111 protein-coding genes and 2 tRNA genes (2 of these 113 running past the window's edge) are annotated in these 115,343 nt (G+C 47.0%); 53 read left to right on the top strand and 60 right to left on the bottom strand.

The features are described 5' to 3' along the window. The 5 genes in view from ACI2NF_RS06815 to ACI2NF_RS06795 are tightly spaced (at most 23 nt apart) and all read left to right on the top strand, a layout consistent with a single transcriptional unit that may run on beyond the window. On the top strand, nucleotides 1-281 hold the final stretch of the coding sequence (locus ACI2NF_RS06815) for a bifunctional folylpolyglutamate synthase/dihydrofolate synthase (protein WP_400211262.1). 964 nt of this gene lie to the left of the window's left edge; only the last 281 of its 1,245 coding nucleotides appear in the window; its start codon lies beyond the left edge, outside the window; the stop codon is at nucleotides 279-281. Further along, nucleotides 251-910, top strand: coding sequence for an endonuclease III domain-containing protein (locus ACI2NF_RS06810; RefSeq protein WP_400146456.1), 660 nt, complete (start codon nucleotides 251-253; stop codon nucleotides 908-910). The genes ACI2NF_RS06815 and ACI2NF_RS06810 overlap by 31 nt, the downstream gene beginning before the upstream one ends. Before the next feature lie 23 nt (nucleotides 911-933). Continuing rightward, nucleotides 934-1,308, top strand: a complete 375-nt coding sequence (gene hypA / locus ACI2NF_RS06805) for a hydrogenase maturation nickel metallochaperone HypA (RefSeq protein WP_177971705.1) — start codon at nucleotides 934-936, stop codon at nucleotides 1,306-1,308. Nucleotides 1,309-1,310: 2 nt separating this feature from the next. Continuing rightward, nucleotides 1,311-2,390 (top strand): hydrogenase formation protein HypD, encoded by a 1,080-nt coding sequence (gene hypD / locus ACI2NF_RS06800; protein WP_400206254.1) that lies wholly within the window; start codon nucleotides 1,311-1,313, stop codon nucleotides 2,388-2,390. Between the two features lie 2 nt (nucleotides 2,391-2,392). Beyond that, on the top strand, nucleotides 2,393-2,944 hold the full coding sequence (locus tag ACI2NF_RS06795) for a hypothetical protein (RefSeq protein ID WP_400146462.1): 552 nt from the start codon (nucleotides 2,393-2,395) through the stop codon (nucleotides 2,942-2,944). Here the strand turns inward: ACI2NF_RS06795 and ACI2NF_RS06790 are convergent, their stop codons facing one another. The 7 genes from ACI2NF_RS06790 to ACI2NF_RS06760 all read right to left on the bottom strand — a co-directional run bounded on the left by ACI2NF_RS06790 (nucleotide 2,945) and on the right by ACI2NF_RS06760 (nucleotide 10,579). Then, the gene (locus ACI2NF_RS06790; RefSeq protein WP_400146463.1) at nucleotides 2,945-3,631 is read right to left on the bottom strand and encodes a DNA alkylation repair protein; all 687 of its coding nucleotides are present in this window, start codon (nucleotides 3,629-3,631) and stop codon (nucleotides 2,945-2,947) included. A 72-nt stretch (nucleotides 3,632-3,703) separates the two neighbouring features. Continuing rightward, nucleotides 3,704-4,888 (bottom strand): CBS domain-containing protein, encoded by a 1,185-nt coding sequence (locus ACI2NF_RS06785; protein ID WP_400146465.1) that lies wholly within the window; start codon nucleotides 4,886-4,888, stop codon nucleotides 3,704-3,706. A 155-nt stretch (nucleotides 4,889-5,043) separates the two neighbouring features. Continuing rightward, nucleotides 5,044-6,753: a glycine--tRNA ligase gene (glyS, locus tag ACI2NF_RS06780; RefSeq protein WP_400146466.1), complete on the bottom strand. Its 1,710-nt coding sequence runs from the start codon at nucleotides 6,751-6,753 to the stop codon at nucleotides 5,044-5,046. A 4-nt stretch (nucleotides 6,754-6,757) separates the two neighbouring features. Beyond that, nucleotides 6,758-7,597 carry a CBS domain-containing protein gene (locus ACI2NF_RS06775; RefSeq protein WP_177971927.1) on the bottom strand — a complete coding sequence of 280 codons (840 nt, stop codon included), beginning with the start codon at nucleotides 7,595-7,597 and terminating at the stop codon, nucleotides 6,758-6,760. Continuing rightward, nucleotides 7,594-8,037 carry a universal stress protein gene (locus ACI2NF_RS06770; RefSeq protein WP_177971928.1) on the bottom strand — a complete coding sequence of 148 codons (444 nt, stop codon included), beginning with the start codon at nucleotides 8,035-8,037 and terminating at the stop codon, nucleotides 7,594-7,596. The genes ACI2NF_RS06775 and ACI2NF_RS06770 overlap by 4 nt, the downstream gene beginning before the upstream one ends. 1 nt (nucleotide 8,038) lies before the next feature. Beyond that, nucleotides 8,039-9,076, bottom strand: coding sequence for an amidohydrolase family protein (locus ACI2NF_RS06765; RefSeq protein ID WP_400211260.1), 1,038 nt, complete (start codon nucleotides 9,074-9,076; stop codon nucleotides 8,039-8,041). 177 nt (nucleotides 9,077-9,253) lie between these two features. Continuing rightward, on the bottom strand, nucleotides 9,254-10,579 hold the full coding sequence (locus ACI2NF_RS06760) for a TrpB-like pyridoxal phosphate-dependent enzyme (protein ID WP_400211259.1): 1,326 nt from the start codon (nucleotides 10,577-10,579) through the stop codon (nucleotides 9,254-9,256). 185 nt (nucleotides 10,580-10,764) lie between these two features. On the opposite strand from ACI2NF_RS06760, the gene ACI2NF_RS06755 reads away from it, so the two are divergent. After that, a complete protein-coding gene (locus ACI2NF_RS06755) occupies nucleotides 10,765-10,929 on the top strand; it encodes a DUF362 domain-containing protein (protein WP_400147781.1) in 165 nt (54 codons plus the stop codon). A gap of 183 nt (nucleotides 10,930-11,112) precedes the next feature. Here the strand turns inward: ACI2NF_RS06755 and ACI2NF_RS06750 are convergent, their stop codons facing one another. Then, complete coding sequence (locus tag ACI2NF_RS06750; protein ID WP_400149833.1) at nucleotides 11,113-12,048, bottom strand: NAD(P)/FAD-dependent oxidoreductase; 936 nt, start codon at nucleotides 12,046-12,048, stop codon at nucleotides 11,113-11,115. 123 nt (nucleotides 12,049-12,171) lie between these two features. On the opposite strand from ACI2NF_RS06750, the gene ACI2NF_RS06745 reads away from it, so the two are divergent. The 3 genes from ACI2NF_RS06745 (at nucleotide 12,172) to ACI2NF_RS06735 (ending at nucleotide 13,384) form a co-directional block, all read left to right on the top strand. Then, nucleotides 12,172-12,537, top strand: a complete 366-nt coding sequence (locus tag ACI2NF_RS06745; RefSeq protein ID WP_400147775.1) for a PAS domain-containing protein — start codon at nucleotides 12,172-12,174, stop codon at nucleotides 12,535-12,537. A gap of 238 nt (nucleotides 12,538-12,775) precedes the next feature. Further along, nucleotides 12,776-13,174, top strand: coding sequence for a pyridoxamine 5'-phosphate oxidase family protein (locus ACI2NF_RS06740; protein ID WP_400147772.1), 399 nt, complete (start codon nucleotides 12,776-12,778; stop codon nucleotides 13,172-13,174). A 15-nt stretch (nucleotides 13,175-13,189) separates the two neighbouring features. Then, nucleotides 13,190-13,384: a hypothetical protein gene (locus ACI2NF_RS06735; protein ID WP_177971935.1), complete on the top strand. Its 195-nt coding sequence runs from the start codon at nucleotides 13,190-13,192 to the stop codon at nucleotides 13,382-13,384. A gap of 27 nt (nucleotides 13,385-13,411) precedes the next feature. On the opposite strand, the gene ACI2NF_RS06730 is transcribed toward ACI2NF_RS06735, so the two are convergent. Beyond that, entirely contained in the window at nucleotides 13,412-13,594 is a 183-nt protein-coding gene (locus ACI2NF_RS06730) for a CxxC-x17-CxxC domain-containing protein (RefSeq protein ID WP_400147769.1), read from the bottom strand. A 189-nt stretch (nucleotides 13,595-13,783) separates the two neighbouring features. On the opposite strand from ACI2NF_RS06730, the gene ACI2NF_RS06725 reads away from it, so the two are divergent. Next, nucleotides 13,784-14,497 carry a tRNA threonylcarbamoyladenosine dehydratase gene (locus tag ACI2NF_RS06725; protein WP_400147766.1) on the top strand — a complete coding sequence of 238 codons (714 nt, stop codon included), beginning with the start codon at nucleotides 13,784-13,786 and terminating at the stop codon, nucleotides 14,495-14,497. Nucleotides 14,498-14,572: 75 nt separating this feature from the next. On the opposite strand, the gene ileS is transcribed toward ACI2NF_RS06725, so the two are convergent. The 3 genes from ileS to ACI2NF_RS06710 form a co-directional block, all read right to left on the bottom strand. Beyond that, nucleotides 14,573-17,596: an isoleucine--tRNA ligase gene (gene ileS, locus ACI2NF_RS06720; protein WP_400211258.1), complete on the bottom strand. Its 3,024-nt coding sequence runs from the start codon at nucleotides 17,594-17,596 to the stop codon at nucleotides 14,573-14,575. 75 nt (nucleotides 17,597-17,671) lie between these two features. Further along, nucleotides 17,672-18,586, bottom strand: a complete 915-nt coding sequence (locus tag ACI2NF_RS06715) for a HEAT repeat domain-containing protein (protein WP_400147760.1) — start codon at nucleotides 18,584-18,586, stop codon at nucleotides 17,672-17,674. 61 nt (nucleotides 18,587-18,647) lie between these two features. After that, nucleotides 18,648-18,875 (bottom strand): YdbC family protein, encoded by a 228-nt coding sequence (locus ACI2NF_RS06710; RefSeq protein ID WP_177971940.1) that lies wholly within the window; start codon nucleotides 18,873-18,875, stop codon nucleotides 18,648-18,650. Between the two features lie 319 nt (nucleotides 18,876-19,194). Between ACI2NF_RS06710 and ACI2NF_RS06705 the strand changes: the two genes are divergently transcribed. Continuing rightward, on the top strand, nucleotides 19,195-20,475 hold the full coding sequence (locus tag ACI2NF_RS06705; RefSeq protein WP_400147757.1) for a hemolysin family protein: 1,281 nt from the start codon (nucleotides 19,195-19,197) through the stop codon (nucleotides 20,473-20,475). Here ACI2NF_RS06705 and ACI2NF_RS06700 read toward each other — a convergent pair. Beyond that, nucleotides 20,435-20,899 carry an RNA-binding domain-containing protein gene (locus ACI2NF_RS06700; protein ID WP_400147754.1) on the bottom strand — a complete coding sequence of 155 codons (465 nt, stop codon included), beginning with the start codon at nucleotides 20,897-20,899 and terminating at the stop codon, nucleotides 20,435-20,437. The genes ACI2NF_RS06705 and ACI2NF_RS06700 overlap by 41 nt on opposite strands. 62 nt (nucleotides 20,900-20,961) lie before the next feature. Beyond that, complete coding sequence (locus ACI2NF_RS06695) at nucleotides 20,962-21,780, bottom strand: UbiA family prenyltransferase (protein WP_400196423.1); 819 nt, start codon at nucleotides 21,778-21,780, stop codon at nucleotides 20,962-20,964. A gap of 229 nt (nucleotides 21,781-22,009) precedes the next feature. Here ACI2NF_RS06695 and ACI2NF_RS06690 point away from each other — a divergent pair. Then, nucleotides 22,010-22,087 (top strand) — tRNA-Ile (locus tag ACI2NF_RS06690). A 368-nt stretch (nucleotides 22,088-22,455) separates the two neighbouring features. Here the strand turns inward: ACI2NF_RS06690 and ACI2NF_RS06685 are convergent. Continuing rightward, the gene (locus ACI2NF_RS06685) at nucleotides 22,456-23,385 is read right to left on the bottom strand and encodes a tyrosine-type recombinase/integrase (protein ID WP_400147749.1); all 930 of its coding nucleotides are present in this window, start codon (nucleotides 23,383-23,385) and stop codon (nucleotides 22,456-22,458) included. Further along, nucleotides 23,369-23,512: a hypothetical protein gene (locus tag ACI2NF_RS06680; RefSeq protein ID WP_400147747.1), complete on the bottom strand. Its 144-nt coding sequence runs from the start codon at nucleotides 23,510-23,512 to the stop codon at nucleotides 23,369-23,371. Before ACI2NF_RS06680 ends, ACI2NF_RS06685 begins: the two co-directional genes overlap by 17 nt. A 225-nt stretch (nucleotides 23,513-23,737) precedes the next feature. Between ACI2NF_RS06680 and ACI2NF_RS06675 the strand changes: the two genes are divergently transcribed. From ACI2NF_RS06675 to ACI2NF_RS06665, 3 genes are all read left to right on the top strand, one after another. Beyond that, the gene (locus ACI2NF_RS06675) at nucleotides 23,738-23,947 is read left to right on the top strand and encodes a hypothetical protein (protein WP_400147744.1); all 210 of its coding nucleotides are present in this window, start codon (nucleotides 23,738-23,740) and stop codon (nucleotides 23,945-23,947) included. Nucleotides 23,948-24,125: 178 nt separating this feature from the next. Then, nucleotides 24,126-24,959, top strand: a complete 834-nt coding sequence (locus ACI2NF_RS06670; protein WP_400211257.1) for a DUF1638 domain-containing protein — start codon at nucleotides 24,126-24,128, stop codon at nucleotides 24,957-24,959. Nucleotides 24,960-24,970: 11 nt separating this feature from the next. Beyond that, nucleotides 24,971-25,420: an Rrf2 family transcriptional regulator gene (locus tag ACI2NF_RS06665; protein ID WP_400147738.1), complete on the top strand. Its 450-nt coding sequence runs from the start codon at nucleotides 24,971-24,973 to the stop codon at nucleotides 25,418-25,420. Between the two features lie 39 nt (nucleotides 25,421-25,459). Here the strand turns inward: ACI2NF_RS06665 and ACI2NF_RS06660 are convergent, their stop codons facing one another. The 3 genes from ACI2NF_RS06660 to ACI2NF_RS06650 all read right to left on the bottom strand — a co-directional run bounded on the left by ACI2NF_RS06660 (nucleotide 25,460) and on the right by ACI2NF_RS06650 (nucleotide 29,255). Next, nucleotides 25,460-25,654, bottom strand: coding sequence for a hypothetical protein (locus tag ACI2NF_RS06660; RefSeq protein ID WP_400147735.1), 195 nt, complete (start codon nucleotides 25,652-25,654; stop codon nucleotides 25,460-25,462). 260 nt (nucleotides 25,655-25,914) lie between these two features. Then, a complete protein-coding gene (locus ACI2NF_RS06655; protein ID WP_400211256.1) occupies nucleotides 25,915-27,171 on the bottom strand; it encodes a nitrogenase component 1 in 1,257 nt (418 codons plus the stop codon). Beyond that, nucleotides 27,168-29,255 (bottom strand): nitrogenase component 1, encoded by a 2,088-nt coding sequence (locus ACI2NF_RS06650; RefSeq protein WP_400196911.1) that lies wholly within the window; start codon nucleotides 29,253-29,255, stop codon nucleotides 27,168-27,170. Before ACI2NF_RS06650 ends, ACI2NF_RS06655 begins: the two co-directional genes overlap by 4 nt. Before the next feature lie 69 nt (nucleotides 29,256-29,324). On the opposite strand from ACI2NF_RS06650, the gene cobN (ACI2NF_RS06645) reads away from it, so the two are divergent. The 5 genes from cobN (ACI2NF_RS06645) to ACI2NF_RS06625 all read left to right on the top strand — a co-directional run bounded on the left by cobN (ACI2NF_RS06645) (nucleotide 29,325) and on the right by ACI2NF_RS06625 (nucleotide 37,491). Then, nucleotides 29,325-33,071: a cobaltochelatase subunit CobN gene (cobN, locus tag ACI2NF_RS06645; protein WP_400211255.1), complete on the top strand. Its 3,747-nt coding sequence runs from the start codon at nucleotides 29,325-29,327 to the stop codon at nucleotides 33,069-33,071. 80 nt (nucleotides 33,072-33,151) lie between these two features. Further along, nucleotides 33,152-34,456, top strand: a complete 1,305-nt coding sequence (locus ACI2NF_RS06640; protein ID WP_400147724.1) for a hypothetical protein — start codon at nucleotides 33,152-33,154, stop codon at nucleotides 34,454-34,456. A gap of 42 nt (nucleotides 34,457-34,498) precedes the next feature. Further along, nucleotides 34,499-35,578: a FecCD family ABC transporter permease gene (locus tag ACI2NF_RS06635; protein WP_400149075.1), complete on the top strand. Its 1,080-nt coding sequence runs from the start codon at nucleotides 34,499-34,501 to the stop codon at nucleotides 35,576-35,578. Next, nucleotides 35,562-36,665 carry a FecCD family ABC transporter permease gene (locus tag ACI2NF_RS06630; protein ID WP_177971304.1) on the top strand — a complete coding sequence of 368 codons (1,104 nt, stop codon included), beginning with the start codon at nucleotides 35,562-35,564 and terminating at the stop codon, nucleotides 36,663-36,665. The genes ACI2NF_RS06635 and ACI2NF_RS06630 overlap by 17 nt, the downstream gene beginning before the upstream one ends. 4 nt (nucleotides 36,666-36,669) lie before the next feature. Further along, nucleotides 36,670-37,491 carry an ABC transporter ATP-binding protein gene (locus tag ACI2NF_RS06625; protein WP_177971302.1) on the top strand — a complete coding sequence of 274 codons (822 nt, stop codon included), beginning with the start codon at nucleotides 36,670-36,672 and terminating at the stop codon, nucleotides 37,489-37,491. 7 nt (nucleotides 37,492-37,498) lie between these two features. On the opposite strand, the gene ACI2NF_RS06620 is transcribed toward ACI2NF_RS06625, so the two are convergent. The 3 genes from ACI2NF_RS06620 to ACI2NF_RS06610 form a co-directional block, all read right to left on the bottom strand. After that, nucleotides 37,499-39,271 carry an ABC transporter ATP-binding protein gene (locus ACI2NF_RS06620; RefSeq protein ID WP_400147717.1) on the bottom strand — a complete coding sequence of 591 codons (1,773 nt, stop codon included), beginning with the start codon at nucleotides 39,269-39,271 and terminating at the stop codon, nucleotides 37,499-37,501. After that, complete coding sequence (locus ACI2NF_RS06615; RefSeq protein ID WP_400147714.1) at nucleotides 39,268-40,998, bottom strand: ABC transporter ATP-binding protein; 1,731 nt, start codon at nucleotides 40,996-40,998, stop codon at nucleotides 39,268-39,270. The genes ACI2NF_RS06620 and ACI2NF_RS06615 overlap by 4 nt, the downstream gene beginning before the upstream one ends. A 238-nt stretch (nucleotides 40,999-41,236) precedes the next feature. Beyond that, nucleotides 41,237-41,593: a hypothetical protein gene (locus ACI2NF_RS06610; protein ID WP_400147711.1), complete on the bottom strand. Its 357-nt coding sequence runs from the start codon at nucleotides 41,591-41,593 to the stop codon at nucleotides 41,237-41,239. A 115-nt stretch (nucleotides 41,594-41,708) separates the two neighbouring features. Between ACI2NF_RS06610 and ACI2NF_RS06605 the strand changes: the two genes are divergently transcribed. Then, the gene (locus ACI2NF_RS06605; RefSeq protein WP_400147496.1) at nucleotides 41,709-42,734 is read left to right on the top strand and encodes an ATP-binding protein; all 1,026 of its coding nucleotides are present in this window, start codon (nucleotides 41,709-41,711) and stop codon (nucleotides 42,732-42,734) included. Then, nucleotides 42,716-44,596, top strand: coding sequence for a VWA domain-containing protein (locus ACI2NF_RS06600; RefSeq protein WP_400211254.1), 1,881 nt, complete (start codon nucleotides 42,716-42,718; stop codon nucleotides 44,594-44,596). The genes ACI2NF_RS06605 and ACI2NF_RS06600 overlap by 19 nt, the downstream gene beginning before the upstream one ends. On the opposite strand, the gene ACI2NF_RS06595 is transcribed toward ACI2NF_RS06600, so the two are convergent. The 7 genes from ACI2NF_RS06595 to ACI2NF_RS06565 form a co-directional block, all read right to left on the bottom strand. After that, nucleotides 44,597-46,393: an ABC transporter ATP-binding protein gene (locus tag ACI2NF_RS06595; protein WP_400211253.1), complete on the bottom strand. Its 1,797-nt coding sequence runs from the start codon at nucleotides 46,391-46,393 to the stop codon at nucleotides 44,597-44,599. Continuing rightward, nucleotides 46,393-48,135, bottom strand: a complete 1,743-nt coding sequence (locus ACI2NF_RS06590) for an ABC transporter ATP-binding protein (protein WP_400147504.1) — start codon at nucleotides 48,133-48,135, stop codon at nucleotides 46,393-46,395. Before ACI2NF_RS06590 ends, ACI2NF_RS06595 begins: the two co-directional genes overlap by 1 nt. Beyond that, entirely contained in the window at nucleotides 48,132-51,869 is a 3,738-nt protein-coding gene (gene cobN, locus ACI2NF_RS06585) for a cobaltochelatase subunit CobN (protein ID WP_400211252.1), read from the bottom strand. The genes ACI2NF_RS06590 and cobN (ACI2NF_RS06585) overlap by 4 nt, the downstream gene beginning before the upstream one ends. A 90-nt stretch (nucleotides 51,870-51,959) precedes the next feature. Then, on the bottom strand, nucleotides 51,960-52,586 hold the full coding sequence (locus ACI2NF_RS06580) for a precorrin-8X methylmutase (RefSeq protein ID WP_400147508.1): 627 nt from the start codon (nucleotides 52,584-52,586) through the stop codon (nucleotides 51,960-51,962). Between the two features lie 85 nt (nucleotides 52,587-52,671). Further along, complete coding sequence (locus ACI2NF_RS06575) at nucleotides 52,672-53,427, bottom strand: ABC transporter permease (RefSeq protein WP_177971288.1); 756 nt, start codon at nucleotides 53,425-53,427, stop codon at nucleotides 52,672-52,674. Beyond that, complete coding sequence (locus ACI2NF_RS06570; RefSeq protein ID WP_400211251.1) at nucleotides 53,424-54,305, bottom strand: ABC transporter ATP-binding protein; 882 nt, start codon at nucleotides 54,303-54,305, stop codon at nucleotides 53,424-53,426. Before ACI2NF_RS06570 ends, ACI2NF_RS06575 begins: the two co-directional genes overlap by 4 nt. A gap of 116 nt (nucleotides 54,306-54,421) precedes the next feature. After that, nucleotides 54,422-55,585 (bottom strand): ATP-binding protein, encoded by a 1,164-nt coding sequence (locus tag ACI2NF_RS06565; protein WP_400211250.1) that lies wholly within the window; start codon nucleotides 55,583-55,585, stop codon nucleotides 54,422-54,424. Nucleotides 55,586-56,178: 593 nt separating this feature from the next. On the opposite strand from ACI2NF_RS06565, the gene ACI2NF_RS06560 reads away from it, so the two are divergent. From ACI2NF_RS06560 to ACI2NF_RS06535, 6 genes are all read left to right on the top strand, one after another. Continuing rightward, entirely contained in the window at nucleotides 56,179-56,727 is a 549-nt protein-coding gene (locus tag ACI2NF_RS06560) for a TATA-box-binding protein (RefSeq protein ID WP_177971282.1), read from the top strand. Nucleotides 56,728-56,802: 75 nt separating this feature from the next. After that, a complete protein-coding gene (gene cysK / locus ACI2NF_RS06555; RefSeq protein WP_177971280.1) occupies nucleotides 56,803-57,708 on the top strand; it encodes a cysteine synthase A in 906 nt (301 codons plus the stop codon). Between the two features lie 10 nt (nucleotides 57,709-57,718). Next, nucleotides 57,719-58,366, top strand: a complete 648-nt coding sequence (gene epsC / locus ACI2NF_RS06550; RefSeq protein ID WP_400147516.1) for a serine O-acetyltransferase EpsC — start codon at nucleotides 57,719-57,721, stop codon at nucleotides 58,364-58,366. Nucleotides 58,367-58,423: 57 nt separating this feature from the next. Beyond that, entirely contained in the window at nucleotides 58,424-61,297 is a 2,874-nt protein-coding gene (locus ACI2NF_RS06545; protein WP_400211249.1) for a hypothetical protein, read from the top strand. A 96-nt stretch (nucleotides 61,298-61,393) separates the two neighbouring features. Next, nucleotides 61,394-62,809 (top strand): cysteine--tRNA ligase, encoded by a 1,416-nt coding sequence (gene cysS, locus ACI2NF_RS06540; protein ID WP_400152288.1) that lies wholly within the window; start codon nucleotides 61,394-61,396, stop codon nucleotides 62,807-62,809. Then, nucleotides 62,794-63,804: a radical SAM protein gene (locus tag ACI2NF_RS06535; protein ID WP_400147525.1), complete on the top strand. Its 1,011-nt coding sequence runs from the start codon at nucleotides 62,794-62,796 to the stop codon at nucleotides 63,802-63,804. Before cysS ends, ACI2NF_RS06535 begins: the two co-directional genes overlap by 16 nt. Here the strand turns inward: ACI2NF_RS06535 and ACI2NF_RS06530 are convergent. Genes ACI2NF_RS06530 through ACI2NF_RS06520 form a run of 3 tightly spaced genes read right to left on the bottom strand, consistent with a single transcriptional unit; the run spans nucleotide 63,791 to nucleotide 66,830 of the window. After that, nucleotides 63,791-64,714, bottom strand: coding sequence for a TIGR00269 family protein (locus ACI2NF_RS06530; protein ID WP_400147527.1), 924 nt, complete (start codon nucleotides 64,712-64,714; stop codon nucleotides 63,791-63,793). The two genes, ACI2NF_RS06535 and ACI2NF_RS06530, sit on opposite strands and share 14 nt — an antisense overlap. Next, on the bottom strand, nucleotides 64,711-65,871 hold the full coding sequence (locus ACI2NF_RS06525; protein WP_400152932.1) for a Cdc6/Cdc18 family protein: 1,161 nt from the start codon (nucleotides 65,869-65,871) through the stop codon (nucleotides 64,711-64,713). Before ACI2NF_RS06525 ends, ACI2NF_RS06530 begins: the two co-directional genes overlap by 4 nt. Before the next feature lie 5 nt (nucleotides 65,872-65,876). Further along, entirely contained in the window at nucleotides 65,877-66,830 is a 954-nt protein-coding gene (locus ACI2NF_RS06520) for a hypothetical protein (RefSeq protein WP_400150742.1), read from the bottom strand. Between the two features lie 109 nt (nucleotides 66,831-66,939). On the opposite strand from ACI2NF_RS06520, the gene ACI2NF_RS06515 reads away from it, so the two are divergent. Beyond that, complete coding sequence (locus ACI2NF_RS06515; RefSeq protein WP_400148918.1) at nucleotides 66,940-67,899, top strand: replication factor C small subunit; 960 nt, start codon at nucleotides 66,940-66,942, stop codon at nucleotides 67,897-67,899. Here ACI2NF_RS06515 and ACI2NF_RS06510 read toward each other — a convergent pair whose 3' ends face one another. The 6 genes from ACI2NF_RS06510 to ACI2NF_RS06485 form a co-directional block, all read right to left on the bottom strand. Continuing rightward, nucleotides 67,900-69,129, bottom strand: a complete 1,230-nt coding sequence (locus ACI2NF_RS06510) for a phenylacetate--CoA ligase family protein (protein ID WP_400147545.1) — start codon at nucleotides 69,127-69,129, stop codon at nucleotides 67,900-67,902. A 68-nt stretch (nucleotides 69,130-69,197) separates the two neighbouring features. Further along, nucleotides 69,198-70,130 (bottom strand): tetratricopeptide repeat protein, encoded by a 933-nt coding sequence (locus tag ACI2NF_RS06505; protein WP_400211248.1) that lies wholly within the window; start codon nucleotides 70,128-70,130, stop codon nucleotides 69,198-69,200. Beyond that, on the bottom strand, nucleotides 70,127-71,632 hold the full coding sequence (locus tag ACI2NF_RS06500; protein ID WP_400151337.1) for an Hsp70 family protein: 1,506 nt from the start codon (nucleotides 71,630-71,632) through the stop codon (nucleotides 70,127-70,129). The genes ACI2NF_RS06505 and ACI2NF_RS06500 overlap by 4 nt, the downstream gene beginning before the upstream one ends. Nucleotides 71,633-71,717: 85 nt before the next feature. Continuing rightward, nucleotides 71,718-72,755 (bottom strand): PH domain-containing protein, encoded by a 1,038-nt coding sequence (locus tag ACI2NF_RS06495; protein ID WP_400211247.1) that lies wholly within the window; start codon nucleotides 72,753-72,755, stop codon nucleotides 71,718-71,720. A 55-nt stretch (nucleotides 72,756-72,810) separates the two neighbouring features. Next, nucleotides 72,811-74,484, bottom strand: coding sequence for a formate--tetrahydrofolate ligase (locus ACI2NF_RS06490; RefSeq protein WP_400152675.1), 1,674 nt, complete (start codon nucleotides 74,482-74,484; stop codon nucleotides 72,811-72,813). A gap of 39 nt (nucleotides 74,485-74,523) precedes the next feature. Then, nucleotides 74,524-74,763, bottom strand: coding sequence for a hypothetical protein (locus ACI2NF_RS06485; protein ID WP_400150239.1), 240 nt, complete (start codon nucleotides 74,761-74,763; stop codon nucleotides 74,524-74,526). A gap of 106 nt (nucleotides 74,764-74,869) precedes the next feature. On the opposite strand from ACI2NF_RS06485, the gene ACI2NF_RS06480 reads away from it, so the two are divergent. Further along, complete coding sequence (locus tag ACI2NF_RS06480; protein WP_400150241.1) at nucleotides 74,870-75,082, top strand: hypothetical protein; 213 nt, start codon at nucleotides 74,870-74,872, stop codon at nucleotides 75,080-75,082. Here ACI2NF_RS06480 and ACI2NF_RS06475 read toward each other — a convergent pair. Further along, nucleotides 75,073-75,978: an SEL1-like repeat protein gene (locus tag ACI2NF_RS06475; protein WP_400148458.1), complete on the bottom strand. Its 906-nt coding sequence runs from the start codon at nucleotides 75,976-75,978 to the stop codon at nucleotides 75,073-75,075. The genes ACI2NF_RS06480 and ACI2NF_RS06475 overlap by 10 nt on opposite strands. Before the next feature lie 54 nt (nucleotides 75,979-76,032). On the opposite strand from ACI2NF_RS06475, the gene ACI2NF_RS06470 reads away from it, so the two are divergent. The 3 genes from ACI2NF_RS06470 (at nucleotide 76,033) to ACI2NF_RS06460 (ending at nucleotide 79,582) form a co-directional block, all read left to right on the top strand. Beyond that, on the top strand, nucleotides 76,033-76,701 hold the full coding sequence (locus ACI2NF_RS06470; protein WP_400211246.1) for a hypothetical protein: 669 nt from the start codon (nucleotides 76,033-76,035) through the stop codon (nucleotides 76,699-76,701). Between the two features lie 29 nt (nucleotides 76,702-76,730). Further along, nucleotides 76,731-77,273, top strand: coding sequence for a hypothetical protein (locus ACI2NF_RS06465; protein ID WP_400204822.1), 543 nt, complete (start codon nucleotides 76,731-76,733; stop codon nucleotides 77,271-77,273). Between the two features lie 212 nt (nucleotides 77,274-77,485). After that, complete coding sequence (locus tag ACI2NF_RS06460) at nucleotides 77,486-79,582, top strand: acetate--CoA ligase family protein (RefSeq protein WP_400151370.1); 2,097 nt, start codon at nucleotides 77,486-77,488, stop codon at nucleotides 79,580-79,582. A gap of 39 nt (nucleotides 79,583-79,621) precedes the next feature. Here the strand turns inward: ACI2NF_RS06460 and cls are convergent, their stop codons facing one another. Beyond that, nucleotides 79,622-81,064, bottom strand: coding sequence for a cardiolipin synthase (gene cls / locus ACI2NF_RS06455; RefSeq protein WP_400211245.1), 1,443 nt, complete (start codon nucleotides 81,062-81,064; stop codon nucleotides 79,622-79,624). Between the two features lie 207 nt (nucleotides 81,065-81,271). Here cls and ACI2NF_RS06450 point away from each other — a divergent pair, with 207 nt between their 5' ends. Next, entirely contained in the window at nucleotides 81,272-82,597 is a 1,326-nt protein-coding gene (locus ACI2NF_RS06450; protein ID WP_400148466.1) for a Na+/H+ antiporter NhaC family protein, read from the top strand. Between the two features lie 204 nt (nucleotides 82,598-82,801). After that, entirely contained in the window at nucleotides 82,802-83,344 is a 543-nt protein-coding gene (locus ACI2NF_RS06445; RefSeq protein WP_400211244.1) for a hypothetical protein, read from the top strand. A 52-nt stretch (nucleotides 83,345-83,396) separates the two neighbouring features. Here ACI2NF_RS06445 and ACI2NF_RS06440 read toward each other — a convergent pair whose 3' ends face one another. The 5 genes from ACI2NF_RS06440 to ACI2NF_RS06420 form a co-directional block, all read right to left on the bottom strand. Beyond that, the gene (locus ACI2NF_RS06440; protein WP_400211243.1) at nucleotides 83,397-84,344 is read right to left on the bottom strand and encodes a thiamine pyrophosphate-dependent enzyme; all 948 of its coding nucleotides are present in this window, start codon (nucleotides 84,342-84,344) and stop codon (nucleotides 83,397-83,399) included. Further along, the gene (gene porA, locus ACI2NF_RS06435) at nucleotides 84,341-85,504 is read right to left on the bottom strand and encodes a pyruvate ferredoxin oxidoreductase (RefSeq protein WP_400211242.1); all 1,164 of its coding nucleotides are present in this window, start codon (nucleotides 85,502-85,504) and stop codon (nucleotides 84,341-84,343) included. The genes ACI2NF_RS06440 and porA overlap by 4 nt, the downstream gene beginning before the upstream one ends. 2 nt (nucleotides 85,505-85,506) lie before the next feature. Then, entirely contained in the window at nucleotides 85,507-85,770 is a 264-nt protein-coding gene (locus ACI2NF_RS06430; protein WP_400148472.1) for a 4Fe-4S binding protein, read from the bottom strand. After that, entirely contained in the window at nucleotides 85,770-86,327 is a 558-nt protein-coding gene (locus tag ACI2NF_RS06425; protein WP_400149316.1) for a 2-oxoacid:acceptor oxidoreductase family protein, read from the bottom strand. The genes ACI2NF_RS06430 and ACI2NF_RS06425 overlap by 1 nt, the downstream gene beginning before the upstream one ends. A gap of 225 nt (nucleotides 86,328-86,552) precedes the next feature. Then, nucleotides 86,553-87,386: a DUF368 domain-containing protein gene (locus tag ACI2NF_RS06420; RefSeq protein WP_400211241.1), complete on the bottom strand. Its 834-nt coding sequence runs from the start codon at nucleotides 87,384-87,386 to the stop codon at nucleotides 86,553-86,555. 202 nt (nucleotides 87,387-87,588) lie between these two features. Here ACI2NF_RS06420 and ACI2NF_RS06415 point away from each other — a divergent pair, with 202 nt between their 5' ends. Genes ACI2NF_RS06415 through ACI2NF_RS06405 form a run of 3 tightly spaced genes read left to right on the top strand, consistent with a single transcriptional unit; the run spans nucleotide 87,589 to nucleotide 91,147 of the window. Continuing rightward, nucleotides 87,589-88,686 (top strand): ABC transporter substrate-binding protein, encoded by a 1,098-nt coding sequence (locus ACI2NF_RS06415; protein ID WP_400211240.1) that lies wholly within the window; start codon nucleotides 87,589-87,591, stop codon nucleotides 88,684-88,686. A gap of 5 nt (nucleotides 88,687-88,691) precedes the next feature. Then, nucleotides 88,692-89,750, top strand: a complete 1,059-nt coding sequence (locus ACI2NF_RS06410; RefSeq protein WP_400152278.1) for a FecCD family ABC transporter permease — start codon at nucleotides 88,692-88,694, stop codon at nucleotides 89,748-89,750. Further along, the gene (locus ACI2NF_RS06405; protein ID WP_400147435.1) at nucleotides 89,747-91,147 is read left to right on the top strand and encodes an ATP-binding cassette domain-containing protein; all 1,401 of its coding nucleotides are present in this window, start codon (nucleotides 89,747-89,749) and stop codon (nucleotides 91,145-91,147) included. The genes ACI2NF_RS06410 and ACI2NF_RS06405 overlap by 4 nt, the downstream gene beginning before the upstream one ends. 90 nt (nucleotides 91,148-91,237) lie before the next feature. On the opposite strand, the gene ACI2NF_RS06400 is transcribed toward ACI2NF_RS06405, so the two are convergent. The 3 genes from ACI2NF_RS06400 to ACI2NF_RS06390 all read right to left on the bottom strand — a co-directional run bounded on the left by ACI2NF_RS06400 (nucleotide 91,238) and on the right by ACI2NF_RS06390 (nucleotide 92,664). Next, nucleotides 91,238-91,369 (bottom strand): DUF6951 family protein, encoded by a 132-nt coding sequence (locus ACI2NF_RS06400; RefSeq protein ID WP_400147433.1) that lies wholly within the window; start codon nucleotides 91,367-91,369, stop codon nucleotides 91,238-91,240. A gap of 36 nt (nucleotides 91,370-91,405) precedes the next feature. Beyond that, entirely contained in the window at nucleotides 91,406-92,350 is a 945-nt protein-coding gene (locus ACI2NF_RS06395; protein WP_449727733.1) for an IS1634 family transposase, read from the bottom strand. 176 nt (nucleotides 92,351-92,526) lie between these two features. Then, complete coding sequence (locus tag ACI2NF_RS06390; RefSeq protein WP_400147427.1) at nucleotides 92,527-92,664, bottom strand: GTP-binding protein; 138 nt, start codon at nucleotides 92,662-92,664, stop codon at nucleotides 92,527-92,529. A 127-nt stretch (nucleotides 92,665-92,791) separates the two neighbouring features. Between ACI2NF_RS06390 and ACI2NF_RS06385 the strand changes: the two genes are divergently transcribed. The 5 genes from ACI2NF_RS06385 to ACI2NF_RS06365 all read left to right on the top strand — a co-directional run bounded on the left by ACI2NF_RS06385 (nucleotide 92,792) and on the right by ACI2NF_RS06365 (nucleotide 98,236). Further along, nucleotides 92,792-94,090 carry an SPFH domain-containing protein gene (locus tag ACI2NF_RS06385; RefSeq protein WP_400204815.1) on the top strand — a complete coding sequence of 433 codons (1,299 nt, stop codon included), beginning with the start codon at nucleotides 92,792-92,794 and terminating at the stop codon, nucleotides 94,088-94,090. 9 nt (nucleotides 94,091-94,099) lie between these two features. Then, complete coding sequence (locus ACI2NF_RS06380; RefSeq protein ID WP_400211239.1) at nucleotides 94,100-95,377, top strand: hypothetical protein; 1,278 nt, start codon at nucleotides 94,100-94,102, stop codon at nucleotides 95,375-95,377. Nucleotides 95,378-95,852: 475 nt separating this feature from the next. After that, nucleotides 95,853-96,080 (top strand): hypothetical protein, encoded by a 228-nt coding sequence (locus ACI2NF_RS06375; protein WP_400211238.1) that lies wholly within the window; start codon nucleotides 95,853-95,855, stop codon nucleotides 96,078-96,080. Between the two features lie 111 nt (nucleotides 96,081-96,191). Then, nucleotides 96,192-96,911: an ABC transporter ATP-binding protein gene (locus tag ACI2NF_RS06370; RefSeq protein WP_400211237.1), complete on the top strand. Its 720-nt coding sequence runs from the start codon at nucleotides 96,192-96,194 to the stop codon at nucleotides 96,909-96,911. Further along, a complete protein-coding gene (locus ACI2NF_RS06365; protein ID WP_400147415.1) occupies nucleotides 96,908-98,236 on the top strand; it encodes an ABC transporter permease in 1,329 nt (442 codons plus the stop codon). The genes ACI2NF_RS06370 and ACI2NF_RS06365 overlap by 4 nt, the downstream gene beginning before the upstream one ends. 44 nt (nucleotides 98,237-98,280) lie before the next feature. On the opposite strand, the gene ACI2NF_RS06360 is transcribed toward ACI2NF_RS06365, so the two are convergent. Next, a complete protein-coding gene (locus ACI2NF_RS06360; protein ID WP_400147413.1) occupies nucleotides 98,281-98,757 on the bottom strand; it encodes a peroxiredoxin family protein in 477 nt (158 codons plus the stop codon). A 189-nt stretch (nucleotides 98,758-98,946) separates the two neighbouring features. Between ACI2NF_RS06360 and ACI2NF_RS06355 the strand changes: the two genes are divergently transcribed. The 3 genes from ACI2NF_RS06355 to ACI2NF_RS06345 are packed head-to-tail and all read left to right on the top strand — an operon-like array spanning nucleotide 98,947 to nucleotide 101,747. Continuing rightward, nucleotides 98,947-99,858 carry an ABC transporter permease gene (locus ACI2NF_RS06355; protein WP_400211236.1) on the top strand — a complete coding sequence of 304 codons (912 nt, stop codon included), beginning with the start codon at nucleotides 98,947-98,949 and terminating at the stop codon, nucleotides 99,856-99,858. 4 nt (nucleotides 99,859-99,862) lie between these two features. Continuing rightward, a complete protein-coding gene (locus ACI2NF_RS06350; RefSeq protein ID WP_400152271.1) occupies nucleotides 99,863-100,630 on the top strand; it encodes an ABC transporter ATP-binding protein in 768 nt (255 codons plus the stop codon). 4 nt (nucleotides 100,631-100,634) lie between these two features. Continuing rightward, a complete protein-coding gene (locus ACI2NF_RS06345) occupies nucleotides 100,635-101,747 on the top strand; it encodes an ABC transporter substrate-binding protein (protein WP_400211234.1) in 1,113 nt (370 codons plus the stop codon). Between the two features lie 117 nt (nucleotides 101,748-101,864). Here the strand turns inward: ACI2NF_RS06345 and ACI2NF_RS06340 are convergent. Further along, nucleotides 101,865-101,938 (bottom strand) — tRNA-Cys (locus tag ACI2NF_RS06340). Between the two features lie 157 nt (nucleotides 101,939-102,095). On the opposite strand from ACI2NF_RS06340, the gene ACI2NF_RS06335 reads away from it, so the two are divergent. Further along, nucleotides 102,096-102,929 carry a DUF7714 family protein gene (locus ACI2NF_RS06335; protein ID WP_400211233.1) on the top strand — a complete coding sequence of 278 codons (834 nt, stop codon included), beginning with the start codon at nucleotides 102,096-102,098 and terminating at the stop codon, nucleotides 102,927-102,929. On the opposite strand, the gene ACI2NF_RS06330 is transcribed toward ACI2NF_RS06335, so the two are convergent. Genes ACI2NF_RS06330 through ybaK form a run of 4 tightly spaced genes read right to left on the bottom strand, consistent with a single transcriptional unit; the run spans nucleotide 102,909 to nucleotide 105,531 of the window. After that, the gene (locus tag ACI2NF_RS06330; RefSeq protein ID WP_400147402.1) at nucleotides 102,909-103,331 is read right to left on the bottom strand and encodes a tetratricopeptide repeat protein; all 423 of its coding nucleotides are present in this window, start codon (nucleotides 103,329-103,331) and stop codon (nucleotides 102,909-102,911) included. The two genes, ACI2NF_RS06335 and ACI2NF_RS06330, sit on opposite strands and share 21 nt — an antisense overlap. Then, nucleotides 103,328-104,107, bottom strand: coding sequence for a dihydroorotate dehydrogenase electron transfer subunit (locus ACI2NF_RS06325; protein WP_177971684.1), 780 nt, complete (start codon nucleotides 104,105-104,107; stop codon nucleotides 103,328-103,330). The genes ACI2NF_RS06330 and ACI2NF_RS06325 overlap by 4 nt, the downstream gene beginning before the upstream one ends. Then, entirely contained in the window at nucleotides 104,100-105,005 is a 906-nt protein-coding gene (locus tag ACI2NF_RS06320) for a dihydroorotate dehydrogenase (protein ID WP_400147400.1), read from the bottom strand. The genes ACI2NF_RS06325 and ACI2NF_RS06320 overlap by 8 nt, the downstream gene beginning before the upstream one ends. A 31-nt stretch (nucleotides 105,006-105,036) precedes the next feature. Further along, nucleotides 105,037-105,531: a Cys-tRNA(Pro) deacylase gene (gene ybaK, locus ACI2NF_RS06315; protein ID WP_177971682.1), complete on the bottom strand. Its 495-nt coding sequence runs from the start codon at nucleotides 105,529-105,531 to the stop codon at nucleotides 105,037-105,039. An 82-nt stretch (nucleotides 105,532-105,613) separates the two neighbouring features. On the opposite strand from ybaK, the gene ACI2NF_RS06310 reads away from it, so the two are divergent. Then, the gene (locus tag ACI2NF_RS06310) at nucleotides 105,614-106,819 is read left to right on the top strand and encodes an aminotransferase class V-fold PLP-dependent enzyme (RefSeq protein WP_400211232.1); all 1,206 of its coding nucleotides are present in this window, start codon (nucleotides 105,614-105,616) and stop codon (nucleotides 106,817-106,819) included. On the opposite strand, the gene ACI2NF_RS06305 is transcribed toward ACI2NF_RS06310, so the two are convergent. The 4 genes from ACI2NF_RS06305 to thpR are packed head-to-tail and all read right to left on the bottom strand — an operon-like array spanning nucleotide 106,812 to nucleotide 108,718. Continuing rightward, nucleotides 106,812-107,192, bottom strand: coding sequence for a hypothetical protein (locus ACI2NF_RS06305; protein ID WP_400150301.1), 381 nt, complete (start codon nucleotides 107,190-107,192; stop codon nucleotides 106,812-106,814). The two genes, ACI2NF_RS06310 and ACI2NF_RS06305, sit on opposite strands and share 8 nt — an antisense overlap. Then, nucleotides 107,189-107,641, bottom strand: a complete 453-nt coding sequence (locus ACI2NF_RS06300; RefSeq protein WP_400201949.1) for a hypothetical protein — start codon at nucleotides 107,639-107,641, stop codon at nucleotides 107,189-107,191. The genes ACI2NF_RS06305 and ACI2NF_RS06300 overlap by 4 nt, the downstream gene beginning before the upstream one ends. Beyond that, the gene (locus ACI2NF_RS06295) at nucleotides 107,617-108,099 is read right to left on the bottom strand and encodes a hypothetical protein (RefSeq protein WP_400201948.1); all 483 of its coding nucleotides are present in this window, start codon (nucleotides 108,097-108,099) and stop codon (nucleotides 107,617-107,619) included. The genes ACI2NF_RS06300 and ACI2NF_RS06295 overlap by 25 nt, the downstream gene beginning before the upstream one ends. A 52-nt stretch (nucleotides 108,100-108,151) precedes the next feature. After that, nucleotides 108,152-108,718, bottom strand: coding sequence for an RNA 2',3'-cyclic phosphodiesterase (gene thpR / locus ACI2NF_RS06290; protein ID WP_400201947.1), 567 nt, complete (start codon nucleotides 108,716-108,718; stop codon nucleotides 108,152-108,154). 272 nt (nucleotides 108,719-108,990) lie between these two features. Between thpR and ACI2NF_RS06285 the strand changes: the two genes are divergently transcribed. Next, a complete protein-coding gene (locus tag ACI2NF_RS06285; protein ID WP_400147384.1) occupies nucleotides 108,991-109,932 on the top strand; it encodes an ABC transporter ATP-binding protein in 942 nt (313 codons plus the stop codon). Then, nucleotides 109,929-110,843, top strand: coding sequence for an ABC transporter permease (locus ACI2NF_RS06280; protein ID WP_400201946.1), 915 nt, complete (start codon nucleotides 109,929-109,931; stop codon nucleotides 110,841-110,843). The genes ACI2NF_RS06285 and ACI2NF_RS06280 overlap by 4 nt, the downstream gene beginning before the upstream one ends. A 36-nt stretch (nucleotides 110,844-110,879) precedes the next feature. Here the strand turns inward: ACI2NF_RS06280 and ACI2NF_RS06275 are convergent, their stop codons facing one another. Next, nucleotides 110,880-111,974, bottom strand: coding sequence for a DUF362 domain-containing protein (locus tag ACI2NF_RS06275; protein ID WP_400211231.1), 1,095 nt, complete (start codon nucleotides 111,972-111,974; stop codon nucleotides 110,880-110,882). A gap of 15 nt (nucleotides 111,975-111,989) precedes the next feature. Continuing rightward, nucleotides 111,990-112,550 carry a DUF2284 domain-containing protein gene (locus ACI2NF_RS06270; RefSeq protein WP_400209971.1) on the bottom strand — a complete coding sequence of 187 codons (561 nt, stop codon included), beginning with the start codon at nucleotides 112,548-112,550 and terminating at the stop codon, nucleotides 111,990-111,992. Between the two features lie 308 nt (nucleotides 112,551-112,858). Here ACI2NF_RS06270 and ACI2NF_RS06265 point away from each other — a divergent pair, with 308 nt between their 5' ends. The 3 genes in view from ACI2NF_RS06265 to ACI2NF_RS06255 are tightly spaced (at most 10 nt apart) and all read left to right on the top strand, a layout consistent with a single transcriptional unit that may run on beyond the window. Then, nucleotides 112,859-114,106: a hypothetical protein gene (locus tag ACI2NF_RS06265; protein WP_400211230.1), complete on the top strand. Its 1,248-nt coding sequence runs from the start codon at nucleotides 112,859-112,861 to the stop codon at nucleotides 114,104-114,106. Between the two features lie 10 nt (nucleotides 114,107-114,116). Continuing rightward, a complete protein-coding gene (locus ACI2NF_RS06260; protein ID WP_400147373.1) occupies nucleotides 114,117-114,926 on the top strand; it encodes an ABC transporter permease in 810 nt (269 codons plus the stop codon). After that, nucleotides 114,923-115,343, top strand: the 5' portion of a protein-coding gene (locus ACI2NF_RS06255; protein WP_400147370.1) for an ABC transporter ATP-binding protein. Its footprint extends 389 nt past the window's final position; only the first 421 of its 810 coding nucleotides appear in the window; it begins with the start codon at nucleotides 114,923-114,925; the stop codon falls past the right edge of the window. The genes ACI2NF_RS06260 and ACI2NF_RS06255 overlap by 4 nt, the downstream gene beginning before the upstream one ends.

The raw sequence follows: 115,343 nt of genomic DNA, 5'->3' as shown, positions 1-115,343 counted from the left end.
TACTTGGAGACAAAGATATCGAAACGATATCCTCCAATCTGTCAAAGATAGCGTCCAAGGTGATAGTGACATTGCCTCATTCCGATAGGGCAGCACAACGTGACGTCGTGATGGATGCGATGAGGAGATACAACAGCGACGTCAAATTCATAGAGGATATCGATATGGCGATAGATACCGCGATATCGGAGCGTGATGACGGTAATGTACTCATCACAGGTTCGTTATTCATGGCCGAGGGGGCGATGAGATGGTTGAGAAGGACATCTGTTGGATATTAGATACACTCGCTAAGGAATATGTGGGCGGAGCATACCCCGGACGTTCGTCCGAAGGTCTTAATCCGGAATGGCCAGCGGATCCATTCCATGTGCTGATAGCGACCATACTCTCTCAGAGGACACGTGATGACAATACGAGGAGAGCATCAGACAATCTATTCCATCTTTATGATTCCATAGACGAATTGGCAGATGCTGATATAGATAAAGTGGTGGATGCTGTAAGGCCGGCAGGATTCCCGAAGCAGAAGGGAAGTGCGATCATAGAGTGCTGTCAGATGCTTCGTGATGAATTCGATGGCATCGTGCCTTCCGATACAGAGGAACTCTTGAAACTTCCGATGGTCGGCAGGAAGACGGCCGCATGTGTGAGATCGTATGCGATGGATATACCTTCAGTATGTGTGGATACGCATGTGCACAGGATCGCGAATCTTATGGGGTTGGTGCATACGAAGGATCCAACAGAGACCGAATTCGAATTGATGAGGATAACTCCAAAGGATAGGTGGAATGATATCAATCGTTACATCGTACGCCACGGCCAGGTCGTCTGTCTTCCCAATAAGCATAATTGCTCCAAGTGTTCGGTCAGATCCATGTGCGATTCATGCACGATACCTTATTAACAGCAATACTATTGTCTACCCTGATGCATGAGGTATCGGTCGTATCGGATCTTGTTTCAGCCATACTCAGGGAATTGGAGAAATATAACGCCCAGAGTGTTGAGGAAGTGACATTGGTCATAGGGGATATGACAAGTTTAGGCGAAGAGCAGATGTCATTCGCCTACGAGATAGTCACCAAAGGTACGAAACTCGAAGGTTCTAAATTGGTCATCGAGAAGGAAGCGGTCAGAGCGCTTTGTCTGGATTGTGGATACGAGGGCCCTGTGAACAACATACAGAGCGATTACGACGATCATTACATCCCGATACTGTCATGTCCTAAATGTGGCGGAAGGGTGAAGGTCACAGCAGGTCAGACATGCAGTGTCAAGAATCTTAGGATAGTGGAGGCGTGACGATGTTCAAATACAGGGATGAGGCGACGGCCAAGAAGATCTTGGACAAGATACGTGATATGGATATAGACTACACATTCATGCATGTTTGTGGTACGCATCAGGACACCATCGTACGTTTCGGACTTGAGGAACTGCTCAAGGATGTCGGTGTGGAGATCCGTCAAGGACCAGGATGCCCTGTTTGTGTCACTACGAGCAGTGAGATCGCGGATGCTATCACATTGGCAAGGAATAGAGTTACTGTCTGTGCATTTGGAGATATGATGAGAGTACCGACGACCATAGGTACGCTCAACGATACGAAATCAGAAGGATGTGATGTCAGGATCGTCTATTCCATTGAGGATGCGGTCAGGATGGCCAAGGAACAGACGAAGCCATTGGTATTCGTCGCAGTGGGTTTCGAGACCACAGCACCATCCACATGCGTTCCACTGCAGAAGGATGTGCCAGATAACTTCAGCATATACAGTTGTCATAGGATCTGCCCACCTGTGTTGGAGGCCATATTCGAAATGGGCGAGACCAAGGTACAGGGCCTTATCGATCCTGGGCATGTAGCTGTAATCACAGGTACGAAGATGTTTGAACCATTCGTTACCAAATACAAGATGCCACAGGTGGTGGCAGGTTTCGAGCCTTTGGACATATTGATGTCGGTGTACATGCTCTGCAAACAGTTGAACGAGGGCAGATGCGAAGTTGAGAACGAATACACAAGACTCGTCAGACCCGAAGGGAATCCTAAGGCGATGAGATTGATGGAAGAGACATTCGATCCTGTGGACAGGACATGGAGAGGATTCCCTGTCATAAAGAAGAGTGCATTGGCGCTCAAGAAGAAATATGAGGATCATGACGCCACTAAGATCCACGAGGATATATTGGCGAAGACCCCGTTCGTGGAGCCTGAAGCGAAAGGCTGCAGATGTGGTGAGGTCCTGAGAGGGATAATACGTTCTGAGGAGTGTCCGATGTTCGGTAAGGTCTGTAAGCCTACAAGTCCGTCAGGTCCGTGCATGGTATCGGCAGAAGGCAATTGTAATATAGCATACCGTTTGGGAAGCAAGAGGTTGTAATCATGGGTGTCGCAGGCGTAGGCGGTCTGTTGAGGCCGGATGTGATGAACGGTGTGCAGAAGAATGTATTGGTGATAACGAACGATTCGACAGTGTTCTTGAGTGACGGTTTTGTCAGTGCATACGATATGTTCGGAGGAAGATGCACAGAGGTAAAGAATCTCTACGACAGACTCACGAACATCACAAGTACTTCATTCGGAATCATCTCTGGCAGATTTGGTTTCATTCCATCGAATTATGTGGTCATGAAATACGATTTTGTCCCTTCATGCAAAGCGGATTATGAGAGACTCCAAGAAGAGAAGGATTTCGTCGGGGAGATCCGTTTATTGGTGCAGCCGTTCGATAAGATCGTCGTATGTGTGCCTAAGGACATGTTCGAGATGATCATGCCCGTACTCCCTGCCGAGAGAGTGATTGCTGTCACGAACGAGAAATTCAAGGATGACTGTATCGCACGCGGATGGTCCTATTATCCTAGAGTGGGGGCGCGTGTCGGCAAAGAGAATGCCGATGCTATTGTAGAAGAGATCAAAAGAATGGTGGATTGATCATCTCTTCAGAAGTTTGACCTTCGACTTCATATCATCGGTAACGCGATATGAATCTCTGATCTTGCCGATCAGCATGTTGAATGTCTCGTCGTCAAGATGATTCTCGTTCCTCATGTAGTCGTATGTGATGTCCGGAAATTTAGCGAAGCATACGGATAGAGTCCATGCTGCACCCATCTTGTAGTAGTAACCATCGTTATGATGTGTATCCAATGATCTTATGATGTCATTCACATGTTGTTCATCGACAAAATGGAATGCCATTATCGTGGCTGCATAACGCATGCGGAATTCATCATCGCTTTCAAGATATGGTAGGATGAATTCCCACAGTTTCTCCTTCTCATTTTCCTTCGGTTTCCATGTATTTGAGAACGAATCACATACGGACCAGTTATCAATTAGTGGTATGAAGTCCTTGAATAGGGATAGTCTTTCATCAACATCCACTTTGACGTAGGATATCACAAATGCTCTTAGAAGATAATCCTCAAGATGATGTGGCTCCCATGTGTCGAGATACTCGTTCCACTCATCTTCATCGATGATCATCTTCGCCAATTTTCTGAGTATTGGTATCCTTACGCCTAGAAGATCATCTCTGCCAGGGATCAGTTTAGATGAGAATGCGGCATATGCCTCATCACGTGATTTAAACATCATCTTCTGGACATCGATGTTCATGTCACATGGATTGGATACAATCTTATTATGTTTTTCAAAAATGGTTTGTAAGGGGGCGGATGCCCCCTTCATTCATCTCTTCCTTCTGCGGAGTGTCGTCGTGGAGTCTTTGTCATCGATGACCATGTCGACGATCTTCTTCATGAGATCATCAACAGTCTTGACAAGGTCCCAATCCACCTGCTTGGCGCTGAATGCACGTCCGCTCGCGATGAGTCTTCCAGTGACACTGTATTTGTTCTTGTCTCCCTTCTCGTTATATCTCGCCACGTTGATTGAGAGTGATTCAGGCAAGACCATCTTGTTTATCTTCTCTACTTCATCCTTGATGGTGTCGTATATCGATGGTGCAAGCGCTTTGTCCTCGTCATCCAATCCACTGAGTTGTATGAAGAGGTATTGTCTCTCCCTGCACGCGGAAATGAGCTCTATGATATCGTATTGGGTTATTATTCCGACGAGTTTGTCATCCTCCGTGACAGGGACGGTCGATATCCCGTTATCGGACATCAACTCAACAGCCATTTCTATGTCGTCATTCCACTTCACGGACTTTACCGCTGACATGCAAACCGATTCGATCGTCGTGGATACCTTCTTGCTCTTTCCAGAGATGTCTCCAACAGTCTTGCTCGTGGACTTCCAGTTGTTCTCGATGACCTCTTTCATTCCGACGATACCGACGATGCGGTTGCCGTTGTCAGTGACAGGAACTGTCCTGATATCTAATTCCCTCATGATCTCGAGTGCATCATCGAGGAGCTGATTGTCCTTCACACTCTCCACTGGGGTGTTCATTATCTCGAAGACCTTGACGTCCTTGAAGGCTTTGATGCCTATGACAAGGTCGATCATCTGCATCCTGCCGATGCATCCTATGATCTTCTTCTTGTTCGAATTCACTACAGGCACTTGTCTGAGGTTGTTGAGTATCATGATCTCGGCAACCTTCGTGAGCCCCATATCCTTGGTGATGACAGGCGGCGTGTTGATGAGGTTCCTCACCCTGGAATCCAATGCAATGCTCTTCTTCTTCAGAATAGAGCCGTAGCATATCGTTCCGATATATTCGCCATCATCGACGACGGGTATGTCTTGATAACCCGTGTCCTTCATGAGCAAAAGGGCGTCGTTGAGTTTCTCGTCCGGCCCAATGCTCGGATATTCGGTGTCCATTATATCTTCGACCGTCTTGCTTTCGATCTGAGATCTGAGCATCGCGATCTTCTTAAGATCCTGCAGGTCTTTTACTCCCACTTTTTACACCTCGGGGTAAACACCGAATCGTATACATTTAAGCGTTACCCATAGGAATAATTTTTTTCAATAAAAATTCATATAAGAATATCAATGTGGCAAGCCAGATATGGTAAAGGAGGTTTTACCCCCATTCCCATACAAATGTTTATTAATCAGATTGTTGCGAAGTCAGAACCTGAAAGCAATCTGTCGATGATGTTCTTTACATCATCGATCTTGATACGTTTCTGTTCTTTCGAATCACGGTCCCTGATCGTTACCGTACCCCTGTTGGGGCCGTCCTCGACGGTCTCGTAGTCAACGGTAATGCACCATGGGGTACCGATCTCATCCATCCTGGCGTATCTCTTGCCTATCGTGCCTGAACCGTCATAGTATGCTTCCGCATTGGATCTGTGGATGTCATCATAGATCTGTTTGGCGACATCGTCGAGACCATCCTTCTCCATGAGAGGGAACACTCCTACTTTGATGGGTGCAACCACTGGTGCAAGGTGGAGTACTGTATAATCCTCCTTATCATCATGATCATATGCGTGCTCCAGCACGGAATAGAATATCCTGTCGAGTCCGTGTGACGGTTCGATCACATGGGGTATGACACGATCTCCCGCGATCTTCTCTTTGACGTGTACGACCTCGAATGATTCCCCATCGAGTTCTATGCTCTCTCCGTCAACGATGACGACGAGTTTCCCATCTTTAACATCCTCTGGTTTGGATGACTCTATGGCTGCAGCGACATCCTTCGCCTTACCTTTGAATCTTGGACCGAGTGCCTTGTTCTTGGCTTTGACCTTGTCCATCTCGACTTCCTTCGGTACGTCGTACTTCTTAAAGTGTGTCATGTCCTGGCCTGAGAACTGTGCATGTCTAGAAAGGTCCCATGAGCCCCTGTCAGCGATACCAACGATCTCTGTCCATCCGTAGGATAAGAGGACCTCTGCATCCCAGCAATCCGCCGCATAGTGCGCCATCTCGTCCTTCTCATGTTCTCTGAATCTCAATCTCTTGGGATCGATACCGAGTGTGGTGAGGAGCTGTTTCGTTGTGTATACGAAGTACGCCAACACACGGTTGGCTATGACTCCCTTCTCAACAGCTTCCTTGACGGTCATCGTGGTGAGCTGGAGTGTTGTATTCGGTATGAGGTCGAGCGATTCATTCTCGATATCCTTGAATCTTGCCCAATCCTTGTCCTCAGGGTCGACGAAGAGTTCAACCTCCATCTGGTTGAACTCCCTCATGCGTATCATTCCCTGACGGGGGGCGATCTCATTCCTGTAGCTCCTTCCTGTCTGGAGGACACCGAGCGGGAGTCTCTCTCTGTTGTATCTGTAAAGGTTGGTGTAATTGACGAATATTCCTTGTGCTGTCTCGGGTCTCATATAACCGATACGTGCTGAACCAGGTCCGATGTAGGTTTTGAACATCAGATTGAACTCATCCACGGGCCCAAGTTCCCCGCCACATTCTGGACATTTCACGCCGTATTTCACGAATGCTTCCTCAAGTTCCTTAGGGGACAATACGTCAGGGTTGTCGATGAACTCCTTGACCATATGGTCCGCCCTGAACGGTGCTTGACATTTCGTGCAGTATGTGATAAGATCGGAGAAGTTGTCAAGGTGTCCTGAGGCTTTGAAGACATCCCTGGGGTTGACGGTCTCACTATCAATTTCTATGAAACCCTCCCTTCCTTTGTATATGTGTCTCCATGCTTCTACGATATTGTTCTTGAGGATGCAGCCCAGGGGTCCGTAGTCGTACATTCCTGCGACTCCACCGTATATTTCGAATGATGGATAGATGAATCCTCTGCGTTTGCAAAGGGCCATTAGTTCGGCGGCATTATCAGACATATGATCATCTCAGAAGTGCTGAAAGCACATCCACATCATAAATCATTCCAAGGAGTTCGTCCTTGTTCCCGCGAACAGGTATCTGTCCGAAGTTGTATTGTTTCATTATCTTCGCCACTTCGGAGAGTGAGGTCTTCTTGAAAACAGTGGTCGGTTCCTTGACCATGTAATCCTTGACGGTGTATTCCTCGGGGATCTCCTTGTTGCTCGCCATGTAGAACAGCGGGAGGACATTCCTGTATCCTGCAAGGGATTGGTTGGCTTCATCGAGGCCCATCTCCTTGAGTGCGTTAAGGTCCTTGCTCTGATCGAGGAACATATCACGATCCGTGATGATTCCTGTGAGTTTTCCGTGTGCATCGAGGACAGGGAATGATGTGATCTTGCTGACCCTCATGGCTGCTACGACGTACGAGAGGGGATCGCCTTCATAGGCTGTCACGCATGTCGTGCTTATGGCATCCTCTGCCGTCATGCTCGTTTTGAGATTTTTTACGTCGTCGAGGAGATCCGTTGGTGTGACAAGACCGATGAGTATGCCGTCATCGACAACAGGCAATCTGTGGATCCTCTTCTCGACGAAGATCCTGGCGACCTCTTCGATACTTATATGTGGCCCCACAGTGACGATATCCTTCTTCATTAACAGGGAGAGCTGTTCCTCATCCATCTTGTTGAATACGTCCTTCCTTGATATCACGCCTACGAGGTGACCATCGGCTGAACGTACAACAGGTGCCCCGGTCACATTGTTCCTGACCATCACGTTTATGGCATCGCTACGACTGCCGGGAACTTCAACTACTATCGGGACCTTGACCATGACCTCTTCTACTGTCTTCATTTTTTCTCTCCCTCCTTGGATCTGACGACCATGACAGGACATTCTGAATATCTGACGACGCGTTCTGCAACGCTGCCCATCATCAGTTTGGAGAATCCTGTCCTTCCAAGTGTTCCCATCACGATTATGTCGAAGTCTTTGGATGCTTCGACGATACATTTGACAGGTGATCCTTCCACGATCTTGATATCACATTCGACACCATTCTCCTTGCAGAGGTTGAGGACGTACTGTACCGCACTCTCCCCTTCCTTCTTGAGTAGTGTGTATGTGTTCATGACCGCAGAGTCGAGTGGCATATTGACGAATACCGTTTGATCTATGACGTACAATGCTGTTATCTTTGCGCCATAATTCTTTGCCATCTCAACCGCGTTGTTGATGGCGGCTTTGGTGTATTCACTTCCGTCTGTTGGGACAAGAATGTTCTTGAATGTCATATTACTCCCCTCGATAACCCGGTGTCAGATGGCGGATATCCAATATTTGGTCGCGCTTTGTTATATCCTTAGGCGATGACCGTATGATCGTTATGTCTGCGTCCATTCCAGGTTGAAACTTGAACGGAAACTCACGATATAATAACTTGCATCCATCCCTTATAAGGCATCTATAGGCATCGATGAGGCTTCCTCCCTGTGTCGAAAGTATATTATTGAATGTCCTGAACTCATCGAAGATGTTGGCAGATGGGGATAGCATAGCATTATCCGTACCGATGGATACTGATGCACCAGACTCTATCATCATGCGTATGTCCGGGGTCATATCGAAATATCTGTTGGATGATGCACAGACGACTATCGGCACATCGGCATCCGCACATTTCTTAACATCATCCTTCGTAGCCTGTACCATGTGTATGATGAGGTCGGGTTCCAAGGAGAGGACGAAATCGATATCTTCTCTGATGCGTTCCGATACGTGTATCGCCAATTTCTTCCCTGATCTGTGTGTGATGTCAGCTATCCTCTCTATGTAGTTGTGATCCATGTCGGATATACTCGATATCCCTATGCCGTCGGATATCTTCAGGATAGATTCCATCTCATTCGGATCGAATTCATTGGATATCGGGCGTCCGAGGATGATGGCATCATCTGATGCGTTTCTGAGCATCGAACAACCTTCGACGCCTCCTTCTCTGAAATCAAGGAATTTGGACACACCGTTCATCTTGAGTCTTGTCGCATAATCGGACATGTCCAATATCAGTTCATCCTTCGACTTGTTCCTCAGATATCTGTGCTTGATGCCATTCGGAGGTGCTACAAGATCCTCGAGTGTGTATCTGCTATCCAATACTAGGCCTGCATCAGCGATATGTGTGTGTCCATCGACCAATCCTGGAATGATGGTATAATTTTCATCGGACGTCGGTTGACCGTACATTATGTCGACGACGATCCCATCCTCGATGATGATGGAACCTTCATCGAAGTCCTCCCCGTTCCATATGTGCCCTGATATCTCTGTCATGTCCTTCAATACAATCCATACAATGCTGTTGTCAGCAATAAAACCAGTGAATGTTGCGGAATCATTGGCCGAGACCTTTTACGCTCTTATCGGCCGATGAGGATTGAAAATCGTCCGTATCCAACGGGCTATGTTGTAAAAGGGATGTGGGCCTGCCGAAGCAGGCCCTGATCCGCTTCAGATCTCAGAGGATGGGAGCGTACCGTCAAGATACTGTTCGTATCCATAGAGATCCAACAGCCCATGTCCGGAAAGACAGAAGACTATCGTCTTCTCCTCATTCTTTTCCTTGCATTCAAGTGCGAGATCGATCGCTCCCTTGAGTGCATGGCACGATTCGGGCGCAGGTATGATTCCTTCCGTCCTAGCCATCATGATACCTGCCTCGAATGTTTGCGTCTGATCATATGATCTCGCTGTAATGAGGCCCGTATCGTATGCAGCGGATACGAGTGGTGACATACCATGGTACCTCAGGCCACCGGCGTGGATCGATGATGGTATGAACTCGCTTCCCAGAGTGTACATCATGAGCAATGGCGTGAATCCTGCGGTGTCTCCGTAGTCATACTTGAATTCTCCTTTCGTTAGAGATGGTGCAGCTCTGGGCTCAACAGCAACGAATTGCGTGTCCTTGAATCCCTTGCCCCTGATCTTCTCCCCGAGTATCGGGAATGTCAATCCTGCGAAGTTGGAGCCTCCTCCGGTACATGCGACTACATAGTCGGGTTCGATCTCTCCTATCTCCATCTGTTGCATCGTCTCTATACCGATGACGGTCTGATGCAACATCACGTGATTCAGGACACTTCCGAGCGAGTAGCAGATGTTCTTGTCATTCGCTGCCATCTCACATGCTTCGGATATGGCGATACCGAGCGATCCCGTTGTTTCTGGGTGTTCTTTCAGTATCTTCTTTCCGAATTCGGTGTGTTCGCTAGGGGATGCGTATATCGTCGCGCCATATGTGTTGATGATCGTCTTCCTGAGCGGTTTCGCTAGGTAGCTTCCTTTGACCATGAAGACTGTTGTCTTGATGTCGTACAGATTGGAGACCATCGCGAGTGCTGTTCCCCATTGTCCTGCGCCTGTCTCCGTCGTGAGGGTGTGTATTCCTGCTTCCGCGTTATAGTACGCCTGTGCGATCGCAGTGTTCCCCTTATGGCTTCCAAGAGGGCTCATGTCCTCTCTTTTGAAGTATATCTTTGCAGGAGTCTTGAGATATTTCTCAAGCCTGTATGCTCTCTGCAGGGGTGCTGGTCTGTTCAGGTATATCAGGTTGTCACGTACCTCTTCCGGTATGTCTATGTACCTCTCTGTGGAGCCTTCCTGTCTGATGATCTCTTTACAGAATATCGGTTCGAAATCCTCAGGTTTAGCTACCTCTCCTGTCCCCGGATTCAATGGTGGTTTGAGGCCAGGGAGATCGGCTGCGAGGTTATACCACCTCTTTGGAATGTCTTCTGGTGTTAGGTTGATCCTTGCATCGAATGGTATTGTCATAATTGATGTGAATTATTATTCAATATATATCTTTTTTGTACATTGATGTATAAAAATATACATTAATAGTTGTTAATTGAGTATTAATTATGGCTAAAAATGTGAAAAAATTGAGGAAATCCGAAAAAAAAACCCCTCAAAAGTTATATACGATATATTCAGTTCAACTATCAGAGGTTACTCACATGGTAACAGTTAACGGAAATGAATGTGTTGGTTGTGGAGCATGCGCAGACGTATGCCCCCAGGGAGCAATCGTAGTTGAGGATATCGCAGTCATCGATGCAGGAAAGTGCGTCGACTGCGGAGCATGCATCGACGAGTGTCCTTCATCCGCAATCACAGAGTAAGCGTCCTTCAACGGACTTCAAACCATTTCCCTAAAACCCTTAATTTTTTGAAAATATTCTCCTATAGCGAATATTCGATTACGGAACGTTCTAGTTCGTTACAGTATGGTCGTTAACGAATCATCTTATGATTCGGTTATGAAGAAAGGATTCCGATGGATAGAACATCGGAATCTGTGATATTCATGCCCAATACGGCTTCTTCACAAATTTATATGCGGATAACACAGCTGTTCCCGCTTCGCCGCATCCCGTGATGATCTGTTTGTATTTACCGGGATAATCTACGACATCGCCACATGCGAATATGCCGTGTCTTGACGTCGTCATATCGAATCCGACCTTCACAAGTCCATTCTCTGTGAGTTCAAGATTCCATCTCTTCAGATCGTCAAGGTCTGACGATATCCCGATGTTGATCACGACGAGATCCGCAGGGATATCGAACTCCTTGTCGTCTTGGATAAGGGTCACGGATTCGACCTTGTCACTACCATTGACCGACTTGAGGTTTGCACTCATTATGGGCTTGACCTTACTTGATGCAAGATCTTTGACATTGGATTCATCCGCCCTGAATTCGGGTCTTCTGTGAACGAGTGTCGTATCCGTCACTGTGGAAGCCATCATCGCCATCTCTATGGCGCTGTTCCCTCCTCCGAACACAACGACCTTCTTGCCAACGATCTCTTCCTTGAGGGGAAGGATGTAAGAGAGTCCTTTACCTTCGAGTTCAAGTTCTCCATCACATCCCATCCTTCTAGGTTTGAACATACCCATCCCGATGGCTACGATTATGGATTTCGTATGGTATTCGGCCTTATCTGTCCTGACGATCAGTTCCTCGTTGCCGTCATCCACATCCATGACCTTCTCTTTCTCACGGATCTCACAACCGAGCGATTCCGCTTGAGCATAGAGTTTATCAGAGAGTTTCCTGGCCTGAATGGTCTCGTATCCTGGATAGTTATGGATTCCTTTCTCCGGATACAGACTGACCAACTGTCCGCCTACGACTCCTGCATCCAGAACGAGGGTGCTCATCATCTTCGTTCTTGCGTAGATGCCTGCTGTGAGTCCTGCTGGACCAGCTCCGATAACAATTAAATCATAGGTCATGTAGTGAACTGTAATTCCATAAATATATAAAAAATTAAAGAAGCTGCCAAAGGTCACATGCGACATGCGATGTGGCATTCAGGATTATTTTTATACCCACGTGTGGATTCATAAGACGATACTATGGTAGAGGACGACGTTTCAGAATCCCTGTTGAATATCGTGCTAGATGCGATAGACGATATAATCATGATATTGGACACTGATCACACCATAGTATGGATCAATCGTGCCGGCTTGAATGCATTTGGAGCATCATTGGACGAATCGATCGGAAAGAGATGCTTCAAGATGTTCGGAAGGATCAGCCCGTGTGAGGATTGCGATATCTGGGTCGACTCCAGCGGTGCTGTCAGGAGTAAGAGGATCAAGATCATACCGAGGACTGGAAAGGAATATGTTTGCACATCCACGCCTCTGTACAAGGAAGGTAAGGTCACGATGTTCGTCCAGCATCTTTCTGAAGTGAAAGACGGTATCGTGAACTGAATTGATAAATATCAATTATGTGTTGTCGGAATTGATTACAATGGATTACGCACAGTTCGCATATGTCATTGGTGTCGGAGTAGTCTACCTGGTCGCCGTGCTCGTTTACAACGCAGTCAAGAAGCCTAGGGAATACACATACGACGATTAAGTTTTTCACAGTAACATATTACGCACTGTGTGCAGTGCGGGATGTTCACTTATAATATGCTAGTGCATTCCATGAATAGGTGAGATTATGGTAGTTATACCTGCAAATGTTGCGGACATGATCAAGCGTCCCGGTAATGTGAAGGTCCTATCGACCTGTGATGCTAACGGTCAGCCTCACACGATAGTATGCGGTAGCGTATTCCTTCTGGATGAGGAGACGTTAGCTGTCGGAGAGGTCTTGATGAAGACCACGAAGAAGAATCTTGAGGAGAACAAGAAGGTTTGTTTCCTTGTAACATCGGCAGCTGATGCATACATCATAGATGCAGTAGCGAAAGAGCGTATCGGTTCCGGACCGATCCTCGATGGATTGAATGATAAGCTATCCAAGATGAATCTCAAGGCACATGCTGTCTGGCTCTTCACTGCAACGGGCGTCACTGTCGCTAGTGCGTCGCATGAAGCAGGTAAGAAGGTCGCATGAGTGGATGTGGGGCCGATGTGGTACGATAAGCGCGGTATGAGGTCGATATTCTATATCGGTGTCATGTTGTTCTGTATCGGCCTTGGCCTGCATCTCCTCGGATTCAAGATACCTGCGATAATATTGATCTGCGTAGGAGTGGCCTGTGTGATAGTAGGATTCAACGGGCTGCTCTTCAACGCGAAGATATTGACCAATCGTAGAAAATAAAAATGGGGTTTGACCCCGTTGAGGGTTTCAGAATCTTCTGCGTCTGTCTTCCCTTGGAGGTGCGTGTATCGCATAACATTCTTTACAGTACACGGGTTTTCCCTCAGTTGGTTTAAATGGGACCTCACATTCTTTTCCGCATGCAGTGCATGTGGTCTTGAAGAATTCGCGCGGAGGTCTGTTCCTCATATTTCTGTCACCGTAGGCCATGGTATACCTTCTGTAACATCCAATATTGATCGTTTATGCATACGATCATTCGTTTTTTGGGATGCTTATGTTTGTATCATTCCGTGAGTAGATAAGTTCTATCATCAACGACCATCTATGTGACAAGATATTCTGTCGATATGGTCCGGTACATAACGGTTATCTATCTGTTCATAGGATTCGATATCGATGGCGGATGATATCAGTCAAAGGACGAAGGTTCTGATAGGCGAGGATGGCGTCGAGGCTCTGAGGGACTCGTATGTCGTCTTGGCAGGCGTCGGTGCTGTTGGCGGTTATGCGTTAGAAGGTCTTGTCAGAGCAGGTGTAGGACACATAAAGGTCATCGATGCCGATGTGTTCAACGATACCAATCTGAACAGACAGATACTTGCAACGGTCAACACAATAGGGCAGCCGAAGGCTATCGTTGCCATCGAACGTGCCAGATCCATAAATCCTGACATCGATATATCCGCTGAGATGGAATTTGTCTCAGAGGATACGTTGCCATCATTGCTTTCGAAAAAACCGGATGTCCTTGTCGATGCCATCGATACAATCCAACATAAGGTATCACTTCTGAGATATGCGGCAACGCATGACATCGTCACCTATTCATCCATGGGTGCGGCATTGCATATGGATGCGGAGAAGATACGCATCGCCAACATAATGGGGACGAAGGTCTGTCCTTTGGCATCAAGCATAAGGTGCAAACTGAGGGATGTCGATACGAAGCACATAACTTGCGTATATTCTGAGGAGAAACCTATCCATGTCGATATGGATCGCGATGAACATGGGAAGAGCATATTGGGCTCATTACCTACGATACCTGCGATATTCGGCATGATCCTTGCGAATGAGGCTATAAAGCACATAATAGGTTCCAAGGATTGATCCTGCAAGATGAATCCTTGTCATGGATTCTCAATGGAGTAATAAAAGAAAGATGATGGTGGGAATCCCACCATCTTAGAGTTTCTTCACACCGATGGTGATATCCTTTCCGGTGACATCCCAGGTCTTGACCTCATCACCGTTAGGTTCATCGAGGAATGATATGGATTTGGCTCTGACCTCATTGGATATGAAGTCCTTCCATGTCTCGAAGTATTTCACCAACACATCATCGGCTTTGACTTGGATCTCGATGTACTGTTCGACATTGAGCTTCATGTCCTTACGCATCTGTTGGATCCTTCTGATGAGCTCCCTGGTGTATCCTTCGGCCTCGATCTCAGGCGTGACATCGAAATCGATGACGATCTGTCCGTCGGTGTATTTGACGGCTTCCTTATCACACGGGAGCTTATCGGGTGAGATGTACTCGATGCTCTTGACATTACCCTGTTGCTTCAACACATCCTCGAACATCTTGACAGCATCGTACGAATCCGGTGATTTGCCGACTATTGAGATCCTCTTGAGAGGCCATCTGAGCTTACTGCCCATCTTCGCCCTTTCAGTGGCGATGATCTCGACGAGTTCCTGAATGATCTTCATGTTCTCTTCGATATCATCTGCGATGAACGCTTCATTGGGTGATAACCAATCCTCCATATGTACGGAGAGTTTCTTACCTCCCATGTGCTGATAGATCTCCTCACTGATGTGCGGTGTTATCGGAGCCATGGTTATGGCAGTCTGCATGATCGCATAGTACAATGTGCAGTATGATGCCAATTTGTCATTCTGCGAATCCTTATCCTCTGTCCAACTGCGGTCCCTGATGAGTTTGACGTACCATTTGGAGAGATCCTCCATGATGTAGTCCTCTATGGCACGTGCAGCCTTGTGGAGTTCTCTCGATTCGATACCATCATGGACTGCCGCTTTCATCTTCTCTGTGCGTGAGAACATCCATCTATCTTCATACCTGAAGTGATCCTTCATGACCTCGGGAGTGTAACTCTCTGGATCGAAATCATCTATCTCCATGTACATTGATGCGAATTTCACAACATTCCAATATGTGTTCAGGATCTTCCAAGCATTCTTGGGGCCTTCCTTCATGGGCGGGTTCTTCTTGACATCCCACTGGAAACACGTATCGTCCCATGGTGCATTCGCTCTGACCGAATACAATCTCATGGCATCCGCACCGAATTCTGATGCGACTTCCTTAGGTTCTACGACATTGCCAAGTGATTTCGACATCTTCTGACCTTTGGTATCGAGCATCCATGCGTGCATCATGACCTCATCATATGGTGCCCTATCGAAGGACATGACTCCAGCTCCGAGCTGTGAGTAGAACCATCCTCTCGTCTGATCGTGTGCCTCTACGATGAATCTGCAAGGCCACCATTTGTCGAACTCATCCTTCTTGGCAGGATATCCGAGTGATGCCCATGCAGCTACACCTGAATCGAACCATACGTCGAGGATATCAGGCGCTCTTGTCATCTTGCCGCCACATTTCGGACATTTGAATGTCACGTTATCGATCCAAGGTCTGTGGATATCCATTCCCTCGGTGTAGCCTTCTCCTTCCTTGAGTTCGGAGACCTGACCGATGACCTTCCTTTCGCCGCATTTGCATTCCCATACTGGAAGCGGGATTCCCCAATACCTCTGTCTTGAGATGCACCAATCCCTTGCGCCATCCACCCAGTTCTTCTCTCTGGTTGAACCGGCCCAATCGGGTACCCATTTGACCCTATCGATCTCTTCGAGCATCCTCTGCTTCACTTTGGGGACTGCGAGGAACCATTGTCTGGTGTTCCTGTAGATGATCGGTGTCTTGCATCTCCAGCAGTGACCGTATCTGTGTTTGATCTTCTCAGCGTTGAGGAGCAATCCCTTCTCATCGAGATATTTCTTGATGTCATCGTTGACGGTCTTGACCTTACGGCCTTCCATCATCGGGAACTCCTCTGTGTACCTACCGGATTCTCCGACAGGACAGAACGGTTCGATACCGAATCTCTTTCCCGTCTCATAATCGTCCGGACCGAATCCAGGTGCTGTGTGGACGAGACCTGTGTTGTCCTGTTCTACATAATCGGCAGTAAGGACCTTGTATGTGTATTCCGACCTCTTGAGGTATTTCTCATCGATGTCGAACGGAGGGACGTATGACATTCCGACCATGTCAGAACCTTTGTACGTCTCGATGACCGTGAAACTGTCGAAACCACCTTTCTGTTTGATGTAATCGGCTTGTGATTCCATGCAGATGATATTGTCGGTCACGCCATCCTTCTGGAATGCGACCTTTGCGTAGGTCATGTCGGGATGGGCTGCGACAGCCATGTTAGCAGGGAGTGTCCAAGGCGTTGTTGTCCATATCAGGAGCGATGTGCTCGGATCGTCGACAAGTGGGAATTTGACCATGACGGAAGGGTCCGTCTCATCCCAATACTCTATTTCTGCCTCAGCAAGTGCGGTCTCACATCTTGGACACCAGGTGACGACTCTGCTGGATGAATCCAAGAGTCCCTTCTCATGGGCCTTCTGTATGGTCCACCATGCGGATTCGATATAATCGTTCTTTATGGTCTGATACGGGTGTTCCCAATCCATCCATACGCCGAGTTCTTTGAATTCCTCGGTCATCTCTCCCTGAAGTGACAGGGCATGTTCCTTACAGGTGTTGACGAATTCATCGATGCCTATGATTTCCTCGATCTCTTTCTTGGACCTGACACCGACCTCATCCGGTTTTCCATCCTTGTTGACCCTTCCAGGTACTGTGATCTTCTTCTCCACCTGTACCTCGATGGGCAATCCATGCATATCGAATCCAGGTTGATCACGGACGTTGTATCCGTTCATTCTCCAGTATCTGATGAGTATGTCCTTTATCGTCTTGTTCAGGGCAGTACCCATGTGTACGTGGCCCGACGTATATGGCGGACCATCAACGAAATAGAATCTCTCGCCGTTTTCGCGTGCTTCCTTGGTCTTATGGTATGCGTCCTTGGAGTCCCAATAATCGCGGATCTCCTTCTCGATAACGGGCGCTGCATAATTGTCGCGGACTTGTTTTATCATCACGAGTCTCTCCATCATCGGAACTATCTTGTCCGATGCGACGGGTTACGTCTGTGGATTATAAAACATACGCGGTCAGTGGGAACTTCCGCAGATAGGACATCTCCAACCGTTCTTGCTATAAGTCATCCTGTTACCACAACGAGTGCAATCAGGCGCATCCATATCGGATGTCGGGGTATCCATCAGGATCTTCTTCGTCTTGATATTATCCAAGGCCCAAATGAACAGGTCATTGATCTCATTGTACGCAGCTTTGGCCTCATCTGAATAATATTTCAGATTCACCTCTTCGTTGAAGAGTCTGATCTGTATCTTCTTCAACGCCTTGGCGACGTTATTGTACGTTCTGGATGAGATCATATCCATCTCGCTGACGTTATCCCTGTATCTTATGTCAAGATAGACGGATGTGTTGTCCGCGAAGCTCATGAATCTGTCCTCATCCGGGAATACAGGAACGGATAGGAGCATGCGTTTCTTCTTGGACAATGAAGGTGTACGATCGATGATGCCTTCGATACATTCCCTCATTTGTTCGCGCATCTCTCCGTCGACCTGTCCATAGATCTTACGCAGTTCGGGTATGTCCTCCTCCCTTCCGACGGAACGCATCCTGGCGGCAGCGTTCCTGAATTCAGAACCGCGTTTGTGTTTGAGTATATCCATGAGATCTGGAATGTAGTCATCCACGGTATCCATGGTGTAAAGGAATCCTACGCAGGCATTGCTGACATTCTCATTGGATGTGATCCTCAATTCCTTGATGTCACCGATGGCCTGCCTCTCCCTCAGGTTCGTGAGGAGGGTTATGACCTCTATCTTGACACGTTGATCCGAATTCTTCAGATATCTTTGTAACATGTCGTAGTACGACGGATTGTATTCTGCGATGAGCTTCCTATCATCAGAGATCGCACCCTTCTTTCCCGAGGATACGAAATCCACGCAATCCAAGAGATGTTGAAGATAATCGAATCTCGATGACATGGCAATCGCTATTAGAATGAATTTAAGGAGTTGATCCTGTCGCGGGGACAGGAGTGAAGTTTCAGAGTTCTTCCCTGGAGTCCAATGCCTTCTTTAGGACAGCGGTCTCTTCGGGCGTGAGTGTGATCCCTTTGCTCATTTTGCTTCTGTCGGGTGACCATTCTCTGATGTCGTATTTGGGGTCTTTGTCATTCCAGCTTATGAGGTTCAGCTCTTTTGTCCATCCTTTGTTGGATTCTGACAGTACGGCGATCATCTCGATGATTTCGTATTTGAATTGGTCGGCCATGATAATCTATATTCTCATATCCGAACTTATTATTTAAATCCCTAGTAAAATAAAAATAAGGATCGAGAACTAAATGACGGCGAATAATGCGAACATTTCTCTTGTTCATGGTATTTTAAGCCATGATATCACATCATATGGATAGATGTCTAAATCCCCGATGACGCCTGGGTGCTGTACTTCTATCCGAGATAAGTCAACATCCGAACGGGTATCAGGCCTGAGAACAATTTATAAAGTAGTCCAATGATAGGACCCACACATCCTTACGGATCTAGAGGGGGACACGTTGTCCTCCGACATGGCAGGGACTTAATAGATGGATACTCAGTCGATGACGTTCGCACTCTTTGCGTTCGTTCTGTTCATATTGGTATTGATGTCTGCATTCTTCTCGGCGTCCGAGACGGCTTTTACAAGCGTTAACAAGATAAGACTCAAGAACTATGCTAATGAAGGTAACAAAAAGGCCACCAGGGCATTGAAACTCCTGGATGACTATGATAAACTCCTTACGACCATACTTGTGGGCAACAATCTCGTTAACATCCTATCGTCATCGATATGTACGTGGATGTTCACGATGGCATTCGGGGCATTGGGTGTTGCATTCGCGACCGTGTTCATGTTCGTTGTGATCTTATTATGCGGAGAGATAACGCCGAAGAAGATGGCGAAGACCAATGCAGAGAGATACACATTGCAATTGGGTGGCGCACTCAGCTTCTTCATGACAGTATTGTCTCCGATAACGTTCTTCTTCAAGATGGTCAACAAGATGACGCACACCAATGTCAATGAGGACGATGTCACACTCACAGAGGATGAACTCGTTGTCATGATCGATCAGATCAAGGAAGAGGGCACACTCGAGAAGACCGAGAGTGAATTGATCAAATCAGCCATCGAGTTCGATGATAAGGCTGTGACCGAGATCCTCACACCTCGTGTGGATGTCGTAGGGATAGAGAAGACCGAGAGCATGGATGCATTGAAGGATGTATTCATCAAATCAGGATTCTCAAGGATACCAGTATACGATGAAACGATCGACAGGATACTCGGTGTCGTTTATGCCAAGGATTTCTACAACAGATACTTCAAGGACAACGGTGCCGGGAAGATTGTGGAGATAATGCGCCCGGTCAAGTTCATACCTGAGAATACGACAGTAGCTAAGGCACTCACCGAGATACAGAGATCGATGGTACAGATGGTCATCGTGGTCGATTCATACGGCGGGACTGTCGGTATAGTCTCGTTGGAGGACGTGCTCGAAGAACTCGTCGGAGAGATCTGGGACGAGAGCGATGAGGTGCAGCATTTCATCATGCATGAGGAGGATGGAACCTATGCAGTCCTTGGAGATACCAACATAAGCGATCTCATGCAGGAGATCGGTGTGGAATTGGATCTCGGAGATTATGACGAACCTACTGTGAGCGGTTACATACAGTACAAATTGAACCGTGTGCCAGTTAAAGGCGATAGGATTGAGGACAGTCACGTCAAGATGATCGTGAGGTCCGTGAAGAACCGTCGCGTAAGGATGGTACAGGTCACTGTGAAACCACAGGAGAATCAGGACGAGTCAGCTTGATGAGGTAATCCCTCATCAAGCCTATCGCTATCTCTTTCTTTGCAGGATGTGCAGCGATCTTAGCGGTGATCGATATCACATCCCCACTATGGGAGAGTACATACTCCCCTTCTACCGCTCTCTGTTTATCCAATCTCATGTAGAATATGTCATCATCGTCTATGCGATCTTCGAGTTCTGGTATGAGCGATTCGAGTATATCCTTACCAAGATTCTTGAATATCCTCTCGCAATCCTTATTGTGAGTGAGGTTCGCATCTATTACGGTTATCGGATTGCCATGCAATCCCTCGGATATATCGACATCATACGATTCATCATCGTCTATGCCTGTGAGTTTGACGATGACGTCATGGAGGAGATCCTCGTCCTCTGTAGCATAACATACGATCTTGACCTTAACCCAATGGAACACAGGAGCCATGGGTAATCGTAAGGATGGTTTCCCTAATAATGGATTCGGATGTATCGTATCAAAAGATATCCCTAAAATCTGAATACGCCGAGGATGAATGATATGAGCGCTAAGACCATCGCTTTCTTGGCAAGCTTCTGTGATCTGTGAGGATCCTTGAATACAGATATAGCACAGAATACGAAGACGGCATCTGCGATGAGGACTGTGTAGTAAAGTATCCCATATGTCCCTGCTATCATCGGTTGGATGCTCAGCAGAGGTCCTGCGACATAGAATGCACATGCAATTATCGATGCATTCCTGATTCCGATCCTCATGGGGAGTGTTATCCTTCCTTCATCGGAATCCATGTCCTCGATGTCCTTGGTTATCTCCCTGCCAATGGAGACCAACATCGCCATCGCAGCCACGATTGCATTATCCATCATGCTGCCGACAACACTCCCTCCAAGGAGGAACATCATCCCGGTGAGTATGGCGATGGTGATGTTGCCGATGAATCCTCTTTGTTTGAGACAGGTCTCGTATGCGACCATGAGTATGCATGCGACGATGACGATCGCGATGCATTCGATATCCATCGTGAGGAAGGAGATGGCTACCGAACTGATGAACATAACAAGCCCTGCATAGAGGGCCGTCTTCCTTTCTATCCTTCCAGATGGTATCGGGCGCTCAGGATGTGCGGTCTTGTCGATCTCATAGTCTATGTAGTCATTGAGGGCATTTCCGCCGCACATGAACATGAACACGACAACAGCTGAAATCAGGAGATTCACGATCTCGTCCGCGATATCGAATCCGGCGGCCATGAAACAGGCCACGAAGACGCCAACGATCCCCATGACGGCATTGCCTGTCCTGAAAAGCTGGAGATATTTGTTCATGCCCCTGTGATGATCTCATTTTATAATATCGTTTTACTTGGCGGAGCGCGGTTGCATGGCGGGATATCAGATCCTATCCTTTCGTCGCTACGGGTTTTCATCAATGCTCATTCACGCTCGATCGTATCGTCTGTATATGATTCGTTACAACACCCTTACATCATTCTGGCGAAAAATGGTCCGACCAAAACATATTTATTATACATGTATCTATCCAGCCTCACCGAGTGGTCCCATAGCTTAGCTTGGTTCGAGCGTCCGGCTGATAACCGGAAGGTCTTGTGTTCAAATCACAATGGGACCACCACTCCCTTCTGGCTTTGTAATACGCCGTTCAGGGGTCATATTCGGTTTCTCCTTGCTGTGATACACGTAGTGTGATACACCTCGTGAGATCACTTATCTGAAAATTCGGTTCTCGGGTTATAAAGATATCTCAATTTTTGCAAATCGGTGTTCCCCAAATGGTGTTCCCAATTGGTGAGCGGTGTGCCCAAATGAGTACGTCTCCCCCTTCGGATTGAACGAAAAACACTCACTCGATTCCTGCAGACAGTGTATCACAAAAAGAGTAGATTCGATTTTTTGGGCACACCATTTGGGTCATTCCAAGGTGTTTCCGGCACACATACGGAACGATGGGAATAAGAGAAAGAAAGGGGAAAAGGTTTCCAATCATTCGAACGAAAGACCGTTGATAGCGCTGCTCATGTCTCCGATGTTCACCCCGATGTACCTCAGGGTCATGGAGACCGACTCGTGTCCGAGGATCTTCGCGATGGTCTCAATTGGTATCCCGTTCTTCCAGAGCTGACGTCCAAACGTTCTCCTGAGAGTGTGATTTCCGAAATGAACACCAGTGATTTTTCTGACGGGTTCCACGAAGGCCTTGTCGAATCCGGTACCGTGTTCCGAGTATGCTCCGAGGTAACTTCCGTTCAGATGCAGGAGCACCTCTTTCGGCACGACCGTTCCCGGATTGCGTTTCTTCGCTTCCGCAATCATGTTGTCCCTATAAACCAGATATTGGTTCAGAACCTCCTTCGTCTGAGGGGACATCGGCACGGATCTCCACTTACCGCCTCCGCGTCCTTTTCCTCTGATATCCGCCCTGTCCGAGAAGATCTTGTCAGTGGTCAGCCTTATGACCTCTACGCGCCTCAGCCCCATGCACAGTTCGAGCTGGATGACCAGTTGCTGAGCGAGGTTGAGCGGAGCATCTAGAAGTTTCTTCGCATCCTGTGGTTCGAGCCAATCCACATGGGTTCTCTCATCAGCGCCCCAGTGGATGTGCATGTTCCTGATCACGTTGTTGCTGTAGAACTCCAGATATGTGGAGAATGCGGTGAAGTAGTACAGTTTTGTCCTTTCCGAAAGTGCGCCCATCCCTACATTCTTCAGGTACATTATGTCATCTTGGTTGATCTTCTTCGGGTGGGTGTTCCTCTTTCCTTCGGAAAGGAAGGTGAGACATCTGTTGACCGACTGTTCGTACGCATATTTTGTGTCGGGGGCGAGGTTGAGCTTCCTGATATGCTTGATGAACTGGACAACGTAATCCTTGTCCACGTTCTTTATCCCGTCCAGTTTAGAATGCTCCATCATCCTTCTCACCCAACCTGCGCTGATAGTATTCCCTGAGCGCCGCTTTGTAGAGAGCTGTCCTCGTTGCGGCATAACCCTTCTTCAGAAGGGCGTTAATCATTCCGATATCTTCCTTTGAAAGTCTCATCGACCATGATTATTCTGCGGGCATCATCTAGATCAGACGGATTAGGAGAAAACTCTGGCTTTGGCCTTACACGTTTTCCAATACGATATCCACGAACATGATGTGTCATAGATTCTGTTGATAATCCCCCTTCTAGATCGGCCATACCTTCCAGTTTGATATGATTGTCTTCAAATGCTGATTCAAGTTCGTTGCAATATTGCATTATTTCTTCTGGAGATGGGCATGGGAATATGTGTGATCGAGGTCAAATCCGGAAAAAAGAGGGATGCGCCATCAATAGAGAAAGTATCCAAGGTCTTCAACATCGGACGTAGGGTGATGTTAGAGAATGGAAACATCTCGGTGGATGATGATGGGATAGAACACTACCCTCTGTTCGTTGCAGCATTTATGAAGGACTTGGAACCAGAATGGGACGGTCCGGAATTTTGACATAACACGGACATAGATTTCACTTCATATGTTGAACACAATCGCTGTTCAGTGTCTTGATGGCGATAATAGATAACAACGATCATCGAACTATGAGCAAGATCGTCATAATCTCAACTGTCATAATTGTTAATTTGATATAGTTTTATGTGTAATATCAATTATGACACATGGGGTAATGGGAGTGGTATGTTGTCCGATGGTGGATGACAATCTAGTCTACAGTATCACTAATGACAGGGATGAGAAATCTATCACGATCGTACGTAATGGTAACGAGGGCTCCATCACAAGGAAACTGGATAAGGCAGGGGTAACATATGATACGATTTTTTGGCAGGATGTTGTCAAAAGGACATATGTTCCGAAGGATGGATTCAACATACTGATCGTCATGATCTCACTTGGACTTCATGCCAGGCCTGATGTCTTAAAATCTACTGTGGAGGATCTGACGAAGACGATGCAGGGAGTATCGGACACAATAGGATTCTATCTAGGGACTTGTGGTAATTATGGTTGGAATATACCTAAATGGTGTGCATCCAATGGTTACAAACCAGCATTTACCTTCTGTGACTGCAATGGTAATGTATGTGACGATTGTGTCGGCATAAACGTAGCTGGCGGACCTAGGTATATGGAAATGGAGAAGAAATACACAGGATATCTGTATGTATTCCCTGCCATGGCCTCGAATTATGATGATTTCATGAACGCGGATAAAAGCGAATCCTTGAAGATAGAGAATTCCATCACCGATGAGATGAGGGAAGAGCTTGGAATAGAACCTGGTCCTGATGGTTACATGAGGTGGCTGCTCAGATTGGGGAATTATGAGCACATATTGAAGATCGATACAGGCATAGGCGACAGAGAGAATTTCGACAAGAACGTCTCAGTCGTTGCAAAGAGAACGGCTTTGTCAGTGAAGGTAGCTGAGGATGGGTGGGCAAGTCTTCAACCTACGGATGATCTCTATAAGAATTGTAAATCCAAATTGCCGCAATGAAAGGCGATGATATGAGGGCAGGATCACAGTTCACGGTAGCAATACATGCACTCATGTTGGTGTCTTTCTTCGATCAGGATAAGATCACGAGCAAGAAGGTAGCGATGAGTATCGGTTGCAATCCCGTCATCGTCAGGAATGTCTTCGTTAAACTTGGGAAAGCAGGTCTGCTAAGACCAGGGATGGGGAGGGCAAGGACGAAAATGATGCGCCCTCCAGAGGAGATAACCTTAGAGGATGTATACCACGCTGTAGAGTCGGATGATGTGGACGAGATGTTCGGGATGTATCCCGTGAATCCTCATTGTCCTATCGGGAGTGAATTGCATGAGATCCTCGATACCAGCCTGAGTGATGCTAGGGATTCGATGTTGAATTCTCTATCGAGGACAACGATTGCCGACCTCATATCTCGGTTGCCACTCGAGAAGAACAGGGTGCCTGTGTGGATGAGGGATTGAAAGTCCATCCATAATCCATTAGAATCTTGCCCATTTTGATCATTTGAACAGAATGGGAGGTTCACTATCTCCCATCAACGTCTTGCCGTCAACGAGAATCACACCACTATCTTCTGCGAATTCGCATAATTCTTCTTCGAATCCTGACGCAGAGAACAGTATGAAAATGATGTTCTCAGTGAATTTTGCTGATTTGGATCTCGATACGAGTGTATTGTAAGCACTGAAACCCATCGGGTTTCTGCGAAATTTACATTCGCCAAGTATCGTGCGTATAACCTCATGTTCATCAGAGACCTCAATAATTGATTGTAAAACAATTTCTAAACTAATTGATAAAAAATCAATAAATGGTCGCAATTACTTTAATGATGAATTCAAAGAATGGCAGCCTACTCTGATGAATTCACAATCTGCCCCAGAATCATCTGAATTCCTTATCCACAAGTCGATAGGATCAAGGATGCATCCTGTCGTCATATTGTCGGATTCTATCAATTTTTGAAATATATCGAATTGATGACCAGATCAGCAAGATGTCTGCCACCGTTCACTCCAAGTATCGATTTCGGGAATAGGTCCACAGAATCGGAAGTAGGGAGTCCGGCATCTATGCCTTTACGACACAATCCTTTCATCTCCAATCTCTTGGTCATCGCACCAGGTCCGATGCATATATCCGTATATTCATCACCGAACTCTTTCGATAGGACGTCAGATGATTCCAGCCCATCCAATAACCCTTTTAATTTCATGTAAGTCCTTGGATCACTTTCAGTGATGTTGATGCATTCAGGGATCATCTTCAACGTCTTTCCCATGAATCTGACCAATGCAAGGGAGACGGATGATTCTGCAAGGACTGAGAATGATCTGTAATTGAGTCTATCCGATGCGCTCAATGACGCTTTGATACGATTTGCCATCTCCTTCTCGTCCGAATCTATGTATGCCAAGGCCTTTGATGAATCCATACCAGTCTTCTCAGCGACGGATCTGATGAGATCGCGCATGTTATCATGTCCTATCGGTGCACCATATTCGGAGTATGCAGTAGGAATACTAATCGATTCGTAGAATTCTGATGTTTTCTTGCAGTATTCGGGACAGATGCAGACATTCGCCAATGCTTCAGACGATCTTCTGATATCGTCTGTCGTACAACCTGAGCCTATGCATGCGATGGTCTCAAGTCCCATCATCTCTAGAAGTTCCTTCATCTCTTTCAAGAAGTAGTTGTTGCCGCGCATCGTGAAGGGTGCACCGATGATGTTGACCGCTTTCCTTTTCTTTTCACGGGCAGAGACAAGTTTTCTGCATATGGATTCGATGATAGAATCGAATCCTTCGGAGAATGGGAGGGACATGCTGCATTTGTTGACAACGATGCATCTGTCGGAGACATCCGATGATTGGACCTCATCGAGAATGTGATCCCCGATCAGGGATGTCGCAGGCGATTCTAAAAGAACAGCGATCTTACATTCCTCTTTCTCAAGTATGTTCAATACCATCCCGACTTTGTCCGTAGCACCATATATGTAATCGGAGGAATCGACGAATGTGCATGGGATCCTAGGTTCGTTGAAGAAGAATGAACCGCATTTCGCTGAATAATCCCTTGGAAGCAATTTGGATGACAATACGGATGTCATCCTCCTGCACCCTCCGGGTCCATGGAGTACTGTTGCACCGTCAAGGATGCTCTCGGAAGCGATCATCGCTCCAAGGAATCCATCCATTCCGTTCATTGCAACGCCTCCAATCTCAGCATGTTGATGATGCGTTTTCCAAAATCGGCCATAGAACGGAATCCTGGCCCGACGCTATCGGGGGAGATCGTCCTTATGCCCAATGAGGATACGTATGCACTGATGCCTATCGTGAAATCGGGATCGAGTTCGGCCACCCTTTCTTTCAGTATGTTCAGATTGGCATCCCTGACGATAGGTATGTCCTTGATGTTGTCCATGACATCAGATTCTATTGTCCATTTCGTCACCGTTGGGCATACTATCTCTATGACTTTGAATCCCATCACTTCCGATAATTCCAACATCCAGCTGATGTCCATGGATTCGTAGGCATAGATCAGTGTGGTCTTACCAACAGTCTTTCCTCTTATGCCTTCCATACATTCATCATAGAATTCCTTCAACGATCCTATCTTCTTTGTGATCTCATCATCGGGCATGGATGTGACCTTCCCGATCTCCCTCATCCATTGCTCCGTTTGTATCATGCCTACGGGCACATGGTGTGGGAAATATGGCGTACCGAATCTTCCTTCGAGGTATCTTCCGCATTTCTCCGAGAGTTTGCTTTCGGCGAAGGGGATGTTCATCGAGGCCCTCTTCATCTTGGAGAATCTCTCGGAGGTCTGGTAACTCCCGATCAGGGTGTTGATCCTCAGACCTGCAAGTCCAAGGATGTGCTCCAGATCATCATGCGCTCTAGCTACAGGATCCGTGTTCTTGTAATATCCGATGAGATTGATCAGCCCTTTCTCTGGAAGGATGTCATCATCGATTAGTTCCGATGTAGCTTGGATCCCGATCATATAGCATTGTGAAGCTCCGCCGTTGAGGATTCCGTCCGCTATGACTGGTATCACTCTATGTCCTGGATTCTCCTTCTCGCAATCCGCGCATACTCCTGCAACATCATCTCCTATGATCGCAGGGACGCAGGTGGTCACGACGAACACTATCTTAGTTCCTGAAGAGAGTCTCTCATTGATGAGCGATCTCAACTTCTCGGACGCACCATATATCGAGGCGGTATCGTCGATATCCGTGCAGAACACTCTTTCGGAAGACTTTCTTTTCGATATCTCTCCGCAGAGCATATCATATGTATCGTAACTCTGAGAGAACATGTATGCACAACTCGTTGGACCATGGACGATGACATCGGAGTCCTCGATGTCATAGCACAATCCGAAGGGTGACCTTGCTCCGCATGTCCTAAGGGTATTCTTCTCGCAGATCGCAAGATCCCTTCGGATGTCGCAACGATCTTTCTTCCTTTCTACAGGGATGCCTTTCGCTACCTTGTCTAGATCATCATCATCCAACGGATCTGCTTCGTATCTCGTCCCTTTGCCATTGAGATTTTCGATGATCGTTCTCACGATCGGCTCTATCGATCTTGCCGCTTTGGATCCAGGGGATGATTCGGACACGGTGCATCCTTTGGATTCGGATTTAGAGAATTCAGGATCCCTTGGTATGGTTGCGATGATAGGGAGTCCAACAGCATCGGCGAAGTTGGAGACGTATTCCCTTTCCCCTTCATTACCGCGACAATTGAGGATGATCCCTCCCACCCTTGGAGTTCCGCGATCGTAATTCCGCACTCCTTTGAGAATATTGTTCGCTGCGTACAGCGACATGAATTCTCCTGATGTCACGATGAATACAAGATCCGCGTATTTCTTCCTGAGAGGGACGGCGAAACCTCCGCACACGACATCTCCGAGTACGTCATAGAGTCTGACATCGACCTCAGGTAATAGATCCTCTTTCTCAATGAAATCGAATGCCGTCAATATGCCACGACCAGCACATCCAACACCAGGTTCTGGACCGCCTGCTTCAAGGCAATAGATGCCATTCTTCCCTATAGATAGGACTTCGCTGTCATCCCCGGTGTTGATATGGTCCAAAATCGTTCTTTGTGTCCTTCCATTGAGCAATAGTCTTGTGGAGTCATGTTTCGGGTCGCATCCTATCTGTGCAACGGTCTTCCCTTCCGAAGCCAATTGGTATGATATGTTCGCAGACACTGTTGATTTGCCTATTCCGCCTTTTCCGTAGATTGCGACCTGTAACATTTAAATCACTTGGATGATACGTCCAATATATATCACACATATATGTTTTACACTCTGGAAGTGAATCGATTGAGTAGGTTGAAGGTTGTCTTCGTTTCCATACAATCCGTTGGTATCGATGCGATAAAGAACATAGCGGATTCTTATTCGACAATATCAGGAACAGAGATCGGTCTGTTCGGATACAGCTATGGTGAGCTCAATGACGATAAGTTACTGTTCAGAGAGATGTTGCATAATGTCTCGAACGCTGACCTGACGATCGTAAGATGTATGTCCGATCCAGACAATCTCAAAAGATTCTCTCTGCTCGAAGAAGAGATGCGTAATGCGAATGGATATTGCATCGTTCATACAGGGAATGCGGATATCAGGGCGATATATCGCCCATTGTTCAAAGGAACGGATGACGAATATTTCGCATTATGCAAATGCATGACGTTGAAAGGTGATGAAAATGAAAAACTCGTTTTCAGATGGATCGAAGAGAGATCCAAAGGAAATGATTTCATCCCTGAGCCTGTGGTTGTCCCGTGTACAGGGATATATCATTCTGGGAGATTGTATCGCGAAGATGCATGTGAATACCTTCTCTCATTGGATCCATCCAGACCAACGGTAGGGATAGTCCTTGATTCCAATCTGTGGTTGTATCAGGAGTTTGCGTCGGCGGATGCGCTCATAGCGGATATCGAAGAGCGCGGTATGAACACGATCCCGATCCTTTTCTCCAACATGGTCAGCAAAGGCCACGAACTCTACAGGAATTCGGAAGAGGCTCTAACCGAATATTTCGTTGATGATGGAAGGACGATGGTCGATGCGATAGTGGTGACCAATGGATTCTCACTTCTAGTGAATTCGAAGACAGGAGGTACGGGATTGGTGACGCCTGAGGAAGAGAATTACCTCAGACGTAGACTGAACGTCCCCATGATCCACATAATGACTGTACGCAATTTCTCTGAGTTCTCGGAGGATGTGAGGGGTCTTGAGAAGTCGGATCTATTCACACAGGTCGTTTGGCCTGAAGTCGATGGACAGATAATCGCAGTCCCGTATTCTGTGATGGGAAAAGGATCATCGAGACCTACTCCCATAGATGAACGCATAGATCACATCGGCAGGATGGTATCCAATTGGGTGACGTTGAAAAGGACGCCGATGAAGGAACGTAAGATAGCTATTCTGATGTATCAGAGCTCATCGTCGACTGGAGGCATCGGTTCCGCGGGCGGATTGGATACCGTTGAATCGGTGGCCCGTATTCTGAATGAATTGTATGAATCCGGATATTCTGTCCCGAAGGATCACCCGACAACAGGTGCGGAATTGGTCGCGGATCTCATCGAAAAGGGAATAACCAACGATCTGACCTCTGTATCGGATAGGGATATCGACGAACGTTCCGTAGATAATGTGAGTGTTGAAAGGTATAAGGAAGGAGTCTTCGACGGATCTCCGGAATTCAATAAGAAAGGAATGTGTAGATGCTGGGGGGAACCGCCAGGAGAGATCCAAACATCTCGCGGGAGGATAGTGATACCTGGGAAGGTATATGATAATGTATTCGTAGGTTTCCAGCCACCAAGAGCGATGATGGAGGTCATGGACAAGGTGATGCACGATCCCGATATCGTGATCCCACATCAGTATTTGGAATACTATCATTGGTTGCAGTATGATTTCGGAGCACAGGCTGTCGTCCATATGGGGACACATGGTTCCATAGAATGGCTGCCAGGGAAATCGGTAGGCCTGTCGCAATCCTGCTATCCTGATCTCACTCTAGATGCTCTCCCTCATTTCTATCCATATCTCATCAACGATCCCGGGGAAGGGATTCAGACGAAACGCAGGACGGAGGCCGTCGTGATAGGACATATGAGTCCTCCGATGGGTTTGGCAGGTTCGGATGGCGATCTTTCAAGATTGGAATCACTCATCCAAGAATACCTCAGAACGAGGATGTCAATGAGTGAGGACAGAAAGGATACACTTCTGAGTATGATCGCGGAAGAGTGTGTGAAGAACAGTATATTTGGAGATCTGGGGATCGACGATGATATAGGATTCAATGATTTGGCGACCCACATAGAGCAGATAAACGATTACTTGTTCGATTTGAAAGGCAACATAATCCGTACAGGGTTGCATATTCTCGGAGAACCATTGAAGGATCTGCACAAAGATGAGGAGATCTATTCCATCATGAGATTGAGAAATGGCTCCATACCATCGTTCAGAGAGGCTGCAGCGAATGCATGTAGCATAGATCTCTCCGCTGTTCCGTCGATGTTAAGGGAGGACGGAAGGACGAACAGTGAGGCGGTGGATGAACTCGATTCCCGTCTGATGACATTTCTTTCGGAACTCAGGTCCACCGGATATTCGTACGACGATGCAAAATCTCTCATCGAGGATCATTTCGGTGAGTGCGGAGAAGATCTGGAAAAAGCAGTGCGTTTCATCTGTGATACACTCTCACCGAACATCGACAGGACGACCGATGAGATGTCGAATCTTCAAGATGGTTTCTGCGGTCAGTTCGTTCCTTCTGGTCCATCGGGCGCTCCTACGCGCAGTGGGGCGGATATATTGCCGACAGGAAGGAACTTCTACACATTGGATCCGGAATCCGTACCGACCAGGGCATCATGGGATACAGGGCGCCGCATGGCAGAGCAGATGATCTCCAGATTCGTGGACGATAAGGGCGATTATCCTCACGATATCAGTTTCATCATGTGGGCCACTGATAACATGAAGACGAACGGCGACGATATCGCATATGTCCTCTGGCTCATGGGCGTCAGACCGATATGGTCCGATACAACGGATCATGTGAATGATCTGGAGGTGGTACCGCTCGAGGAATTGGGAAGGCCACGTTTGGATGTCACCATCCGTATCACCGGTCTGTTCAGGGACACATTCCCCAATGCTATCGATCTGATAGACGATGCTGTGAATATGATTGCCGATCTCGATGAATCCGACGATGAGAACTATCTTAGAGCAAACCTCAGGAAGGAGATTGCAGAAGATATCAGCAATGGTGTGCCAGAGGATGAGGCGCGTCGTAGAAGTCTGATAAGGATGTTCGGATCGCCGCCTGGCAACTACGGCGTAGGCGTGGATGTTCTGATCGATTCCGGAAAATGGGATACGACGAAGGATCTTGCCGATGCGTATGTGAATTGGAGTTGTTATGCATACGGGCGCAATCTCTATGGAACGAGGGAGAAGGAACTCTTCCACAGGAGATTCAGGAAATCTCAGATAACAATCAAGAATATGTCCGATAGAGAGACGGACATCTTCGATGTGGATGATGTGTACACCTATCTCGGCGGGATGAATGCATTCGTTCGCGAATATGGCGATAACGAATTGTATTCCGTCATTGGAGATGATTCAGATCCAGACAATACGAAACTGAGATCATTGGATGACGAGTGCAGATACGTCTTCAGGAGCAAGGTACTCAATCCGAAATTCTTGAACGGATTGAAGGAACATGGTTATGCCGGAGTCTCTGTTCTTATGAACATATCGAAATTCATGATTGGATGGGATGGGACCTCTGATTCATTGGACGAATGGATGTATGAGAAGTATTGTGAGAAATTCCTCTTCGATGAAGCGACGTTGCAATGGATGATGGACAACAACCCCGATGCGGTGAAAGAGATCGTGGAGAATCTCTCTCAGGCAGAATCCCGCGGGTTCTGGTCACCGGATGATGATACGAAATCAAAGTTAAAGGACATATTCTTGGACTCTGAGAGCAGAATCGAGGAAAGGGGTGCGTAGACAATCCCTACTTTGGATATATCATCCAACTAATATTTATACAACAATGGGATTTGGATGTATCATCCAAGGGTGTTAATATGATAAATACAAAGGCAGTGATTGCAATTGCCGTCGTAGCAATATTAGCTATGGGTGGAATCGGTGTTGCAATTTACAATATGGGTGACAATGGTGGCAACAACGTCACCATCGATTCCGTTCTTCCAGTATATGGAAATGCGAATAACGACGATAGGATCGATCAAGCAGATATCGACATAATCAACGATATCATCAATGAAAAGAAGAAGGCAGAGGATTATCCACTCGCCAACGCGAAGTATGATGATAAGATCGACCAAGAGGACATCGAACAGGTGAAGGCGATCATCAACAAGACCGCAACATCCGTCTGGCACGTCAATACCATCGGAACCAAACAGAATGCAACCGAGAGCAAATGGCCGATCACTTCTGCGTTGTGCACAGCTACTCCCAACGTTGCGGCATTCTTGGTCATGCTTGGGATCACTGATAAGATCGCAGCTGTGAGTTACGGAGCGACAAGCCAGCCAGATCACGTCATGATGCCTGAGATGAAGACGAAATTCGCTAAATCGATCGGAAAATCGATTGGTATCACTTATGATCAGGCTTCACCCTACATAACCAGCGATGGAGTCAGTGCAGTCATCACATCCACTAACGCCACCTACATGGCCAATTATGAGGATATGGAGGCCCACAATATCGATGTGATCAGGATCGATGCAACGGGACCTAGTGCGAAGGAGTTCCTCAGCGCCGTCATTTTCTTGGGATTCATGTTCGATAAGAATGACAACGTTCAGAAGATCGTCGATATGACCAATAAGATCTACAATGCTGTGAACAAAGGACTCGACAAGGTGGAGAAGAAGGTTGTCGCTATGGCTTCCAACACCACAGGATCGCTCACCGCACCGCCTTCCGATTACACAAAGCTCCTGAAGGCTGCTGGAGCGGAGATCCCTGACGATAAGAGATGGACTGGTACCATCAAGATGTCGACTGCTGATTGGATCTATGATGTCACAGTCAACAAGGTCGTCTGCATGAGGACCAGCGGAGGTATCGGCGGAGTATGGTACGCAGGAACTCACAATGACACTACGATCAAAGGTGTTTTCGATGCATACAACAAGATGGATGCATACAAGAACAACGAGATCTACATGATAAACGGTGAACTTCCGATGCCATTGAGGCTCGCATATGTAGCACAGGTATTGTATCCTGAGCAGTTCAACAGTGACTTTGCAGACAAGTTCAATGCGGATTGGTGCAAGGACATCTACGGATTGAACCTTGATTTCAGTAAGCTGAACACAATCTACAAGGTTTCGGATTACAAGGCCGCTTAAACACATCGGGGAAAAATCCCCGATCCATTCTTTTTGTGTGATATGATGAACGAGGCAGGCGGGACCGTAGTTGCCGAGTACAAGAGATACATCCTCAGGAAGATAATCTTCATAGTAGTATGTGTAACGGTCGCTATCGTCGCATTCGGGATATCCGTCGGTATCGGTGCGCGTCAGATGGAGATTGGCAGAGTCTACGAGCTTCTGTTCAATCATATCATGGGCGTCACATACCCTGTGAACAGCACCGATTGGGTTGAGGATGCCGTTATTTGGGATTACAGACTACCAAGGTCTCTGTTCGCATTGCTCGCTGGTGCTTCATTGGCCGTGGCCGGTGTCGCTATGCAGAGTGTCATGAACAATCCTCTTGCTGATGCATATACGACAGGAGTATCCTCAGGAGCATGTTTTGGAGTTGCAGTAGCGATTGTATTAGGTTTCACACTGATCCAAAATGAATATTCTAGTATCGCTATCACGATCAATGCATTCCTTTTCGCGATGATACCTGTGGCTGCGATCCTTGCGATATCCCCGAGAACTAAATCGCCGGCTACACTCATCCTTGCAGGTATCGCCATCGGTTACATCTTCAACGCCATGAGCACGCTTCTCTTGACATCGACGGAAGAGGAGACATTGGCAAGGATCTACGTTTGGCAGATCGGTTCCATCGACGACATAATCTGGAGTAACATCCCGATCGTTGCTGTAGCTTCTATAATAGGCCTGTTCGTCGTAGGCATGCTCTCAAGAAAGCTCAATGTCCTCAGTTTGGGCGAGACATCCGCCAAAGCCATGGGTGTAAACGTTCAGACGATGAGATATATCCTCCTTCTACTGATGGCGTTCATGGTGGCATCCGTCATCAGTTATGCCGGTATCATCGGTTTCGTCGGTTTGGTGTCTCCACACATAGTTCGTATATTGATCGATTCCGACAATCGTTTCGTTGTCCCTGCATCCGCAATGCTCGGAGCATCGTTGTTGCTTGTCTGTGATATCGTCTGCCGTCTGATATCGCCGAACGGTTCTATACCTGTCGGTGTCGTGATATCCTTCGTCGGAGCGCCCATCTTCTTATATCTGTTGGTGAGGAAGAATGCAAATATTTGGTGATCTTCTCTCACATTTCCGTTCCAAGGATGAATTCATCGACGCAGATGGTTTCATCGCAAAGGGGAAGAGGAAGACCCTTTGTTATTTGATATTCATCATACCTCTCGTCATCGCATCGGTTTTCTCCATAAGCGTCTCATTGTATCCGATGACATTCCAGACTGCGATACAAGCGGTCATCGATGCGATCAATGGCAAGGAAGCCATAGCGTATGAGGATTGGATCATGAGGGAATTGGTCGTCAACACATACATCCCTCGTGCCATCGCAGGTGTCGCTGTGGGTGCGACATTGGCAGTATGCGGTGCCGTGATGCAATCAGCGATCAAGAATCCGCTGGCCGACCCGTATACTACAGGTATCTCCTCAGGCGCCATGTTCGGCATGACATTGGCTGTCGTTGCGGGGATATCATTCTTCCCCGGTACCGAATTGGGGAACATCATCAATGCATTCATCTTTGCGTTGATCCCGACAGCGGTCATCATCCTGTTCACATTGCGTAGGAAGACCACGCCGACAACCATGATCCTCATAGGGATCGGTGTCATGTATGTATTCACGGCAGCAACCACGCTAATGAAATACACTGCCAGTTCCTCAGACATAGCGAAATTGTATTCATGGGGCGTTGGAACGCTTGCTGAAGTGTCGTGGGATTCAATTCCCTTCGTCATAACGGCGGCTTTTGTTGCTATCGGCGTCTTCATGTACATGAACGGTACGATAAATGTCATCGGAGCCGGCGACAACATCGCCACGGCCCTAGGCGTTAATCCGAAGAGATGCAGACAATTCATACTCGTAGTGGTGTCCATGTGTACCGCAACGGTCGTCTGTTTCACAGGTACGATCGGTTTCGTCGGATTGATAATCCCGCATGTGGCAAGGATGTTCTTCGGATCCAATCTGAAATATGTCATTCCAGCATCTGCAGTGCTAGGTGCACTGCTTCTAGTGTGTTCCGATATGATCTCAAGGGTCATCGGAACCTCAGGGCTCCCAGTCGGTGTCATCACAACGGTCATCGGAAGCCCACTGTTCATCTATTTCCTGGTCAAACAACGCAGAAACGGATGGAGTTGATATCATGAAGTTAAACGTAGAAGAAATGGGATTCAATTATACTGACAAATCTGTTCTTTCGAACATATCGTTCGATGTGGAAGAGCCCCAACTACTTTGCATACTAGGTCCGAACGGTGTCGGGAAATCGACACTGATCCACTGCATAAACCGTATCCTTTCGAGAACTTACGGTACTGTGATGATCAACGATGTGGATGTGAAGGACTACTCCCTGAAGGATCTCGCGAAGGTCACTGGTTACGTACCTTATTCCGCATCAGATACATTCCCGATGACAGTGGTCGATACTGTCCTTCTGGGAAGACATCCTCATTCGAATTGGAAATCATCCGAGGATGACATCAGAAAGGTGTACGAGATCCTGGAGATGCTCGGGATATCGGATCTTGCTATGAGACCATTCAATATGTTGAGTGCAGGTCAGCATCAGAAGGTGATGTTAGCACGCGGTCTTGCTCAGGAACCAGAGATACTCCTCTTGGATGAGCCTACAGCGAATCTCGATGTGAAACATCAGTTGGACGTCACAAGACTCCTCCACAGACTCTCAAGGGAGAAGAGGATAATCGTCGTCATGATATGTCATGACCTCAATATCGCCTCCAAGTATGCTGATAACATCCTGCTGATGAGTCAAGGTACCATATTCGCAGCAGGGACTCCGAAGGAAGTAATGACGGTGGAGAACATCAAAGAGGTCTACGATGTCGATTCAGAGGTCATAATGGATGAGGGTCGCCCTCATGTGATCCTAAGGGATGGTTCTTCATACGAGACCAAAGGCGCCATCACAGCAAGATGTTCATTGAGATGCGTTGAATGATCGAAAATCAATCAGCAACATCGAATTGACTGTCGAAGAGCTCTTTGTAGATGCCATTCTTATTCAGAAGTTCCTCATGACGTCCGGTCTCAACGATCCTTCCATCATCCATGACTATGATCTTATCTGCATCTATGATGGTGGACAGGCGATGAGCGATCACGAATGAGGTCTTTCCTTTCATCATAGCATTTGTCGCATCCTTGATGAGTTTCTCTGTCAATGGATCGACCGAACTCGTGGCCTCATCCAGGATTATCATACGTGGATCGCCGATCATGGCCCTAGCGATCGCTATTTGCTGTCTCTGTCCTACGGACATCGAATCGACATCACTGATCATGGTGTCGTAGCCTTCTGGGAGGGATGAGATGAAATGTTTCAGACCAACTGATTCGCATACTCTGTCCAATTCGTCGTCGTCAACACCCTCTCTATTGAACACGATGTTCTCTCTGACAGTGCCTTCGAACATCCATGTCTCTTGCAGGACCATTCCAAAAAGATCGCGGACCTGTTCTCTTGTCATATTCTTCGTGGATGTCCCGTCAATCAGTATGTCACCGGAATCGACCTCGTAGAATCTCATCAGGAGATTGATCATCGTTGTCTTTCCAGAACCTGTCGCACCGACGATCGATATCTTCTGTCCGGGTTCAGCTATGGCAGAGAAACCATGGATGATCTCTCTTTCTTTCGAATATCCGAAGTGGACATCGCGGAATTCCACCCTTCCTTTGACATCAGTGATCTCGATTCTTCTCTCTTCGATAGGCATTTCCTCATAATTGAGGAAGATGAACACACGTTCGGCCGCAGCTGCGACAGATTGCATGTTCACCACGGCATTGGATATCTGTGAGAACGCGCCGGTGAAGAGTTTCACATAGATCATGAAAGCGACTATGGTTCCGATTGTAGTCTCGCCGTGCATGTAGAGTATCGCACCTGTGACGCAGACCAATACATATCCTACGTTGCTGATGAGGCCGTTGAGATGTGACGAGATCCCTCCGAGGAATTGAGATCTGAATGCTGAATTGCCCAGTTCTTCATTGATGGTATCGAATCTCTCCATCGCTTTCCTCTGACCGGCATATATGCTTACCACCGTGTGTCCGGTGTATTGTTCCTCAACGAGACTGTTCATGCTCCCCAGGTTCTTCTGTTGCGACCTGAAATAACGTTGGGTCCTCTTCGCGATGACCTTGATCAGGATGAAACCTACGACGGCGATGCATACGGATAACAGGGTCAGTGGGATGTTCAGTATGGCCATAAGGATGAATGATATCAGCAATGTCGTGATGGATGTCACAAGAGAGCCTATGCATTGATTCATCGATGCTCCCAGCGTATCCACATCGTTGGTGACACGGCTCATCACATCCCCTTTGGACGACTGATCGAAATAGCGCAACGGGATCCTGTTCATTTTTCTCGAGATATCCATGCGGAACATCTGTGCGCAGCGTTGGGAGACCGTCGCCATCATGTAATTCTCGAAGAATGTGAAGATACCACTGATGAGATAGATCGCTATGAGGATGAAACCGATGTTCCTTATGCGTTCGATATCCATCTCCACAGACAGGCCTTTTTGGATGAGGTCGGTCATCTCGCTGATGAAATATGGGCCAAGGAGCGCCAATATCGAGGATAATGCGGAAAGCAACAAGGTCAGGATGAAAGCGAACTTGTACTTCCCGATATAATGGAAGATGTCCTTCCAAGCCCCCATCATATCGTCAGGTTTGGATCTCTTTGAATTTCCCATCATTCTTCGTCACCTCCGTATTCCTGAAGTTTCGCCATCTCGCGATACAGTTCACAATCCTTCAGGAGCTCACTGTGTTTTCCGGAAGCAACGATCATTCCGTTGTTGAGTACGAGGATACGATCCGCATTCTTCACAGTGACGATACGTTGAGAGACGATCAGTATCGTGGAACCCGATGTTTCCTTTGCGATATTCTTGCGGACATTGATGTCCGTCCTGTAGTCTAAGGCGGAGAATGTATCGTCGAAGATGTAGATCTCAGGTCTTTTGCATATCGCTCTAGCGATCGATATGCGCTGTTTCTGCCCTCCAGATAAGTTCGCACCCAAGTGCTCTATCTTCGTATCGAGGCCTTCTCTATCTTTGAGGAATGTATCGATGCATGCTACCTCGGCTGCTTTTATCATCTCTTCATCCGAACAATCCTCTCTGCCGTATCCTATATTGAACCCTGCAGTGCCTGAGAACAGCATCGGCCTCTGCGTAGCATACCCTATCTTCGAACGTAAAGTATCAAGATCATAATCCCTGACGTCGAGTCCATCGATCGATACCGTTCCCGATGTTGCATCATAGAGGCGCGGGATCAGGTTCAGAAGTGTCGTTTTTCCAGAACCTGTCGTTCCGATGATGGCGACCGTCTCTCCGTATCCTACATCGAATGAGATGTCCGTCAGAGTATCATTCGAATTCTCAGGATATGTGAAGGATACGTTCTTGAAAGAGATGCATGGATCCTTGCCTTTGGTTTCTGTAGAATTTCCACTGACGACGGAGATCTCTGTATCGATCACCTCCCTGATACGTTTCCCAGATACTATCGCACGGGGGAGTCCCATGGCGATATGGGCTAGGAGAATGAAGGATGAGACGACATACATCACATATGATGAGAACACGACCATGTTCGAGAACACAGTGAGCGACATTTCTGGTGATGGGGATGCGAGGATGATGTTCGCACCTAAGATGTATATCGCGACAGTGAGGATGTTCTGCACTACACCGTTGAACGGACGGGTGAAAGCGAGAAGGCGAGATGCATAGAGGTTGTTCTCGGTAAGTTCATCATTCGTTTGATCCGCTTTCCTGTTCTGATATTCCTCAGCATTGAATGCACGTATGACCCTTACACCCGACATCCCTTCGCGGACCGTGCGATTCATCCCGTCTGTGAATCTCTGTACTCTTTTGTAACGAGGGATGACATACCAAAGCATGAAGATCTGAACGATAACGATTGCTGTGATACCGATGGCAGTCACTTCGGTCCATTCCCAACTGCCTACGGCAACCTTTGTCAGAGCGATATAGACCATTACAGGGACCTTTACGATAAGCTGCGAGGTCCTTGCCACTGCCATTTGTACTTGAGTAACATCATTGGTGGAGCGTGTGATGAGACTGTAGATGTTGAATCTGCTCATCTCTTCGGGAGAGAATGACTGTACTTTGGAGAATTGTTCCTTGCGTAGTATCTTTCCGAATTCGGATGCTACATATGCAGCTATGCCGCCGGCACAGATCGAACAGAAGACACTGCCGACGGAGTATATGATCATCCATGTCCCTTCGCCTATTACCTCGTCGGAAGTACCGCCACTGTTCAGAAGAACAGTGATTCTTGACATGTATCCTGGAATCTCAAGATCGAACCAAACCTGTGCAGAAACGAATAGCGCCATTATCAGAAGCAATGACCAATGGACAGGCCTTAGGAATCTCAATATCGATTTCAGGAGCTCACCTTAACGAATGGACTATACATCCAACATATATTATTGGTTCTGGCCTTATACCCTCCCTTTAATCTGGTATATTCGATATTTTGATTGTCAATCGATGGATTTTGGTCTGAAGCATTCTCAAAAATGGGATTTCATGCAATCTGCAATACATATAAATTTAATATTCGTATTACTGAAATCGAAGATATCTGGAGAAAGAGTTAATAGATTTCCATTCTCAGCGATAGTTGGACAGCCTCTTTTGAAAAAATCGTTGATATTGAATGCGATTGACGGCTCCATCGGCGGAGTACTGATCTTCGGACAGAGGGGCGGGATTCGTAAACGTGGAATTCGATACTCCGACCACTTTGTCCTGATAATTGTATATCACAAGGAGCTCGCATGCGTATGTACTCAGACAAACTATGCGTTCTAGTTTGTATTTGACTTCTTTGATTGTGCCGTCAGATTGTTTGACAGCAACGGTCTTCTCAGAGTCATCGTCATTGAGGTTACTGTTGACAATTATGGCAGTCGCAGCACCAATTAGTGCAATCACTGCCACTATCGCAATAATCTGTGTCGATTTCATCATTATACTGTAATATTAATTTGTATTTAGTATTACTAAAGCCGACATATCAAGTCAATCGAATTTGATTTTACGAGATAATTAATATTGGATTATATATCCAAAATCAGATAAAATGGCAGGCCTATCATTCCCTTTCACTAGAATCGTCGGTCAGGATAACATGAAGAGGGCATTGATGCTCAACGTCATCGATCCTGGTATCGGTGGTGTACTCATAAAGGGCGAGAAAGGAACAGCGAAATCGACTACTGTACGTTCGATGAATTCCGTTCTCCCTTTCAGAAATGTCGTACAAGGATGTCCTTTCCGCTGTGAATACGGGAGAGTGGAGATATATTGCCCATATTGTAAGGAAAGATATGACAAAGGCGAGGAACTCATCTCAGAGAAGGTACGTATGCGTGTCATCGATCTCCCTCTTTCCGCGACCGAGGATCGCGTATCGGGAACGTTGGATCTCGAACACGTACTGAAGACTGGGGAGAAGAAGTTCGAACCAGGCGTATTGGCGGCAGCCAATGGTAACATACTCTACGTCGACGAGGTGAACCTTCTTGACGATCATCTCGTGGACCTTCTTCTGGACTCCGCCGCGATGGGAGTGAATTATGTGGAGAGAGAAGGTGTCTCGTTCACGCATCCTGCTAGATTCATCCTGGTCGGAACGATGAATCCTGAGGAAGGGGATCTCAGACCGCAGCTTCTTGATAGATTCGGTCTCTCTTTGGATATCAAGGGGGAGATGGATCCGAAGAAGAGGGCTGAGGTTGTCAAGAGGAGAGTCGAATACGACTCCGATTCAGAGAGGTACATCGCAGGCGTTCAGAAGGATCTCGATGATCTATGCGAAAGACTGACAAAAGCCCGTGAACTTCTTCCAAAGGTAGTTGCCGATGACACCATAGTGGATATGATCGTTTCAGTCATCATCCATTTCGGGGTCGATGGGCACCGTGCGGACATCACATTGTTGAAGGCTGCCAAAGCGAATGCGGCATTGGAAGGGCGTACGAAGGTAACGAAAGATGATATCAGGGCGACAGCAGAACTCGTTCTCGCACATCGTCTGAAGAGACGTCCCTTCGAAGAGGCCGACCTTGACAGAGAGGAACTTGAGAGATGTCTGCAGGACCTGTGAGCGGATTCCCTTTCACCGCTGTCGTCGGGATGGATGATAGCAAACGTGCTTTGGAGTGCGCTTTGATAAATCCGAGCATCAAAGCCGTATTGATTAGAGGGAGATGCGGTTCGGCTAAGACCACCTTGGCTAGAGCAGTCGGAAGCATCACCGACAGGATGGTCGTGAACTGTCCTCTGAACATCACTGATGAACAGTTGTTCGGAGGCATCGATGTAGAGCAGGCGATGAGGACAGGAGAGGCAACCCTTCAACCAGGATTGTTATCGAAGGCCGATGGCAACATCCTGTACATAGATGATATAAATCTCATGGATCGCGGGATGCTTGCAGGGATCCTCGATGTTATAGCCACAGGAGTGGTGAATGTGGAGAGAGGTCCGATATCGTCATCGTATCATTGCGATACCACATTGATCGCAACGATGAATCCTGACGACTGTGATGTGAGTTCGCACGTATTGGATAGATTCGATCTATGTGCCTACTCTCCTGAGATGACCGAGGAACAGAGGGCATCGATACTTCAGAGGAATATGGAGTTCTGTGATGATCAGGAAGGATTCTTGAAGTCCTTCTCCAAGACAGAAGAAGCGGAGAGAAGGAAAATGGCCACAGCATCCAAGATATTGTCTATGGTGACGATCTCCGATGAATTGATCGATGTGATCTCTGAACTGTGCATAAAGGTCGGTGCGGATGGATTGCGTGGGGACCTTGCGATGGTGAACTGTTCAAAATCACTCGCAGCATTGAATGGACGCGATGAAGTGATGAAGAAGGATGTGGAGGAGGCAGCGGTACTTTGCCTCCCTCATCGTCGTAATTACGATCAACCTCCTCCGCCGCCGGAGGAACCTCAAGAACAGGATGAGGACGATGGTCAACAACAGAATGATGATCAAAATGAAACATCTGAGCAGGATGAGGATCAGCAACAGTATGACGACCATCAGGACGATCTAGAACAGAACGGACAACCGCCCATGGAGATGCCCGATCTCGAGGAGATGATGTTCGAGATAGGGAGACAGTTCCGTGTGATCGATTACTTAGATTCCAATGAGAGACTCCCTTCCAGGACCAAGACACGTAAGGGAAGGAGGGTGATGGCTATCAGTGCTGACGGTACTGGAAGATATGCCCGTTCGAAGATCCCCGTCGGAGATAAGCGTGATATCGCCTTCGATGCCACCCTGAGGGCGGCAGCACCATATCAGAATGTCAGAGAAAGGAATGGATTGTCATTCGTCATCGAACCTCAGGACATACGTACGAAGGTCCGTGAGAGACGCAGCGGGAATACATTGTTGTTCCTTGTGGATGCGAGCGGTTCATTGGGTGTGAGGAAGAGGATGTCCACTGTGAAGGGTGCGATACTCTCGATGCTCAAGGAGAGCTATGTCAAGAGGGATCGCATAGGTATGATGGCCTTCAGGCGTGATTCCGCGGAGATAATCCTTCCTCCGACCAAATCCGTGGAATATAGCTATAAATGTCTCGAAGAGATGCCAACTGGTGGGAAGACACCTTTGAGTGAAGCCCTGATCCGTGTCAACGAATACATGACAGCATATGCTAGATGCCATGTCGGTGAAAGATGTTTTGTGATATTGGTGACCGACGGACGTGCGAACGTTCCCTTACAGGAAGGAAAGGACGCCAATGAGGAAGTACAGAGGATAGCCGAAGATATCGGCGTCCCGAACGTCAGATGGATAGTCGTGGATGCGAGCGGAAGTTTCATGCGTTTCGATAACGCACAGAGACTTGCGGAGAAGATGGGGGCACGTTACTTCAGATTGGAGGATCTTGACGCGGACCGCTTCGCAGAGGGTGTCAAGGCTGCCATAGATTCATGATCATGTGCAGTTCTCGAATTGACTGTTGTACAATGTGTAGTAGAAGCCTTTCCTCTCTAGCAATTCTTGATGTGTCCCTTGTTCTACGATGTCCCCATCCTTCAGGACAAGGATGAGATCAGAATTGATGATGGTAGAGAGACGATGGGCGATCACGAATGATGTCTTCCCTCTCATCATGATCTCCATCGCTTCTTGTATGTGCTTCTCAGTCCTCGTGTCCACAGAGGATGTAGCCTCATCCAATATGACCATGGGGGCATCCCTGATGAGCATACGAGCCATCATCATCTGTTGTTTCTGTCCTCCGGATAATGATGATTTGTCTGTGATGATGGTATCAAGCCCTTCTGGGAGGGATTCGATCAAAGGACCAAGTCCCGACTTGATGCATGCATCCATGACCCTCTCATCGTCGATGTCAGCGAGATTGAAGACTATGTTCTCCCTTATCGTCCCGTTGAATAACCAACTGTCCTGAAGTACGACATTGAACAGGGAGTGTACGTAATGTCTACGCATATCCGATGTGTTCACGCCATCGATGAATATGCTTCCCGAATCGGGTTCGTAGAACTTCATGAGCAGGTTGGCGAGAGTCGTCTTCCCCGCTCCCGTCGGACCAACAATCGCGATACGGGAACCGGCGGAGATACTCTGCGAGAATCCATGTATGACCTCCTTCCCTTCGATGTATGAGAAACGTACATCGCGGAACTCCACATTTCCATATACATCTTCGATGACCGCATCCTTATCGCTCTCGTCATCCATCTCAGGGAGCGAGAGGAATTCGAACACTCTCTCACTGGCAGCGACGACCATCTGTATCGAGCCCAATGATTCCGATAATTGTACCATAGGCTGTGTGAACAGCTTGATGTAGACGATGAATGCAACGACCGTTCCATACCCTATCTTGCCGTCTATGACCATCATCGAACCGAACACACAAACTGTGAGATAACCGATGTTGCTGATGAAGTTCATCAGCATCGACATCAGACCTGAGAGGAAACGGGTATGTATGGATGAGATGTAGAGCTGTTCGTTGATACCATTGAATCTTTCCCATGCATTCTTCTCTCCGCCGTACAGTTTCACTATCTCGTGACCGCGATAGTTCTCATCCACGAGAGCGTTCATGCTTCCAAGTTTCGTTTGCTGTATGCGGAAATATTTCTGACTGACCCTCACCAATATGTACACGATGATGAAACCTACTGCCGAAGGGACTGCGGACAACATCGCAAGTTCCGGGCATGTATACAGCATCATGATGAATGCACCGATGATGGAGATGGTGGCGACGACAAGATGCGTCATACTCTCGCTGCAACTCTTTCCCACAGTGTCCGCATCGTTGGAGACGCGGCTCATGATGTCTCCGCTGGTGCTGTTATCGAAATACGATATGTGTATCGAATTCAGCTTATCGGAGAGGTCTTTACGCATCTTCCTTGCGACATACTCCGAGGATGCGCCTATTATGTAATGTTCTATCGTGGATAGTAACATCGATGATACGTATAGTGCGACAGCGATCAACGCAAGGAATGCGATCCTGTCCGTATCGATGGCCATCTCATTCTCGATAGAATTCTGGATGGAATCGGCGATACTGCTCAATATCTGAGGCCCTGTGAGAGACATCGCTGTTGCCACAATGACCATCAGAAGGCCGAGATACAGCATCAGACGATATTTTCCCATATATCTTATCAGACTCCAGAAGGTGCCCCAGAAGTTGTTGATGTTCTTGGAACGGGCCCATAGAGGTCCCTCGATCATGGCCATCAGTGCACCTCCGAGAACTGTGCTGTCGCTATGCTGTTGTATAAGGCACATGATTTCATGAGTTCATCATGTGTACCTTTTCCGACTATCCTTCCCTCATCCATGACGATTATACAATCGGCATCCATGATCGTTCCGACCCTTTGGGCAACGATCACCACGGTGGCATCCTTCGTCCATTCCTTAAGGGCACTGCGTAATGCCATATCAGTTCTGAAATCCAATGCTGAGAATGAATCATCGAAGATGTAGATCAGCGGATCCTTGCATATCGCACGCGCTATCCCGATACGTTGTTTCTGCCCACCGGAGATGTTGCGTCCGTGTTGTGATATCCGTGCATCCAATCCACCATCCATGTTCCTTACGAATCCTTCGGATTGTGCGATCCTCAATGCATTCCATATCTCGTCATCGGTACGTTCATCGGAATCCGCCCCATAGTTCACGTTGTATCTCACGGAACCTGAGAAAATCACTGCCGATTGTGGGACATATCCGAACATATTGTGCAGGTCTCTTTGACGATAATCCCTGACATCGTGCCCTGAAACGGATACTACTCCCTCATCAGTATCATATAGCCTGCATATCAGACGTAATAGTGTGGTCTTTCCTGAACCGGTGGATCCGATTATGGCGAGTGTCTGACCTTTCTTCACATCCAAGGATATGTCTGATACTGCAGGTCTTTTCGAACCAGGATAGGTGAAGGAAACATCCCTCATCGATATCTCGCCCTCATGATCCGGTGAACTTTCGGTCACATCACCATCTTCGATGGATGGCGTACGTTCGATCACCTCTTGTATTCTCTTGGAGGCAACGGATGTCCTTGGGAGGATGCGCATCATTCCGGAGACCATGAGGAAGGCGGAGACCACCTGTAGCGCGTATGATGTGAACACGATCATATCCGAGAACAGGATCAATTGTTCCGCATGATCGGGTGCGGATGAGATCAGCCCTGCACCAATCCAATAGATCGAGAGTGTGAGCAGATTCTGCATCGCGCTCGTGAACGGATACATCGCAGAGGTGTATTTTAAGGATTCAAGATTGTTGTGGATGAGTTTCTCGTTAGCCTTTTCCAATTTAGCGAATTGATATTCTTCAGCGTTGTATGCGCGGATGGTACGGACGCCTTCGATCGATTCTCCTGTCGCGCCGTTGATCCCATCCGTGAGCCATTGGATGTTCTCGAAATAGACGCGACTGCGACGGATGATGAACATCACTACCAAGGAGATGACGACGACAGTAACTACCGTCGCAGCGGACCACTGCCAATTGCGACCCGCGATCTTGATTATCGCCCATGTCGCCAATATCGGTGCCTTGATGAATATCTGAAGGCCACGAGCGACATAGACTTGGATCTGATAGACGTCGCTGGTCGAACGTGTGATGAGACTTGCGATCGATATGTCCCCGACATCCTCCGACGAGAAGGTTTGGACCTTCTCGAACTGTCTTATACGGAGTTCTCTGCATAGTTGAGATGTCACATATGCCGCTATGAAACCTGAGACCAATGATGCGCCTAGGCTGAGCAATGCGCATAGAGCCATCTTCATTCCATATTCGCCCATGACGTCGCCGATCCTGTCATTCAGGATGGCATCCGTCATAGCGTTCATGTATTCGGGGATACGTAGGTCCAGATACACCTGGAAGACGATGAATAATCCGCAAAGGAAGACCAATGCCCATTGCTTGGGCCTGAGATATTTGAGTATCATCTGTCTGTGATCTCCTCTATCCTTTCCTCGAATTCCAAGTAGATGTCCTTCAACTTCTCCTTCATGTCATCATCAGGTTCCCAGAATCCTCTCTCCATGGCTTCCTGAAGACGTGCCAGCATGGCCATCATAGCATAGGGGTTCTCGTCCTTGATCCATTCTCTGGTATCATTATCAAGAACGAATCTGTTCGCAAGATCGTCGTACATCCAATTCTCGATGATGTCAGAGGTACCTGACCATCCCATGGTGTAATCGAAAAGTTTCGAGAGTTCCTTCGCACCTGCGAATCCATGTTGTTTCAGACCATTCAGCCACTTGGGGTTGTCTATCTTGCTACGGAAGATGAAACGGCATTCGTCCTCGGCCGTACGTAATTTGAGGAATTGGGGGTCGGAGGAATCGCCCATGAACGATGTCGGTTTCTCGCCGCGTATCGATCTCACTGCGGCATTCATACCGCCGAGATTATCGAAATCATCATCCATATCGAGCATATCGACGGCACGACTGTTGTGATTCTTCACGGTGACATCCATTATCTTCAATCTTTTTCTGAACATCTTTGGATTCGCTTCACCATTCAACCCTTTGCCGTATGTGAAACATCCGTGGTCGACATAGCAGTCCCCTAGATCATCAACGGTCTTCCAAGTGCCTACTTGGATGAGATCGCTCACTCCACAACCATACATCCCCGGTGCATCTCCGAATATGCGATATGTCGCCATGCGTTTCGCTTCATCCGCTGGAACCCCTTCAGCAATGGATTCCACGATATCACGACGGACGTTGGCTGCGAGATAGTTCTCATCATCATCCTCATCAAGGTCGGCGATCATCTGTACTCCGTTGTCTATCATCGCCGAGATATTGGGGAAGGTATCGCGGAATAGTCCGCTTATGCGTAATGTGACGTCGATACGCGGTCTTTTTAGCTCTTCAAGAGGGATGATCTCAAGACCTTTCACGCGCCCTCCGTATTCAGCCCATACGGGACGGAGCCCCATGAGCTTCAGGATGTATGCGACATCGTCCCCTCCGGTCTTCATCGTATCCGTCGCCCACAGGACCATGCCAACGGTCCTCGGATATGAGCCGTTCTCATCGATGTACCTCTGTACCATCTGTTCGGCCATCTCCGATCCTATGTTCCAGCTCGTGTTCCACGGGATGCTGTCCGGATCTATCGAATAGAAGTTGCGTCCGGTCGGAAGTATATGGGCGCGGCCGCGTTCAGGACTGCCTGAAGGGCCGGGAGGAACATATTCCCCATTGAGGGCTCTCATGACATTCCTGAGTTCATCACCCATCCTTTTTATCGCATCGATGAGGAAACCGCACATGAATCCCACAGCCTCATCAAGGTCGGGGAATCCTCCAGAGAATCTATCGTGTGCGATATCCATAGTCTTCGCGATATCGAAATCGTTCTGATGTGAGCATCTGATGAGATCGAACATCTCCGAGTCTATGATGTCGATCATCTCCCCATTCAACGTTCCATCAGGAAGGATCCCCGATGGATCCTTGAGAAGATCCTCCACTTCGTATCCATGTACGCGCCCTATAGCTTCGCGTAATGAAGGGACATTCCCGTTCGGATATCTGACGAGGGAATAGATCATCTCGTCCATACGCTCCCCGTTCGGAATCTCTCCGAGGATGTGGAGCCCATCTTTGATCAGAGCATCCTTGATCTCAAGTATGTAGTCATAGAGTCTGTCGATGTTGGAGTCCATCTCTTCTGTCGAACAATCAGCACTCAGATTCAGGTCAGATGTCATGTTGAGTTTGACGCAGAGTTCGATGATCTTCTCCATTATCGATGGGAGTTTATCAGTTTGCATGTACTCCTTCGCTTTGAGATATGTTTGCAATACGGCCTCCAACTCATTCATCTCGTCATAACCTCCGGAGCGCATCAACGCAGGAGTCATATGAGTGGTGATGACTGCGTATTGCCTGCGTTTGGATTGCATGCCCTCTCCAGGATTATCGATGATGTAGGGATTGATGTTGGGGATCCTTCCAAGGATGATGTCGGGATCGCATTCATCCGAGAGTCCGACACTCTTTCCTGGAAGCCATTCGAGAGTACCGTGTGTTCCTATGTGTATGACAGCATCCGTTCCCCACACATCCTTCAGCCATCTGTAGAATGCTAGATATTGATGAGGCGGAGCGGTCCACGCATCGTGTATCGCTTCTGTCGTGCATTTACCACGATCAGGTTGGAATCCGATGAAGACATTCCCATTGGTTATACCGGGAAGGAGGAATTCCCCATCCAATACATGCATATCGCCGGGAGCTTCACCCCAGGCCTCGTTATATCTCTTCTGTGCAGATTCGGCAATATCATGGAACCATCTCTCATATTGTTCCATGGAAACGGTATCGATGGAGGCTTCTCTCAGATGTTCATCGGAACTCCAATCGTCATCGTTCGTCACACCATCCAAGAGACGTGTGACAAGTTCCTTTCCGTTCTCCGGTATCCAATCGAGGGTGTAACCCTCATCCTTCAACCAATGGATCATGTCGGATACACTCTGTAGCGTATCCAATCCATATCCTCCTCCAGCAAGATCCTGGCGTGGAGGATACATATAGATAAGGATGGCGATCCTCTTGTCCTTGTTCGGGATGTGTCTGAGCTTTGCCCAACGATATGCCATCTCTGCGATGGCAGAACAGCGTTCCTCTATGGCGGCCTGCTTATAATCGCCGATATCCGTCCTTTCCGTACTGCAGAACGGTACGGAGTCTATCTGACCATCATATTCCGGATCGATGACATTCATGGCGATCTCGGATGCATTCAGTCCGAAGGGACTCTTCTCCCAATCCTTCGTCGTTCCGTAGAGATTGATCGCCTGTATCACGGGGACATCCAATCTTTCAAAGAAATTATCATCGGAGATCTGTTCTCCAGTGCCCGGTTTTGCCACCAACGTCATGGAGAATCCTGTGGTGTTGATCAGCGCATCAATGATGGGTTTCCCATCACGCGTGAGGTATTCATCTATCACGCGTGCCGCACCTATGGAACCGGACATCTCGTCCTCATACGTCTTGAGGAAGATGGCAACAGGTTCGGCACCTATCTCCTGTACCTTGTTCCATAGGACATCTATCGCTGCGGTGTTGTGTTTTAAGTAGAACACATTGACGAAGAATATACCGACGACAGGTCTTCCGGATATCCCTATGTCTTTCAAACCGTCTCTAAGATCGAATGCTCCCTTCCCAGGAACATAGACTCCTTGTGCAGGAGGTATGATGGCATCAGGAACTTCGATATCGATCCCATCGAACGTCCTCAGTGCCCATTTCAGGGATGATATGTGATTCTCATCCCCTCCGATGGTCTCGAGTTTGTACACTCTCTCATATTCTTCCTGTCCTTGAAGGAACAGGTCGCGGTATTGTAACGCAACATCCGGTTCCACTCCGCACACTATAGCGGGAATGTCATTCTTCTTCAAGGTCTTGACAAGATTCGACCAATGGCGGAAGAACGTGACATCGCCATGGGCATGGATGAAGATGAAATCGCAGGATGATACTCTTTCCAGGAAATCATACAGTTCCTCCATCTCATCATCCAAGACAGAGGAATCCGCCGAATATAATGTGATATCATATCCTTCTTTGCGAAGACATTCGGCTGGCGTACTGAGGATGAAACCGCCGTGTGCCCCTATGCCGAGGCAAGCTATCTTGACCATCTGACCACCATTCTGTGATTATGCATCCGACGGATGATGAAAAGATATCGTCCATCGAATGATCGTCGTTGAAATATCTTCTCTTTGGGTTCAGATCTCGCCGTTGTAGTAGAGCATCGCATTGCAGATGGTGGCTGCTATGTTGCTTCCGCCCTTTCTTCCTTCGGCAACTATGTAGGGCACTCCTGATCTCATGATGAGCTCTTTGGATTCTACGACGTTGACGAATCCGACAGGTACACCGATGATGAGTGCAGGCTCAATCTTCTTCTGTTTGATGAGATTATCCAATTCTATGAGTGCCGTAGGAGCATTCCCTATGGCGAAGATCGTCGGACCTTCGAGTTTTCCGCCCTTCTCCATCGCAACAGTCGCTCTTGTGCATCCTCTCTCCTTCGCTTCTTCGATGACATCCTTGTCGCTGATGAAGCAGTATGCTTTTCCGCCATATGCCTCAAGGCGGTTCTTGTTGATGCCTGCGAAGGCCATCTTCGTATCCGTTACGATGTTGCATCCGTTACGGAGGAGTTTCACACCGATCTTCTCCGCATCAGGGGAGAATCTCAGATTGTCTGCATAATCAAAATCCGCGGAAGTGTGGATACATCTCCTGATGATGGAGAACTGTGGCTCCGGCCATGTCCTTCCGTTCAGTTCTTCCGTGATTATCTCCATGCTTCTCTTTTCGATCGCGTGCGGTTCAAAGATCTCTACCATTTTTTCACACACCTATATCATTTTGAGGTTTCTTTACCTCTAATCGTGGTAGCTATTGCTAGTATTTATTGGATTATATCTCCAATCAGTATCTCCCTGTCTTTATCATGTAGTGTGCGAAGAGATAGAACACCACACAATATGCGGATATCAATATCAATGAAGTGAATGGGAAATTCCACCCAAGCGCAGAGCATCTTATGCAATCCGTCGCCGGCGTGAGAGGAAGGACGTTGATTATCGCCCTTGCGATCTCTGGAAGCTTATCCACTGAGAACAGTGTTCCGCAGAGGAAGGTCATCGGCAGTACAATCAGATTGGAGAACATCGTCATCTGTGCTTGATCGGATACAAGCAATCCTATGCACAATCCGAGTAGGGAGAATGTGAACGATGATAGCAAAATGCACAATATCAATGGGGCGCTGATCGTCATATCATTGGATGCGACCATGCCCAGGCAGAGCAGGATACCACAGCTTATGATGCACCTTATCATTCCGAGCATGCATTTTCCGACGATGAAGGACGATGTCCCAATCGGACACAACGTGAGCTCATCGAAGCTGGAGTAGAACTTCCTTTGGATCATCACTTTGGAGGCGGTGGAGGAGAATGAAGCGGAGAGCGTACTCAGCGCAACGACTCCTGGTATCATATATGATATGTAATCCACGCCTTCCATTGTCAATCCGTCGCCGAGACCATAGCCGAATGCGAAGAAATACAGTAACGGGAGAACGAGACTTCCCACGAGAACGCTGATGAAGTTGTGCCTGAGGTATCTCATATCCGCCCAGGCGACCCTCCAGACCTCGTCAAAGAATGACAGGGGGTTCATTGCTCATCCTCCTCTCTGTCCGTGTATCTCAGATAGACATCCTCCAACCTGGTCTTCCTCATGAACGCGGATTCGGATGGATCCAATGTCGAGAGGTGATTCCTCGCTTTGTCCATCTCGGAGAAGTATGTGAGTCTCCTTCCATCCTCATCACTCTCCTCGACGGTCCATTTCCCGAGCTCCATGCACAGTTCCGATGGAACGCCGGTCTTCACTATCTTTCCTCCATCTATGATGGAAATACGGTCGCAGAGCGCTTCCGCCTCCTCTATGTAGTGAGTTGTGAGGAATATAGTAGTACCCATCTCGTTGAGCTTCTTGATGATATCCCATAGGAGTATCCTCGATTTGATATCGAGTCCGGTGGTGGGCTCGTCGAGGAACAGTATCTTCGGCGAATGGATGATCGATCCGACGATGGCGACCTTCTTCTTCCATCCTCCGGAAAGGTCCGATGTGAGTTTGTTGAGATATGGTTCGAGACCGAACATATCGATGAGTTCCCTCATCTTCGGTTCGTATTCGGATCTAGGCATCTTGTGAAGTATCGCATGATGTTGGATATTCTCCAATGAGGTGATATCGCGATCCAATCCATTGTGCTGTTGAGCGATACCTATCAGGTCTCTAGCTTTCTTGATATCTTTAGGGATGGAGTATCCATCGATGGACAGCTCTCCCGATGTTGGTTTCAACAGAGTGGAAAGCATTCTGATCGTAGTTGTCTTCCCAGCACCATTCGGGCCGAGGAATCCGTATATCTCGCCTTTCTTCACTTCTATGTCTACATTATCGACTGCAGTGAAGTCACCGAATCTCTTCACAAGAGAGTGTGCTCTGAGTAGCACATCATTTTCCGAAATCGAACGTTCGGACATTTCACACACCTATATCATTGGCTTAACGCCGAATATCTGATGTCTGCGACGGATTATAAAGATGATTATCTCCGATCGCCCATATCGATGTCTACGATCGGTAGCTTTTAGAGAATTCACAGATCATCTAGCAGGAAGTTGATGATGCCGAGTTCTCTTATGCCGTCTCTTGTCATGGTGTCGTTGTTGTTATCCATGAGGATGACGGTTTTGGGATTGTTATCCTTTATAGACCTCAAAGGGGCCAATTCCTTAGCTTCCGTCTCATCATCGCTATATCCGAGACATACCTGCCAATATGCCTTTCTGCCATTCTTCTCGGTGACGAAATCAACTTCCTTGGAATCATATTTGCCTACGACAATCTTGTATCCTCTACGCATGAGTTCCAAGAAAACGATGTTCTCAAGTACTCTTCCCCTGTCTTTACTGGCCATCCCTACAGCATTGTTACGCAATCCTGGGTCTACGACATAGTACTTTGGTGTCGGGCTCAAGGCGGTGGATCTGAGATCATATCTATCCGCGCGGTAGAACATGCATGCACTCTGCACTATCGTGAGATATTTCTCGATCGTGCGCTGATTCATGTGCAGTTCTTTGACCATTTTCGCGGATCCTATGGGGTTACCGATGTTCAGCATCAGGTAGGTAACCATCTTCTCCAGTTCTTCGGGTTTCCTCACTTTGCCACGGGATACCATGTCCCTGAATACGATGGATGCATAGAAATCATCCAACATAGTGGATATGGCCTGTTTTCCCAGGATTGGGTTTATGCCTGGAAATCCTCCGAATTCGAAGTATTCTTTGAAAACATCCTCCATTCTCCTTCCGTTCCCTCTGAGTTCTACATATTCTTTGAAAGAGAGGGGCATCATCTTGATCTCGATATAACGTCCGGTAAGGTATGTCAAGAGATCTGTGGAAAGGAGATGTGCATTGGAACCTGTGATGTAGATGTCTGCTTCGGTATCTACCATCAGGGCATTAACGGTCCTTTCCCAATCTTTCACTCTCTGTATCTCATCTAAGAATAGATAGAAGCGACCTGTCTTGGGAATCTTGTCCTTGAGGTAGGCATTGAGGTCGGAATGATCCACTATATCGTCGTAATCTGCAGACTCTAGATTCAAAAGCAACATTTCAGAATCAGATGCGCCCTCTGTCTTGAGTCTTTGCATGAATTGAATGAGCAGAGTGGATTTTCCGCATCTTCTGATTCCAGTGAGTACTTTGACATGCCATCTGTCATCACGGAATGTTTCCAGTTCAGACATGTATACTGGGCGTTCTATCATCTTGTGATCCATATTACAAAATTACTTTTGCTGTATTTGAATTGTTGTATTATAATACAACTTTTAGTTAAATTATCAGCGATTATTGTATTATGATACAAATTTATCACAAGTGTTTGGTATGAATCGTGTAATTTCAGATCTATTGTGCCGCTGTTTTGATTATAATAGTGCAATGTGAGTGAGAGGTTATTGAAGAAACGTCCCCAATTAAAATGTGTGGTCGCCGATTAGAGTTTACCACAACAAAAACCGCGACCATATCTCTGTAGTAAACGCATAATAAAAAAACTACCGCTAATTGCATAGAGTTTTTGCTGTGGTAATCTCGGAAAAGGTAAAAGGTTTCAGCCAGATGAACTGGCTGTTAAGCCGTTTACAATTAGAGGTGCAAAGTATGATACCAGAAAGGTAACTGTATCAGATTTGCATATGTTGTCACGAGTTCCTAGGGTTTAAAGATTACTCATTGTACAAATCCTACTCGTTTCTGAAGTTGTGAGAAGCGAATCTTTGAGCAGTGATGGAAAGTCTTTTAAATACTTTATATATAGAGGAGCCAAGGTGAATTGATGGCTAAAATGAACATCGAGAATGTTGTAGCATCTACATCGCTCGGACAGGAACTTGATCTGAACGCAATCGAGGATGCACTTGATGGAGCAGAATACAATCCTCAGCAGTTCCCTGGACTTGTATACAGGCTCAAGGAACCCAAGACTGCAACACTTCTCTTCAGAAGCGGAAAGGTCGTATGTACAGGCGCTAAGAGTCTGGATGACGTCAAGGTAGCTATCGGAAAGGTAAAGGAAGATCTTAAGAAAGCTAAGATCGAGATCGCGATCGATCCGAAGATCGAGGTACAGAACATCGTAGCCTCTTCCGACCTTGAGCAGGAGATCAACCTTAACACGGTCGCCATCACACTTGGATTGGAGAAGGTCGAATACGAGCCGGAGCAGTTCCCTGGACTTGTATACAGGCTGGATTCACCCAAAGTGGTCGTCCTTCTGTTCGGATCGGGCAAGATGGTCTGTACAGGCGCGAAGGTCCCCGAGGACGTCGTACGTGCAGTACAGAAGATCGCTGCAGAACTCAGGTCCGCAAGTTTGATGTCGTAAGCACATAACTCAAACCATTTCAAACAAACACCCTTCCTTTATTCTATTAATATACGTTCTTCAATAGGTCATAGCATGTTGTTCGATGACGTCCTCAGTTCCATCGGGAATACGCCGTTGATAAGATTGAATAGGCTGACCGAAGGCATGGGTTCTGAGGTCTATGTGAAGGTCGAAGGCAAGAATCCTGCCGGTTCCATCAAGGACAGGGCCGCATTATCCATGATAGAGGATGCGGTCGCCAGAGGCGTGTTGGAGGAAGGGGGCACGGTCATCGAGCCTACATCAGGCAACACAGGCATCGGATTGTGCATGGTATGCGCTGTACGCGGATACAAGGCAGTGATAATAATGCCCGACACCATGAGCAAGGAGAGGATCTCGCTGATGAAAGCGTATGGTGCGGAGGTCATACTCACTCCTGGTAAGGACGGTATGGCTGGAGCAGTCTCTGAAGCAGAGAGGATAGCTGAGGAGAGAGGAGGCATCATCGCAGGTCAATTCGATAATCCTGCGAATCCAAGAGCTCACGTTGTAGGTACAGCGAAGGAGATATTGAATGATCTGCCGGATGTGGATTACGTGGTCGCAGGCATAGGTACCGGAGGTACGGCCACCGGAATCGGGGAAGGATTCAAGCTCTACTCATCGAACGCGAAGGTCGTAGGGGTGGAGCCTGCGGAGAGTCCGCTCATCACAGAGGGGAGATCGGGCCCGCATAAGATACAGGGGATAGGTGCGAACTTCATCCCTGGAAACTATCTTGAGGAATACATCGACAGGGTCGTTACGGTGAAAGGTGACGATTCCATAGAGATGATGAGAAGATTGGCTAGAGAGGAAGGTATCCTGGCAGGGATATCCTCTGGTGCAGCCGTGTTCGCGGCATTGGAGATCGCTTCGAAGGAAGAAGGGAAGAAGATCGTAGCGATCCTGCCGGACGTGGGTGACAGATATTTAAGTACGGGCATATTTGACTGAGTTGATTTACATGAAGATACGCGATGACGATCTTGCAGCAGTGATGGAATGCGATCCATCTGTAACGGATAAGGAGGAAGCGATCGAATTTCACATGGGTTTGCATGTAGTTTCGATGTACAGGGAATCCCATGAGTTGTGGCTGCAGGGAAAGAAGGAAGAGGCCCTGAGGATCAATTATGAATGTCATAGCAAATGCGGTGCGGACATCCATCCTGGTGCGACCATCGGCAATAGTTTCTTCATAGATCACGCGACAGGCATCGTGATAGGCGAGACCACAATAATAGGCGATCATGTGATGATCTATCAGGGTGTGACGCTTGGCGGTGTATCCACAAGTAAAGGTAAGAGGCACCCGACCATCGGCAACAACGTGGTCATAGGTACGGGCGCTATCGTATTGGGTAATATAACGATAGGTAACAACGTGCGTATCGGTGCAGGGTCCGTCGTATTGAAGGACATACCTGACGATTCGACCGTCGTTGGAGTGCCCGGAGAGATCGTCAAGCACAAAGGGGTCAGCATGAGGAACGAGCTCGATCACAGCGACCTTCCAGATCCCGTGAAGGACGAGATAGAATCCCTCAAAAAAGAAATCCAAGAACTCAAGGAAGAACTGTCTGGACTGAAGGGTTCTGGCGGATGTCGATAAAACATTTAAGCTATAGCATTCATGGTATTTCACTGACATTAGTCAAGGAGGAATTACATGGATGCAAAAAATCGCAAGACATTCTTCGCTATCGTCGCAGCATTGATGATGCTGTGTGTGGTGGCATTGCCTATAGCATCTGTGAATGATGATGCGTCAGGAGATTCTCTGATCGCATCACCAGGTTACACAGAATATAAGGAGACGTCGATCGACGGCGTATTCGGAAGTTTAGATTCGATGGATGACAGCATGAAATCCATCATCGAAGAGATCTTCAAGATGCTCGGTATCGATGAGGAGTCCCTCGAAGAGTTCGTCGAGATGATTGAGAGTTTCGTCAAGGACAGTGGACTTGAGGGAGCTTTCGATTGGAAATCGATGATCAGCTTCAAGAAAGAATTCGCAGCAGTTGAAGAGATCAACGAAGTGAAGGTCATCAAGGCTGGAGAAACAGCGAATATCAGCGAGAAAGCTGGAAAATGTGCAAACCTCAAGTTCACAGGTGAAGGTAAGTACGTCATCGAGAAGGGCGGATCACTTTTAGTTGGGATGATGTTCAAACTTCAGGGTAGCGGAACCATCATCGAGATGAAAGAGGGTTCACTCATCAAATTCACGAACACAGCAAAAGGATTCGAAGTACCTTCGGATATGAACATCGTTCTCAACGGAACGTATGAATCATCCATTATGATGGAATTCGATGGTAAATTCACCTCATCATCACCTTCGATGAATATGGGTGTCAAAGCTGAAATCTTCTCTGATCTCGAGGGAACGATCAGCATCGGCGATATGAAGATCACAGGTGTGAGCGGCCGTGATGCCGAACTTAAACTCGATCTGAAGATCGATGGCAGTATGGAATCAGTCAATGGGACGGTCGAAGCATCGACGAAATTCGCATCACTCGAAGTGATGGATGTTAAGGATCCAGTTAAGATCGAGAACTTCAACATAGGCATATCCGCAAAAATAAACAACGCAGATGGCATCGGGTTCAACTGCAAGGTCGGAGTTGGCGTCGTTGCACCTAACAATGCATCTGCATCGATAAATGCAGAACTTTCTAGAAATGCAACATTCGATAAAGAGGCAGAGAAAGCATCATTGAAAGCAGAAGCCAAACTCAATATCGCTGCAAAGGATAACGATTCAGAGTTCAAGATTGCAACAGAATGCAATATGGAAGGAAAGTTGGAGAATGGCACCATAACGGCCAAACTCAATCTCAAGGTAACAGAATTGATGTTACCGATGATCGAGGCTAAAGGCGTAGAGATGGAACTTCAACTGAAAGGAAGTGTTGAGGATTTCAAAGATGATGAGATCTCCGATCTTATCGTATCTTCATACGCAAAAGCTGACAGAATAAAGGTCACTGACCTCAAGACTATAACGGTCGAGGCATCCAACGTTATATTGACGGCAGATGTCGCAAACAAATCGCCTAAGGCTGTCATCGATGTAGGTTCATTGAAAGTCTATGGAAGCACATCGACAGCAGGAACAATCGCTGTCAGTGGAAGCGATCTCAAGATCACCGCCGAATTGGAAAACGACAAAACAAGTATCGAGGGAAAGAAATTGGATATGAATGTGGCGCCTGTAACAGCGGCTGAATGCACATTCGTTGCCAATGATTTCGCATTCGAGATGGACGACGACAAATACACATTCGTGAAGGGTTCATTCGATCTGAAGAATCTAATCATTGGTGAATTGGATGTCGAAATCCAAAAAGATGCAAAACTCAATGCAGAGAATTTCAGAATAATGTCTGGTTCTGACCTTCTTATCTCATCTGAGAACATGAATATCAACGGTACATTCAAGATCTATCCCGACTGTGAATACAAATACGGAGGATGTTATGTAGAGGTCGATAAGAAGAGTCTGGGTCTGCTTGTTGTCAACATTAAATCAGGATCACAGGAATTCCTGATCGAACCTCTCGAAGGTTTCAAATTGGTCGAACCAGAGGATGGACTCGCATACACTGTAAGTGAGGAGGATGGCTATGGCAGGTTCGTGGACGCCGTACCTACTGGAAAGCTCATCGCAAATGGAGAGCTCAGACCGTACTATCTCACGGTCAATGGTGAGAAGAAAGAAGTGAAATACAAAGATCCAATAGAACTCCCAGAAGCTCCAGAGGATAAGGATGGTTTCAAATTCTATGCATGGACCGACGGATACAATATGTATTACGCTGGAGACAAACCAAAGGAGATGCCTGCAAGGGATGTCGTCATAACCGAACTTTGGGCTGAGATTGGTCAAAAGGCTGAAGCTGATAAGAAATACATGATCAGCAGTGGTTCCGATTCCATCCAGATCAACGGGGAGGATCTCAGCGAAGCCATTACAAAACTTAAGGATAAAGCCGTCGATCAGTTGGAGATCAAGTCCGGAACGTCGAAGATCGCATTCGATGATAAGTCCGCAGAGGTGCTTGCTAAATTCACCGAGAGTGGATTCACAGTTACCATCAAACAGGCAGATAACAGTGCACTTGACGAGGAGTTGACCTATGCTGTCGGTAACGGTGCATTGTTCAGTATAGATGTCAAGGGAGGCACAGTTCCAGTACATGAAATCGGTGGCGTTGCTAAAGTGACGGTCATATACGACCTCAAAGAAGGACAGAACGTTGCCGATTTGAAGGTGTTCTACTACAAGGACAAGGACGGTTCCGTAGAGAATGTCGACTGCACAGCTGTCGACCTTGGAAACGGCAAAGCAGAGGTCACCATGGAACTCACACACTTCTCTGACTACATAGTCAAAGAGCAGGTGATGGAGGTCATGAGTGACAACGACGGTGGTGACAACGGCATGTCCGTCGGTGTCACGGCAGGTATCATAGCTGCTGTGATCATCGCGATAGCTGTCATCGCCTTCATAGCCGTAAAGAGGAAAGGCTGAGAATAAACAGAGGAGGGTGGCCCCTCCTCTTTAACATCTTTTTTCACTCATCGTTCACTCGATATAATTATAATAAACCGAACGTTACCTGGAATCATGTCCTTGGTCATCCATAATACACTCACGAACAAGAAAGAGGAATTCGTACCGATCGAGAAAGGAAAGGTCAAGATGTACGTTTGCGGTGTGACCGTGTATGATGACATACACATGGGTCATGCCAGGAGTATGATCGTTTTCGACATGGTCGCGAAATACCTCAGGTACAGAGGGTATGACGTCACACATGTGACAAACTTCACGGATGTGGATGACAAGATCATAACAAGGGCTGCAGAGAAGGGTATGGAACCTCTTGAACTCTCCAAGATGTACATCGACAGATACTTCCAAGAGATAGAGAAGCTCGGTATCGGAAGGGCAGACATCTATCCTAAGGCCAGCGAAAGCATGGGCGATATCATCGAGATGTGCAAGGAGATCATCGATAACGGATACGGATACGTTACATCAGATGGCAGTGTATACTTCTCGGTGGAGAAGGCGAAGAGTTTCGGTTGTCTTACCAACAAGACGTTGAAGGACATGATGTCCACAGGGCGTATCGCCAATGATGAACAGAAGAGGAACCCATTGGATTTCGCCATATGGAAGGCTGCGAAACCCGGAGAGATATCGTGGGATTCTCCATGGGGTAAAGGAAGGCCGGGATGGCATATCGAGTGCTCCGCAATGATAAGACATCACCTCGGAAAGAGGATAGACATACACGGCGGAGGCAATGACCTCATATTCCCTCACCATGAGAACGAGATCCTTCAGACAGAGGCAGTCACCGGAGAGCCGTTGGCCAATTATTGGATGCACAATGGAATGCTTCAGGTCAAGGGCAAAGGCATGACAAAAGAAGAGAAGATGTCAAAATCATTAGGCAACTTCTTCAGAGTATGTGATGTCGCCGAGAGGTACGACAGACAGACCATCAGGTTCTATTTCCTCAGTACACACTACATGAGTCCATTGATCTATGGGGAGGAAGGATTCGAACTCGCATCGTCCTCACTCAAGAGGATATGGAATAACTATCGTGAGTTGCAGGCATATGTCCGCGATTCTGATGGGATCGATGATGCTGATGAGCTCATAGCATCATCCAAGGATGATTTCATCGATGCGATGGATGATGATTTCAACACGCCTGATGCGATCAAGGTGTTCTTCAACGTAGCTACCGCAAGCAACAAGATGATTGCTGACAGATCCCTTTCCAAGAAGGGTGCAGAGAATATAATGGAGATGCTGAGGGGATTCGATAAGGTATTCGGTATCCTTCCTGAGGATGAATCCTCCGATGACAGTATGGATTCTGTGATGCAGATTCTCATGGATGTGCGTACGGAGCTCAGAAAACGCAAGGCATACGATCTTGCGGATATGATAAGGGACAGACTCACAGACGCTGGAATCCAATTGGAGGATTCTTCGGACGGTATGAAATGGAAGAAGATCTGACGCTTAAGAAAGCAAGATTCATCCTAGCAGATTTGGTGCAGGTTCCAGAGGGTGCATCACCTCCAGTCCGCATCTCCAATTCGACTGCTGGGCCGGGTGCTGGAAGTTCTTCCATCGTCATCTCGTTCAATGGGATGCGTGTGAAAAAAGGCATCTCCACAGAGGAATCCCTGTTCAAGATGTCCGATGATTTCGACAAGGTCACAGTCGATGGAAAGGATTTCCTTGACGTGAAGGTGGAGCCTGTCTGTTACCATTGCCCTGATCAGGCATTCTTCAATCTCGATGAGAGATGCATGTATCATTGTATCTATTGCGCATCCCCCTTATTGGATCATAATAAGGCGAAATCCCTGACTGCGGAGAGGATGGTAGATATGATCAGAGCGAATGGTCATGTGAAGGCCATCGCCATAACGAGCGGGGTGTACGAGAGCGTACAATCCACGATCGATCGTATGGTCGAATGCGTGAGATACCTTCACAATGAATTCCCTGAACTTCCGATAGGGGTTGAACCATATGTCGACGATCATGAACAGATCGATGCTCTGAAGGATGCAGGCGCAACGGAGATCAAGATCAATTGCGAGGCCGCCAGGAAGGATATCTTCATGAAGGTATGTCCCGAACTCGATCAGGATAATATCATCGATATGTTGTCTTATGCCGTGAAGATCTTTGGTAAGGGTAAGGTCGCATCGAACATAATCGTCGGTCTTGGAGAATCCGATGATGATGTGACATCCCTAGTGAAGAGGCTCGCTGAATTGGGCATAACTGCGGGATTAAGGCCATTGAAACTCAATGGATTCGTGAAAGAACAATTCATCGAGAAGATGGGATATGTCGCACCGAACACTCCAGAGAGGCTCGTGGATCTTGCCAAGAAGCAGAAATCCATATTCGGGAACTACGGTCTTTCACCCAAGACGTTCGATACCATGTGCTTCAGATGCACATGTTGCGATATCGTACCGTTCATTGACCTCTGATCTTACGCTTCATGTACTCGGAGAGTTCGCACGCTTTGCATTTTTTCCCCAACGTAGGTTCGCCGCATTCGCATTCATGCAGTTCAGCCGCTTTGAAGTTATCAGTCAGCATAGGATACAATTGATCATACGATGAGAGTATGCTGAATTTAGAACCTGGGGATCTGGACTCGAGTTCGTCCACGATTCCGCGGTATTGATTCCTGAGGGCCTCTTTCCAATATGGGCAGGTCTGATCATGGAATTTCAGGCCCGATACGATGGCATACAATAACGATTCCTTCTCAGAGACCATCCTGAGCGGTATGAATCTTGGTATCAGTCCGGGTTGTATCCTCTTATGGGGCCCCAATCTTGCCAATCTCTCGATGTCCCCCCTCACGAAGTTCATCATTATGGATTGACTCATGTCGTCGAGATTATGTCCTGTCGCAAGATATGTAGCACCTATCTCATTCGCTACGGTGTTCATACATTTCCTTCTGAACACCCCGCAATATGTGCACGGACTATTCTCGCCACTGAGCGGTGCGACATCATCCATCGTAAGGTCGAACATATCCGAGAACGATATCAGATGGAATGTGATGTCATTCTGATCGCAGAATTCCTTCACTATCCCTATGCTCGACGGCCTGTATCCTTCGATACCCTCGTCGATCGTTATGCAATGGATCTCCAGGTCATGCCTGTCCTTGAATATATCGTGGATCAGTTTCAACGTCACCATCGAGTCTTTTCCGCCAGAGACTGCTACTGCGATCTTGTCACCGGGATGGAGGTTGATCTGCTTACGTATCTCGCGTTTCACCTTCTTCTCGATGTATGACATGAAATGGTGCGCACAGAGATGTGCACCATTGTATCTTATGAAAGTGACGGCATCATATCCGCAGAGGTCGCATTTCATTGGGGATCACCGAGTATCTTCTCAATCCTCTTAGAGAGTTCCTTGGACGGGATGTCAGGTAAGGAAACGCACATGGATTTCGATGATTCCGCATCCTTAGCCTCCGATAGGAGATTCTGTTTCATCAGATCCCTGACATATTGGTAGAATTGTGTATGTTTTCTCGGTTCCTCTCCGTATTCCTCACATACGATGTGGTATGTCTTCTCGGCATCATTGATCCTGATGTATCCTTTGTCCTTGATCGCTCTGGATACGGCAAGAAGAGCGAACAGTTCGTTGCGCCCAAGTTCCTCCAACTTGGCCGTATTGACGACAGAGAACACAAGACTTCCGACCTGACGCACATCCTCGGGGATTATCTTCCCGTCCGGTCTCATCTCAGCAGTACGTGCCGCTTTATCAAGGAGGTCCAATGCGAATCTCGCATCACCATCCGCAGAGGCCATCTCTGCGATCATGTTCACGATGCCATCATCGTATGAACCTGCGACCAACGCTTCTTCGGCACGGTATCTCACTATCTCCTTCAATTGATTAAGTGAATATCTGTCGAATCTTATCGTATTCACTTTCTTGAACGTTGAACGTGATGCCTCATCCAATCTATCGATCACATATTCCTGGGATATGAGGATCAATGAGACGGACATCTGTTTGTTGAGGGATTCCTCGCTCATCCTGGACAGTTGGTATATCAGATTCACGGGCCCCTTCTTCAGGAGTATATTGGCCTCATCCATGACGATGACTACACGTTTCCCTGATCTCTCTATATGGGATCTCAGTGCTCTCAGCATCTCCTCAGGTGAGAATCCTCTATCTGGATACCCTTCATCATAGTGGTGAAGGCATTGATACAACACACCTGATTCCGTACCCTTCTGCCTACAGTTCACGAATATGTAGTCCATGGGGATGTTGTGCCTTGCGGAATATCTCATCAGTTCATTGATGAAGAATTTCGACGTGACCGTCTTCCCTGTACCTACGCTGCCTGTGAAGAATGCATATTCCGATGTTCCGCTCTCTATCACTGGGCGGAATATCATCTCAAGGAGATTCAATTGCTCCTCACGGCCTGGAAGCTTATCAGGGATGTAATCGAAGGATAGTTTCTTCGGTTCTCTTATTATGACAGATTCACGTTCGAACATCGGGATCAATTCCTGCTTACACGTATCAGGCCGGAACACGGTATGACATCTACGCCTGCCTTCTCCCAAACATCGCATATGAGATTGACACCCAACGAATCCGACGGCATGTGACCTGAGACCACGAGTCTGATGTTGTGTTTCCTTGCTTCCTCTATGTGATTCTCTGGGAAATGCATCCCTACGACGGTACCTATGCCTGACATCTCCAATTTGGAGTAGATGTCCTTCGGACTTGATGTACCACCATTCATTTTAATCACGACCTTTCCGCAATGGTCACTGGGAGAGCCGACTGCGATGAGCGGTCTGCAATTGTATCTCGCACCTATCTTGAACTCTTCTATTGACATCAGATAATCGACAATGTCGCTGACGTATGTGGGAGATTCCTTCTCGATACCTTTGGAGAGAAAATCCTCTACGCAGTTATCCGCAGGTGCATGTATGTTCATTATCGGGATGTCAAGTAACTTAGCGGCATCCACGGCTTGGTTGTAGTTGGACGGATGCACCCCTCTCTTCACCTCAGCCATGCGGGATCCCATCATACCTTCGATCATGTTGTACGGAACCCCATATCCATGATAGAGTTCATTCTGTATGTCTATGACCTCAGGGAACGGGATCTTGGATGAACCTAACGGATGATGACCCACAATCCCATCGATCCTCTCTCCTTTCTCCCTCAATCTGTCGGCGAGGAGCACCTCTCCTGTCTCTATGTCGATGCCCCACATGAGCCTCTTGACGTCAAGATCCCCGTCCCCATATGACAACCTGGTGTCACCGTAAGGATTCCAAAGTCTCTCCATGTCAAAATAGGATCTCTCTTCCTCATTGAGCGAATCATATCTTGCCTTCTCTTTCTCCAGGATCCTGTCGATCATTTCCTTAGGGCGCAGATCGTGTTCGATACCGGTCTGTATCGCAAGTCTATAGACATCGATCAACTTCATATGTACGGACTAATGGATTCGATATTGATAAGGGCTTGTCCTACAGTTCTTACATGGGGCGTGGGAACAATGTTTATTTTGATTGATTGTTATGCCCGTCACGATCGATATGAAGGAGATATGGACAGAGAAATACAGACCAAAGAATCTTGACGAGGTCATCGGACAGAGGCATGTAACAGAGAGACTCAAAGCCTATGTCGAGACCAAGAACATGCCACATCTCCTGATGACAGGGCCTGCGGGCACTGGTAAGACCACATGCTCACTTGCCATGGCAAGGGAGATGTTCGGCGATGAATGGAAAGGGAACTTCATCGAATTGAACGCTTCCGATGAGAGAGGTATCGATGTCGTCAGAGGTAAGATCAAAGAATTCGCAAGGACCGCACCGTTGGGGAATGCGGAATTCAAGATAATCTTCATGGATGAGGCGGATGCATTGACGTCCGATGCACAGGCTGCGCTCAGAAGGACCATGGAGAAGTATTCCAAGATCTGTCGTTTTATCCTTTCATGCAATTATTCGTCGAAGATCATCGATCCGATCCAATCCAGATGTGCTGTATTCAGATTCAAACCTTTGTCGAAGGATGATGTGAAAGGATTCCTGATGAGGATCGTGACCAATGAGAATGTGAAGATAGATGATGAGGCACTTGACGCACTCGTTCATGTCGCAAGAGGCGATATGAGGCGTGCGGTGAACTCATTGCAGGTCGCAGCATCAATGGACAAGACGATAGATGTCGATACGATCTATCAGACCACGGGCCTCGCCAATCCTGAGGAAGTGAAGAAGATGATCGAGACCGCTCTTAAGGGCAATTTCATCGCTGCAAGGGACAAGCTCGACGAGATAATGATAGAATTTGGACTCTCTGGCCAGGATATAATAAGACAGATCCACTCTTCATTCTTCGAGTTATCCATCGATGACCGTGAGAAGGTCATGTTGATGGATAAGACAGGGGAAATAGAATTCCGTATCATCGAAGGTAGCAACGAACGCATCCAATTGGAAGCGCTGTTGGCCTACCTCGTGATGGTCGGCGGCACCAAGAGATGATCAGTACCTATTGTCGAAGATCCTGTGACTCTTCTTCTCGCTCCTTGGCAGTTCCTGTATGGCGACTGCCTTGGGGATTATCGTTATCCCGATCCTGCTCTTGAATTCGTCACGGACGGTCTTCTCGAGTGCTGTGCGCTCCTTGCCGGTAAGTTTGGTCTCGAAGAACAGTGTCAATGAATCCTTGCCTTCCATGTGATCGATCATCACCTGATATTCGCTTGATACGTCAGGGATATCCTTCAACAGATCCTCGATCTGTCCAGGGAATATGTTCACTCCTTTGACCTTCACCATATCGTCTGTACGTCCGATCAGGATGTCGATACGGGGGAATTTGGAACCGCATGGGCAATCTCCGGGTATGATGCGTGTTAGGTCATGTGTCCTGTATCTGATGAGTGGTGCACCTTCTTTTCTGAATGTTGTGATGACCAACTCTCCATATTCTCCGTCGGGGAGGTTCTTCCCTGTCTTAGGGTCTATGATCTCCATGTAGACATAATCGGACCAACAGTGTATGCCTGTGGCGCACTTACAGCTGATGCCGATACCTGGGCCATAGATCTCAGTGAGGCCGTAGATATCATAGAGTTCGACACCGAGTTCGTTCGCGATACGGTTACGCATCTTGTCTCCCCAGCGTTCAGAACCGATCAGGGCCTTCTTCAGCTTGATCTTATCCTTGATCCCTCTTTTCTCGATCTCTTCCGCAAGGAGGAGAGCGTATGATGATGTCGCTGTGAGTACGGTACTGCCGAGGTCCTGCATCATCGTCAGCTGTTTCTCTGTGTTGCCGGGACCCATAGGTATGCACATTGCACCAAGACGTTCTGCGCCTGCCTGGAATCCTATTCCTGCGGTCCACAATCCGTAACCAGGGGTGATATGTATGCGGTCAAGATTGGTGACACCTGCCATCTTATAGCATCTTTCGAACATGATGGCCCAGTCCTCGACATCCTTGTTCGTGTAGGGTATGATGACAGGTTTACCGGTCGTACCTGATGATGAATGGATCCTTACGACCTCCTCATCGGGTACTGATTGAAGGCCGAGAGGGTATGCGTCACGGAGCTCACATTTGTCTGTCAACGGTAATTTCTCGAAATCCTCCTTCGTCTGTATCTTCGTAGGGTCGATGTCCTTGTACTTCTCTCTGTAGAAGGGGGATTTCTCTTTTATCGTGGACAATTTGAGTTTTATCGCATCCAACTGCTCGGCTGACATCATGTTATCAAGCATGCTGATGCCATACTCATATATTAATGATGCTAAAATAAATACATTAATGTACATTAATATACATTAGTTTTGATACGTTTCCATAATTGGCTGAATATGGTCTTACCATCATCCGCCCCTCTGATCTTCCCGACGACATCTGGTGTATTCAGAACGGTCTCTTCTACAGGCATCGGAGTATGTTTCACCTTGACGGGAACCTTATCGTCGAGATACGCTCTCGCATCATCGCTTCCGGCAATAGCAGCGTGCGAGATCATCATCGACGCTATGTTCGTATCCTGTGTGACGCCCTGTCCATGCTCATACATGTATCCGAGCATGAACTCGCAATCCACATCACCTTCTTTGTATCCTAATCTGAAGTATTCGATCGCCTGATGATAGTTGAGTTTGATCGCTTTACCTCTGTAGTAGCACATCCCTGCTTTGTAGTACGCGCTTACATCGCCGGATTCTGCCGCCGAGATATAGAGGGATGCGGCCTTCTTTATGTCACGATTCGGATTGTGAAGATCCATATATGCATCCGCAAGTGCGATACGCGCCTTGCTGTATCCTTGATTGGCAGCCATGGTGAACCATCTTATGGCGAATCCATAGTCCTTGTACACACAATACCCGTTGTAATAGAATATCCCGAGGTAGTACTGACCTTTGGGGAATCCATTCTCAGCGGATAATCTGAACCATTTGAGTGCATCTTTGTAACTCTTCTTGGATGTCAATCCGAGGTAGTAGTCCATACCAACATAGTATTGGGCTTCATCGATTCCATGTTCCGCCGCTTTTCTGAACAGTTCGGCAGCTTTCTTGTTGTCTTTATTGACATGGTCCCCTTCGACGAGTATCTTGCCATAACATGTCTGTGCATACGGATTACCAGCCAAGGCAGCCTCTTTCATAAGATCGACACCCGAATAGTCTCCGGCATCGAGCAGGGATTTCGCCTTGACGTAAGTATCGGAAGCAACCAACGACATCATATTATCCCTTCTATCTTCGATGCTGACGATGTTACCTCGTCATCAGTCATCTTGATGCTCTCAACGAATGAGAATGAGTTGACATCGTTGTTGCACGTCATGTTGAATCCTACGCTGCCGTCCTTATCCACGGTTATGCGTATAGGTATCTTCGTACGACCGCGCAATATCTTGCCTGTCAGCGGTATTGATAACTCTTTGACGAGTTTACCGTCGGTCACATCTATGAAATATTCCCCAGAACGGGAGATCGATTCGTAGATCTTTATGTCCATACAATCCTGATCATCTCTCTTAGGTCTGCATGTGAGAGTATAATCCGAAGGGATGTTGGTATTCTTGAAGACGACGTTACAGACCTTCTCCACTCCATCGATGCCCGCCAATATACCATAGGTCTTGGTCATGACAGGTATCACTTCTATCCTCTTGTGGCCGTATTTCGATTCTGCATAGAGGGCTGCGCCATCGGATATCGCGAATTCAGGTTTGTATACGATGATGTCCTTCGAAGGGAACGCTTCCCTTAAGTTCCTTGGGACCTGAAGCATGAGTGAGGAAGCACCTACAAGGACGATCTCGTTGACATCGCTCATAGTATGCTTGGAATTCCTCAAGGCGTATCCGATCATATCTATACTCTTATCCATCAACCACTTGGTGGATGTTTCGAATTCTTCTCTTGTTATCGAGTATGTGGTGACCTCTCCACGGAGCATTATCTCTCCCGTCGCTCTAGGTCTCCTTTCCAATTCGAGTTTGATCCTCTCTGCCTCCAAGAGCAACAATCTTCTGAATTCGCTGTCGCTCATCACATCGGATCCCTCCATCCCTCTGGTATCCAAGACCTTCCTTTGGATGAGTGTTGCGAGTTGGAGATCCCAATCCCTGCCTCCGAGATCCTTGTTACTCTCATCGGCAAGTACGCGGAACCTTCCGTTTGACATCTCGACGACGGAGACATCCAATGTCCCTCCGCCGAGATCGTATATTATCATGAGGCGGTCGTTATCGGTGCCTTTGCTCATACCGTATGAGATAGCAGCAGCGGACGATTCCGAAAGTAAGGTTATATCTTCGAAACCTGCAATTCTTGCAGCGTTGTACGTGGAATGTTTCTCGATGTCACCATAATCCCCTGGAATGGTGATCACGACGTCCTTCACATCGAACCCGGTCTGTTTCCTGAATTCCATCCTGAGCTTCTTCAGCAATATGGCGGACAGATCCGTTGGACTGTAAGGTTTATCATTGAATATCCTTACAACATCCTCTCCGAGCACCCTTTTGAAATGTGATGCCGTATTCCATGTACCACTAACATCTTTGAGTTCCATGGCATCATGGCCTACGAATATGCCTTTGTCAGTGAATGTAACTATCGACGGCATAGTCATGTGATCGTTCACATGTAACAATTTAACAGAGCCATCACCCTCTGTATAGGATACGCACGAATTTGCCGTACCCAAATCTATCCCGACATAGCACTGACTAGACATCCCACCGTGGCTGATAACACTATTCTGGTTATTAAATGTATTTAGGGATGACCCACTTCAGCGGGATGAAAATTACTTTTTGTCGTTATGTATAGGTCAGCTGAATCCTTGAGGATGCGAGGTATTCATCACACGCGGAGGAGGGAAGGAATAGCTTAGGATCATCGTGAAGTTTGACATCTGCCTTCAGATGTCCGTTCAGTTCCTCGGCCATAGCTCTGGTACAGTCAGGATCATTGGTGTTGAACACGACGACATCTCCATTCAGACAATATATCACTACCACAGGCATGACGCCTTTGTGTATGGCGAGTTTGTACTTACCAAATTCGGCATTCTTGAAGTTGCCCGTACTGAATTTGGGTGTACTGTAGCCTCCAACCCTTTTGCCTGCATTAAAATCATCACGGAGTTCGATGTGATCTATCTTATCATATCTGATATCCTTTTTCATCATCGTCGCATCGATGGTGATGGAATCATCATCCATGCTGACATCCACATGTCCGACTGAGAGCATTATGATAGCGATGGCCGCTATGAATATGGCGCCGATTACTATGAATCCGACAAATAATTTCACATTTTTGGAACGTCTCTTTTTTGAACCAGTCGTATCGGAACTTATGATCGGGCCCGCATCGGTTCCTGCAGATATCTGGTGATATAGTGTCTCTGTGGATTCCGTATCTTTGTAGTTGAATATGGTGACCTTACCTTTGCCGTACCTGATCACGATGAATCTAGGGATCCTCGAGTCGCCTGCATAGATGTATGATGAGAACTCATCATTCGTGAAGTCGCCATAACCCCTTTTCAAACCTCCGTAACCGAACATCCTCAGACCTGGTTTGAATTCCTGTCTGAACTCCATCTGCGTTATTGTGCAGAGCGGTATGCTGAGGTTGACCATAGGGGCCTTGATATGCAATGTATCATTCGAGATGTATGCCTCGGTGCCGCCGATCTTTATGAACGGGATGAAGAGGATCAAGGTTAGTATTGCGAGTAAGGCGAAGAACAACACCACCCCTATGATGTCCATGATCAATAGTATGACTACGATCCATATGGAGATTAAGTAAGAGACCAGCATGATCCCGAACCATTCCATGCTGTCCATGATGATCCGTCCTGTAGAAGTAAAAATAGAAAATTGGGGCAATCGCCCCATAAGATCATTTAAGACCAGTGATACGGCCGTTCTTGTCGATATCCATGTTGACGGCGGCAGGTACTTTAGCAAGTCCTGGCATCAAGGTCATCTCGCCACATACGGGGACGATGAAACCTGCACCGCCGGAGATGTTCACTTCTCTCACAGTGAGCGTCCATCCGATAGGTGCGCCCTTCTTCTTCGGATCATCACTGATCGATGCCTGCGTCTTCGCGATACAGACAGGCAGGCCACCATAGCCAAGATCCTCTAATTGTTTCAGAGTCTTGTTCGCTTTTGCGGAGTATTCCACCCTGTCCGCACCATAGATCTTCTTTGCGATGGTCTCGATCTTCTCTTTGAGTGGGATGTTCAGATCATACAACGGCTTGTATGATGCTTTCTTCGTCTCAAGTGTCTCGACAACCTTCTCGGCAAGTTTGACGCCTCCCTCTCCACCGCTCATGAAGACATCCGATGGCGCATATTCCGCACCCTTCTCTTTGCAGTGCTCTGCGATCCTGTCAAGATACTCCTGCTTGTCTGTAGGGAACCTGTTGATCGCGACCACGATGGGTACGCCATATTGCTGCATGTTCTCGATGTGTTTGTCCAAGTTGCTGAATCCTTTGTTCAACGAATCCATGTTCATCGTGGATTCATCTTTCAGGTCAGCTCCACCGTGCATCATCAATGCACGTACCGAAGCTACGATGACTACAGCATCTGGTGAGAAACCAGCTTGTCTGCATACGATATCCATGAATTTCTCTGCACCTAGGTCGGCTGCGAAACCAGCTTCCGTGACGACATAATCCCCAAGTTTGAGTGCTGAGCGGGTTGCGATAACGGAGTTCGCTCCGTGTGCGATGTTAGCGAACGGGAATCCGTGGATGAAAACAGGTTGTCCCTCCAACGTCTGTACGAGGTTGGGGTTGATCGCATCCTTCAGACAGATCATCATCGCACCGATGCATTTCAGATCTTTGGCTTTGACCGGTGCACCGTCGTATGTGTATGCAACGATGATGTTCCCCAATCTCTCCCTGAGATCATCGAGGTCGGATGCGAGTGCAAGTATCGCAGAGATCTCGGATGCGGATGTGATGAGGAAACCGCTTTCATGCGGTATGCCTCCCATTCCTTTTCCACCTAGTCCGACCACTATGTTCCTGAGCTCACGACAGTTCATGTCCATCGTCTTCTTGAGAACGATCTGTGTGGGGTCGATACCGAGTTCATTCCCTTTGGCGATGTGGTTCTCGACCATGGCGGATAGGAGGTTGTGTGCCGCTGCCACAGCAGGGATATCTCCTGTGAATTGGAGGTCGATATCCCACATGGGATACACTTGTGCGTAACCTCCTCCGGTAGCACCGCCTTTGATACCGAATGTTGGTCCGAGCGAAGGCTCTCTGAGCGCTCCTACGACGTTCTTCCCGATCTTGCTGAGGCCTTGGATTAATCCGATCGATGTCACAGTCTTGCCTTCACCGGCTGGTGTGGCCGTTATGGCCGTGACGAGAATCAATTTTCCATCCTGCTTGTCCTTGTATTTATCAAGTTCGTTCAGTGGGATCTTGGCGATGTATTTCCCATAGGGAACGAGGTCATCATCAGGGATTCCAATCTTTGCAGCTATATCCTTAATCGGCTTCATTTCTGCGTCGTATGCTATCTCTAAATCGGTCTTCATGGACATACCGAAAATCATATGTCGGTGAGATTATAAGCATTATCTGTTAACGCTGATTACAACATTGGAATACATCTTCGATGTCATCGGCCGTAATCTTCCGTTGGGGTATCTCGTGGTCTCCCTATACCATGTTACAAACTCATCTATTATCTCTTGTGGCGCTTCGGAACTTATCCCTTTCACGCCGAAGAGGCATTCCTCATCACCGTAGAAGACGAGATATCTGTTGAATCTCCTCTTCTGTTCTTCTGTCATCGTGGACGTATTCAGCCCCATACAACCTACCCATCGCTTTGGATGTGCTGGTATGTATTTATTTGTAATAATGTTATTAATGTTATAAAAATTATTAATGTTACTTTATTTACATATTAACTGTAGCATGGCTTGTGAAATATGCTGTGGACTAGATGCAATAGGGAAGGCTGTCATGGATGAGGATGTGGAGAAGGAGTATGAGGTACTCTCAATCATCAGTGAGACACTACTTCTATTCATAGAGGGGTTAAAGAAGAATGGGAGGAAGACCGATCATCTATCCAAGACATACAAGGGTATGATAGAGACGGCGGTGGAATTGAAGGATCAATTGTGACCTTCAACGCGAGCGATGATGTCCTTCGCTGCTTTGTTGCCATTGTCCGCAGATACTCTGAGCCATGTCACGCCTTTATCGATGTCCTTCTCGACACCTTTTCCTTCGATGTAAAGGCGACCGAGATAGAATTGTGCATCAGGATCGTTCTTGAACGATGCAGTTTGGAACCATTTGAGTGCGTCGGCGTATTCTGCGCGGGTGTAACGTATTATTCCAAGGTTGACCATAGCCGGTAACAGTCCGAGATTCGCAGCTTTCGTATACCATGTGATGGCCTCATCCTCATTCTGAAGCGAATCCTCCATCAACACGGATGCTACTTTGAACTGTGCATCAGGTATGTCCTGTTCTGCAGCCTTCTTGTACCATTGGAATGCCTTGTCACGATCCTTTGTCATGCCGGCTCCCTCCTCGTACATGTATCCTACCTTGTATTGTGATAATGCATCTCCGGCTTCAGCAGCTTTCAACAACCATTTTCCTGCTTCTGAGATGTCCTGTTCGACGCCATATCCGTTTATGTAGAGCATCCCCAACTCAACGAAGGCACCGACCTCACCAGCATCTGCAGCCTTCAGGAACCACTTCCTTGCCTCGACATAATCCTGCGGGACGCCTGCACCAGCCCAGAATACCATCCCCATATTGAACATGGATTTGGAGAATCCCTTGGAAGCGGATCTAGTGAAGAGTTCGATGCCTTTCACATGATCCTTCGGTACTCCGTTCCCTCCCATGTACATCTCGCCAAGCGCACATTCAGCTGCGGGATTGCCCTCATCAACTGCCAGGGCATAATATTTGGCGGCTTTGTACGGGTCTTTTTCGACACCTTGACCTAACTCATATCTCACGCCAAGTTCGAAATTATCTGATGAGGGTTGGTTGGACATGATATCACCTATGCATACGGAGGTATTTATCAAGGTCACCTCATGTCAATGTCGATGATATCTCTGGAGGACCTTAGGAACATCGCTAACGATGAGGGGATTCCAGTGCTATCTGTCGCATCTGTTTCTTCATGGGATTCTGATACGATCGTCAGCAGGATCGTTCCAACTGATATGAGGCCTGGGAACATAATGGATGGTTGCAAGGTAGCTATCGTCCTCGGGCTTCCGATCGGATATGCCATGGAGAGGATCGATGGTAAGAGAACATACGTCGAGGCATATGACATCATGAATGACATGATCGACGATGCGATGGAACGTATTGCAGGAGAGATCATCGACGACGGACACAATGCTGTTGTGATATCGCGCAACAGACGTGATTCCAAGGTCATATTCTCCAACAGATGCGCCGCATATCTGGCAGGTATCGGCACATTCGGTGCGAACAATTCCACAATCACGGAAAGGTATGGACCAAGGATAAGGTTCGGCACGATACTATCCGATATCGATGTGGAGACGTCGGTTCCGATGGATCATCAGATATGTACAGGATGTATGGGGTGTGTAAGGGCATGTCCGCAGCATCTGATAACGTATGCACGCCCGTTATCGATCATAGATGTCGAAGGATGTGCAGAATACTCGAAGAGATCGACAGAATCTGGTAAATCACCATGCGAGAGATGCATCGATGTCTGTCCGATAGGGAAATGAATCGGTATTGCGATGATATGGTGATTGATATGGATGATGAAGAATTCAAAGGAAGGATGGAGATAGCGAACGAGAATGTGGACACATTGATTGGTTATGAACCGTCTGTGATGAATATCATCCTATACCTATCGATGTGTGCAGCACTCGATTGTTACGATGCAGAGAGATCGGATGAGGCACTTGATTCTGATATAGATGTATTGTATAATGTCACCGACCTTGTGAAGTCCAAGATCGAGGGATGGGGCTGGAAGCAGTTGGAGTTGGATTCTAGGCCTGAACCCGAAGGTGATGACAGGATCGAATTATTCATGGATGCGCAAGGGTTCCTCGAGGACATGATCAACGATCATTTGGAATTGTTCGATGATACCGATGATGGACATAATGAAGCGTATCTGGAAGTTAGTAACATGATCGTCTACATGATATCAGCGGTCTGCTCTAGATGTAGTGATATTGACAAAGCGATCACATATGCCGTCGATTCGATGAGAAGGACATTTGCATTCATACGTGATGAATGCACACTGATCCCGAAGGAAGAGCTCGAACCTCAATCGGAATGATGCGCAAGTGTACGAATGTACATACTGCAAACGTCGTATGGCTTACTGATTCAACTCATAAGAATGTTAAAAATCATATGATTATTCACAATTTTTATCGGAATACTAGCAAAAAGATGGATGATATTCGACACAATCAGATAAAATCGATTGGATAACTTCGACGATTGACTAACTAAGCCTTATATTGGGACATAATATTACGAGCATCCATGAAAGGTTTTGTCAACCCCGAATCAATTGCGATCATAGGTGCGTCCAACGACACGACCAAGATCGGCGGCATATTGGTATTGAATCTGATCAATGCTGGTTTTGACAAGGAAAGGATCTACCCTGTGAATCCCAAAGGCGAGGATATCCAAGGTCTCAAGTCATATACGAATGTGAAAGAGATTGGAAAACCCGTTGATCTCGCTGTCATCAGTATCAAGAACAAATTCATTATCCCGGAGATGGACAACCTTAGGGATGCTGGTATAAAGAACGCAACGATCCTCACAGCTGGTTTCAAGGAAGACAGTGCAGAGGGTGCAGAGCTTGAGAGACAGCTCGTTGAGAAGGCGAACGAGTACGGCATCAGAATCCTTGGACCCAACTGTTTCGGAAACATGGATCCAAAGCACAAGGTCAATGTTACATTCGCTAAACTCATGCCCAAAGCAGGAAACCTCTCGATCCTCTCACAATCCGGTGCTGTCGGATCATCCATGCTCGACTGGGCATATGAGACAGGTATCGGTATCGCCAAATTCATCACATTCGGTAACAAGTCGGATGTCGATGAGGCGGATTTCTTCGAGGCACTCTCAGAGGATGATGATACGAAGGTCATCGGTATGTACTGCGAGGGAATTTCCAACGGAGAGAAATTCATCAAGAATGTCACCAACATGAAGAAGAAGAAACCGATCATCGTCTTCAAGGCCGGATCGACAGCCGCGGGAGGTGCAGCGGCATCCTCGCACACAGGTTCTATCGCAGGTTCCGATGCAGTGAACGATGTCGTGTTCAAGAAACTCAACATCACAAGGGCAAGGGACCTCGAAGAGTTGTTCGACGCGTTCGGAATGTTCCACACATACGACCACATGGACAAGGATAAGATTGGAATCATAACCAATGCAGGTGGACTTGGAGTCATGTCCGCTGATGCTGCATACAACGCAGAATACATTGGCGCAGCAAAGCTCTCCGATGAGACGATCAAGAGGATAAGGGAGGAAGTGCCCACAGTAGCTGGTGTCACGAACCCTATCGATGTAAGAGGAGATGCCAAGGCAGAGTACTTCGAGAAGACAATCAAGATTGTGCAGGAGGATCCATCCGTCGGTGGATTGGTCATAATGGGTTCGCCTCTCGATACTGCAGATCTCGAATCCGTTGCAGAGAGTCTCGTAAGGATCAAGGACGAGATCAAGGTCCCGATGGCCATTTGTTGGGCCGGAGGAACCAAATGTGCAAGGGCCGCCGCAATCACAAGAGCAGGCGGACTTCCCACATACACAACACCTGACAGAGCCGTTCACGCACTCGATCTCCTCAGGAGATATACGATACGCGGAGAGCGCAGCAACACCCCAATGATCCTTCCCAAGACATGCGGAGGAAGGGACAAGGTCAAAGCGATCCTCGCAGGCGCAGAGACGGAAGGGCGCAAGAGCCTTACAGAGGCAGAAGGAAAAGCGATCTTCGCAGCATACGGACTCCCCACTCCCGGAGAGGCATCTGTCACATCCGAGGATGAGGCAGCCAAGGCATGCAACAAGATCGGATACCCTGTAGTCATGAAGATCATCTCACCCGATATCGCACACAAGACGGATGTCGGTGGGGTCGTTGTCGGTGTCAAGGATGAGGCGGCTGCAAGGGATGCTTACAAGAAGATCATGGATTCCTGTAAGAAGAACAAGCCCAATGCAAGACTCGATGGTGTTTCAATACAGCAGATGGTCTCTGGAAGAGAGGTCATCGTCTCCATAATGAGGGATGTGCAGTTCGGCCCCGTCCTCTCATTCGGTCTCGGAGGAATATTTGTAGAGATCCTCAGAGAGATCTCACAGGCACATGTTCCACTTTCTGAGGAACAGCTCGATGAGATGATCACAAGCACGAAAGCTTTCAAACTCCTCAACGGAGCACGCGGTACAGCAAAATCCGATATCGCTGCAATGAAGGATGCTATGAGGAAACTCGTGCTCATCGCAGAGGAGAATCCCGAGATCAGAGAGATCGAGATCAACCCGATCATAGTCGGAGAAGAGGGTAAAGGCTGTTGGGCAGTCGATGCACTCGTAACTCTCGAGTGAGAATAAACCAGGGGCGTAAGCCCCTATTTCTTTTCGTTTTCATGTAAGATTGATGAACAATCTTGATATTACAAGTCTCAAAGCCTTGAATCCTTTGATGTTATCATAATCCTTGCACGAATATTCTGTGGAGAGTTCAAGATCCTTCATGAAGGCCTCATCCATCTTCTGTCCAATATCCCTTGAGAGTATCATCGCATTGGTCTCGAAATTCAATACCAATGAACGATCATCCATGTTCGCTGAACCAACAGAACAATATTTCCCATCCACTACGATGGTCTTGGAGTGTACGAATCCATTGTTGTACATGTAGATCTTCACTCCGCGTTTCATGAGGATATTCGCACAGTACACATTGTTCCAATAGACGAACATGTGATCGGGTTTATCAGGCATTATCACACGGACATCCACACCGGATGCGGCAGCCAATGACAAAGCATCCTTCAACGAATCGTCAGGCATGAAATACGGTGTGTGGATGTACACAGACTTCTTAGCCGATTTTATCAATTGCAGATATTCCATCCTGATAGGATTCACATCCGCAATATCCGGCCCTCCGGAGATAATCTCCACTCTATCATTCCCATGTTCCTTCGCCACATCTATAGGTATGTATTCGGCAAGATTGCGTCTGAATTCACCATTGGAAGCATATTCCCAGTCCCTGACGAATCTTATCAAGAGTCCGACACAAGCACCGCCGCGGATACGTACGGAAGAATCCCTCCAATATCCTAAGTCTCCCTTTCCGATATACTCGTCGCCGATGTTGAATCCGCCACAATAGCATATCTTCCCGTCGATGATAGCGATCTTCCTGTGGTTACGGTTGTTCTTCTTAGGGCTCAGGAAATATGTCGTGACGGCATGGAATTTAGAGAATTGTCCGCCTGCTTTCCTGAATGCTCTTGCCTTCTTGCCCAATCCGCCGGAGAATCCAAGATCATCTGAGAGCAATTTCACTTCAAGACCCTCTTTCGCCTTATCGGTCAATATGTCCAGGAACTGATTGCCGAGTTCATCGTTCTTGATGATGAAATACTCTATGAAGATGAAATCCTTGGCATTCCTGAGGTCATCAAACAAAGCTTCGAAATTATCGACACCTTCGGTGAAAAGTTCCACCTTGTTATTCACGCTATATGCTTCGCCGCCGCAGTTGAGCATCGTTCTTCCGATCGATGCATCCTCCATGTTCTCGGCCTCATCCTGTGCGATGACATACTCTTGGATATCTATCGACTGTTTGATCTCCTCGTCCTTTATACCTTTCAATTTGAAGGTATGCTTCGCATAGAAGGTCTGACCTATCATCAGGTATGCTATGAATCCGATTACGGGTAACACCAGGAATATGATCGCCCAAGGTATGATCCTACTTGGATTCGATCTCTCCGAGAATAGCATGAACAGCAGGAACACCATATCCAAAACATAGAGGATGACGGTTACCTGCATGGGTGTGTCGAACATGACTCCGTGAATGATATGAAATTATATCCATGTTATCCAACGATGCATCTTGGGGATGTCGGAGAGATGACCTTCAACAGTCCAATGAACGTACTATGATACCCCCAGTCCAATCAGATATTCGATGCATATCTTCGATATCCACCATCCGTATGAGGCAAAATATCCGTCGTCTATTCTTTATAGGATGGCGTTATGTTGAAATACATGGAGAATGAGGGGAACGTAAGATCACTTATCCCAATCGTAGTATTCGTCATACTGTATCTAGGCCTGGGTATCCTATTCGAATATGCCCTGGACATAGAGATGGGATTCTACAAGGTCTCTGTCGTCATGGTATTCCTTGTCGCATTGTTCGTGGCGATCTACCAGACAAAAGGCCTGTCAATGAACGATAAATTCAGCATCATGGGGAAAGGTGTCGGGGACCCCAACATCCTGATGATGTTGATCATATTCCTGACCGCAGGTGCCTTCGTTGGTATCGTCGGTCGTGAAGGCGCAGAAAGTGTGGCGTATTGTTTCCTTACATTCATACCTCCTGAGTTGTCCGTACTTGTCATATTCATCGTCAGTGCGTTCGTCTCGCTTGCTATGGGTACGTCCGTTGGGACCATCACGATGCTCACGCCGATCTCGGCACAGATCGCATTGACCACTGGTTTCAACCCTGCATTATGTATCGCATCTACCGTTGGAGGTGCGATGTTCGGCGATAACCTCTCATTCATTTCTGATACAACAATCGCTGCATGTAACGGTCAAGGCTGTGATATGAAGGACAAATTCAAGGAGAACCTCGGGATCGCCCTCCCTGCAGCCATCGCAACCTGTGTCATCATCGTCATCATGAGCATAACATCGGACATAGGGTCAGTCGAGGTCGGCGATTTCGATCTCATCAGGATGATACCTTATCTCGTCGTACTCATCGGAGGTATAATCGGTATCAACGTGTTCGGGGTGTTGATTCTTGGAATAATCACAGCGGCCGTGATAATGTTAGGTACTGAGGCTGTAGCATTCACAGATATGATCACCAATATGGGGGACAGCATCAGCGGTATGTTCGAGACATCCATGGTCGCGATACTCGTTGCGGCGATATGTGCCTTGATAGCATACAATGGCGGATTCAAGGTAGTTCTTTCATGGATCAGAAGGAAATTCAAGAGTAAGAAGGGCGGAATGCTAGGTATCGGGTTGCTTGTCGGGGCATTGGATGTCTCCACTGCCAATAACACCGTTGCTATCATAATGGCGAACCCTATCGCAAAGGAGATCGCGAACGATTATGACATATCACCGAAGAGGACAGCGTCACTCCTAGACATATTCTCATGTATCTTCCAAGGGATCATCCCGTATGGTGCACAGATGCTTGTAGCAGTGTCATTGGCTGTAACCGCTGGTCTGAGCGTATCGGCATTCGATGTGATACCCAATCTGTTCTACCCGTTCATGTTGCTCATAGCGACACTGATCTTCATCTTCTTCCCCAAGAGAAAGAAGGCTGAGGTCACTGCTTGATTCGTGGGTGTTGGGCGGTCGACGTCCAACATTCATGGTTCTTTTTCTTTCATCTTGATCATAAATGAATGATGAAGGTGCACAGATTACGTGCTTGACATAATCGACGGAACTTTTTTAAACAATCCCGAATTCACACGTTTCGAATCCACGTAAATCAGAAGCCTTGAGCGGAAACAGTGTGATTTGCCAAGGTGGTACGAAATGGATGATAGATTACCGTGGAATGAGAGAGAAGGCATCATCTATGGATGCATAATCGCCTCCATATCCTCGCTTTTGATCGGCGGATTCAACGTTTATAGCAATACAGGCTACAGCATCGATAGATTCGGTGAGTTCGTGATGAACTATCTGGTCATCTGGCCTGTGATATTCATTGTTGCTTTCACATTTGCTAGTACAGTCGTTGAGCGTGTTGCAGGTATGGTCGTAGGGAGATTCGCTGCTCCTACCGACAGCGTCAATGCTCATATCGTCATGAACATCGTCGTCTGCGTACTGATGATGTCCGCCACCATGTCATTGGTCGGAGGGATCGTAGGTGAGACTATCGGTTTCTTGATGGGTGGCCCATCAGTGAATGTTGTAGAGCTGGTTGCTAATTGGACAAAGATATGGCCGAGGAATTTCTGTATTGCATTCTGGGTCGAGATGTTGATCGCACAACCGATCGCACGCACTGTCATGGTAAGGATGCATGCCGTCAATATGAAACACGATATGGCAGTGACTGATTCGACATGAGTCGAGTAGAGAAATTAAAAAAAGATCCAATGGCCCCGAGGGGCCGAATGGATCAAAGTTTTGAGAGTTTGATGAGTCTTTCCCACTTGCGGTCGATCTCTGCCTGGACTTTCTCGAGAAGTTCTGCGTTCTCGGGCTTGAGCATGTGTTTGTACCTGCCCTGTGCCTTGAACCATTCCGTGATGGGCTTCTTCTCCTGAACTCCGTCAGCGATCCTCTTGGATTCTGCAGTGAGTCTGTATTCTCCGTTCTCGCACTCATAGAGCGGCCAAACACACGTCTCTACGGACAATTTGGCCATGAGTATGGTGTCCTCGGATGCGAATCTCCATCCTCTCGGACATGGGGAGACTGCATTGATGAATGCAGGCCCTCCGCACTCGAATCCTTTCTCGCATTTCGAAATCAGATCCCTCCAGTTGTGGGGTGAAACCTGTGCTACGTACGGGATATCGTGCGCTGCGACGATCATCGTAAGGTCCTTGGGGTGTTCTGTCTTACCCTGTTGGACCGTACCTGCCGGAGATGTGGTCGTGGATGCACCGAAACCAGTTGCACCAGATCTCTGGATACCTGTGTTCATGTATGCTTCGTTGTTGAAACAGACATACATCAACTGCTGACCCCTCTCAAGCATACCTGAGAGTGCTTGGAATCCGATATCATATGTTCCTCCGTCTCCACCGAATGCGACGAATCTCATCTCTTCCTTTATCTTTCCCTTTCTTCTGAGTCCCTGATATGCGGCCTCGAGACCTGCACCAGTCGCGGCTCCGTTAGCGAAAGCTGTGTGGATCCACGGGACGTTCCATGATGAGTAGGGGAAGATCGTTGTAGATACCTCGAAACAACCTGTTGCGCTTGCTGCGACCACAGGTTTGTCCGTGGACATGAGCACCTGCCTTGCGATGATACTCTCAGCACATCCAGCACAGAGCCTGTGTCCTGAGGTGAGTCTCTCGGGGACCTTTGTGAGATCCTTGATGGGTTTTGAACTCATTCTTTCACCCCCAGGTAGTTGACGGTCTTTGCTTTTCCGTCCTTCACCGTCTCGAACACCGACATGAATTCTTTGACACTGACGTCCTTTCCTCCGAGTCCGTAGATGAAGTTGTATGCCTTGGGCACCTTCTTGCATTCAAGGATCGTTGCTGCAACCTCAGGATACATCGGACCATATGCTCCGATGGAGAGGTGTTTGTCCATGACGATGACTCCCTTCTTTCCGTCCAAGATCTTCATCAGGCATGCTGCGGGCCATGGCCTGTATACACGAGGCATGCATGCTCCGACTTTCAGTCCCTTCTCTCTGAGCTTGTCAACGGCCTCCTTTATGGTGCCGTATGATGAACCGAGGATGACTGCAACATAATCCGCATCGTCGCACTTGTATTCCTCGACGAGCTTGTATCTCCTTCCAGAGATTTTTGCGAATTCTTCGAATACGTCCTCAATGACCTTCACTGCCCTGTCCATCGCCTGTACGAGCTGATATTTGTGCTCGTAGTAGTACTCGGGATTGTCCATGAGTCCGTGTGAGATCGGGTTCTTGTAATCAAGGAGCGGGAGGAACGGTTTGTATTCGCCCACGAATTTCTTCACGACCTCATCTGGAAGCGGGGACATCCTCTCGATTGCGTGTGTGAGGATGAAACCATCGAGATTGGTCATGATCGGCAACTGCACATCGGGGTGTTCCGATATCCTCGGTGCGATGATCGAGTTATCATATGCTTCCTGAACATTCTCTGCGAAGAGTTGGATCCACCCTGTGTCCCTTGCGGACATAACGTCTCCGTGGTCGTTGTGGATGTTGATAGGTCCGCTGATTGCTCTGTTCGCAACAGCCATCACGAGCGGTACTCTCATCGCGGATGTGATAGGCAACATCTCCCACATGTATGCAAGACCCTGTGACGATGTCGCTGTGAACGTCCTAGCTCCTGCGGATGCTGATGCCGTACAAACAGTCAAAGCGGAGTGCTCCGACTCGACACAAACGAATTCCGTTCCAACATCTCCGTCAGCAACGTAGTCTGAGAATTTCTCGACTATGATAGTCTGAGGTGTGATCGGATATGCTGCACACACATCGGGATCGATCTGTTTCCATGCCAATGCGACTGCGCAGTCACCATTGATTGCTAAATCATTACCCATCTTCAAACCTCCTTCATAACGATGGCATCCTTGGGGCACATCTTCGCACATATTCCGCATCCTTTGCAGTGTGTGAGTTTGATGCCGACCATCTCATTGTTCTCTACAATGATGCAGCTGTCAGGACAGTATATCCAACATGTCATACAATCGATGCATGTGGACATGTCTACGACAGGTGTCAACGATCTCCAATCTCCGGTCTCGAATTTCTCGGCTCCTCCGCCGTGTACGCGTGAGCCTATGATCATATCCTTGTGATCCATCAAATCACCTCTCTAAATGCCCTGTTCAATGCAGCGAGATTCGCTTTGATCGCTTTTTCATTGAGCTTTCCTGTGAACTTGTGTACGATCTGGAATTCAAGTGCCTCATATGATACGACAGGTCTGTATTTGATGAGTGCACCCAACATAGCTGTGTTAGCTACGGGCCTTCCGATCTCTTCCATAGAGATCTTCGTCGCATTCACAGTGTGACATTCTGCATCGGTTCCGAGAACCTTCTTCAATTCCTCTGGCGTGCCAGCGTAATTCGCAATGATGATGCCACCTTTCTTGAGACCTTTAGCGACATCAACCTTTCCAATAAGCGTCCCATCCAATACTACGACAACGTCAGGCTCGTAGATCTGCGTGTGGATCCTTATCGGCTGTTCTGAAATCCTGGTGAATGCCCTGATGGGCGCACCCATCCTTTCAGGTCCGAACTCGGGGAAGGCCTTGACATATTTGTCCTCACCGACAACGGTCTCTGCAAGGATCTCACTAGCGGTAACAACACCTTGTCCGCCTCTTCCGTGCCAACATATTTCCATGTCCATATTGAACCAACGGACTAGATAATCAGATTAATCGATATAAAGGGAGTGGTCTTGCTTTATTCTTATAAGAATTATCAAGGATTTCGATGTTGGATGCGTTCGAAATACGAAGGATTTTGATACAATTATCCATTTTTTCTTGAAAATGGATTCCGAATAGGAATAATGTTTTAACCAATTCCATGTCTTTGAGCCAGATATTCAAAATATCTTATTGGTGGTTCATCAACATTCATCATTCTCATCAGAATATGTGCGGGCTGCCTTAAGCAACGCATACCCTCCGATAGCACCTATTATCGCGCACATCACACTTTGCAAGATCATATCTGTGCCAGATATTCCGATGAATGCTTCTGCGAATACGACGATGACGGAACCGAGTGTCAATCCGTATATCGCACAATCCGTGGACCTTCTGCTCACCGTCATGAAGTGGTCTATGACCTTGGTGAAAAGAAGTGCACCTGCTATGCCTCCAAGGGCTATAGGGACTAATAGGCTCATATCGAAATGTCTTATGGCACCGGTGAATGCTTCATAAATCCCTAGCACGAGCAGTATGGTGGAACCGCTGATACCTGGTGCTATCATAGCGACGACGACGATCATCCCTGCGAAGAACATGACGATCCAATTCGTATCCAATGTGAATTCTGTCAGGTGTTGGATGGCGAATATGCTCAAGATTATCCCTACGCTCACAAAGAATGCGAGCCAATTCGGTACCGTGTACTTTTCTCCCGTTCTAGTATAGCTCCTTATCTCTGGAATCTGTATGAGGATCAATGCACCGAACATGAAGTACAGGGGTACTTTGTAATCTTCCATCGCTTTGTTAAGAACGATGGCGCATACGACATATCCTAGCACAACGCCTATGAATACGGTCAAAACGAATCTGAAATCACTTATCAATTTAGTTTTGAGGTTTGCGAAGTCGGTTATCAGTCTATCATATATCCTGAAGACAACGGCGACCGTGGAACCACTTGCCCCTGGGAATTGACCAACGATACCCATGAGGATCCCCACTAGGAAATTGTTCAGTGACTTCATGACCACCTATGCCGAATTGGAATCAGTATAATTAGTTTATCGCAGTGTTCTGGTCAAATCGGACATCGGTCCATGTTTCACACATGAATTGGACGGAAGCCGATTAAAAATAATACTAAAATGATATTTGTATTAAGAAGTGGGCGTCATTACCTATTTAGGTAACACTGTCTTTTAATATCCACGGGACATTGGACAACTCATGACTTCTAGTAAGAATAAGTTAATTGCTCTATTCGCAGTTGCCATCGTTGTCATAGCCGGTGTTGTCATCTTCACGGCTGATAACAGCAAGGATGATGGCGATTTCACAGTCACTGATATGCGTGGTAGGATAGTATCGATACCATCGAATGTCGATAAGATCGTCTGTCTTTCTGCAGGATCGCTCAGATTGGTGGAATATCTTGGTGCTGCGGATATGGTAGTAGGGATCGACAAAGAAGACAGCAATGTGTCTAAGCCTACCTATTACAAAGGAACATATCATATCGCATTCGATGTTAAAGGTATTGCCAATGTAGGTAACGAGGAGAACTTCAAAGCGATCAAAGATACAGGTGCACAAGTCATCATCTCATCCGCGACGGATGTGTCCAAACTCGATGACCTCCAAGATAAGACAGGAATCTCTGTTGTAGGTATCGATGCAGGAGGCAACAGAGGTGTTGCCAGTGATGAGCTTTCGAAAAATCTGAAGCTTCTTGGAAAGGTATTGGATAAAAGCGATCGTGCCGATCAATTGACGAATTACATCAAAGATACGATAAAGACGATGGAAGATCTTTCCAAGAAATCCACTGTCATCAAGGATGCGAAATGTTACCTCGGCGGTATGTTCTTCTACATGAAGGGAGGATTATACAAAACCACTGGAAATCTCGATCCGTTCTCCATTTTGGGTGCTAACAATGTGATGCCATTCAAGGAAGGAAATCCATATGATACCAAAGTTCAGGAGGTCGTCATCGCCAACCCCAACTACATGTTCATCGATTCCATCACGATCGATGCAACCAAAAAACAGTTCGATGATGATAAGGAATTGTTGAAGAACGTCGATGCAGTCAAGGAAGGAAAGATCTATTCGCTTTTCGTGGACAGATTCTACGGTATCAATTGGGAATCTGAACTGATGAATTTATATTACATCGGAAGCGTTCTGGACCCTAAGGTATTCGACTACAATGTGGACGAGAAGATGCAATCGGTCCTTGACATGTTCTATCCTGGTATCGGATTGAAGCTCAGCGATATCAAGGACAAACAGGGACCTGGTGCTGGAGTACTAGACTGGTGATGTAGGTGGATTACAGGATCTATGATGTCGAGGACGAATCTACAGATTCCGAAGAATCATATAAGGAGAACAATAAAAGAAAGCAAAGATGGATGCTCCTGATCCTGTCATCCATCATTCTAATTGCCTTTATATCTCTGTACATCGGGAACAAGACATTCGATGTATTCGAGATAACTCGTGCCATCTTCACAGGTGAAACTTCTACAACGATAGGGGGTTTCATCTGGAAGATAGACATCCCGATAGCGATTGCAGCCATACTGTCCGGTGCGATGCTATCGATTGCGGGTACGGCGATGCAGTGTGTGTTGAGAAATCCACTTGCATCCCCGTACACCCTTGGAATATCCAATGCAGCCGCATTCGGTGCGGCATTCTCCATAATATTCCTTACGGGGAATATGAATGCGTATTCTACTCCGATCTCTGCGTTCGTCATGGCGATGGTAGCTACTGGGCTGATCATTCTATTGACCAAGGTCACCAGGGTATCATCCGAGACCATGGTCCTTGCAGGTATCGCGATAAGTGCGATATTCTCTGCAGGGATGACATTGATGCAATATATTGCTGACCCGATACAGTTGAGTTCGATCGTAACATGGACATTCGGTTCGGTCTCGCATACGAACTGGAAGTGGGATTTTGTACTGTTGGTGGTGATGTTGGTCGCTGTCCTGTATTTCTATCCAAGAAGATGGGATATGAATGCTATGAATGCAGGCGATGAGGTTGCCAAAGGACTGGGAGTGGATACCAAGAGATTCCTTACCGTCGGTATGTTCATGTCTGCAGTGATAACCGCATTCGTCGTTTCAAAATTCGGTGTGATATCATTTGTGGGACTTCTCGGACCACATATGGCAAGGACGATAGTCGGCAACGATCATAGATTCTTGTTGCCGATGTCCATGCTCACAGGGGCATTGTTGCTTCTCGTGGCAAATATTATCGCTCTCAACGTTGCATTGCCTAGGATACTTCCAGTAGGTCTGCTGACATCGTTGATAGGAGGACCTACATTCATCTACATGCTCATAAGGAGATACAGAGCATCATGAGATTGTGCATATCCGATATCAATTTCGAATACAACGGTACCGAATCCACATTATCTGATATCTCATTCGTAGCTGATAAAGGGGATATCATATCAATTCTCGGTCCGAACGGTGCTGGTAAGACGACATTGCTGAAATGCATAAATCGTATCCATCCTCCAAGATCCGGCGTTGTTCTCGTAGATGATGAGGATCTTAAAGAACATACAAGGGATGAGATAGCAAAGACCGTAGGATACGTACCTCAAAGGGCCCATATCTCTGGAAGCACGGTCTTCGAATCCATTCTCATCGGTCGTAAACCGCACATAAGGTGGGATGTGACGAACAGGGACTTGAAACTGGTTGGGAGGATCATCGATATCATGGAATTGGATGCGATATCCGACAAACCTGTAGATCAGATATCCGGAGGGGAATATCAGATGGTTCAGATAGCACGTGCCGTAGCACAGGAACCGAAGGTCATGCTGCTCGATGAACCGACAAGCAATCTTGACATCAAGAATCAATACGAGGTCATGCACAGACTCTTTCACATAATCAGGACGAATGACATCTGTGCTGTCATGACCAATCATGATTTGAACCTAGCACTCAGATTCAGCAATCGTTTCATATTGATGTCCGAAGGTAAGATATTCGCTGCCGGAGGCCCAGAGATAATCACGAGTGAGAACATTCGTCATGTGTACGGCATCGATGTCACTGTAGGAGAAGTGAACGGATACAAGGTCATAGTTCCGAATGAACTAGACCATCTGTTATCGCTCAAGGCGAATGACTTCCTCTCCAAAAGGAAGAAGAATCCCAAACAGGCAGAGTTCTTCAATGAAAGGGCCGACACATGGGATCAGATGTCGATACATGATATGGAGAAGGTCGAGTACATAACCAATCTCCTGAACATCAAGGATGACAGCAACATATTGGATGTCGGTACCGGTACAGGTATAATGATCCCAGGGTATCTGAGGAGGATCGATGGGGGTCACGTCACTGCCGTAGATTATTCCGAGAGGATGATAGACGTAGCACGTTCCAAATATCCTGAGAACGGAACCCTCACATACAAAGTGAAGGACATCTATACGATGACTGAGAGGGAAGAATACGACCGTATCGTATGTTATTCTTGTTTCCCTCACTTTCCGGATCCCATGGGCGCGATACGCGTGATGTCACGCGCGCTTGTGAAAGGCGGCACGTTCACGATAGCACATTCCTCATCCAAGGAACACATCAATTATGTGCATAACACAGGCGGGAAGGAGATATGCAACGACTATCTTCCGGAATTGAGCATTATGAAGGAATTGTTCTCAGCGAACGATCTCGATGTGATATTCACGCGCGATGACGACGACTACTACATAGTGATAGGGATCAAACGTTGATAGGATCATCCCGATCCGTGGAGTAGGTTCAGTATCCTCTTCTGCACATCCGTGAGTTGGATATTGTCCTTGTTCTTCTTCCAAGGATCCTTAACATCCTTCAGATCCTTTATCGCTTTCGATATCGAGCTTCACCATGGCATCATCCTGTTGGATCGCATGGATGATGGTCTTCATCTTACATACACCTGCATCGCAGGTCACCGTACATTCATTGGTCATGTAAAGAATAGACGAATCGAAGATAATAATGATTTCTCACAGTTCCTTCATCTTATCTGGGTCTATACCGAACACTTTCATTATCTTCATCTGTGTGTTGTTGATGTTCGTAAAGAATGGCGTATCGAAACCAGGAATTGTGATCTTCTTTATGGCCTCCATCTGCCGTATTATGTCATCCAGAGAGATATTCGTTAAAAGTGCACTACTCTTCAATTTGTTCATGATCTCTGAATACAAAGTGAGTGTAGCGAATTGGATGAATATCCTCCCTTCATAGGTGTTCTCTGTATAGAGTTTCAATTTGGTACGATCCGCTTCATTCCTAAGATTCTCGAAATTCCTCTGTACGCGATCCCTCTGAAGATAGTACCTGAACGCATTTTCAGGGTTCTTCACGGTGTTGCTTATCATCACGATGAAGCCTGCGACAGTGTTGTATGTCATTATGGCTTCACCATTCTCCTCTACGACCCTTCCGTATGAGGCATTCCTAACGGTGAAGTATTTGTTGTAGAAATCCTCGTGTTCAGCAACATAGACATTCGTCTTGAGTTCCTTATGACATTCCTCGATCAATCCCAAGAACAATGAGAACTCACGTTCGGCATCCGATGAACTGAATATGATGTGGATGAAACATCTCTTACCATTGATGTGATTCATGAATGACATGACGAAGAGCGGTTCATTCTCCACCATCATGTAATTCTTCAGATCCATTATCTTGTCCTTCACACGGTCTATCGCATCCCTTGCGAATTTGGTCTCTGGGGATACCCTCATGATGAAACGATGATTGGTCGAGAGCAGGTCATTGAGATTGTCCTCTGAGAAGTAGTCCGTATCCAGTACTTCCAATGTCTTGTTAATATCCAACCACGATTTCTCATGTTCCCTTCTGCGGATGTCGGTTATGTTGACAGGCATACGGTTGTACAGGCCGTATGTGATGGGAATGTTGGATTTCACGTTATACATCATCGTGAGATACGTGGTCGGATTGACGATCACAAGCGGAAGATCATTGAAACGGATCGCCTCCTTCCTGTTGTCATATGACGATATCGACGATGTGTGTATAGCATAGAAATCATCATCGAATCTGTCCCTCCACTCTCTGAAGAATATGAAGAGATTGTTCTCGGTTACATCTCCTAACGCTTCGGATAGGACCTCGTTGGATATCGGTTTGTTATACGGGGTGTCACATCTGCGATATATCTCTCTGCGATCTTGATCAGAAGTGTCGTCTTTCCACTTCCAAGGAATCCTCCAACGACGTGGATTATCATGCACTGGCAATCATCGGAATAAGTTATAAGCATATCCTAATGACATAGGTGCAGGACCATACTGTGCAGGTGGAATCGCCCATTATGATGGTTAGATTAAAATCATAGTAACAATGATTATAGTCCCATGGGGTTAATCAAGGCCATCACAGGATCCATCGGCGGTACGATGGCGGATCAATGGAAGGAATTCTTCTATTGTGAATCGCTACCGAAGGAGGTCCTTGTCACCAAAGGTAAGAAGCAGGTAACGAAACGTTCTACGAACATCCATGGGAACGACAACATCATCAGCAACGGTTCTGGGATCGCAGTCGCTGACGGTCAGTGTATGATGATCGTGGAACAGGGTAAGGTCGTTGAGATCTGTTCGGAACCTGGACAATATACATATGATACATCCACGGAACCGAGTCTCTTCACAGGCGGACTCGCCAAGGGAATAAGGGACATGTTCCATACCATGGGCAAGCGTTTCACATACGGCGGAGCCACTGGTAAGGACCAGCGCGTGTACTACTTCAACATAAAGGAGTTGGTCGATAACAAGTTCGGCACATCCCAGCCGATCCCATTCCGTGTTCTCGATAAGAACATCGGACTTGACATCGATGTATCCGTAAGATGCTTCGGTGTCTATTCATACAAGATATCCAATCCTATGCTCTTCTACGCGAACGTATGCGGTAATGTCACCGATACGTACAGGAGAGAGGAGCTCGATACACAGCTGAAGACCGAATTCATAAGCGCGCTTCAGCCTGGTTTCGGTAAGTTATCTGCACTCGGACTCCGTCCGAACGAGATCGTCACGCATACCACAGAACTTCAGGATGCGATGAATGAGGAACTCTCTGCAAAGTGGAAGGAGCTTCGTGGACTCGAGATCGTAACAGTGGCGATAGGATCCGTCACGCTCCCTCCAGAGGATGCGGAGATGATCAAACAAGCACAGCGCACAGGAATGCTCAGGGATCCTGGTATGGCAGGTGCGACACTTGTCGGTGCACAGGCGGATGCGCTCAAGGCAGCAGCATCGAATGAGGCAGGTGCGATCACAGGTTTGATGGGTGTCGGGATGATCGGAGGCATGGGCAACGGTATGGGCATGAATGCCAACCAGTACTACAACATGGCCGATCAGCAGAGACAACAGACGATGATGCAGAATCAATCCGCAGATGGGTGGACATGTCCCCAGTGCGGTAAGATCGCCACAGGCAAGTTCTGTCAGGAATGCGGTACGAAGAAGCCCGAGGGAGATGGCGGATGGAAATGCTCATGCGGCACGACCAACACAGGCAAATTTTGCAGCAATTGCGGTTCCAAGAGGCCTGAGACGGTATGTTGTAGCAAATGTGGATGGAAACCCGCAGACCCTACGAAGACACCGAAATTCTGTCCTGAGTGCGGTAATCAGTTCTGAGGGGTTCCAATGGGAGATATCATCGAACACAAATGTTTCAAATGCGGTGGCGCATTGAAATTCGATGTCACCTCACAGAAGGTCAAATGCCCATATTGTGACGCGGAGTATGAGGCCGCCGATCTTATGGCCGATGAGGAATCAAGGGTCGAATTGAAGGACGATATCAATATCTCCGCGGATGCAGGTAAGGAGTGGGATTCCAACGAACAGGATTCACTCACAGTCTATTCTTGCGAATCCTGCGGCGGAGAGGTGTATTCCGACGAGAACACATCGGCGACCATGTGCCCTTACTGCGGTAATGCGGTCATTCTGAAAGGAAGGTTGAGCGGTACGTTGAAACCGGATCTCGTTGTTCCGTTCAAGAGGACCAACAAGGATGCCATCGATGCATTGAAGGAGAAATGCAAGGGCAACATCCTCGTACCTAAGGGTTTCATCAATGAGAACGAGCTCAAGGAGATCAAGGGATTGTATGCACCGTTCTGGATCTACGATGCCGATGTGGATGCCGAATTCAAATTCATCGGAGTGAATGAGAGGAGGGTATCGAACGAGGACGAGGAGATCATCATAAAGGATTATTACTCTGTCCTTCGTGCCGGTAACATCAGTTATGAACGTATCCCTGTGGACGGTTCCAAGAAACTCGATGATGATCTGATGGAATCCATAGAACCGTTCTATCATGATGATGCCGTTGATTTCAAGACGGCATATCTGTCGGGATACCTGGCGGATAAGTACGATGTCACGCAGGAGGAAGCGATACCTCGTGCATCCCAACGTATATCGAATGAGACCGAGGTAGCATTCAAAGAGACCGCTCATTACGACAAGATCACCACGAAAGAGAAAGGCGTCAAGATCTACAACACGACAGCGAATTACATATTGTATCCTGTCTGGTTGATGAATACGCAATGGAAGGATCAGAAATTCACATTCGCTATGAACGGTCAGACCGGTAAGATCGTCGGTAACCTTCCGATCTCCAATCCGAAGGCCATAGGACTCGGTGTCGCCATGTTCTTCATCATCTTCGGATTGTGTACAGGGATATTCGGTACCATCATGGGCGGGGATTACGGTACATCAGCGATAATCGGATTCCTGTTCGGAGTGGTCGCGACCTTCTTCATAATTAAGTTCCTCATCGGACAGATAAGGGATGTCTGTTCTGACGATTACGCATCAGTGTATCGTAAACCGAATTCATTCAATCTGACGCGTAAATCCGATCGTTTCATGTACAGGGATCGCGACGTCATAAGGAAGAAATAAACCGATTCTGAATGGGGCTCAACGTCCCATTCCTTTTGATTTTTTTGGATGGAAATATAGTTGGAAGACAATCCTATATCATCATATTGAGTATGTCGATCCCGACTTCGCCATTTATGCGTGACATTTGATCTGACATCTGCTAGAACAATTGGATATCTGCATCCGTCCGCGTGTCCTCAGTTACTGATTCCCTACGTTCGGAATCCATCGAGAACGATTTGCCCATGTGCCTTCGGCACTGGAATGGACTTTCCTGACCGAAAATCGCCCTCGATATCGGCCTAAAATCGCTCCAAATCTTCCGTTTATTATGATAATAATTCATCTCCGTTCCTGGTGTTTCCATAGAAGTGGTTGATTGTACTTCGAAAGGTTCAGTACTGAAGTGTAAAAACAGTATTGGAAAAGTCAAAAAAAGTCAAAATATGTATGTTTGACTTTTCTTTATATATCCGAAAAAACAATACCATTCGTGAAGAAGATAGTTCGCGTACCTGATTTCAATAACCTGGATCAAAGTGTTATTCCAACAATACTCTCAGATCAGGAACGAATGTCCAAGATAATGGAAATGAATAAAAGATGCCTTCACTGGGATGAGGTCAGGTATCGGGTTGAGGAGAATGAAGCCATATCTGTGTGGGCAATTATGAAAATCCTTTGCAATAATGGGTTAAAACCATACACGTGTGCGGTTTAGATCTCAAATGTAGTCTTTTACCTGATTTTCAGGAGTGGCTACATCATATGGGCCGGGATTCGGTAGGTTATTTCAATAAGGTTTATTACACATAATTTTCGTTAATAAAACATGGATGCATTGAATGTGAATGACGTTCACAAGCTCTATGGGGATAGAGAGGCTGTCAAAGGTGTTACCTTCTCCGTCAGAGAAGGTGAGATCTTCGGACTCATCGGCCCGAATGGTGCCGGTAAGACCACGACCCTTAGGATGATCTCCACACTTCTGAAGATATCATCCGGTGATATCAAGGTCTATGGCAAGGATGTTAGGACAGAACCTAACGAAGTCAGGAGGATGATCAGCTATCTCCCTGAAGACGCCGGAGCTTACAAAGGACTCACCGGAAGACAGTATCTCGATTTCATGGCCACTTTCTTCGCCAAGGGTGAGGAGAAGGATAGGATGATCGCAAGAGGCATCGAGATTGCAGATCTCGGCGACAGGATCGACTCTAAAGTCGACACCTATAGTAAGGGTATGATGAGAAGACTTCTCATCGCAAGAGCGATCATGCCCAATCCGAAACTTGCCATCTTGGATGAGGTCACATCAGGATTGGATGTCGTTAATGCCTATGAGATCAGGGAGATAATAAGGGGGATTGCGAGGAGCGGTGTTTCCATAATAATATCGTCGCACAACATGTTCGAGGTGGAATTGCTTTGCAGCAGGGTCGCGATGATCAACAACGGCAGGATCGTCCTCGACGGCACGCCTGAGGATCTGAAGAAGAGGTATGATGCTGACAACCTCGAAGAGGTATTCGTCAAGGCGGTGGCAGAATGAATCACCTGTGGAATCTCGTTAGGAAAGAGCTCAGGGAATTATTGACGCCATCGTCCTTGATATCGATCATCGTCGTCGTTGTACTACTGAGTTCATTGGGAACATTCATGGGTTCCGAGATCAAAGGACAGATGAGCATCCAGCCTGTCGGATATTATGATCAAACGGGCGATGGCGATGATGGTTATGCTACATATTCGATCAATGAGCTCAAGAATTACTACAAAGAATATGGAATGGAACCAGATGAGTACATCATCGATCTGTCGCAATACATCAAGGACGATTCTCCTGTAGAAGATCAACTCCTTGATGCCATGAAGTCCGCAGGCGTAGAGTCATCACTCGTATTCAGCAAGGATTTCAATGATAACATAAAGAAATTGGAACGCGGGACCATCGACGTGTATTGGATACAGACCAATACGAGCGTATTCAGTTCACTCAACACCGTCATCGCCGGAGAGACCGTTGCAAGGTTGAACGATTACATCGGTAACAGGTTGGTATCCGAGGACCCATCATTGGATAAGAACGAGATAGACATAATCAAAGCACCTAGCCTCATGACGGGTTCAACATTCTTCAACGGAACTCTTCAGAAGGGCGTGACACCGGATCAGATCTATTCCGCTTTGGGTAATCAGACAATGTTCGTACCGATAATTATCATGTTGGTCATCGTGATGATCGGAAGTATCGTCATATCGTCCATCGGTAACGAGAAGGAGAACAAGACCATGGAGACCTTGCTGACATTGCCAATCAATAGGACGACCATCGTCAGCGGGAAATTGATCGGTGCATCAATCGCGGGGCTGATCATGGGCGCATTGTACATGGTCGGTATGTACTTCTACATCAATGGAGTGATGATAACCACAGGGGATGGAGTCTCGTTGGAATCATTGGGCCTCACGCTCGATGTACTGGATTGGATAATGGTCATCGCGACGATGTTCCTTGCCATCATATGTGCACTTGGAATGTGTATGATACTTGGTGCATTCGCCAAGAATTACAAAGCGGCACAGACGTATGTGTTGCCCATCAGCGTATTGGCGTTGATCCCGATGTTCATTACGATGTTCGGTTCATACGGGGAACTTCCAATGATCCTGCAGGTGCTTCTGTTCATCATCCCGTTCACACACCCTATGGTCGTCATGCAGAATCTGATGTTCGGTAACATGGCGATGGTGTTCGGCGGTCTTGCGTACCTTCTTGTATTCGCATTCGCGATGATCTACGTCACGGTAAGGTTGTACAAGTCCGATATCCTTCTGACGGGTATAATCCTCAAGAAGAAGAACAAAGCTGAATGAGGGGATTTCCCCTCTTCAAACAATTTTTATTGCATTTGATATGATCAAATATCCAATGCGTCTTTGATCTCTGAGATCAAAGTCCCTATGGGGACTGTATCAGATGGGATGTCCGCACACCATGCATATCTTATCGTCATATCCTTATCGATGAGGAATAGTGCCCTATTGGTCTTCCCGATCAATGATTCACTCTTAGCTTTCTTTACGATGGCGTCATATGCTTTACAGATAGTCAATTCAGGATCCGAAAGATCCACGAATGGGGATCCTGTATGCTCTATCCATGCGCGATGGTTATCGATCGGTTCGTGATTGATGTTGATGATATCTACGCCTAACTCCTTGAATTCTTCATTTCTTTCGATCATTGATGAGATATAATCGGTACATGTCCTCCCATTGATCACAGGGAAGAAGTACAAGAGTATCGGGGAGTCGATGGCATGTTCAGATAATGTGAACTTACCCTCAGTGGAATCCAATGTGAAATCTATCGCTTTCTCGCCTACGGACAGCATATTAAGGTGACCTCATCACCCTTCTGATTGGGTGTTTTATCCATTCTACAGTGAATCCATTTCTACTCACTGGATGAACTTCATGAACGTGGTTATGTGTTTTTTTGTATATTTTCGTTGTGTTTATTTTAGATTTTTGTTTAATAATTGATAAAATTATAATATCTTGTATCATTTATCGTCGGAACAATGAACAGATTATGGGAATGGTATGCGGGTGATAACGATTCTAGGATCGCAAGATACGCATCGAATAGGAAGGGCGATTCGGAATACATCGAGATGCCCAATAACAGACCATTCGATTATCTCAAATCAGTGTTCATATTCTTCGCCGGATTGGCGATCATTCTTGCAATATGGCAGATATATGCATGGTGGGCGAATGAGATTGATGGTTCACTGTTAGCATTTCCATATCCGATGGAATGTGTTGAGAGATTGATCCAATATTTCACACAGGAGGAATTAATCTTCGGAGTACCGTTGATCGAACATGTGCAGGCAAGTCTCGGAAGATGGTTCGAGGCATTCTTCATGTCTGCCGTCTGTGGTGTGACGCTAGGATTGATAATCGGTTGCTTCAAACAGATATATCCTATAGCGATCTCATCCGTCAACATCATTCAGATGATTCCCGGAGCAGCATGGATACCTGTCGCGATACTTCTGCTCGGTATCGGGGACGCGCCTGCAGTCTTCATCATCTGGCTCATATCTTTTGTAATAATCACGATCAATGTATCCGGGGGCATACGTCGTATACCCGAGGTCTATCTGCGCGTAGCCGATATGATGGGTGCGAACATATTCATGAAGCTGTTCAAGGTCATAATCCCCTTCGCTCTTCTCGATACGATCAACGGTCTGCGTCTAGGGATGGGCAGCGCATGGAGGGTCCTGATATCTGCCGAGATGATCATCGGAACAGGGGTCGGTGTCGGTTTTGTCATCTCAGAGTTACGTGGCGTCCTCGACTATGTAGGCGCATTCGCGTGCATCATGATCATCGGTATGATTGGTCTCCTGATCGATAAGATCGTCTTTGTTAACATCGAGAAGTATGTCAGACACAAGTTGAACCTTGACGAGGATGTGTGATCGTATGATAGAATTGATCGATATCACCAAAGCATATTACGTCAAAAGAGACAAATCGAAGGCAAGGGTCGTTCTTGATGATATCTCGATGAAGATAGATGATAATGAATTCGTATGTTTCATCGGACCATCGGGATGCGGGAAGACCACCGTGCTCAATCTTATAGCGGGTTTCGAGAAACCTACATTGGGAAAGATCTACTGTAACGGAAAAGAGATCACTGGCCCCTCTCCAGAGAGAGGCGTGGTCTTCCAAGAATACAGTCTTCTTCCATGGCTTAGTGCAAAATCCAATGTCAAACTTGCTCTTGAAGCCCAGAACATACCTGAGAAGGAACAGGACGAGATGGCCATGGAGCTTCTGAAGACCGTTCGTATGGACAAATATGCGGATATGCGCCCAAATACGCTCTCAGGCGGGATGAAACAGAGGGTCGCTATCGCAAGGATGCTTGCGCTCGATCCAGAGATCATGCTGATGGATGAACCGTTCTCTGCATTGGATGCCGATACACGTTCGATGTTGGATTCAGAGATAGTCGAATTATGGCAAAAGAAACACAGAACGGTCGTCTTCGTCACACACATCATCGAGGAGGCGATACAGATCGCTTCCAGAATCGTCCTGTTCTCGGATTCCCCTGGGAAGATAGTCCGTGAGTGGAATATCGACATCGAACATCCGAGGGATTTGGAATCACCAGAGATGATGCAGATCAAAAAGGAAATCAGTGCGGCTTTGACTGAGATCAGTTCAGGTCAGGAGATTTGATACAATGAATTCTAAACAGATAGGAGCGATCGCTGCAGTAGCTATAATCGCAGTGGCAGCCATCGCAGGAGTTCTCATTTTGAATAATAATCAGAACGAGGATGAATTCAAGGTGGCATACCTTGAGAAAGGTTATTACACATTTCACGTGGCATTCGATAAAGGATTTTATGACGATCTTGGATTCAAGGTAAAGCCTGTCATCGTCGGAGGAAGCGGACAGGATGCGATCAATGCGGTATTGGCTGGAGATGCCACTGTCGCTGCTACAGGGGATGCACCGTATGTCAACACTCTCGCATCAAATGGTCCCGATAAGTTCGTCGGACTCTGCATGTATGATGAGACCACCAAAGCATCTGCGGGACATAAATGGGTCACCACTTCAAAATGTCCTGTTAAACTTACACCGATAGAAGGAAAATCAGCTACAGATGCAGAGAATGATGCTGCAGCAGAGGCTATCAAAGCATATGATGGAACTCTTACTGTTGGTCTTGTCAGCGGATCCACCACACTTACGACATTCATGAAATGGTGTATGCATTATGGTATCGGTTACTCCGAAGAGAGTGGAACCAAAGAGAAGATCCAGATAAAGAAATTCCCTACAGGGGGAGAAGCCATCACAGCACTTGGTAAGGGTGCTATCGACATGCTCGGAGGAAGTAACCCTATACCGACCAATGCAGTCGATAAAGTATCTGGAGCATTCATTTGGGGAGATTGTAAGGTCCTTGGAGAACCCACTGCATTGGTCCTTTGTACTACCAAGGCGAAATATGATGCCAATGCTGAGAGAATGGAGAAATTCGTAGAGGCTACGTACAAGGCTAACAAATGGATCTCGGAGAACATCGATGAAGCCGTAAAGATCTGTCAGACTAAGAGCAGTGTGAAGGATGCTACAACGATCAAGGACGCTCTCCTTAACTCTCCGATCGAGGTATGTTGGAAGAACATCAATGGTGCGCTCTTCGATGCGTGGGCACTTACGGCAAAATTGAACGGATTTGAGAATATCACTTCTGAGACCTTCAAGAACTCATGTCCGATCGCGGATAAGATCAACGCATATGAGAAGATCCGTGACGAGATCCCTGAGACCAAACTATAATCCTAAACGGGGGCGTTCGCCCCCTATTTTGTTCACACATCACTAAACGATAGTGACATTTTCATATGACCAAAGCATCCGTTGAAAGATAAAATTTGAAAAAAAATCGTGGTTGTATGGAGTGGGAGGAGGGAGTTGAACCCCCATCTGAGGATCTGCAGTCCCCTGCATGGCCGCTGTGCTACTCCCACATTGCGGTACTCAGGCTATTAAATCTTCATATAAAAAGCCATTGGGGTATGCGTCCCAGCGCATATCGCTACTTCAGAGCAATTATGTCTCTTTGAAGTTCAACGTAACCAGTGTTTCGGATTCAAATTATATATCTATCATAGATATGGAACCCTCATGCACTGCAAGGATGTGTCCGTCCGTGATGTGGATATCGGTCTGACGAAGGAGAATATCGATCTCCTGATGAAGGATTGGAAAGCATACAAGCGTGCAGAATTCATCGTTCTGAAGAATGGTGACGATTATGCTACATTGCACATAGAGAAGGACGATAGTAAGGATCTGTTCTCCAAGGTATCGGGTTATGAGATCCTTTCCTTACCGGAGGGGACTGATTATGTGGAGGATCCTTCGATCGACGTTCTCAATATGCCTACCTTGGCATCGATACAGGATGCTCATCCGAATAAGACTGTTGTCATAAAGGGCATGTTCTCTCATGTGGTGTTCATCAAGGACATAGTTCCATTGAGATTGAAGGTGATAGACAACGTCCCTCCGTCACCATCCAAGCTCGGTGTGTTGGTCGACAAGGCATTGGCGACAGATCTCATCGATCTGCCGATCATTGTGGAGAAAGAGGACATAGATATGGGGAAGATGGAGCCTCAAGTCACAACGGAAGCGGTGATGTTCCCGTGCAAAGTATCCGGATTATCATCCAATAGACCATATTATTTCCTTGATGAGGCACCGACATTGAAACATGATGTCACGTTGATCGGATGTCACCTCTCGGAAAGAATATTTAGATCGTTATACAACTGTGACGTGCTGTTCATAAATGTATGTCCTGCGGATTTCACCGAAGGAAAGGGCAAATGCATCGTGAAATGCTGCAAGGTGAAGGAAGGTCACATCATCGACGGCGATGTGGTCAAGGTCCCATGGGGCGCTACGATACCAGAAGTGATAGATGCGATAAGATCACTCTTTCTCGATGAGTGAGCGACCTTTATTCATCGCTTTGTATCCCTCTTCGATGTTACCTGATTTACAGAGGAGTTCACCGAGGGTGTACCATGAATCGGCATCGTTAGGATTCCTCTCAAGATATTTCCTGAGATGATTGATGGCAGCATCGGTCTTCCCTTTGGATGCCATGCTCTTGCTCGTGGAACGGCCCCCAGTCTCCTCATCGGTTATGCGTAACATCTCATTCCTAGCGTTCCTTAGGAGAACATCCAAGGAATTCTCCGTCAACCATGGGTATCTTCCCGACATTATCCTTCTGAATTCTTTGACTTTATCGTCTACGAATTCACAATCAGGTCCGCGGAATAGATTCCTCGGGACGTTGATGAGCATGTTCCCGTGCTTTACGGATATGTGGTATGGGACTTGAGTCATTTCTTACCGAAGATTATGATCGAACCGTCGATATCCCTCTTCGAGATTCCGAATTCGGGCATATTGTCGATCTCGTAATTGTTGAACACGGGCCCATCCTTGCATACGCGCTTATCGTTGACCATACACGATCCACACAATCCGCATCCGCATTTCATGTGCCTTTCCAACGACATCTGGTGTTCGATGTGTACTTTGTTGAGGTATTTGTGCAGGAAGACCAACATGATCTCAGGCCCACAGGCGATGATCTCATCGTATTGCTCATCCTTCAGCACGCTCTTGACCATATCGACGGCATTGCATTGTTCTCCGTATGTTCCGTCATCGGTGCATTCCCAATGTCTCATGGAGAAATTCTTCACCGTAGGGACATATGGTTCGACCTCTTCCGCTGTCCTACCAGCGATTATGACATCCGCGGATCTCGCTTTCATTAGAGGGATGAGCGGGGCGATACCAATTCCGCCGCCTACGATCAGGATCTTCTTCTTGTCGTTCTGGTCGAACTTGTACCCATTGCCGTACGGACCTCTGACCTGCATCCTGTCGCCACTTCCAAGCTGTGCGAGTCTCTCTGTGTCCTTGCCTATGATCTTGAAGGTGATGGATTTCTCCTGTTTGGTTCCTGAGAGGGATAACGGGATCTCTTCCATTCCAGGGGCCCATACCATGATGAATTGCCCCGGTCTCGTTTCAGCATCCCATTCGAAGGAGATCCTTCTGGTGTTGCTGTTGATCTTCTTGCAGTCCTTGATCATGACGACATCACTCATGTGCAACACCTACCACGCTTTCGATTGAGCGGTAACCGTAACGTTTCATGAACTTGTTCATGCCTTTGTTTATTGAATTGAATAACATCGGACCATCGTTCATTATGGCTGTTCCGACCTGGAATGCACATGCGCCTGCCATTATGTATTCGAGGGCATCCTTGTAATTCGATATCCCTCCGACACCGACTATTGGTATCGATACGGAATTGTACAGATCCCATACCGCACGTACGCCGATCGGTTTGATAGCACTACCAGACAAACCTCCGACCTTATTGCTTAACACAGGACATCTGAATTCTGGGATAATTTTCATCGCCTTCAGAGTGTTGATGGCGACTATCGCATCTCCTCCGCCATCCTCTACAGCCTTCCCTATGTCCGTAAGGATATGTGTGTTGGGAGTGAGTTTCGCCCAGACAGGTATGTTGACAGCCGATTTCACGGCACTCACAATGTTCCTGACCATTATCGGATCGGTCCCTACCTCGATACCATATCCTTTTGCATGAGGGCATGACAGATTGAGTTCCACTGCACATGCGCCATAATCCTCCATCTTCCCTGCCAATGTGGCGAACTCATCAGGCGTTGCACCATAGATCGAACCTATGACATCCCCCGCATCCGCTGCCGTACGTATCTCCTCTTCGAAAGCTTCGATACCTGGGTTCGGAAGCCCCATGGCGTTGATGCATCCTGACGTAACTTCGATGAAATTCGGGTTCGCATGTCCCGGGTTGGCATTCGTGCCTATGGATTTCGATACTACTGCACCTGCACCGGACTTCAGGACCCTGACCATGGATTCTCCTGTCTCATCCAATATTCCTGATGCGAGAATCCCCGGACTCTCGAGTTCGAGGCTACCTATCCTGGTGTATAGGGAACTCATACTCTCCCCATTGTAACAATCTGTTAAAAAATCATTCGGTTATCAGGACGTTATCTAATGTTATATCCTCAGTGGTCGCGTTGGAAGCATCGATGAGGGTCTGTGGTGATAAGCAGAGCGTGCACCCAATCTTACCGCCACTGACATACATCTTATCATATGTTTTGCATGAGGAATCGATCACTACCTTGCATTGTCTCTTGATCCCCAACGGGCTGCATCCGCCTCTGACGTAACCAGTTAGCCTGTTTATATCCTTAACAGGAATGAGGTCCACAGATTTCTCTCCAACGGATCTAGCAGCTTTCTTCATGTCCAATTCCCTGTTGCCCGGGATGACGAATGCATAGTATCTCTCGCTTTTCCCCTGTGCTATGAGTGTCTTGAATATCACATTGATGTCGATACCGAGTTTATCGGACACTTCCAGACTGCTGATGAAATCACCAGGTTCGTAATAGATTACGTCATACGGCATCTTCTTCTGATCGAGGATGCGCATGGCATTGGTCTTCGGTTCGGACATGTTGCTGTGATTGCATTGGCCGATATTACACTTTCCAGTTGTCGTTGACTAGTATAAATAAAAGCAGTTCAATCCAGGGAGCATGGATGTATCTTCTATAAGGCAGGATTTCCCGACCATCCGCAACGGCAAAGGCGTCTATCTCGACAGTGCGTGTCAAAGTCTGAAGCCGGATTGTGTGATAGCGAAGGTCGTGGAATATTATGAGGAATATCCTGCATGCGGAGGAAGGAGCGTCCATTCCATGGGTACACGTGTGTCCATGGAGGTCGATGAGACACGTGAGAAGCTTGCCGCATTCTTCGGATGCGACGATCCATCGGAATTCGTGTTCACGAAGAATACGACCGAAGGTATGAACACCATCGCACACGGTTTTGGCCTGAAGAAAGACGATGTCATCGTTACGTTGGATGTGGAGCACAATTCCAATCATGTGGAATGGCTGGCGATGGAGAGCGATGTCGGGATAAAGAGGAGATATTGCAAGACATCCATCGATGGCGAATTCGATATCGAGGAATTCAAGAAGGTCATCGGACATGATGTGAAACTGGTATCGATGGGTCAGACCAGCAATGTGACCGGTTGTACCATACCTGTGAAGGAGATAACGGAGATTGCTCATGACATGGGTGTCGCTGTCGCTATCGATGGTGCGCAATCATCACCGCACATGTCCGTCGATCTCAAGGATCTCGATGTGGATTTTTTCTGTGCATCCTTACACAAGATGCTTGCACCTACAGGTGTCGGATTCATGTACGGAAAGGAGGAGCGTCTTAAGGAATTGAGGCCATTGATCTACGGCGGAGGGATCGTCGGTCTAACGACATATGATTCGGTGAAGATATCCCCTGCACCGGAGAAGTTCGAGGCAGGTCTTGAGAACTATTCAGGCATAATAGGTGCTTCTGCAGCGTTGGATTATCTTTCTAAGGTCGGCATGGATAACATAACCGAGCATGAACATCATCTGCAGAGATTGATACAGAAGGATGTAGAGGACATCAAGGGTCTGCACACAATAGGTCCCGACGACCCTGATAAAAGAGGGGGTGTGTTCTCATTCAATGTGGACGGATTGAATTCGCATGATATCGCAATGATGATGGATAACATGGGTGGTATCATGATAAGGTCCGGAATGCATTGTGCGCATCCATTCCTCGTATCGAGGGATATCGACGGTACTGCCCGTGCATCTGTGTACCTCTACAATGACGACAAGGATATCGAACGTTTCACGGATGCACTCAGGAAGATCGTAGATACATTCGTTAAATGACTTCCTTTATGATGATCGTTCTGTCATGTTTGGTGAGCGATATCATCTGTCCGCGCCCATATGATTCTGAATCCGCTATCGTATCCGCATCTATCAGGGATTCGAATCTTCTATCGCCATGATGTAGGGTGAGTACGTTGTTCCTTAGGCTTATCTCGCAATCGCGCGGAAGGATCTTGTCCAAGGATATCGTCATCTCGTATGCATCAGATGCATAGAACGTATCGATCATGGAAGCTATGTTGTCGGATTGGCCCTGATATGATGTGTCATCTCTTTCTTCGAACATATCCATTACAGGGGTCAATATTGCTCCAAGCACCAATATGCCTGCAACACAGAGTACAACGCGCGTCAATGTGAATTCCATCATGCGATCGACACCTTTATGACGTACTCATTGTCCACCAACCCTGTCATCACCCTGAGTCTGGTATGGCCCGATATATGAATTTCTTCGGAGAATTTCACCAACGGTTCGTCCATGTATATCTTCGAGATCTCCTTGCCTTCGTAGTATGACCTTATGCAATATGCATCGCCATCATTGCCACCAATCACTAGTTCACATCCTTGCGGAAGTTCGGTATCGATCGTTCTGATCGAACCAGTACCAGAATAGTAGATCTCTCTCACGCAACCTATTATCTTGTCACATTCCTTGTCCATCCTAACATCCATCATCGATTCTTGATTGAATTCCATCGCACTGTAGATGATAGGGATGGAGAGTGACAATATGACCATGATGATCAGAAGCTTGATGGGCATGCTCATGACAGCTTTCCTGTCATGGATCAGACTATTACGATGATCTTGCATGATGAATCCTCGCCATAGCCTGGTTTAGAGACATTCACTGTGACGAAACCCGTATTCGAACCCATCTTCAATCTCATACTATTCTTGTTGAATGTGACTTTGCCATCCTTGTCGGTGTTCTTGTGGACGGTATTCCCATACGCATCCTGTATGCCATGTCCTGATAGTGTGATGACCGCATCCTTGAGAGGATTATCGTCTTGATCGGTGACGTAGACAGAAAAAGTTTCAGTGATGGTGCAATATCCATTCGCACCGCGTACTGCAGATACATCACTCTTGTCTAATGTCACATCCCCTATCGACTCAGGCGTGGAGATGTTCCCCATCCATCCGATTATGATGGCTGTCGCCAGTGTGGCGATCAGGATGAGGATCATAAGTTGTAGTGGCAATCCTTCTATGCCGCCGGACCTATCATTCTTTAGATTGGGACCGTTCATTTCTCTGTGCAACATGATTCGTATGTTGTTATCGAGAGATATTTGGGAGAAGTATTACAGTTAACAGTTACACATTCTGCTTGAGTGGTATGGTGCATATCACGGAATGTTCGGCACCAGTAGGTTTGAGGACACTTTTCATGACATTGATAGATGAACAATCAAAGTTCAGGAATTCGTCATCTCTGTGATCATCGATGATCCGACTGATATCCACGACATCCTTCGCCCTTGCGATCGTTATGTGTGGTGTGAATTCCTTCTTATCATGCCGTATGCCGATCCTTTTCAACGTACGTTCAATGATCTTCGCACATGATGCAAGAACATCCCCATCCTCTATCCCCATCCAAATGATGCGAGCACGCCTCTCATTCGGGAACGCTCCGAGACCTTTCACACTCAGATGGAAGGATCCAACATCTTTGAATGCTAATTTCAATTCAGAACAGATCTTCGGTATCCTGTCTGTATCGACATCCCCTAAGAAACTCAACGTTATATGCAGTTGATTCAAGGGAGTGATCCTTACGCCGGGGATGCCTTTGAGTGTATCAGTGATCGACTTGAAATCATCAGGATGCGGTAATTCCACGGATATGAAGGTCCTCGTCTGTCCTGTCATCATGTCCATCAATGGTCATTTCGCATTATAAGATTTTGAACCTATCCATTCTTCGAACAGTCGATCCGGAATGATGATGATTATAATGCTCAAATGTCATTAGAAATTATATGTACATGTACGTGAAATTTCGATTAGAATGATCCTATCGCACAATTCGAATGACGTCTCTTGATCATGCCTTGTTCTCATATTCGCGCATCATCGCCAGATATTGGATTGAGCAAGTTTGAATGTAAGTAAATATATACTGTATCAAAATCACGAGATGGAGATGAATCATGTCCGATGAATGGCCGATCGAGATAGAGAATCTACGCAAGGAATACGGGGAATTCGTTGCGCTGAACAACTTGAATCTCAAGATAAAGAAGAATAGCTTCACGGGTCTGCTAGGCCCCAATGGGGCTGGTAAGAGTACGACGTTGAAGATACTCACACATCTGATAAATGCTACGTCAGGTAGCGCATACCTGGATGGCGTAGATGTCACCGTGGATCCCAAGAAGGCCCTATCAAGGGTCGGCACGGTTATCGAGACTCCTGAATTCTATGGATATCTCACTCCGAGAGAGACGATGAGGTATGTCGGAGAGCTCATAGGCATGAGGAAAGAGAGGATAAAGGATCAGACAGAGCAAATCCTTGAGAAAGTGAAGATGACCGAATGGGGAGACAAGAAATTGGGAACATTCTCCAAAGGTATGAGGCAAAGGATCGCCATCGGACAGTCATTGATGAACGACCCCCGTATCATAATATTGGATGAACCCACATCAGGTCTCGATCCGAGGGGTATGGCTGAGATGAGGGAGATCCTCAAGAACCTGAGGAACGAATCCAAGGATCTGACCATAGTCATGAGTTCGCACATACTTCCTGAGGTGCAGGATCTTTGTGATCGTATCGCGATGATCAATCATGGCAACCTCCTCATGGATGGTGATATCAGCAAATTCACATCGATCTCAGGTGCGAGGACGATGATCGTACAGACAAAGGACATTCCGACTGACGATCTGATATCGAGGATAGGTTCATTGGAATACGTCCATGATGCAGAACGTTTCGGTAATGACATACAGGTCGTGATCAACGAGGACATGGATACAAGGCAAAGACTGTTCGATGACCTCTCAAGGATGAATGCAGGCGTGTACAGTATGTATGAGAGCTCCGCATTGGAAGAGACCTATCTCAAATTGATCAAGGAGTCGAGATGATGGCACGCATGTATGTTGAATTGGATGACTTCAGACAATCTGCGATCATCGCTAAGAACGAGATTGTGAAAAGCGTCAGGGGAAAGAGGTTCCTGGCATCAGCCATATTGGTAGCCATCGTATGGGCTCTGATAACATTGGTACCGTTCCTAACGGGCAAAGGATGGGATGTTCTCACATTAGAGGATATGCTGTCATCGTATCTGTCGTATGCTAACATGTTCGTTGTGTTGGTCGTTGGTCTCATAGGTTCTGTCGCGCTCGTATCCGAATATGAGGAACGTACTGCATTGATCCTATTCACCAGACCGGTCAAGAAGACGACGATATTCATAGGGAAGTTCCTCGCCTCGTTCCTGTTGTCGGCATTGTTGCTGTTGGCATACTATATTGGCGTCGTCGCTATGACATTGATCTATCACCAGACGATACCGCTCAATCTGGTGGAATCGTTCGGTATGTGTTGCTGCTACATCGTCGCAGCGACAGGGATATCGTTCATATTCAGTGCGGTGATGAAGAGGTCCAGCATATGCATCATATTCTCCATCTTGGCGCTGATGGTCGTCATACCGATCATAACGACGATGATCAAGGGAGATACATGGTATATGCTCACCACGGCATCCGAGAGTATCCTCACTTGTATCCCGGAGTATGTCGATGCACACAATGCGACCATCGATGAGATGTACTACGCTCTGCAGAAGATCTATGAAACGATATTGAACTCGACGGATCCGGAGACGCAGAGCTATGCACCATTCGTTCAAAAATTCATCAGTATGATGTCTATGTTCGCATCACCGATAGCGTATCCCAATCTCTTCAAGGAAGCAGCGGTCATGCTTACATGGGGATTGGCATCATCTGTGATAGCTTGGATATTGTTCCTCAAAAGGGAATTCTGAGAAGAAAAACAGATCCAGGGGATTCCCCTGGATCATTCATATCTTTATCAATTCGTATTTGGAAACGCCCATACCGATCTTCTCGGCATGTTCTGTGGCAACCTTCCAATTGGTGCCCGGATTCGTTCTCGTGAATATGTCGTCAGGCCCTTCCTTATCCGCTTTGGATCCTGGTATGACGATCTGTTCGTTGACGAAATCCGAACTTGCCACGTCCAACGCAACAGGGTCGAACGAGGCCAATATCCCTACGTTGGGGACTATCGGTTGTTGACAGTTGGGGCGACAATCGCAACTAGATGATACGTCTGCGATTATGTTGATATGGAAACTAGGTTTCCCCAATATGGAGGCTTTAGCATACTCCGCCATCTTTTTGCACATCTCATCCAAACTTCCGTAGACAGCATCTATCGCATCATAATGACATGATGCGATGCACAATCCGCAGCCCATACACTTACTCTCATCGACGGATGCCTTCTTGTCTTCAACAGAGATGGCTTCGGCGGCACACATCTTCGTGCATTTCTTGCATCCGATGCATTTGTCCTGTTCGACCTGCACCTTCCCATTGGCATGCTGTTCCATCTTACCTCTTCTGGATGCGCATCCCATTGCAAGGTTCTTTAACGCGCCCCCTATGCCCGCCATCTCGTGGCATTTGAAATGATTGATCGTTATGATGATATCCGCATCCGCGATGGCACGGCCGATCTTCGCATTCTTGACGAATTCCCCATCTATGGGGATCTCGACATCATCGTCCCCTTTCAACCCATCACCGATTATGACATTGCATCCAAGTGATAGGGAGTTGAATCCATTGATCGCGGCTGTATCAAGGTGTTCAAGCGCATTCTTCCTTCTTCCTGCGTACAATGTGTTGCAATCCACAGCGAACGGCATGCCTCCATGTTCCTTCACGATGGATGCGACCGTCCTCGCATATCCCGGTCTGAGGTAGACCATGTTTCCGTACTCGCCGAAATGGATCTTTATCGCAGTGAATTTCCTATCGTAATCGAGTTCCTCGATACCAGCTTTTCTAAGGAATCTTTCGAATTTCTCTATGAAATTATCTTCCACTCCGTGGTGGAAATCGGTATAATACACCTTCGAGCACGTCATATCCGCTCCTACTTATCATTTGAATAAGAATATTCCGTAGAGCGTGATTCTATCTTTGGAGAATCCGAACGATTCGCCTAACGATCTTATGTATCTCTCCATATCCACGCCATATCCGCTGACCGATGGCAGTTGTTTATCGGGGAATGGACACTCCTTATCGATCTTCACAGAACAGTTCTCGCCACAGTATCTGCACGGTCCGTCTGCCAATGCTAGTACGTCTGCACCTTTTTCAATCAATTTGCATTTGATGTTCCTGCATTCAGAGCGGAAGGAATCCATCATCTCTTCCATCTCTTTCTCGTTCTCTATATCATACCCTTGGAAATCACGCACAAGGATATCCGCATATCTGTAAGAATTGATCTTATCCATACACTCGTCCATCGTGCCGCAGTATGGCGGACACGTCCATGATGTGCGGTAATTCCCGCATAGATTGTCCTCGCATAGCTTTCTGAATCTAAGGATATCATCCTTGGTAACGGATGGAGTGGGTGCTTTTCTGATGATCCTGCATCCATCCGTAGTTTCGATGAATTCGGATATGGAATGGTCGTTCGTCATGGCCATGGATTGAAGAGAGATTATGTGGTTATAAATGTAGAGTATATATGACAAGATGTTATGATGGATGTTGGCTAGCGTCCGAAGGTCATCGGACACGACCAATGGCCATGTCAGGTATTGTCACGCAATTCATATTACCCTTGCCATAATTGTGACGTTGTTCTTTTCTATTGACATAATTGTATTTTTTTGATGTCATCATTTGGAAAACAACGTTAAATTTTATCACAATTGTATTATCAGTATACTTGTGTGATAAAATCGGCGGTTTTATATCCTAGGAAAATTCATCGAAGTTTCAAGGTGAAATCATGGACAAAAAAGCTATGTACGCGATCATTGTGGTCGCGATCCTTGTAGTCGCAGGAATGGCAGCAGTCATCGCGATGAACAACGGAGAGAAAGAGCAGTCCTCTAAGAATTATATCAACGTCGTCGGAAGGATTAACACCGACGGTTCTGGAATCTACCTTAAGGAAGGCGAGAAAGCATCAGACTACATCGAGATTGTCGATGTTAAGCCGACTTCTGGCGAGAAATACATTGAAGTTGGTGACAAATTCATAGTGTTCAAGGCAGAGAACTGGGGCGGAAAGTTATTCGGAACTCCTGGTACGTCAACAATCCAGCATGTTCAGTTACAGACACTTGTAGAGAATGTCATGGGCCTTAAGTTCAAAGCATATGCGATCGGATCTTCAATGAGCAAGGATACTGTTTATTTCGATGCGGTGAAGTCATTTGCAGCATACAAAGAGAAGACGACAGGTGCACAGCCATTGCCAATCACTGGTGCGATAATATGGGAAGCACAATATTCGCTTGCATTGGAGAATAAATGTGTTGGTCTTGAGATTACGAACAACATCTTCCCTGGACACACGTGTTGCGTAATAGCTGGAAACACATCGTTCATGGAGTCCAATAGTGATTCAACAGTTAAGTTCCTCGTAGCATACTTGGAGATTCTTGACAAGATGGTCAAAGCAATCGAAGATCCTACATCTGAAGACTATAAAAAGTTGGTAGAGGTCGCAACTAATAAAGTCAGTATGCCCAGCGGAACATCGACCGAGACGAAGATTAAAGTCATCGAAAATGCACTCAACATTGTTAAATTCGGAGCACACGATGAAAATGCGAATGACCCTCTTGTGGATTTGAGAAAGGACATAGCGACTCTCGCTGTCGATCTTAAAGAACTCGGTTCAATAAAGAAGAGTTATTCAGACCTCGGTTTCGAATCAGCCGATGATTTTGCAAAGAAATTCGTCGATGGAACGTACATGAAGAAAGCGATGGAGAAGGACTACAAGGACGATGGTTCGAAAGTAAAGATCAAACTCTCTGTGATAGCAGGAGATATACACCAGATAGCCATTCACTATGGAGTTGACATCGGTATCTTCGACAAATATGGAATCGATATCGTTATCAGTAGCCAGGACAACGGCCCTGCTGTCGCAACAGCACTTCAGGCAGGGGAAGCAGACCTCGGGCTTTTAGGTGCTCCACCTATAACCATAACGGTTATGAACGGTAGTTTGGTTACGGCATAAAGTGATAGCAATGTCTCTGTCATTCAAATACGATGAGCATAACAAATATCACAGATTCGCAAGATCTGCAATTATAGCAGCGGCATCCTTGACCACGTTCGTGATCGTTTGGTGGTTCGTTGCAATCATGGCCAACATGACTGCATTACCAACACCGATTGAGACATGGGATGCATTCATATCGTTGCTGAATGATGGAGACCCCCTTACGGGGGCATCTTTATCGACATATCTGTCGAAAAGTTTCGGTACATTTCTTAAGGGATTGGCTCTTGCTGTTGTAATTGCTGTTCCCTTGGGATTGTTTTTAGGATTCATCAAACCACTGAGGGAGTTCCTCAATCCGATAATCGAGGTATTGAGGCCGATAGCACCTATCGCTTGGGCCCCGATATTCATTCTGTCCTTCGGATATCAGATCGGTCCATCATTGGTGGTGTTCGTGGGAATATTCTTCCCGATGTTAACAAACACGATTTTCGGTGTTCAGAAGTTGGATCCTATGCTGTTGGATGCCGCAAGGACGATGGGTGCAAATCCTTTACAATTGTTCAGAAAGGTCGTATTGCCGTCATCTGTACCATACATAATGAACGGACTGAAGGTCGGTCTTGGTATCGGATGGATGTGTATCGTTGCAGCTGAGTTGTATGCGACCCCTCTTGGAGGAATAGGGTTCTATCTTCAGGAACAGGCAAGTGCAGGTAACTGGCCCGGGGCATATTCTGCGATAATCATCATCGCGGTTCTCGGTCTTCTTACAACAAGTTTGGCAGAATATGCACACAAAGCCATAGCTAAAAGGATGGGGATCGAATGAACGAGATCAGGTTCAATAAGAAACAACACAATCACTCCGATGAGGTCGGAGATATCGTAATCGATCACCTCAGTAAGACTTTCAAAACCGATGATAAGGAAGTTGTTGCAATAAAGGACTTCAGCCTTGACATCAAGAAGGGTGAACTCATATCCGTAGTCGGCCCATCTGGATGCGGTAAGACCACACTGCTCAGATGCATCGCAGGATTGGAAAAACCTACGAGCGGTACAGTATCTTCCAACGGTAAAGTATTCACTGAACCAGGTGCTGACAGAGGCATGGTATTCCAGGATTTTGCGCTCTTTCCATGGAGGTCCGTGAGAAAGAATGTAGAATTCGGAATGGAGGTTGCAGGAGTCCCTAAGGCAGAGAGGAGAGAGAGGGCGGAGAAGTACCTCAAACTTGTAGGTCTTG

Origin of the sequence: Candidatus Methanarcanum hacksteinii (genome assembly GCF_964305265.1) — an archaeon.
Lineage (GTDB): Archaea > Thermoplasmatota > Thermoplasmata > Methanomassiliicoccales > Methanomethylophilaceae > Methanarcanum > Methanarcanum hacksteinii.
Note: the sequence above shows the minus strand (reverse complement) of the source record. Positions and strands in the feature narration are given on the sequence as shown.

Bases quoted from the DNA above. Each gene is read 5' to 3' on its own strand.
- ACI2NF_RS06730 (WP_400147769.1), bottom strand. From the start codon at position 13,594: ATGGCCTACGGTGACAGAAATATGAGGAACAGACCTCCGCGCGAATTC.
- ACI2NF_RS06270 (WP_400209971.1), bottom strand. From the start codon at position 112,550: ATGGCCATGACGAACGACCATTCCATATCCGAATTCATCGAAACTACG.
- ybaK (WP_177971682.1), bottom strand. From the start codon at position 105,531: ATGTCCGAACCGAAGACCAATGCCATGCGCATCCTCGATCAGAAGAAG.
- ACI2NF_RS06775 (WP_177971927.1), bottom strand. From the start codon at position 7,597: ATGAAGACAGTAGAAGAGGTCATGGTCAAGGTCCCGATAGTAGTTGAA.
- ACI2NF_RS06460 (WP_400151370.1), top strand. From the start codon at position 77,486: ATGAAAGGTTTTGTCAACCCCGAATCAATTGCGATCATAGGTGCGTCC.
- ACI2NF_RS06670 (WP_400211257.1), top strand. From the start codon at position 24,126: ATGGGAGTGGTATGTTGTCCGATGGTGGATGACAATCTAGTCTACAGT.
- ACI2NF_RS06525 (WP_400152932.1), bottom strand. From the start codon at position 65,871: ATGTTCGAACGTGAATCTGTCATAATAAGAGAACCGAAGAAACTATCC.
- ACI2NF_RS06790 (WP_400146463.1), bottom strand. From the start codon at position 3,631: ATGAACATCGATGTCCAGAAGATGATGTTTAAATCACGTGATGAGGCA.
- ACI2NF_RS06285 (WP_400147384.1), top strand. From the start codon at position 108,991: ATGTCCGATGAATGGCCGATCGAGATAGAGAATCTACGCAAGGAATAC.
- ACI2NF_RS06470 (WP_400211246.1), top strand. From the start codon at position 76,033: ATGATATCTCTGGAGGACCTTAGGAACATCGCTAACGATGAGGGGATT.
- ACI2NF_RS06740 (WP_400147772.1), top strand. From the start codon at position 12,776: ATGGTAGTTATACCTGCAAATGTTGCGGACATGATCAAGCGTCCCGGT.
- ACI2NF_RS06275 (WP_400211231.1), bottom strand. From the start codon at position 111,974: ATGACGTGCTCGAAGGTGTATTATACCGATTTCCACCACGGAGTGGAA.
- ACI2NF_RS06765 (WP_400211260.1), bottom strand. From the start codon at position 9,076: ATGACAGAGATATCAGGGCACATATGGAACGGGGAGGACTTCGATGAA.
- ACI2NF_RS06650 (WP_400196911.1), bottom strand. From the start codon at position 29,255: ATGTTACAGGTCGCAATCTACGGAAAAGGCGGAATAGGCAAATCAACA.
- ACI2NF_RS06760 (WP_400211259.1), bottom strand. From the start codon at position 10,579: ATGACAATACCATTCGATGCAAGGATCAACCTAACACCAGAAGACATT.
- ACI2NF_RS06515 (WP_400148918.1), top strand. From the start codon at position 66,940: ATGAAGGAGATATGGACAGAGAAATACAGACCAAAGAATCTTGACGAG.
- ACI2NF_RS06665 (WP_400147738.1), top strand. From the start codon at position 24,971: ATGAGGGCAGGATCACAGTTCACGGTAGCAATACATGCACTCATGTTG.
- cysS (WP_400152288.1), top strand. From the start codon at position 61,394: ATGTCCTTGGTCATCCATAATACACTCACGAACAAGAAAGAGGAATTC.
- ACI2NF_RS06365 (WP_400147415.1), top strand. From the start codon at position 96,908: ATGAATCACCTGTGGAATCTCGTTAGGAAAGAGCTCAGGGAATTATTG.
- ACI2NF_RS06695 (WP_400196423.1), bottom strand. From the start codon at position 21,780: ATGAACAAATATCTCCAGCTTTTCAGGACAGGCAATGCCGTCATGGGG.
- ACI2NF_RS06685 (WP_400147749.1), bottom strand. From the start codon at position 23,385: ATGATGGAGCATTCTAAACTGGACGGGATAAAGAACGTGGACAAGGAT.
- ACI2NF_RS06680 (WP_400147747.1), bottom strand. From the start codon at position 23,512: ATGAGACTTTCAAAGGAAGATATCGGAATGATTAACGCCCTTCTGAAG.
- ACI2NF_RS06420 (WP_400211241.1), bottom strand. From the start codon at position 87,386: ATGAAGTCACTGAACAATTTCCTAGTGGGGATCCTCATGGGTATCGTT.
- ACI2NF_RS06345 (WP_400211234.1), top strand. From the start codon at position 100,635: ATGAATTCTAAACAGATAGGAGCGATCGCTGCAGTAGCTATAATCGCA.
- ACI2NF_RS06715 (WP_400147760.1), bottom strand. From the start codon at position 18,586: ATGTCATCGAGATTCGATTATCTTCAACATCTCTTGGATTGCGTGGAT.
- ACI2NF_RS06530 (WP_400147527.1), bottom strand. From the start codon at position 64,714: ATGAAATGCGACCTCTGCGGATATGATGCCGTCACTTTCATAAGATAC.
- ACI2NF_RS06465 (WP_400204822.1), top strand. From the start codon at position 76,731: ATGGATGATGAAGAATTCAAAGGAAGGATGGAGATAGCGAACGAGAAT.
- ACI2NF_RS06810 (WP_400146456.1), top strand. From the start codon at position 251: ATGGTTGAGAAGGACATCTGTTGGATATTAGATACACTCGCTAAGGAA.
- ACI2NF_RS06575 (WP_177971288.1), bottom strand. From the start codon at position 53,427: ATGAACCCCCTGTCATTCTTTGACGAGGTCTGGAGGGTCGCCTGGGCG.
- ACI2NF_RS06305 (WP_400150301.1), bottom strand. From the start codon at position 107,192: ATGATGGAATTCACATTGACGCGCGTTGTACTCTGTGTTGCAGGCATA.
- porA (WP_400211242.1), bottom strand. From the start codon at position 85,504: ATGGGTAATGATTTAGCAATCAATGGTGACTGCGCAGTCGCATTGGCA.
- ACI2NF_RS06280 (WP_400201946.1), top strand. From the start codon at position 109,929: ATGATGGCACGCATGTATGTTGAATTGGATGACTTCAGACAATCTGCG.
- ACI2NF_RS06400 (WP_400147433.1), bottom strand. From the start codon at position 91,369: ATGACCAATGAATGTACGGTGACCTGCGATGCAGGTGTATGTAAGATG.
- ACI2NF_RS06795 (WP_400146462.1), top strand. From the start codon at position 2,393: ATGGGTGTCGCAGGCGTAGGCGGTCTGTTGAGGCCGGATGTGATGAAC.
- ACI2NF_RS06535 (WP_400147525.1), top strand. From the start codon at position 62,794: ATGGAAGAAGATCTGACGCTTAAGAAAGCAAGATTCATCCTAGCAGAT.
- ACI2NF_RS06590 (WP_400147504.1), bottom strand. From the start codon at position 48,135: ATGATACTCAAATATCTCAGGCCCAAGCAATGGGCATTGGTCTTCCTT.
- cobN (WP_400211252.1), bottom strand. From the start codon at position 51,869: ATGGTCAAGATAGCTTGCCTCGGCATAGGGGCACACGGCGGTTTCATC.
- ACI2NF_RS06570 (WP_400211251.1), bottom strand. From the start codon at position 54,305: ATGTCCGAACGTTCGATTTCGGAAAATGATGTGCTACTCAGAGCACAC.
- ACI2NF_RS06595 (WP_400211253.1), bottom strand. From the start codon at position 46,393: ATGGCCATGATCGAGGGACCTCTATGGGCCCGTTCCAAGAACATCAAC.
- ACI2NF_RS06425 (WP_400149316.1), bottom strand. From the start codon at position 86,327: ATGGACATGGAAATATGTTGGCACGGAAGAGGCGGACAAGGTGTTGTT.
- ACI2NF_RS06610 (WP_400147711.1), bottom strand. From the start codon at position 41,593: ATGAAATCGACACAGATTATTGCGATAGTGGCAGTGATTGCACTAATT.
- ACI2NF_RS06770 (WP_177971928.1), bottom strand. From the start codon at position 8,037: ATGACATTCAAGAACATTCTTGTCCCAACAGACGGAAGTGAATACACC.
- ACI2NF_RS06520 (WP_400150742.1), bottom strand. From the start codon at position 66,830: ATGAAGTTGATCGATGTCTATAGACTTGCGATACAGACCGGTATCGAA.
- ACI2NF_RS06545 (WP_400211249.1), top strand. From the start codon at position 58,424: ATGGATGCAAAAAATCGCAAGACATTCTTCGCTATCGTCGCAGCATTG.
- cls (WP_400211245.1), bottom strand. From the start codon at position 81,064: ATGTTCGACACACCCATGCAGGTAACCGTCATCCTCTATGTTTTGGAT.
- ACI2NF_RS06445 (WP_400211244.1), top strand. From the start codon at position 82,802: ATGGATGATAGATTACCGTGGAATGAGAGAGAAGGCATCATCTATGGA.
- ACI2NF_RS06395 (WP_449727733.1), bottom strand. From the start codon at position 92,350: ATGTATAACGTGAAATCCAACATTCCCATCACATACGGCCTGTACAAC.
- ACI2NF_RS06480 (WP_400150241.1), top strand. From the start codon at position 74,870: ATGGCTTGTGAAATATGCTGTGGACTAGATGCAATAGGGAAGGCTGTC.
- ACI2NF_RS06565 (WP_400211250.1), bottom strand. From the start codon at position 55,585: ATGTCTGAACTGGAAACATTCCGTGATGACAGATGGCATGTCAAAGTA.
- ACI2NF_RS06755 (WP_400147781.1), top strand. From the start codon at position 10,765: ATGGTAACAGTTAACGGAAATGAATGTGTTGGTTGTGGAGCATGCGCA.
- ACI2NF_RS06450 (WP_400148466.1), top strand. From the start codon at position 81,272: ATGGAGAATGAGGGGAACGTAAGATCACTTATCCCAATCGTAGTATTC.
- ACI2NF_RS06325 (WP_177971684.1), bottom strand. From the start codon at position 104,107: ATGAGTGATGTCGTCATGATCAAGGACTGCAAGAAGATCAACAGCAAC.
- ACI2NF_RS06500 (WP_400151337.1), bottom strand. From the start codon at position 71,632: ATGTCTAGTCAGTGCTATGTCGGGATAGATTTGGGTACGGCAAATTCG.
- ACI2NF_RS06405 (WP_400147435.1), top strand. From the start codon at position 89,747: ATGAGATTGTGCATATCCGATATCAATTTCGAATACAACGGTACCGAA.
- cysK (WP_177971280.1), top strand. From the start codon at position 56,803: ATGTTGTTCGATGACGTCCTCAGTTCCATCGGGAATACGCCGTTGATA.
- ileS (WP_400211258.1), bottom strand. From the start codon at position 17,596: ATGATAAAACAAGTCCGCGACAATTATGCAGCGCCCGTTATCGAGAAG.
- ACI2NF_RS06560 (WP_177971282.1), top strand. From the start codon at position 56,179: ATGGCTAAAATGAACATCGAGAATGTTGTAGCATCTACATCGCTCGGA.
- ACI2NF_RS06265 (WP_400211230.1), top strand. From the start codon at position 112,859: ATGGACAAAAAAGCTATGTACGCGATCATTGTGGTCGCGATCCTTGTA.
- ACI2NF_RS06330 (WP_400147402.1), bottom strand. From the start codon at position 103,331: ATGACTCAAGTCCCATACCACATATCCGTAAAGCACGGGAACATGCTC.
- ACI2NF_RS06745 (WP_400147775.1), top strand. From the start codon at position 12,172: ATGGTAGAGGACGACGTTTCAGAATCCCTGTTGAATATCGTGCTAGAT.
- ACI2NF_RS06655 (WP_400211256.1), bottom strand. From the start codon at position 27,171: ATGAACGGAATGGATGGATTCCTTGGAGCGATGATCGCTTCCGAGAGC.
- ACI2NF_RS06350 (WP_400152271.1), top strand. From the start codon at position 99,863: ATGATAGAATTGATCGATATCACCAAAGCATATTACGTCAAAAGAGAC.
- ACI2NF_RS06485 (WP_400150239.1), bottom strand. From the start codon at position 74,763: ATGGGGCTGAATACGTCCACGATGACAGAAGAACAGAAGAGGAGATTC.
- ACI2NF_RS06625 (WP_177971302.1), top strand. From the start codon at position 36,670: ATGAAGTTAAACGTAGAAGAAATGGGATTCAATTATACTGACAAATCT.
- ACI2NF_RS06660 (WP_400147735.1), bottom strand. From the start codon at position 25,654: ATGGGTTTCAGTGCTTACAATACACTCGTATCGAGATCCAAATCAGCA.
- thpR (WP_400201947.1), bottom strand. From the start codon at position 108,718: ATGGACATGATGACAGGACAGACGAGGACCTTCATATCCGTGGAATTA.
- ACI2NF_RS06360 (WP_400147413.1), bottom strand. From the start codon at position 98,757: ATGCTGTCCGTAGGCGAGAAAGCGATAGATTTCACATTGGATTCCACT.
- ACI2NF_RS06700 (WP_400147754.1), bottom strand. From the start codon at position 20,899: ATGGCTCCTGTGTTCCATTGGGTTAAGGTCAAGATCGTATGTTATGCT.
- ACI2NF_RS06370 (WP_400211237.1), top strand. From the start codon at position 96,192: ATGGATGCATTGAATGTGAATGACGTTCACAAGCTCTATGGGGATAGA.
- hypA (WP_177971705.1), top strand. From the start codon at position 934: ATGCATGAGGTATCGGTCGTATCGGATCTTGTTTCAGCCATACTCAGG.
- ACI2NF_RS06580 (WP_400147508.1), bottom strand. From the start codon at position 52,586: ATGGTAGAGATCTTTGAACCGCACGCGATCGAAAAGAGAAGCATGGAG.
- ACI2NF_RS06490 (WP_400152675.1), bottom strand. From the start codon at position 74,484: ATGAAGACCGATTTAGAGATAGCATACGACGCAGAAATGAAGCCGATT.
- ACI2NF_RS06385 (WP_400204815.1), top strand. From the start codon at position 92,792: ATGGGGTTAATCAAGGCCATCACAGGATCCATCGGCGGTACGATGGCG.
- ACI2NF_RS06415 (WP_400211240.1), top strand. From the start codon at position 87,589: ATGACTTCTAGTAAGAATAAGTTAATTGCTCTATTCGCAGTTGCCATC.
- glyS (WP_400146466.1), bottom strand. From the start codon at position 6,753: ATGTCTGATAATGCCGCCGAACTAATGGCCCTTTGCAAACGCAGAGGA.
- ACI2NF_RS06320 (WP_400147400.1), bottom strand. From the start codon at position 105,005: ATGAGTTCCCTATACACCAGGATAGGTAGCCTCGAACTCGAGAGTCCG.
- ACI2NF_RS06310 (WP_400211232.1), top strand. From the start codon at position 105,614: ATGGATGTATCTTCTATAAGGCAGGATTTCCCGACCATCCGCAACGGC.
- ACI2NF_RS06295 (WP_400201948.1), bottom strand. From the start codon at position 108,099: ATGTTGCACAGAGAAATGAACGGTCCCAATCTAAAGAATGATAGGTCC.
- ACI2NF_RS06505 (WP_400211248.1), bottom strand. From the start codon at position 70,130: ATGATGTCGTTGGTTGCTTCCGATACTTACGTCAAGGCGAAATCCCTG.
- ACI2NF_RS06600 (WP_400211254.1), top strand. From the start codon at position 42,716: ATGTCTGCAGGACCTGTGAGCGGATTCCCTTTCACCGCTGTCGTCGGG.
- hypD (WP_400206254.1), top strand. From the start codon at position 1,311: ATGTTCAAATACAGGGATGAGGCGACGGCCAAGAAGATCTTGGACAAG.
- ACI2NF_RS06725 (WP_400147766.1), top strand. From the start codon at position 13,784: ATGGCGGATGATATCAGTCAAAGGACGAAGGTTCTGATAGGCGAGGAT.
- ACI2NF_RS06495 (WP_400211247.1), bottom strand. From the start codon at position 72,755: ATGGACAGCATGGAATGGTTCGGGATCATGCTGGTCTCTTACTTAATC.
- ACI2NF_RS06675 (WP_400147744.1), top strand. From the start codon at position 23,738: ATGGGAATATGTGTGATCGAGGTCAAATCCGGAAAAAAGAGGGATGCG.
- ACI2NF_RS06510 (WP_400147545.1), bottom strand. From the start codon at position 69,129: ATGTCAGCCGAGCAGTTGGATGCGATAAAACTCAAATTGTCCACGATA.
- ACI2NF_RS06735 (WP_177971935.1), top strand. From the start codon at position 13,190: ATGTGGTACGATAAGCGCGGTATGAGGTCGATATTCTATATCGGTGTC.
- ACI2NF_RS06750 (WP_400149833.1), bottom strand. From the start codon at position 12,048: ATGACCTATGATTTAATTGTTATCGGAGCTGGTCCAGCAGGACTCACA.
- ACI2NF_RS06620 (WP_400147717.1), bottom strand. From the start codon at position 39,271: ATGATGGGAAATTCAAAGAGATCCAAACCTGACGATATGATGGGGGCT.
- ACI2NF_RS06440 (WP_400211243.1), bottom strand. From the start codon at position 84,344: ATGAGTTCAAAACCCATCAAGGATCTCACAAAGGTCCCCGAGAGACTC.
- ACI2NF_RS06705 (WP_400147757.1), top strand. From the start codon at position 19,195: ATGGATACTCAGTCGATGACGTTCGCACTCTTTGCGTTCGTTCTGTTC.
- ACI2NF_RS06260 (WP_400147373.1), top strand. From the start codon at position 114,117: ATGTCTCTGTCATTCAAATACGATGAGCATAACAAATATCACAGATTC.
- ACI2NF_RS06380 (WP_400211239.1), top strand. From the start codon at position 94,100: ATGGGAGATATCATCGAACACAAATGTTTCAAATGCGGTGGCGCATTG.
- ACI2NF_RS06300 (WP_400201949.1), bottom strand. From the start codon at position 107,641: ATGCAAGATCATCGTAATAGTCTGATCCATGACAGGAAAGCTGTCATG.
- epsC (WP_400147516.1), top strand. From the start codon at position 57,719: ATGAAGATACGCGATGACGATCTTGCAGCAGTGATGGAATGCGATCCA.
- ACI2NF_RS06335 (WP_400211233.1), top strand. From the start codon at position 102,096: ATGCACTGCAAGGATGTGTCCGTCCGTGATGTGGATATCGGTCTGACG.
- ACI2NF_RS06430 (WP_400148472.1), bottom strand. From the start codon at position 85,770: ATGGATCACAAGGATATGATCATAGGCTCACGCGTACACGGCGGAGGA.
- ACI2NF_RS06475 (WP_400148458.1), bottom strand. From the start codon at position 75,978: ATGTCCAACCAACCCTCATCAGATAATTTCGAACTTGGCGTGAGATAT.
- ACI2NF_RS06605 (WP_400147496.1), top strand. From the start codon at position 41,709: ATGGCAGGCCTATCATTCCCTTTCACTAGAATCGTCGGTCAGGATAAC.
- ACI2NF_RS06630 (WP_177971304.1), top strand. From the start codon at position 35,562: ATGCAAATATTTGGTGATCTTCTCTCACATTTCCGTTCCAAGGATGAA.
- ACI2NF_RS06635 (WP_400149075.1), top strand. From the start codon at position 34,499: ATGATGAACGAGGCAGGCGGGACCGTAGTTGCCGAGTACAAGAGATAC.
- ACI2NF_RS06710 (WP_177971940.1), bottom strand. From the start codon at position 18,875: ATGGCCGACCAATTCAAATACGAAATCATCGAGATGATCGCCGTACTG.
- ACI2NF_RS06640 (WP_400147724.1), top strand. From the start codon at position 33,152: ATGATAAATACAAAGGCAGTGATTGCAATTGCCGTCGTAGCAATATTA.
- ACI2NF_RS06355 (WP_400211236.1), top strand. From the start codon at position 98,947: ATGAACAGATTATGGGAATGGTATGCGGGTGATAACGATTCTAGGATC.
- ACI2NF_RS06390 (WP_400147427.1), bottom strand. From the start codon at position 92,664: ATGATAATCCACGTCGTTGGAGGATTCCTTGGAAGTGGAAAGACGACA.